The sequence below is a fragment of the uncultured Bacillus sp. genome, assembly GCF_958411575.1.
GTDB classification, from domain to species: Bacteria; Bacillota; Bacilli; order Bacillales; family Bacillaceae; genus Bacillus; species Bacillus spizizenii.
The window spans coordinates 56732-169806 of record NZ_CATYRA010000007.1 but is presented as its reverse complement, the minus strand read 5'-3'; the positions used below and the strand labels follow the sequence as shown (position 1 = coordinate 169806).

Annotated in this window: 134 protein-coding genes, 1 other RNA gene and 1 riboswitch (2 of these 136 running past the window's edge); of the genes, 22 read left to right on the top strand and 113 right to left on the bottom strand. The window is 43.1% G+C overall.

What is annotated here, in order from left to right; all coding sequences use genetic code 11:
* Nucleotides 1-437 carry the end of an SDR family NAD(P)-dependent oxidoreductase gene (locus tag Q5C82_RS13385; RefSeq protein ID WP_003218194.1) on the top strand. 589 nt of this gene lie to the left of the window's left edge, so 437 of the gene's 1026 nt are visible here — the last part of the coding sequence; the start codon falls outside the window, past its left edge; it ends in the stop codon at nt 435-437.
* 43 nt (nt 438-480) lie between these two features.
* Here Q5C82_RS13385 and msrB read toward each other — a convergent pair whose 3' ends face one another.
* On the bottom strand, nt 481-915 hold the full coding sequence (gene msrB, locus Q5C82_RS13380) for a peptide-methionine (R)-S-oxide reductase MsrB (protein ID WP_003218196.1): 435 nt from the start codon (nt 913-915) through the stop codon (nt 481-483).
* Nucleotides 916-1449, bottom strand: a complete 534-nt coding sequence (gene msrA, locus Q5C82_RS13375; protein WP_003218198.1) for a peptide-methionine (S)-S-oxide reductase MsrA — start codon at nt 1447-1449, stop codon at nt 916-918.
* Between the two features lie 131 nt (nt 1450-1580).
* Between msrA and Q5C82_RS13370 the strand changes: the two genes are divergently transcribed.
* Nucleotides 1581-2006: a MarR family transcriptional regulator gene (locus Q5C82_RS13370; RefSeq protein WP_003218200.1), complete on the top strand. Its 426-nt coding sequence runs from the start codon at nt 1581-1583 to the stop codon at nt 2004-2006.
* Between the two features lie 51 nt (nt 2007-2057).
* Here Q5C82_RS13370 and Q5C82_RS13365 read toward each other — a convergent pair whose 3' ends face one another.
* The 7 genes from Q5C82_RS13365 to ilvA all read right to left on the bottom strand — a co-directional run bounded on the left by Q5C82_RS13365 (nt 2058) and on the right by ilvA (nt 7434).
* Complete coding sequence (locus Q5C82_RS13365) at nt 2058-3395, bottom strand: MATE family efflux transporter (protein WP_003218202.1); 1338 nt, start codon at nt 3393-3395, stop codon at nt 2058-2060.
* Nucleotides 3396-3468: 73 nt separating this feature from the next.
* Nucleotides 3469-3663: a protein YpmT gene (gene ypmT, locus Q5C82_RS13360; protein ID WP_003218204.1), complete on the bottom strand. Its 195-nt coding sequence runs from the start codon at nt 3661-3663 to the stop codon at nt 3469-3471.
* Nucleotides 3664-3675: 12 nt separating this feature from the next.
* The gene (locus Q5C82_RS13355; RefSeq protein ID WP_003218206.1) at nt 3676-4239 is read right to left on the bottom strand and encodes a YpmS family protein; all 564 of its coding nucleotides are present in this window, start codon (nt 4237-4239) and stop codon (nt 3676-3678) included.
* Between the two features lie 9 nt (nt 4240-4248).
* The gene (locus Q5C82_RS13350; RefSeq protein ID WP_003218208.1) at nt 4249-5016 is read right to left on the bottom strand and encodes an SGNH/GDSL hydrolase family protein; all 768 of its coding nucleotides are present in this window, start codon (nt 5014-5016) and stop codon (nt 4249-4251) included.
* A 77-nt stretch (nt 5017-5093) separates the two neighbouring features.
* The gene (gene scuA / locus Q5C82_RS13345; protein WP_003218210.1) at nt 5094-5675 is read right to left on the bottom strand and encodes a cytochrome c oxidase assembly accessory protein ScuA; all 582 of its coding nucleotides are present in this window, start codon (nt 5673-5675) and stop codon (nt 5094-5096) included.
* Nucleotides 5676-5827: 152 nt separating this feature from the next.
* Nucleotides 5828-6079 (bottom strand): YpmP family protein, encoded by a 252-nt coding sequence (locus Q5C82_RS13340; protein ID WP_003218212.1) that lies wholly within the window; start codon nt 6077-6079, stop codon nt 5828-5830.
* Nucleotides 6080-6165: 86 nt separating this feature from the next.
* Nucleotides 6166-7434, bottom strand: a complete 1269-nt coding sequence (ilvA, locus tag Q5C82_RS13335; protein ID WP_003218214.1) for a threonine ammonia-lyase IlvA — start codon at nt 7432-7434, stop codon at nt 6166-6168.
* Between the two features lie 248 nt (nt 7435-7682).
* Between ilvA and Q5C82_RS13330 the strand changes: the two genes are divergently transcribed.
* Both Q5C82_RS13330 and Q5C82_RS13325 read left to right on the top strand, forming a co-directional pair.
* Complete coding sequence (locus Q5C82_RS13330) at nt 7683-8678, top strand: sigma-54-dependent transcriptional regulator (protein ID WP_003218216.1); 996 nt, start codon at nt 7683-7685, stop codon at nt 8676-8678.
* A 20-nt stretch (nt 8679-8698) separates the two neighbouring features.
* Nucleotides 8699-9340: a hemolysin III family protein gene (locus Q5C82_RS13325; protein WP_003218218.1), complete on the top strand. Its 642-nt coding sequence runs from the start codon at nt 8699-8701 to the stop codon at nt 9338-9340.
* Between the two features lie 32 nt (nt 9341-9372).
* On the opposite strand, the gene Q5C82_RS13320 is transcribed toward Q5C82_RS13325, so the two are convergent.
* From Q5C82_RS13320 to Q5C82_RS13270, 11 genes are all read right to left on the bottom strand, one after another.
* On the bottom strand, nt 9373-9993 hold the full coding sequence (locus Q5C82_RS13320; protein WP_003218220.1) for a 1-acyl-sn-glycerol-3-phosphate acyltransferase: 621 nt from the start codon (nt 9991-9993) through the stop codon (nt 9373-9375).
* On the bottom strand, nt 9994-10500 hold the full coding sequence (gene dfrA, locus Q5C82_RS13315; protein ID WP_003218222.1) for a dihydrofolate reductase DfrA: 507 nt from the start codon (nt 10498-10500) through the stop codon (nt 9994-9996).
* Nucleotides 10497-11291: a thymidylate synthase gene (locus Q5C82_RS13310; protein ID WP_003218224.1), complete on the bottom strand. Its 795-nt coding sequence runs from the start codon at nt 11289-11291 to the stop codon at nt 10497-10499. Before Q5C82_RS13310 ends, dfrA begins: the two co-directional genes overlap by 4 nt.
* 83 nt (nt 11292-11374) lie before the next feature.
* Entirely contained in the window at nt 11375-11908 is a 534-nt protein-coding gene (locus tag Q5C82_RS13305) for a phosphatidylglycerophosphatase A (RefSeq protein ID WP_003218226.1), read from the bottom strand.
* A 17-nt stretch (nt 11909-11925) separates the two neighbouring features.
* Nucleotides 11926-12540 (bottom strand): YpjP family protein, encoded by a 615-nt coding sequence (locus Q5C82_RS13300; protein ID WP_003218228.1) that lies wholly within the window; start codon nt 12538-12540, stop codon nt 11926-11928.
* A gap of 259 nt (nt 12541-12799) precedes the next feature.
* Complete coding sequence (locus Q5C82_RS13295) at nt 12800-13585, bottom strand: class I SAM-dependent methyltransferase (RefSeq protein ID WP_003218230.1); 786 nt, start codon at nt 13583-13585, stop codon at nt 12800-12802.
* A gap of 41 nt (nt 13586-13626) precedes the next feature.
* A complete protein-coding gene (brxA, locus tag Q5C82_RS13290; RefSeq protein WP_003218231.1) occupies nt 13627-14061 on the bottom strand; it encodes a bacilliredoxin BrxA in 435 nt (144 codons plus the stop codon).
* 104 nt (nt 14062-14165) lie between these two features.
* Nucleotides 14166-15842: a dihydroxy-acid dehydratase gene (ilvD, locus tag Q5C82_RS13285; protein WP_003218233.1), complete on the bottom strand. Its 1677-nt coding sequence runs from the start codon at nt 15840-15842 to the stop codon at nt 14166-14168.
* A gap of 290 nt (nt 15843-16132) precedes the next feature.
* On the bottom strand, nt 16133-17266 hold the full coding sequence (locus Q5C82_RS13280) for a conserved virulence factor C family protein (RefSeq protein ID WP_003218235.1): 1134 nt from the start codon (nt 17264-17266) through the stop codon (nt 16133-16135).
* A 59-nt stretch (nt 17267-17325) separates the two neighbouring features.
* Nucleotides 17326-17943 (bottom strand): HD domain-containing protein, encoded by a 618-nt coding sequence (locus tag Q5C82_RS13275; RefSeq protein ID WP_003218236.1) that lies wholly within the window; start codon nt 17941-17943, stop codon nt 17326-17328.
* Between the two features lie 12 nt (nt 17944-17955).
* Nucleotides 17956-18438: a glutathione peroxidase gene (locus Q5C82_RS13270; RefSeq protein ID WP_003218239.1), complete on the bottom strand. Its 483-nt coding sequence runs from the start codon at nt 18436-18438 to the stop codon at nt 17956-17958.
* Between the two features lie 355 nt (nt 18439-18793).
* Here Q5C82_RS13270 and metA point away from each other — a divergent pair, with 355 nt between their 5' ends.
* The 4 genes from metA to cspD all read left to right on the top strand — a co-directional run bounded on the left by metA (nt 18794) and on the right by cspD (nt 21522).
* Entirely contained in the window at nt 18794-19699 is a 906-nt protein-coding gene (gene metA, locus Q5C82_RS13265) for a homoserine O-succinyltransferase (protein WP_003218242.1), read from the top strand.
* 230 nt (nt 19700-19929) lie between these two features.
* Nucleotides 19930-21078: a diglucosyl diacylglycerol synthase gene (locus Q5C82_RS13260; protein ID WP_003218245.1), complete on the top strand. Its 1149-nt coding sequence runs from the start codon at nt 19930-19932 to the stop codon at nt 21076-21078.
* 81 nt (nt 21079-21159) lie between these two features.
* Nucleotides 21160-21306, top strand: a complete 147-nt coding sequence (locus Q5C82_RS13255) for a hypothetical protein (protein ID WP_136975855.1) — start codon at nt 21160-21162, stop codon at nt 21304-21306.
* Nucleotides 21307-21321: 15 nt separating this feature from the next.
* Nucleotides 21322-21522, top strand: a complete 201-nt coding sequence (gene cspD, locus Q5C82_RS13250) for a cold-shock protein CspD (RefSeq protein ID WP_003153604.1) — start codon at nt 21322-21324, stop codon at nt 21520-21522.
* A 51-nt stretch (nt 21523-21573) separates the two neighbouring features.
* Here cspD and degR read toward each other — a convergent pair whose 3' ends face one another.
* Nucleotides 21574-21756 (bottom strand): transcriptional regulator DegR, encoded by a 183-nt coding sequence (gene degR, locus Q5C82_RS13245; protein WP_003218247.1) that lies wholly within the window; start codon nt 21754-21756, stop codon nt 21574-21576.
* Between the two features lie 154 nt (nt 21757-21910).
* Here degR and Q5C82_RS13240 point away from each other — a divergent pair, with 154 nt between their 5' ends.
* Complete coding sequence (locus Q5C82_RS13240; RefSeq protein ID WP_003218249.1) at nt 21911-22180, top strand: DUF2564 family protein; 270 nt, start codon at nt 21911-21913, stop codon at nt 22178-22180.
* A 28-nt stretch (nt 22181-22208) separates the two neighbouring features.
* Here Q5C82_RS13240 and Q5C82_RS13235 read toward each other — a convergent pair whose 3' ends face one another.
* Both Q5C82_RS13235 and Q5C82_RS13230 read right to left on the bottom strand, forming a co-directional pair.
* Entirely contained in the window at nt 22209-22391 is a 183-nt protein-coding gene (locus tag Q5C82_RS13235; protein ID WP_003218251.1) for a zinc-finger domain-containing protein, read from the bottom strand.
* On the bottom strand, nt 22384-23064 hold the full coding sequence (locus Q5C82_RS13230) for a ribonuclease H family protein (RefSeq protein ID WP_003218252.1): 681 nt from the start codon (nt 23062-23064) through the stop codon (nt 22384-22386). Before Q5C82_RS13230 ends, Q5C82_RS13235 begins: the two co-directional genes overlap by 8 nt.
* 82 nt (nt 23065-23146) lie before the next feature.
* On the opposite strand from Q5C82_RS13230, the gene Q5C82_RS13225 reads away from it, so the two are divergent.
* From Q5C82_RS13225 to sspL, 3 genes are read left to right on the top strand one after another with little or no spacing between them, the layout of a single operon-like run.
* Entirely contained in the window at nt 23147-23836 is a 690-nt protein-coding gene (locus tag Q5C82_RS13225) for a queuosine precursor transporter (RefSeq protein ID WP_003218253.1), read from the top strand.
* Entirely contained in the window at nt 23836-24291 is a 456-nt protein-coding gene (locus Q5C82_RS13220; RefSeq protein WP_003218254.1) for a reverse transcriptase-like protein, read from the top strand. The genes Q5C82_RS13225 and Q5C82_RS13220 overlap by 1 nt, the downstream gene beginning before the upstream one ends.
* Nucleotides 24275-24403 carry a small, acid-soluble spore protein L gene (sspL, locus tag Q5C82_RS13215; protein WP_003218255.1) on the top strand — a complete coding sequence of 43 codons (129 nt, stop codon included), beginning with the start codon at nt 24275-24277 and terminating at the stop codon, nt 24401-24403. The genes Q5C82_RS13220 and sspL overlap by 17 nt, the downstream gene beginning before the upstream one ends.
* Before the next feature lie 7 nt (nt 24404-24410).
* Here sspL and exnP read toward each other — a convergent pair whose 3' ends face one another.
* The 14 genes from exnP to kdgR all read right to left on the bottom strand — a co-directional run bounded on the left by exnP (nt 24411) and on the right by kdgR (nt 39050).
* Nucleotides 24411-25301 (bottom strand): 5'-3' exonuclease ExnP, encoded by an 891-nt coding sequence (exnP, locus tag Q5C82_RS13210; RefSeq protein ID WP_032727421.1) that lies wholly within the window; start codon nt 25299-25301, stop codon nt 24411-24413.
* A gap of 100 nt (nt 25302-25401) precedes the next feature.
* Nucleotides 25402-25548, bottom strand: a complete 147-nt coding sequence (locus tag Q5C82_RS13205) for a hypothetical protein (RefSeq protein WP_003230761.1) — start codon at nt 25546-25548, stop codon at nt 25402-25404.
* Nucleotides 25549-25622: 74 nt separating this feature from the next.
* Nucleotides 25623-25880: a YpbS family protein gene (locus Q5C82_RS13200; RefSeq protein ID WP_003218262.1), complete on the bottom strand. Its 258-nt coding sequence runs from the start codon at nt 25878-25880 to the stop codon at nt 25623-25625.
* Between the two features lie 64 nt (nt 25881-25944).
* Complete coding sequence (locus Q5C82_RS13195) at nt 25945-29526, bottom strand: dynamin family protein (RefSeq protein ID WP_003218264.1); 3582 nt, start codon at nt 29524-29526, stop codon at nt 25945-25947.
* Between the two features lie 174 nt (nt 29527-29700).
* Complete coding sequence (fbpC, locus tag Q5C82_RS13190; protein ID WP_100069434.1) at nt 29701-29790, bottom strand: Fur-regulated basic protein FbpC; 90 nt, start codon at nt 29788-29790, stop codon at nt 29701-29703.
* A 70-nt stretch (nt 29791-29860) separates the two neighbouring features.
* Complete coding sequence (locus Q5C82_RS13185) at nt 29861-30367, bottom strand: isoprenylcysteine carboxyl methyltransferase family protein (RefSeq protein ID WP_003218265.1); 507 nt, start codon at nt 30365-30367, stop codon at nt 29861-29863.
* A gap of 3 nt (nt 30368-30370) precedes the next feature.
* A complete protein-coding gene (locus tag Q5C82_RS13180; RefSeq protein WP_003218267.1) occupies nt 30371-31468 on the bottom strand; it encodes a type III polyketide synthase in 1098 nt (365 codons plus the stop codon).
* 72 nt (nt 31469-31540) lie between these two features.
* On the bottom strand, nt 31541-32857 hold the full coding sequence (gene pbuX / locus Q5C82_RS13175; RefSeq protein ID WP_003218270.1) for a xanthine permease PbuX: 1317 nt from the start codon (nt 32855-32857) through the stop codon (nt 31541-31543).
* The gene (gene xpt, locus Q5C82_RS13170) at nt 32854-33438 is read right to left on the bottom strand and encodes a xanthine phosphoribosyltransferase (protein ID WP_003218272.1); all 585 of its coding nucleotides are present in this window, start codon (nt 33436-33438) and stop codon (nt 32854-32856) included. Before xpt ends, pbuX begins: the two co-directional genes overlap by 4 nt.
* Nucleotides 33439-33529: 91 nt before the next feature.
* A riboswitch (purine riboswitch) is annotated at nt 33530-33629 on the bottom strand.
* Nucleotides 33630-33772: 143 nt separating this feature from the next.
* Complete coding sequence (ypwA, locus tag Q5C82_RS13165; protein ID WP_003218274.1) at nt 33773-35278, bottom strand: carboxypeptidase; 1506 nt, start codon at nt 35276-35278, stop codon at nt 33773-33775.
* Between the two features lie 112 nt (nt 35279-35390).
* Nucleotides 35391-36383, bottom strand: a complete 993-nt coding sequence (kdgT, locus tag Q5C82_RS13160; protein ID WP_003218276.1) for a 2-keto-3-deoxygluconate transporter — start codon at nt 36381-36383, stop codon at nt 35391-35393.
* Between the two features lie 43 nt (nt 36384-36426).
* Entirely contained in the window at nt 36427-37017 is a 591-nt protein-coding gene (gene eda / locus Q5C82_RS13155; protein WP_003218278.1) for a bifunctional 4-hydroxy-2-oxoglutarate aldolase/2-dehydro-3-deoxy-phosphogluconate aldolase, read from the bottom strand.
* Between the two features lies 1 nt (nt 37018).
* A complete protein-coding gene (kdgK, locus tag Q5C82_RS13150) occupies nt 37019-37993 on the bottom strand; it encodes a 2-dehydro-3-deoxygluconokinase (RefSeq protein ID WP_003218280.1) in 975 nt (324 codons plus the stop codon).
* Between the two features lie 37 nt (nt 37994-38030).
* Complete coding sequence (gene kdgR / locus Q5C82_RS13145) at nt 38031-39050, bottom strand: pectin utilization transcriptional regulator KdgR (RefSeq protein ID WP_003218282.1); 1020 nt, start codon at nt 39048-39050, stop codon at nt 38031-38033.
* A gap of 222 nt (nt 39051-39272) precedes the next feature.
* Here kdgR and kduI point away from each other — a divergent pair, with 222 nt between their 5' ends.
* A complete protein-coding gene (gene kduI, locus Q5C82_RS13140) occupies nt 39273-40100 on the top strand; it encodes a 5-dehydro-4-deoxy-D-glucuronate isomerase (RefSeq protein WP_003218284.1) in 828 nt (275 codons plus the stop codon).
* Between the two features lies 1 nt (nt 40101).
* Nucleotides 40102-40866, top strand: coding sequence for a 2-dehydro-3-deoxy-D-gluconate 5-dehydrogenase KduD (gene kduD, locus Q5C82_RS13135; RefSeq protein WP_003218285.1), 765 nt, complete (start codon nt 40102-40104; stop codon nt 40864-40866).
* 42 nt (nt 40867-40908) lie between these two features.
* Here the strand turns inward: kduD and Q5C82_RS13130 are convergent, their stop codons facing one another.
* Together Q5C82_RS13130 and Q5C82_RS13125 are read right to left on the bottom strand one after the other, a co-directional pair.
* Nucleotides 40909-42834: an ATP-dependent DNA helicase gene (locus tag Q5C82_RS13130; RefSeq protein WP_003218286.1), complete on the bottom strand. Its 1926-nt coding sequence runs from the start codon at nt 42832-42834 to the stop codon at nt 40909-40911.
* Between the two features lie 103 nt (nt 42835-42937).
* The gene (locus tag Q5C82_RS13125; RefSeq protein WP_032727420.1) at nt 42938-43129 is read right to left on the bottom strand and encodes a hypothetical protein; all 192 of its coding nucleotides are present in this window, start codon (nt 43127-43129) and stop codon (nt 42938-42940) included.
* A 162-nt stretch (nt 43130-43291) separates the two neighbouring features.
* Between Q5C82_RS13125 and Q5C82_RS13120 the strand changes: the two genes are divergently transcribed.
* Nucleotides 43292-43444, top strand: coding sequence for a YpzG family protein (locus Q5C82_RS13120; protein WP_010327933.1), 153 nt, complete (start codon nt 43292-43294; stop codon nt 43442-43444).
* A gap of 52 nt (nt 43445-43496) precedes the next feature.
* Here the strand turns inward: Q5C82_RS13120 and Q5C82_RS13115 are convergent, their stop codons facing one another.
* The 9 genes from Q5C82_RS13115 to Q5C82_RS13075 form a co-directional block, all read right to left on the bottom strand.
* Complete coding sequence (locus tag Q5C82_RS13115; protein WP_003225631.1) at nt 43497-44654, bottom strand: class I SAM-dependent RNA methyltransferase; 1158 nt, start codon at nt 44652-44654, stop codon at nt 43497-43499.
* A 98-nt stretch (nt 44655-44752) separates the two neighbouring features.
* An RNA gene (gene rnpB, locus Q5C82_RS13110) (RNase P RNA component class B) lies at nt 44753-45134 on the bottom strand.
* 65 nt (nt 45135-45199) lie between these two features.
* The gene (gene gpsB, locus Q5C82_RS13105) at nt 45200-45496 is read right to left on the bottom strand and encodes a cell division regulator GpsB (protein WP_003225629.1); all 297 of its coding nucleotides are present in this window, start codon (nt 45494-45496) and stop codon (nt 45200-45202) included.
* Nucleotides 45497-45571: 75 nt separating this feature from the next.
* Nucleotides 45572-46117 (bottom strand): DUF1273 domain-containing protein, encoded by a 546-nt coding sequence (locus tag Q5C82_RS13100; protein ID WP_003225627.1) that lies wholly within the window; start codon nt 46115-46117, stop codon nt 45572-45574.
* Nucleotides 46118-46205: 88 nt separating this feature from the next.
* Nucleotides 46206-46430 (bottom strand): spore coat protein CotD, encoded by a 225-nt coding sequence (gene cotD, locus Q5C82_RS13095; RefSeq protein ID WP_003225625.1) that lies wholly within the window; start codon nt 46428-46430, stop codon nt 46206-46208.
* 83 nt (nt 46431-46513) lie between these two features.
* Nucleotides 46514-46642 carry a hypothetical protein gene (locus Q5C82_RS13090; protein WP_014114173.1) on the bottom strand — a complete coding sequence of 43 codons (129 nt, stop codon included), beginning with the start codon at nt 46640-46642 and terminating at the stop codon, nt 46514-46516.
* Nucleotides 46643-46742: 100 nt separating this feature from the next.
* On the bottom strand, nt 46743-47993 hold the full coding sequence (locus tag Q5C82_RS13085) for a ribonuclease H-like domain-containing protein (RefSeq protein ID WP_003225621.1): 1251 nt from the start codon (nt 47991-47993) through the stop codon (nt 46743-46745).
* A gap of 13 nt (nt 47994-48006) precedes the next feature.
* On the bottom strand, nt 48007-50256 hold the full coding sequence (mrfA, locus tag Q5C82_RS13080) for an ATP-dependent helicase MrfA (RefSeq protein ID WP_003225619.1): 2250 nt from the start codon (nt 50254-50256) through the stop codon (nt 48007-48009).
* Between the two features lie 102 nt (nt 50257-50358).
* A complete protein-coding gene (locus Q5C82_RS13075) occupies nt 50359-50865 on the bottom strand; it encodes a PTS glucose transporter subunit IIA (protein WP_003225616.1) in 507 nt (168 codons plus the stop codon).
* A gap of 137 nt (nt 50866-51002) precedes the next feature.
* Between Q5C82_RS13075 and Q5C82_RS13070 the strand changes: the two genes are divergently transcribed.
* Nucleotides 51003-51422 carry an Hsp20/alpha crystallin family protein gene (locus Q5C82_RS13070; protein ID WP_013308008.1) on the top strand — a complete coding sequence of 140 codons (420 nt, stop codon included), beginning with the start codon at nt 51003-51005 and terminating at the stop codon, nt 51420-51422.
* 20 nt (nt 51423-51442) lie between these two features.
* Here the strand turns inward: Q5C82_RS13070 and Q5C82_RS13065 are convergent, their stop codons facing one another.
* On the bottom strand, nt 51443-51811 hold the full coding sequence (locus Q5C82_RS13065) for a YppG family protein (protein WP_003225613.1): 369 nt from the start codon (nt 51809-51811) through the stop codon (nt 51443-51445).
* 188 nt (nt 51812-51999) lie between these two features.
* On the opposite strand from Q5C82_RS13065, the gene Q5C82_RS13060 reads away from it, so the two are divergent.
* Nucleotides 52000-52188: a YppF family protein gene (locus Q5C82_RS13060; RefSeq protein ID WP_003225611.1), complete on the top strand. Its 189-nt coding sequence runs from the start codon at nt 52000-52002 to the stop codon at nt 52186-52188.
* Between the two features lie 39 nt (nt 52189-52227).
* Here Q5C82_RS13060 and Q5C82_RS13055 read toward each other — a convergent pair whose 3' ends face one another.
* Both Q5C82_RS13055 and Q5C82_RS13050 read right to left on the bottom strand, forming a co-directional pair.
* Nucleotides 52228-52599: a YppE family protein gene (locus tag Q5C82_RS13055; protein ID WP_003225610.1), complete on the bottom strand. Its 372-nt coding sequence runs from the start codon at nt 52597-52599 to the stop codon at nt 52228-52230.
* A gap of 45 nt (nt 52600-52644) precedes the next feature.
* Nucleotides 52645-52890, bottom strand: a complete 246-nt coding sequence (locus Q5C82_RS13050) for a DUF5446 family protein (RefSeq protein ID WP_003225608.1) — start codon at nt 52888-52890, stop codon at nt 52645-52647.
* Between the two features lie 198 nt (nt 52891-53088).
* On the opposite strand from Q5C82_RS13050, the gene sspM reads away from it, so the two are divergent.
* Complete coding sequence (gene sspM / locus Q5C82_RS13045; RefSeq protein WP_003225606.1) at nt 53089-53193, top strand: acid-soluble spore protein SspM; 105 nt, start codon at nt 53089-53091, stop codon at nt 53191-53193.
* 24 nt (nt 53194-53217) lie between these two features.
* On the opposite strand, the gene Q5C82_RS13040 is transcribed toward sspM, so the two are convergent.
* Entirely contained in the window at nt 53218-54180 is a 963-nt protein-coding gene (locus tag Q5C82_RS13040; RefSeq protein WP_032727318.1) for a DUF2515 domain-containing protein, read from the bottom strand.
* Between the two features lie 40 nt (nt 54181-54220).
* On the opposite strand from Q5C82_RS13040, the gene recU reads away from it, so the two are divergent.
* Together recU and Q5C82_RS13030 are read left to right on the top strand one after the other, a co-directional pair.
* Nucleotides 54221-54841, top strand: a complete 621-nt coding sequence (gene recU / locus Q5C82_RS13035) for a Holliday junction resolvase RecU (protein WP_003225602.1) — start codon at nt 54221-54223, stop codon at nt 54839-54841.
* Nucleotides 54842-54862: 21 nt separating this feature from the next.
* The gene (locus Q5C82_RS13030; RefSeq protein ID WP_003225599.1) at nt 54863-57616 is read left to right on the top strand and encodes a transglycosylase domain-containing protein; all 2754 of its coding nucleotides are present in this window, start codon (nt 54863-54865) and stop codon (nt 57614-57616) included.
* A 73-nt stretch (nt 57617-57689) separates the two neighbouring features.
* Here the strand turns inward: Q5C82_RS13030 and Q5C82_RS13025 are convergent, their stop codons facing one another.
* The 18 genes from Q5C82_RS13025 to Q5C82_RS12940 all read right to left on the bottom strand — a co-directional run bounded on the left by Q5C82_RS13025 (nt 57690) and on the right by Q5C82_RS12940 (nt 73914).
* A complete protein-coding gene (locus tag Q5C82_RS13025; protein WP_003225596.1) occupies nt 57690-58184 on the bottom strand; it encodes a YpoC family protein in 495 nt (164 codons plus the stop codon).
* Nucleotides 58181-58840 carry an endonuclease III gene (gene nth, locus Q5C82_RS13020; RefSeq protein ID WP_003225594.1) on the bottom strand — a complete coding sequence of 220 codons (660 nt, stop codon included), beginning with the start codon at nt 58838-58840 and terminating at the stop codon, nt 58181-58183. Before nth ends, Q5C82_RS13025 begins: the two co-directional genes overlap by 4 nt.
* An 18-nt stretch (nt 58841-58858) precedes the next feature.
* Nucleotides 58859-59557, bottom strand: coding sequence for a DNA replication protein DnaD (gene dnaD / locus Q5C82_RS13015; RefSeq protein WP_003225592.1), 699 nt, complete (start codon nt 59555-59557; stop codon nt 58859-58861).
* Between the two features lie 94 nt (nt 59558-59651).
* Nucleotides 59652-60944 carry an asparagine--tRNA ligase gene (gene asnS / locus Q5C82_RS13010; protein ID WP_003225591.1) on the bottom strand — a complete coding sequence of 431 codons (1293 nt, stop codon included), beginning with the start codon at nt 60942-60944 and terminating at the stop codon, nt 59652-59654.
* Nucleotides 60945-61085: 141 nt separating this feature from the next.
* Nucleotides 61086-62267 carry an aspartate transaminase AspB gene (aspB, locus tag Q5C82_RS13005; RefSeq protein ID WP_003225590.1) on the bottom strand — a complete coding sequence of 394 codons (1182 nt, stop codon included), beginning with the start codon at nt 62265-62267 and terminating at the stop codon, nt 61086-61088.
* A gap of 22 nt (nt 62268-62289) precedes the next feature.
* Complete coding sequence (tseB, locus tag Q5C82_RS13000) at nt 62290-62775, bottom strand: cell wall elongation/penicillin-binding protein regulator TseB (protein WP_003225589.1); 486 nt, start codon at nt 62773-62775, stop codon at nt 62290-62292.
* An 8-nt stretch (nt 62776-62783) separates the two neighbouring features.
* A complete protein-coding gene (locus Q5C82_RS12995; protein WP_003225588.1) occupies nt 62784-62954 on the bottom strand; it encodes a YpmA family protein in 171 nt (56 codons plus the stop codon).
* Between the two features lie 141 nt (nt 62955-63095).
* Entirely contained in the window at nt 63096-65891 is a 2796-nt protein-coding gene (dinG, locus tag Q5C82_RS12990) for an ATP-dependent DNA helicase DinG (RefSeq protein ID WP_032727419.1), read from the bottom strand.
* A 125-nt stretch (nt 65892-66016) separates the two neighbouring features.
* Nucleotides 66017-66400, bottom strand: coding sequence for an aspartate 1-decarboxylase (gene panD, locus Q5C82_RS12985; RefSeq protein ID WP_003225586.1), 384 nt, complete (start codon nt 66398-66400; stop codon nt 66017-66019).
* A gap of 1 nt (nt 66401) precedes the next feature.
* Nucleotides 66402-67262 (bottom strand): pantoate--beta-alanine ligase, encoded by an 861-nt coding sequence (gene panC, locus Q5C82_RS12980; RefSeq protein WP_003225585.1) that lies wholly within the window; start codon nt 67260-67262, stop codon nt 66402-66404.
* A gap of 1 nt (nt 67263) precedes the next feature.
* Nucleotides 67264-68097 (bottom strand): 3-methyl-2-oxobutanoate hydroxymethyltransferase, encoded by an 834-nt coding sequence (gene panB / locus Q5C82_RS12975; protein WP_003225584.1) that lies wholly within the window; start codon nt 68095-68097, stop codon nt 67264-67266.
* 244 nt (nt 68098-68341) lie between these two features.
* On the bottom strand, nt 68342-69319 hold the full coding sequence (locus Q5C82_RS12970; RefSeq protein ID WP_003225583.1) for a bifunctional biotin--[acetyl-CoA-carboxylase] synthetase/biotin operon repressor: 978 nt from the start codon (nt 69317-69319) through the stop codon (nt 68342-68344).
* Nucleotides 69304-70497 carry a CCA tRNA nucleotidyltransferase gene (locus tag Q5C82_RS12965; RefSeq protein ID WP_003225581.1) on the bottom strand — a complete coding sequence of 398 codons (1194 nt, stop codon included), beginning with the start codon at nt 70495-70497 and terminating at the stop codon, nt 69304-69306. The genes Q5C82_RS12970 and Q5C82_RS12965 overlap by 16 nt, the downstream gene beginning before the upstream one ends.
* 4 nt (nt 70498-70501) lie before the next feature.
* Nucleotides 70502-71635 (bottom strand): N-acetyl-alpha-D-glucosaminyl L-malate synthase BshA, encoded by a 1134-nt coding sequence (gene bshA / locus Q5C82_RS12960; protein WP_003225579.1) that lies wholly within the window; start codon nt 71633-71635, stop codon nt 70502-70504.
* Nucleotides 71632-72342 (bottom strand): bacillithiol biosynthesis deacetylase BshB1, encoded by a 711-nt coding sequence (gene bshB1 / locus Q5C82_RS12955; protein ID WP_003225575.1) that lies wholly within the window; start codon nt 72340-72342, stop codon nt 71632-71634. Before bshB1 ends, bshA begins: the two co-directional genes overlap by 4 nt.
* The gene (gene mgsA / locus Q5C82_RS12950; protein WP_003225572.1) at nt 72335-72748 is read right to left on the bottom strand and encodes a methylglyoxal synthase; all 414 of its coding nucleotides are present in this window, start codon (nt 72746-72748) and stop codon (nt 72335-72337) included. The genes bshB1 and mgsA overlap by 8 nt, the downstream gene beginning before the upstream one ends.
* A 15-nt stretch (nt 72749-72763) precedes the next feature.
* The gene (gene dapB / locus Q5C82_RS12945; RefSeq protein WP_003225571.1) at nt 72764-73567 is read right to left on the bottom strand and encodes a 4-hydroxy-tetrahydrodipicolinate reductase; all 804 of its coding nucleotides are present in this window, start codon (nt 73565-73567) and stop codon (nt 72764-72766) included.
* A gap of 11 nt (nt 73568-73578) precedes the next feature.
* On the bottom strand, nt 73579-73914 hold the full coding sequence (locus Q5C82_RS12940; RefSeq protein ID WP_003225569.1) for a nucleotide pyrophosphohydrolase: 336 nt from the start codon (nt 73912-73914) through the stop codon (nt 73579-73581).
* Between the two features lie 139 nt (nt 73915-74053).
* Here Q5C82_RS12940 and Q5C82_RS12935 point away from each other — a divergent pair, with 139 nt between their 5' ends.
* Complete coding sequence (locus tag Q5C82_RS12935) at nt 74054-74926, top strand: YitT family protein (protein ID WP_003225567.1); 873 nt, start codon at nt 74054-74056, stop codon at nt 74924-74926.
* Between the two features lie 36 nt (nt 74927-74962).
* On the opposite strand, the gene ypjB is transcribed toward Q5C82_RS12935, so the two are convergent.
* From ypjB to Q5C82_RS12755, 36 genes are all read right to left on the bottom strand, one after another.
* Nucleotides 74963-75757 (bottom strand): sporulation protein YpjB, encoded by a 795-nt coding sequence (ypjB, locus tag Q5C82_RS12930; RefSeq protein WP_003225565.1) that lies wholly within the window; start codon nt 75755-75757, stop codon nt 74963-74965.
* Nucleotides 75758-75825: 68 nt separating this feature from the next.
* Complete coding sequence (locus Q5C82_RS12925; RefSeq protein ID WP_003225563.1) at nt 75826-76419, bottom strand: DUF1405 domain-containing protein; 594 nt, start codon at nt 76417-76419, stop codon at nt 75826-75828.
* 110 nt (nt 76420-76529) lie between these two features.
* Complete coding sequence (locus tag Q5C82_RS12920) at nt 76530-77297, bottom strand: menaquinol-cytochrome c reductase cytochrome b/c subunit (protein WP_003225562.1); 768 nt, start codon at nt 77295-77297, stop codon at nt 76530-76532.
* A 34-nt stretch (nt 77298-77331) separates the two neighbouring features.
* Nucleotides 77332-78006, bottom strand: coding sequence for a menaquinol-cytochrome c reductase cytochrome b subunit (qcrB, locus tag Q5C82_RS12915; protein ID WP_003225560.1), 675 nt, complete (start codon nt 78004-78006; stop codon nt 77332-77334).
* A gap of 1 nt (nt 78007) precedes the next feature.
* Nucleotides 78008-78511, bottom strand: coding sequence for a ubiquinol-cytochrome c reductase iron-sulfur subunit (locus tag Q5C82_RS12910; RefSeq protein WP_003225556.1), 504 nt, complete (start codon nt 78509-78511; stop codon nt 78008-78010).
* A 145-nt stretch (nt 78512-78656) separates the two neighbouring features.
* A complete protein-coding gene (locus Q5C82_RS12905; RefSeq protein WP_003225553.1) occupies nt 78657-79100 on the bottom strand; it encodes a YpiF family protein in 444 nt (147 codons plus the stop codon).
* A gap of 54 nt (nt 79101-79154) precedes the next feature.
* Nucleotides 79155-79694: a ReoY family proteolytic degradation factor gene (locus tag Q5C82_RS12900; RefSeq protein ID WP_003225551.1), complete on the bottom strand. Its 540-nt coding sequence runs from the start codon at nt 79692-79694 to the stop codon at nt 79155-79157.
* A gap of 71 nt (nt 79695-79765) precedes the next feature.
* On the bottom strand, nt 79766-81037 hold the full coding sequence (locus Q5C82_RS12895) for a tetratricopeptide repeat protein (protein ID WP_003225549.1): 1272 nt from the start codon (nt 81035-81037) through the stop codon (nt 79766-79768).
* A 348-nt stretch (nt 81038-81385) separates the two neighbouring features.
* A complete protein-coding gene (aroA, locus tag Q5C82_RS12890; protein WP_003225545.1) occupies nt 81386-82672 on the bottom strand; it encodes a 3-phosphoshikimate 1-carboxyvinyltransferase in 1287 nt (428 codons plus the stop codon).
* 11 nt (nt 82673-82683) lie between these two features.
* The gene (locus Q5C82_RS12885) at nt 82684-83799 is read right to left on the bottom strand and encodes a prephenate dehydrogenase (protein WP_003225544.1); all 1116 of its coding nucleotides are present in this window, start codon (nt 83797-83799) and stop codon (nt 82684-82686) included.
* A 48-nt stretch (nt 83800-83847) separates the two neighbouring features.
* Nucleotides 83848-84930 (bottom strand): histidinol-phosphate transaminase, encoded by a 1083-nt coding sequence (gene hisC, locus Q5C82_RS12880; protein ID WP_003225543.1) that lies wholly within the window; start codon nt 84928-84930, stop codon nt 83848-83850.
* Between the two features lie 11 nt (nt 84931-84941).
* Nucleotides 84942-85745, bottom strand: a complete 804-nt coding sequence (gene trpA / locus Q5C82_RS12875; protein WP_003225540.1) for a tryptophan synthase subunit alpha — start codon at nt 85743-85745, stop codon at nt 84942-84944.
* On the bottom strand, nt 85738-86940 hold the full coding sequence (gene trpB / locus Q5C82_RS12870; RefSeq protein WP_003225538.1) for a tryptophan synthase subunit beta: 1203 nt from the start codon (nt 86938-86940) through the stop codon (nt 85738-85740). The genes trpA and trpB overlap by 8 nt, the downstream gene beginning before the upstream one ends.
* Nucleotides 86921-87568 carry a phosphoribosylanthranilate isomerase gene (locus Q5C82_RS12865; protein WP_003225536.1) on the bottom strand — a complete coding sequence of 216 codons (648 nt, stop codon included), beginning with the start codon at nt 87566-87568 and terminating at the stop codon, nt 86921-86923. The genes trpB and Q5C82_RS12865 overlap by 20 nt, the downstream gene beginning before the upstream one ends.
* Before the next feature lie 4 nt (nt 87569-87572).
* On the bottom strand, nt 87573-88325 hold the full coding sequence (trpC, locus tag Q5C82_RS12860; RefSeq protein WP_003225532.1) for an indole-3-glycerol phosphate synthase TrpC: 753 nt from the start codon (nt 88323-88325) through the stop codon (nt 87573-87575).
* The gene (gene trpD, locus Q5C82_RS12855; protein ID WP_003225531.1) at nt 88318-89334 is read right to left on the bottom strand and encodes an anthranilate phosphoribosyltransferase; all 1017 of its coding nucleotides are present in this window, start codon (nt 89332-89334) and stop codon (nt 88318-88320) included. Before trpD ends, trpC begins: the two co-directional genes overlap by 8 nt.
* On the bottom strand, nt 89306-90853 hold the full coding sequence (gene trpE, locus Q5C82_RS12850) for an anthranilate synthase component I (protein ID WP_003225529.1): 1548 nt from the start codon (nt 90851-90853) through the stop codon (nt 89306-89308). The genes trpD and trpE overlap by 29 nt, the downstream gene beginning before the upstream one ends.
* Nucleotides 90854-91068: 215 nt before the next feature.
* The gene (gene aroH, locus Q5C82_RS12845; RefSeq protein WP_003225527.1) at nt 91069-91452 is read right to left on the bottom strand and encodes a chorismate mutase; all 384 of its coding nucleotides are present in this window, start codon (nt 91450-91452) and stop codon (nt 91069-91071) included.
* A complete protein-coding gene (gene aroB / locus Q5C82_RS12840) occupies nt 91449-92537 on the bottom strand; it encodes a 3-dehydroquinate synthase (protein ID WP_003225525.1) in 1089 nt (362 codons plus the stop codon). The genes aroH and aroB overlap by 4 nt, the downstream gene beginning before the upstream one ends.
* Complete coding sequence (gene aroC / locus Q5C82_RS12835) at nt 92537-93709, bottom strand: chorismate synthase (protein ID WP_003225524.1); 1173 nt, start codon at nt 93707-93709, stop codon at nt 92537-92539. The genes aroB and aroC overlap by 1 nt, the downstream gene beginning before the upstream one ends.
* 74 nt (nt 93710-93783) lie before the next feature.
* Nucleotides 93784-94554, bottom strand: a complete 771-nt coding sequence (cheR, locus tag Q5C82_RS12830) for a protein-glutamate O-methyltransferase CheR (protein WP_003225523.1) — start codon at nt 94552-94554, stop codon at nt 93784-93786.
* 239 nt (nt 94555-94793) lie between these two features.
* On the bottom strand, nt 94794-95243 hold the full coding sequence (gene ndk / locus Q5C82_RS12825; protein WP_010886554.1) for a nucleoside-diphosphate kinase: 450 nt from the start codon (nt 95241-95243) through the stop codon (nt 94794-94796).
* Nucleotides 95244-95358: 115 nt separating this feature from the next.
* A complete protein-coding gene (gene hepT / locus Q5C82_RS12820) occupies nt 95359-96321 on the bottom strand; it encodes a heptaprenyl diphosphate synthase component II (RefSeq protein ID WP_003225521.1) in 963 nt (320 codons plus the stop codon).
* Nucleotides 96322-96346: 25 nt separating this feature from the next.
* A complete protein-coding gene (gene menG, locus Q5C82_RS12815) occupies nt 96347-97048 on the bottom strand; it encodes a demethylmenaquinone methyltransferase (RefSeq protein WP_003225520.1) in 702 nt (233 codons plus the stop codon).
* Nucleotides 97049-97054: 6 nt separating this feature from the next.
* Complete coding sequence (hepS, locus tag Q5C82_RS12810; protein ID WP_003225519.1) at nt 97055-97810, bottom strand: heptaprenyl diphosphate synthase component 1; 756 nt, start codon at nt 97808-97810, stop codon at nt 97055-97057.
* Between the two features lie 163 nt (nt 97811-97973).
* Entirely contained in the window at nt 97974-98201 is a 228-nt protein-coding gene (gene mtrB / locus Q5C82_RS12805) for a trp RNA-binding attenuation protein MtrB (protein ID WP_003225517.1), read from the bottom strand.
* Nucleotides 98202-98222: 21 nt separating this feature from the next.
* Nucleotides 98223-98795, bottom strand: coding sequence for a GTP cyclohydrolase I FolE (gene folE, locus Q5C82_RS12800; protein WP_003225516.1), 573 nt, complete (start codon nt 98793-98795; stop codon nt 98223-98225).
* A gap of 187 nt (nt 98796-98982) precedes the next feature.
* On the bottom strand, nt 98983-99261 hold the full coding sequence (gene hbs / locus Q5C82_RS12795; protein WP_003153447.1) for a non-specific DNA-binding protein Hbs: 279 nt from the start codon (nt 99259-99261) through the stop codon (nt 98983-98985).
* A 374-nt stretch (nt 99262-99635) separates the two neighbouring features.
* Complete coding sequence (spoIVA, locus tag Q5C82_RS12790; protein ID WP_003225510.1) at nt 99636-101114, bottom strand: stage IV sporulation protein A; 1479 nt, start codon at nt 101112-101114, stop codon at nt 99636-99638.
* Nucleotides 101115-101302: 188 nt separating this feature from the next.
* On the bottom strand, nt 101303-102031 hold the full coding sequence (locus Q5C82_RS12785; RefSeq protein WP_003225509.1) for a hypothetical protein: 729 nt from the start codon (nt 102029-102031) through the stop codon (nt 101303-101305).
* 21 nt (nt 102032-102052) lie between these two features.
* Nucleotides 102053-102256: a DUF2768 domain-containing protein gene (locus Q5C82_RS12780; protein ID WP_003225508.1), complete on the bottom strand. Its 204-nt coding sequence runs from the start codon at nt 102254-102256 to the stop codon at nt 102053-102055.
* Nucleotides 102257-102594: 338 nt separating this feature from the next.
* Nucleotides 102595-103632 carry an NAD(P)H-dependent glycerol-3-phosphate dehydrogenase gene (locus Q5C82_RS12775; RefSeq protein WP_003225507.1) on the bottom strand — a complete coding sequence of 346 codons (1038 nt, stop codon included), beginning with the start codon at nt 103630-103632 and terminating at the stop codon, nt 102595-102597.
* 17 nt (nt 103633-103649) lie between these two features.
* A complete protein-coding gene (gene engA / locus Q5C82_RS12770) occupies nt 103650-104960 on the bottom strand; it encodes a ribosome-associated GTPase EngA (RefSeq protein ID WP_003225506.1) in 1311 nt (436 codons plus the stop codon).
* A gap of 154 nt (nt 104961-105114) precedes the next feature.
* The gene (locus Q5C82_RS12765; protein WP_003225505.1) at nt 105115-105309 is read right to left on the bottom strand and encodes a hypothetical protein; all 195 of its coding nucleotides are present in this window, start codon (nt 105307-105309) and stop codon (nt 105115-105117) included.
* Nucleotides 105306-106199, bottom strand: a complete 894-nt coding sequence (locus tag Q5C82_RS12760; protein WP_003225503.1) for a YIEGIA family protein — start codon at nt 106197-106199, stop codon at nt 105306-105308. The genes Q5C82_RS12765 and Q5C82_RS12760 overlap by 4 nt, the downstream gene beginning before the upstream one ends.
* Nucleotides 106196-106795 (bottom strand): hypothetical protein, encoded by a 600-nt coding sequence (locus Q5C82_RS12755; RefSeq protein WP_003225501.1) that lies wholly within the window; start codon nt 106793-106795, stop codon nt 106196-106198. The genes Q5C82_RS12760 and Q5C82_RS12755 overlap by 4 nt, the downstream gene beginning before the upstream one ends.
* Nucleotides 106796-106872: 77 nt before the next feature.
* Here Q5C82_RS12755 and Q5C82_RS12750 point away from each other — a divergent pair, with 77 nt between their 5' ends.
* Complete coding sequence (locus Q5C82_RS12750) at nt 106873-107004, top strand: YpzI family protein (protein WP_003225499.1); 132 nt, start codon at nt 106873-106875, stop codon at nt 107002-107004.
* A gap of 42 nt (nt 107005-107046) precedes the next feature.
* Here the strand turns inward: Q5C82_RS12750 and fni are convergent, their stop codons facing one another.
* From fni to sleB, 7 genes are all read right to left on the bottom strand, one after another.
* On the bottom strand, nt 107047-108096 hold the full coding sequence (fni, locus tag Q5C82_RS12745; RefSeq protein WP_003225497.1) for a type 2 isopentenyl-diphosphate Delta-isomerase: 1050 nt from the start codon (nt 108094-108096) through the stop codon (nt 107047-107049).
* Between the two features lie 12 nt (nt 108097-108108).
* Entirely contained in the window at nt 108109-109257 is a 1149-nt protein-coding gene (gene rpsA / locus Q5C82_RS12740; RefSeq protein ID WP_003225495.1) for a 30S ribosomal protein S1, read from the bottom strand.
* 234 nt (nt 109258-109491) lie between these two features.
* On the bottom strand, nt 109492-110166 hold the full coding sequence (gene cmk, locus Q5C82_RS12735) for a (d)CMP kinase (RefSeq protein ID WP_003225493.1): 675 nt from the start codon (nt 110164-110166) through the stop codon (nt 109492-109494).
* A 78-nt stretch (nt 110167-110244) separates the two neighbouring features.
* On the bottom strand, nt 110245-110421 hold the full coding sequence (locus Q5C82_RS12730; protein ID WP_003225491.1) for a YpfB family protein: 177 nt from the start codon (nt 110419-110421) through the stop codon (nt 110245-110247).
* A 45-nt stretch (nt 110422-110466) separates the two neighbouring features.
* Nucleotides 110467-111120 carry a flagellar brake protein gene (locus tag Q5C82_RS12725; protein WP_003225488.1) on the bottom strand — a complete coding sequence of 218 codons (654 nt, stop codon included), beginning with the start codon at nt 111118-111120 and terminating at the stop codon, nt 110467-110469.
* Between the two features lie 93 nt (nt 111121-111213).
* A complete protein-coding gene (ypeB, locus tag Q5C82_RS12720; RefSeq protein ID WP_003225487.1) occupies nt 111214-112566 on the bottom strand; it encodes a germination protein YpeB in 1353 nt (450 codons plus the stop codon).
* A 35-nt stretch (nt 112567-112601) separates the two neighbouring features.
* A protein-coding gene (gene sleB, locus Q5C82_RS12715; protein ID WP_003225485.1) for a spore cortex-lytic enzyme crosses the window boundary here: on the bottom strand, nt 112602-113075 show its 3' portion. It continues 438 nt past the right edge of the window; the window shows 474 of its 912 coding nt (coding positions 439-912); its start codon lies beyond the right edge, outside the window — the gene reads right to left on this strand; the stop codon is at nt 112602-112604.

The window sequence follows — 113075 nt, the reverse complement described above, 5'->3', positions numbered from 1 at the left end:
GTGAACCGCTTACCATCACAGACAAGAACATGACCAGATTTTTCATGTCAATAGACGATGCGGCTACACTGACATTGCAATCAGCTGCTATTACAAAAGGCGGAGAAACCTTTATTTTTAAAATGGAATCACTGAAACTTGAAGAACTGATTCATGGGTTTGAAGAATATGCATCGCAGCACGGGCTCCCGCGGCCGGCTGCAGTAGAAGTCGGCAAACGTCCAGGTGAAAAGCTTCACGAAGAACTAACATCCCCTCATGAAGTTGAATCACTGTATGAATGGGGCAATCTTTATGCGATCCTTCCGGAGCCGGAAAAACATCCTGATTTTCGCAAAGTCAATCTGCCTGGGTATCAATCAGATCAAGCTCCTCTCATTACAAAAGACAGAATTGCCCAGATTATTGAAGAATTGCATCAAGAAAAAAAGGCATAAAAACAAGCCTGTCTATCCATTAGGCAGGCCTGTTTTTTGTATTTTATTTATTAAAGAGATCCAGATAGCTTTCGTATCCTTCTTCTTTCAGCTTATCTTTCGGCACAAACCGCAGCGCCGCCGAATTTATGCAGTAACGAAGCCCGCTTGGCCCCGGTCCATCATTAAATACATGGCCAAGATGAGAATCCGCAGTACGGCTTCTCACTTCTGTGCGAATCATGCCGTGGCTCGTGTCTAGTTTTTCTTCCACCTCTTCTTCTTCAATCGGCTTTGTAAAGCTTGGCCAGCCGCAGTGGGAATCAAATTTATCCTTGGATGTAAACAACGGCTTGCCTGACACAATGTCTACATACAGCCCTTCTTCCTTATGATTCCAATATTCATTTTGAAACGGCGGCTCCGTGCCGTTATTTTGCGTCACCTCATATTGCATGCGGTTTAGTGACTGAATTTTTTCTTCTTTATTGTACGCCATTTATTTCGCCCCCCAATGCTCGCTGATAAATCCGGCACGTCCAGAACCTGTCCGGTAGCGCTGATAATGTCCTGGATTCTTTTTATAAAAATGCTGATGATAGCCTTCCGCTTCATAGAAAGGTTCAGCTTTTAAAATATCCGTTACAATCGGATCTTTAAATATTCCGCTTTCCGCCAGGCGCTGCTTGGAAGCTTCCGCAAGCTCCTTTTGTTTATCATTATGATAAAAAATGGCTGCACGGTAGGAACTGCCGCGATCGGCAAACTGGCCGCCGGCATCTGTCGGGTCAATTTGCTGCCAAAATAATTCAAGCAGTTTTTCATAAGGGAACACATCAGGATTAAACGTGATTTGAACGGCTTCACGATGTCCTGTCGTTTCACTGCACACCTCTTCATACGTAGGGTTTTCAGTATGGCCGCCTGTATACCCGGACACCACTTTTTCAATTCCCGGCTGTTCGTCAAAAGGTTTAACCATACACCAAAAACAGCCTCCTGCAAATGTGGCGATTTCTTTTTTTTCAGACATACTGGTGCCTCCTTTGTTAATACGTGGTATTATTATATTATAGCATGTAAAAATAGAATGAAAATGATTCTGCTTTTCAATAAAATCTATAGGTTTTAAGCAATATGCTTATGTAATGGAGGTTCACAAATTTGAAAGTAAGAACACAAATGATGTACGATATGGAAACTTTACTCCGTAAAGTCTTTAAACAAATACGCAATGAAATCAATGAGATTCTAGATAAAGAGCTTTCACGGAATGAATTCACCATTCTGCGGATCCTCAATGAACAAGGGCCTAAAAAAGTCACCGAATTTGCGCCTATTTTAGAGGTATCGGCAAGCCACATTACGGCTGTGACTGATGCGCTGGTAGAAAAGGAATGGATTACGCGAATCAGATCGAAGGAAGACAGACGTATCATCCGCATTCATATCACTGAAGCGGGCGAAAAAGTCCTTCAGCATTTCAACGAGAAAAAAACGGAATATTTCTTTAAACGTTTTGACTGCTACAGTGATGCTGAACTTGCCTCATTAATCGAGCTCTTCAGCAAACTAGATAAAAAAAGATGAAAAAAAGCACATACCGCTATATATGGGTATGTGCTTTTCGCAGCGCATCACTTATTTTTCAGTGAACAGTTTCATTGTTTTCCAGCGGCCGTATCTGTAATACAAAAACGCCGCACAGCTGCTTAATAAAAAACTCATTCCGATTCCGAGCCCGATCCCTTTCTGTCCAAACCAAGCTGAAAATAGAGCTGTGAAAGGATATCTCAAAACCCAAAACGAAATCAAATTTAAAACCAGGACCTGCAGCATCGCTCCCGCAGCTCTGACGATTCCGTTCAGTACGAAATTAATCCCGATAAAAGGATAGAAAAACGCGATCCACCGCAAATATTGTTCACCAAACGCAACCGCATCTGGCTCGCTGATAAATAACCTCATGAGGTATTTACCAAATACCCAAATCATAACTGCAATCACCAGCATGCAAGAAATAACAGCCATCACACCTAGCCTTGCAATCGTTCCCACTCTTTTATAGTTTCCGATTCCGATATTTTGCCCTGCCATGCTGTTGACCGCCGTACCGGCAGCCATTGCTGGAAGCGTGATGATGCTGTCGAGCCGCTGCACCGCGCCGAAGCCCGATACCACATGCTCCCCGTATGAGTTGACAACACTCATAATCGCCATCATTCCGCCTGTGATCACCATCATCTGCAGACCAGCTGGAATCCCGAGTTTCAAAATCAGCGCGGACTCTTCCCACTTGGGCACTCGCGGAATAGAGAACGGCACAAGCTTGTGTTTGATGACATAGAATAATCCATACAGAAACGCAATGCTCTGCGACAAAATCGTCGAATAAGCAGCTCCCGCTATTCCCATGCGGAACACAGAAATAAAGAGCGGTGCCAACACTGCATTCAGCACAACGGCAAACGCGATAAACCGGAGAGGTGTCTTGCTGTCGCCGAGCGCCCGAAGCACAGTACTGATAAAGTTATAACCAAACAAAAATAAAATGCCGATAAATTGAATCTGTAAATAGGTCTCAGCAAGCGGTACCATTGACTCCGGCGTTTTTAGAAGACGAAGCAAGTGCTCTGACAGAAAAAAACCGGCCGCGCCGAATCCGATGCTTAGGCCTGTTAATAAAACGACAAAAGCGTTAATATACGACGCCATTCCTTTTTCATCGTCTTTTCCCTTTTGCTGTGACAAAATGGTTAACGTCGCATTGTTAAGACCCAAAATAAAAGACAGTACGGTTAAAACAATCGTGCTTGATACCGCAGCTGCCCCTAGAGCCTTTGCCCCCAATAAATTGCCGATCCACAAACTGTCTATAAATTGAAAGGAAACCTGCAATGCGTTTCCGAGCATAATAGGCGTTGAAAACAGCACAAGCTGTTTCAGCACGTTCCCCTGTGTAAAATCATATGCTTTCATTTTTTCTCCTTGTGTTATCAAATTTTCGACAGACTGCACGAAAAAAAGAGACGTTGTTTCATGTCTCTTTTTTTCATGATTTATCGGTTTTTTTCCGGTCTCTCATACCGAATGTAAACACCATCACACTTAGGAACAAGGCACAATACGAAATGTTCAAGTACATTTGATCCATATCTTCAGCGGCTAAATGATGATAAGCAAGCCAGCCGAAATACAGGGAAAATGTAAAGGATAATAAACTGAAATACTGGTAAATCCGTTTCATTTTCAGTCACCTCTATTGTTTAGGATGGTAATAGGAAAACTCAATTTCATCTTTTTCTAAATTTATTTTATCCGCTTTGACATACATTCCATTCGTTAAAGGCATTTCTGACAGACGCACTTCAATGCTTTTATCGCCGGGATGAACGTGGACAAATGATGGCAATTCGTAAAAGCTGTCCATATAATTTAACACAAAGCTAATCGGTATACTCAATTTCCCTAGCGAAAATTTCGTAACATTCAGCTCCACATCGCCATTTTTTTTCACGGTCGGTTCAAAAGCGACAAACGCAGCAATGGACGTGGAAAAAGCCTTGATTTTCCCTGCGACATGAACATCATCATCTATCTCTACTTTATAATCAAGCTTGTTTGATGCTTTGTCGTTTAAATATGAGTTGACAAACGCAGCTAATGATTCTTTTGTGCTTGTCACTCGAAATCCATACTCGCTCTCAGCTGAATCCTTCACCTGGGCTTGTTCTCCCGGCAGCATAACAAGTGCCATAAATCCAACGGCGAGGATAATATTAATTGCAAGCAATATAAAAAACAGTCGTTTCCACTTATTCATGCTGTCACCCTACTCTTTCGGTAATCCTTCTTTTTTAATGGCTTGATAGACGCGCTTCGCGATAAGGGAATAACCCGTACTATTAGGATGAAAATCATCTTCCTCAGAAATTCGGCTGCTGTCACTTTTTTCATTGAACAAGTCGTCGATATGAATGATTTTTGCATGTTTATCTTTTTCCAGCTCTTTTTCAGCAATATGGTTCCAATCACTGACGACTCCGTTTATTTCATTTAATTCAGATAACGTAAACGTAAACGGATTATACATGCTGACATAAATCAGCTCAGCGTGATCATTCAGCTCCCGAATTTCAGAAATGATTTTTTCAAAACGCTTTTCATACGGCTTTTCCGCTTCCTGAAACGGTTCAACGGTTAATTGAAGAAAGTTTTGGCGAAGGACTTTCATCAAATCATTACCGCCAATGGTAAAAAAGACATAATCTGCGTCCTTTATGCCTTTTTGAACCTTTTTATCTTTTAGTTTCTCTAATAAATCATCCGAACGGTTCCCTTTTACGGCATAATTTTTTACGTCTACCGTTTTGACTTGCTTATCTGAACGGATGGAATCTGCCACCTTGCCGACATATCCCTTTCCGTCGGGATCTCCGACTCCTTCTGTCAGCGAATCTCCGACAGCCGCAATGACAATGTCCTCTTTCGTTTTCGGTTCATGAGCTTTTTGTTTTCCCTCAGATGCTGTACGTATACTCGTACAAGCAGTTAGAAGCAAAATCAAACTGGCCATGAGTGAAAAAATGCGCAGCTTCAATCTTGTTGCTCCTTCCCATTCTACTAGTGGAAAGTGTATCATGTTTTAGGAGATTTGCAAATGCCTAGTCTTCTAGCTTACTTGAGTGTACTGGCTGACTTCACATCGGCGATAATATCATCGTACGGTGTATTTTCCACTCCATTATAATCTTTCAGCACCTTGCCGTTCGGGCCTACCAAATAAAAAGAAGATTGATGAATGACTTGGTCCTCTCCCTCCGGTTTCTTCACAATCGCTTTAAAGCTCTTAAGCGCGAACGCCTCAATATCACTCTGGCTGTATCCCGTGAGGAAATCCCAATTATCAAAAGATAATGGATAATTTGCGGCGAACTTCTTCAGCTGTTTCGGCTTATCGTTTTCTGGATCAACACTAAACGATACGATGCGGACATCTATATTCTCGGCTTTCAGTTTTTTTTGCAGATCGGTCATATGAGCGGTCATTGGCGGACATACCGTTTCACAATTGGTAAAAATAAAATCTGCCAGCCATACTTCTCCTTTTAAACTCTCTAAAGAAACGTTCTTGCCGTCTTGGTTTTGAAATGTAAAAGGCTCCACCTCGTAATTGAGCGGATCTTTAATCTGTTGTCCCCCGCAGGCACACAAAAGCAGAAAAAACAGCCCTGCCGTTAAACCCTTGATAACCTTCATGACATTCATCCTTTCCAGCCAGCATAAAAGCGCTTTCTAAAATCGTCCTTACTTGCTGCGTCCCATGTTTGTATTCGATATTGGGCAAAAAAAATCCTGCATGCCTCCCAATCACTGATTACAAAGGGGGGCATACAGGTATAAACGGCATATTACGCGTTGTGCTTTAACACCTCTTGATGAAAAACAGCCTGATAATCTGCCCATTTCATCCGGCGCTTCATATAATGTCGGAAAGAATACACTTTTGCCCTGCTGTTTGATGAAAACACTTCTTTTAAGTAGAATTGCAAATGGTGATGTAACATAAAGAAATAGTGCTCATCTTCCTTTAATACAGGTATTTCTGTCACTTTCACCTGAATCCCGTCACTGCGTTTGAACTCTAGGCTTTTGAGTAACAAGCTATCAATCCTCTTTTTTTGTTTTTCTTCTATTATATACAATGCCAGCCGGACTGTCTGTCATTTTGCGCGGTTGTGTAAAAAAATTAGATCAGCAAATGGAACAAGTCCTCATCCTTATTCACCTCTACATAATGAAACGGTTTTCTGTTCATCCGTTCAATCAGCGGCCCATAGTCGGCCTTGTTCTGCAGCTCGATGCCGACAAGAGCAGGTCCGTTGCTTTTATTATTTTTCTTCGTATATTCAAATCTTGTAATGTCATCATTAGGCCCGAGAACTTCGTCAAGAAATTCGCGGAGCGCCCCCGCTCTTTGCGGAAAATTGACGATAAAATAATGCTGAAGTCCTTCAAAAATCAAGGAACGCTCCTTCATTTCCTGCATTCTTCCGATATCGTTATTGCCCCCGCTGACCACACATACCACATTTTTGCCTTTAATTTCATCCTTGTACAAATCAAGCGCTGCGACAGAAAGAGCTCCAGCCGGTTCAGCAACTATTGCACATTCGTTATATAATTCAAGAATGGATGTACATACTTTTCCTTCAGGCACAAGGAGAATGTCATCAACGACAGATTCCAGCGTTTGGAACGTTTCCTCACCAATTTTTTTAACAGCTGCTCCATCTACAAACTTATCAATTTTATCAAGTGTGACGACATGCCCAGCTTTGTTTGATTCAAAATAGGATGCCGCTCCCGCCGGCTCAACAGCAATTACCTTTGTATCAGGAGACACATTTTTCAAATATGTACCTACTCCTGAGAGAAGGCCGCCTCCTCCGACACTTGCAAATAGAAAATGAGGTTCTGTATCAATGTCGTTTAAAATTTCGACTGCCAATGTTCCCTGTCCAGCCATCACATCCGGATCATCGAACGGATGGATAAACGTCCGGGATTCCGCCTCACAGCATTCAACAGCGCTTTTATACGCATCGTCAAACGTATCACCTGTCAAAATAATATCGATAAACCCTTTCCCGAATAGTTCAACTTGAGATACTTTTTGTCTCGGTGTTGTGGACGGCATAAAAATTTTCCCGTGAATGCCAAGATGTTTACACGAGAACGCCACACCTTGAGCGTGGTTTCCGGCACTTGCACACACAACTCCGTTCTCAGTCTGCTCGCTGGAGAGCTGTTTGATTTTATGATAAGCCCCTCTGAGCTTAAAAGATCTGACAACTTGCAAGTCTTCACGTTTCAAATAGATATTGCATTCATATCTCTCAGAAAGTCTGTCATTCCTTTGCAAAGGTGTGTGAATGACAACATCCTTCACGTTTTGATGAGCCTTCAAAATGTCTTTCACTTGGATGAGAGAGTTTTCTTTAAGCAACGGTTTCATGTACAGATTCCTTTCTTGTTTTAAATCCCTATTTAATATGCCATTATAACACGAATATTCAAAAAATAAGACAATTATTTTTATTTCATAATTTAAAAAATACTGACTACCTTCACCACATCTTGTGGTTACACCTGCTTCACCAATATCCTGGGAGGCCTTAGAAAAAAGATGATTGTAAATAAAACGTGTTTTCAGCCAAAAGGCATGATATAATAAAACCAATTAGAACCAAAAGGAGCCAATTGATGAATACCGCACCAATATCTAACACATTTCAACATCTCATCGGAGAACATCAAACATTCCTGGAAGCGAAGCGAATCGCCAAGCAGTTCTCACTATCAGAGCTTCCTGTCTTGATAACAGGAAAAATCGGAACAGGAAAAGATCATTTCGCACAAGCAATACACCAGGGATCTTCGAGATACAGTGAACCCTTTATTAGCGTCAATTGCAGCACCCATTCGGAAGAAAGCCTTATGCGTGAGCTTTTTGGCCCTAACGGAGACTCAGGTGTGTTTCAAAAAACGGCTCGAGGAACCCTTTTTCTTGATGAAGTATGGCGCATGCCTGCCTCTGTACAAGCTCAGCTGCTGAAAGTGCTTGATTCAGACACGGAGAAACCGCGAATCATCTGTGCTTCGGCAGATGGATACGCAGAACATACATTCAGGCAAGACTTATTTTACAGACTGAATATCTTAACGCTCACACTGCCTGAATTGTCTGAACGAAAAAGCGATATACCGCTTTTGACACAATATTTTCTCTCAAATTCCGGTCAGCAATTGTTCATTGATCCCTCAGTCTTTTCGATGCTTGAGCAACACACATTTGAAGGCAATGTCAGGGAGTTAAAAAACGCCGCAGATTATATGGCGGCAGTCGCAAACGGAGGAACGATTCATCCATATGACCTGCCTCCATATATTAGGGGTGCTATAGACGGAAAAACGTCGAAGAAAAAAGCGAAGCTGCTGACTTTAATGGAAAAAGCCGAGTTTTTGTTTATTTTGGAAACAATAAAAGCGTTAAACGAAAAAGGAGAACCAGCCAGCAGACGGATCATTTCGGAACACAGCAAAAACACCCAAACCTCGTTATCTCCGCAACAGGTCAGAAGCCGTCTCGATTATTTGGAGAAAAAAGATTATGTCACAAAAAGCCGTGGACGCGCCGGCACTAAAATTACTTTAGAGGGTTTGAGCTTTTTAGAAACACTGAAGAATCAAATGATCTAACGATCGAAAGGAGAATGCACTTGTTTACAATCAAAGAAGAGATTGCCAATGCGATAACACACGGCATCGGTGTGCTCTTATCCATACCAGCATTAGTGTTTTTGATCATATTTGCGGCTCATTACGGGTCTGCATGGGACATTGTCAGCTTTACAATATTCGGTGTCTCTATGCTGCTGTTATATTTGAGCTCCACACTGCTTCACAGTATCACCCATAAAAAGACGAAGGATATTTTGGAGATTATTGATCATAGCGCCATTTACGTACTCATCGCCGGAACCTATACGCCTTTTTTGCTGGGGCCGCTGAAAGGCACACTCGGCTTCACCCTGCTGGTTATCGTTTGGTCTCTTGCCCTAGGCGGAATCGTTTTTAAAATTTTCTTCGTGAAACGCTTTATCCTATTGTCAACCTTTGTGTATTTGATTATGGGATGGCTGATGATTATCGCGGTTAAACCTTTATACGCTTCGCTGAGCGGAGCGGGATTCAGCCTTCTTTTTCTCGGCGGCATTTTATACTCTGTCGGAACCATCTTTTATATTTGGAAAAAGATCCCCTTCCATCACGCCATTTGGCACAGCTTTGTATTAGGCGGAAGCGCTGCGATGTTTTTCTGTGTGCTGTTTTATTGTGTAAAGGTGCCGTTTATTTCGTAACAGAAAAGCGCAGTCTTTAAGACTGCGCTTTTTCATGCACGTAATTGTTTTTCATTTGCAGGTATATAAGCTTTTGAAAAGGACAATTCAATGTCTGCTGGTTTTAAACGTTTAAAAAACGATCCCTTTTGCATGTCATCTGTTCCTTTCGTTTCCACCATCACCAACGGAAGATGATAACGGACCGCAAGCTCTACAGGATCTATAGAACCGTCTAATGAAAGAATCAGGCTTTGTCCTTTTTCCAGCTGTTTCGTCACATCTTCATATACCTTTTCTGAATCGCCGTCTGAAATCACATCCATCCGATCTAGCCATTGCCCGATAAAAGGCAAGCGAAATACTTTGGGATTGGCAATAAAACCGGCCGGTTCCTCAATATATCCAGCAACTAAGGCCAGTTCAGCCAAACGCAAACGAGAATGCACATATAAAACAGGACCGCGCGGTATTGGTTCAGGCTGATGGATCGTCACAACTGAACCGGTGATGCCGATACAGCCTTCCAAAAACGCCTTTGGCTGCTCGTAGACAAGGGTCATCTGTTTTTTGTATGACAGACGGGGATCAAGCATCCTTTGATTAAATAATTGTTTCATATTTTTTAACAGCATATACACAATATAAACCACTAGCAAGCTGTAGCGAACCAATTAAAATCCTCCCGTTTCAGAAGAATTCTTTTTTTCATACACCAGAAATTCATAATCGTACGGGTTTTTTTCGTCCTTGATCCCCCGCTCAGAAGAAACCAGTTTCCAATTGGTTTCGTCAAATTCGGGGAAGTGGCGGTCACCCTCAAACTCGTGATGAATTTTCGTCATATACAATCTGTCCGCATACGGGAACAGCGCAGTATAGAGCTGAGCCCCTCCGATCACAAAGCATTCCTCAGAGCCTGAACAAATGTCCAAAACATCCTTTAACGAACTGACAACCGTGCATCCCGGAAATTCTGAAGCCGGTGCTGATGTGACGACAATATTTTTCCGGTTCGGAAGCGGACGTCCAATCGATTCATATGTTTTCCGGCCCATAATGATTGAATGGCCCGATGTTACTTTTTTAAAGTACGCAAGATCATTGGGCAAATGCCACGGCAAATCATTGTCTTTGCCGATCAGCCTGTTGGCATCCATCGCAAAAATGAACGAAATCATACGCTGACCGCTCCTTTAATATGAGGATGCGGATCATAGTCCTCGATGATAAAATCCTCAAATGCAAAGTTGAAAATAGAATCAATTTCTCTGGCGAAACGAAGCTTCGGCAGCGGGCGCACGTCTCTTGTCAGCTGCAAATTGACCTGTTCAATATGATTTTGATAAATATGAACATCGCCAAATGTATGAATAAACTCGCCCGGTTCAAGCCCAGTCACATGAGCAATCATCATGGTTAACAGGGCATAAGAAGCAATATTAAACGGCACACCGAGGAAAACATCAGCAGAACGTTGATACAGCTGACAGGACAGCTTGCCGTCAGACACGTAGAATTGGAACAGGCAATGGCACGGCGGCAACGCCATTTTATCAATTTCACCAACATTCCATGCGCTCACGATTAAGCGTCTGGAGTTCGGATTTGTCTTAATATCTTCAATAAGGCGGGAAATTTGATCAATGGTTTCCCCGTCAGCTCCCCGCCAAGAACGCCATTGTGAACCGTATACAGGTCCGAGTTCACCGTTTTCATCAGCCCACTCATTCCAGATCCGCACTCCGTTTTCCTGCAGATAGCGTACATTGGTATCCCCTTTTAAAAACCACAGCAGCTCATGCGCAATTGATTTAAAGTGGAGTTTTTTTGTGGTCAGCATCGGAAAGCCTTCCTGTAAATGAAATCTCATTTGATACCCGAAGGTGCTGATTGTTCCGGTCCCTGTCCGGTCTCCCTTTTTTTCGCCATGCTCTAAGACATGTCTGCATAAATCCTTATACTGTTTCATTTTTTTCATCCTTTAAAAGTAGTCTTCTAGTAGTGTAACACAATAAAAAATCATTTCTGAACCCAGAAATGATTTTTTTATAGTCAGCTGATGACAGGTTTTTCATCCTGTTCTTTTTCTTCATCTTGCAGATCCTGATGCGTATGAGCAATTCTGCTCGCCGCTGCTGCCGCAAGGGCTGCCACAATATCATCCATAAAGGTATGAATACCGTCTGGACTCTCATCAAGTTCCTTAATGATTCCAATTTTCTCTTTATCCAAATAACCGAAGTTAGTCAAGCCTATCGATCCGTACACATTAACGATTGAAAGAGGGATAATTTCATCTATGCCGTAAAGTGGTTCATCTGTTTCAACAAGGTGCTGAAGCGGTTCCGGAAGAAGTTTCTGCTCAGCGAGCTGATCAAGCGCAAGGCCTGTTAAAACAGCATGAATAATTTCACGTTTGTTCAGCACTTTATCTACGTTCTCCATACATACACTGAGCGGCAGATTTGGATTGTATTTTTCCTGAAGTTTTTGAACAATCTGCGCAATATCTTCTATCATAACGCCCCGTTTATTCAGCATATCTTTTGTTATATCGACCATTTCATTCATTGTGTACTTTTTCATGTCTAATGGCATCTCCTTTACGCACTCATCCAGTTGGGAGGCGTGTTGCGGTCCCAGTAAATGCTCCCAAGTTCATGATGTGATTGAAATCCATCTTCTGCTGTATGATAGTGAAAATTAAACCAGTAGCCATCGTGGGGCGGGTGGTCTCTTCGCACATGAAATCTGAGGAGATCTTCTCCAGTCGTCCGATTGTAAACGTTGAAAATTTTTTCCGTTTTGCCCGCTGAAGGCATGCTGGAAATTACAACATCTTGATACGCCTCATCATCTTGCAATGTTGCTAAATAATCACTAATCACGTTTTCAATTTGCGGCAGTATCTCTTTCCGATAGTCATCCTCAATGACCGGAGCGATTTTGCTGCCGAATTTCAAAAAGGACTGATCCTCAGCACTGTCAAGGAGCTGTTCCTTGTACGATTGAAAAAGCAGTTCAGGGTCTTGCCTGTCTTCCGACTCATCATCATCGTACAGGTCATGCTCATCATAAAAAGCGGTGTAATCATTCTGCTCAAGACTGCTCGGCTGTCCGGAGGGCTTGTCCGCCATAAGAGCAGCCGGAGGAGATACGAGCCCGAATGTTACAATGGTAAATAAAACTACAAGAGTCTTTCTCATCCACAATTTCATGACTGCTTATTCCTCTCTATTTTATTGTCATGTTTCTCTTATTTTAGCACACCCGAAACATGCAAGTCATGTATGATATGAAACTGATATGCAAATTAGGAGATTCGTTGCTTTGCGGTTTGTGTAAAAACGCTTACAATATTCTATGAAAGGAGGCTTTCCGCATGATTGACGCTCTGTTTGCCACAGTTTCACTCTTAACATTGTTATACTTTGTCGTCATGGAAGTCACCGATTAACAGAAAGCCCGTGATATCAATCACGGGCTTGTTTTGCTTGCGGCTTGAATAACGCCATAATGGAACAATGCTGTTTTTCTTTTCATGACGTTAAAACCAAACTGTTCAAATCGCGGGCTTTTCCAGTGGTCTTTTAGCACAACGCTTTTTCTGGCAGCGCGCACCGCTTCTTTGATACACCCTCTATCTAAAACTGAATCCTCTGCCAAATCCCGTAACGGCGCGATGCCGTCAGACGTCTCTACAGGCTCATGAAACATTGGATCAAAATAAACCACATCAACAGAGTTGTCAGGAAGCTGCTTGATGTACTCAAAGCAATCACCATTCTTCACTTGGATTCTTCTCATTGCAGCCTGAAGCTCTTCTATGCCCGTTTCCCATGAATGCAGTCCCGTCCTCACTAGAACAGACACAAGGCTGTTTTTTTCAATCCCAATCACAGAACCCGTTTCACCTACTGCCATACTTGCGATAATGGCATCCGAACCGAGCCCGAGTGTACAATCTAAAAACGTGTCCCCTTCCGATAAACCAGCTGCCCGAAGCATCGGCTCCTGCTCCCCCCGTATGAAGCGTTTAGCTCTGAACATCGCTGTATTCGGATGAAAAAAGAATTTGGCACCTTGTTTCGTATAAAGTTCAAACCGCTCTTTGCCGACCACTAGCAAATCACGTTCAGCTGACTTCAGCAGGTTTTCAACCGTTTGTTTATTTCGGCCGCAAAATGGCATATTCAGCTCTTTTGAAAGCTGCTTTGCGGTTTTTATGGTATGTTCAGACGGTCTATAGCTTGTTGTTATCATCTTCAGTACTCCCAAAAAGAAAATGCCCGGAAAACGGGCATTTAGCAGTGTGCATCAAAGGCAGCGGTTAAATTTTTCATAATCTCTTCCATATCGTGTCCTTCAATTTCATGACGTGGAATAAAATGTACGACTTCTTTGCCTTTCAAAAGAGCCATCGACGGTGAAGAAGGCTCCTGGCCAGTAAAATACTCACGCATTTTTGCAGTAGCTTCTTTATCTTGACCCGCAAATACAGTCACCGTATTGTCAGGTGTTTTGTCATGCTGGAGGACTGCCTGCGTTGCCGCAGGACGCGCAAGGCCTGCTGCACAGCCGCACACAGAGTTAACGACTACAAGTGTTGTGCCCTCTGCCTTTTCCATAAAGTTTTCTACTTCTTCCGCTGTTGTTAATTCATCAAAACCTGCCCCAGTCAGTTCGCGGCGCATCGGTACGACAAGCTGGCGCATGTATTCTTCATAAGCCATTGACATAAAAAAGCCCCCTCTATTATCCTTCATCTGAAGTAAGGATACTATAGAGAGGGCCGGATTTCAAATGTTCACGCCTTAAAATAGAAGAAAGAGTTCCACGCTGTCTATATTTTCATGATACCGCCGGTGTTGGCGCTTGTCACAAGTTTAGAATAACGTGCCAAGTAGCCGGTTTTCACTTTCGGTTCAAACCCTTTCCAGTTGGCTTTCCGTTTTTCCCATTCTTCTTCTGGCACTAGTACATCCAATATGCGTTTTTCAATATCAACGATGATATGGTCTCCGTTTTCAACAAAGGCAAGCGGTCCTCCCTCTGCAGCCTCTGGTGATACGTGACCGATTGAGAGTCCTCGGGAGGCTCCGGAAAAACGTCCGTCTGTAATCAATGCCACTTTTGGGCCAAGTCCCATTCCAACGATTTGGGATGTAGGCGCAAGCATTTCCGGCATGCCAGGTCCGCCTTTTGGTCCTTCGTATCGGATAATGACGACGTCGCCTTCTTTTACTTTCCGGTTGATAATGCCGTCAAGTGCCTCATCCTGAGAATCAAATACGACAGCCGGCCCTTCGTGTCTCGTGATACCGTTTTGTACGCCGCCTGTTTTAATGATAGCACCGTCTGGAGCCAGATTACCGAATAAAACAGCAAGGCCTCCCTTTTCAGTGAATGGTTCATCCAGCGGATGGATGACGTCATAATCCTTTACTTCATGTCCAGCAATGGTTTCTCCAAGTGTTTTTCCTGTAACAGTCAGCGCGTCCAAATGAAGCGCTCCTTCTTTCTTGGAAAGCTCATTCAGCGCCGCTGACACACCGCCCGCTTCATGAAGATCTTCAATAAACACATCAGACGCAGGCGCCAGCTTGGCCAAGTGCGGCACGCGCTCAGCGACTTCGTTAATGCGTTCTAAAGAGTATTCAACGCCGGCCTCGTTTGCAAGAGCAAGCGTATGAAGAACGGTATTTGTTGAACCGCCGAGCGCCATATCGAGTGCAAACGCGTTATCAATCGCTTTTACAGTGACAATATCACGCGGTTTGATATCTTTGCGAATGGTTTCCATTAATTGCGCAGCCGACTTTCTGACAAACTCTTTGCGTTCCGGTGATGTCGCAAGAATGGTTCCGTTACCCGGCAAAGCAAGTCCAAGTGCTTCGGACAGGCAGTTCATTGAATTCGCCGTAAACATGCCAGAGCAAGACCCACATGTTGGACATCCAAACTGCTCTAATTCTTGAAGTTCGTTTTCGTTGATTTTTCCTGCTTGGTAAGCGCCTACCCCTTCGAATACTGAAGAAAGGGAGATTTTCCGTCCGTCACTTGTTCTTCCTGCCGCCATCGGCCCGCCGCTGACAAAAATCGTCGGAATGTTGATGCGCATTGCCGCCATAAGCATTCCCGGCGTGATTTTGTCGCAGTTCGGAATACAGACCATTCCGTCAAACCAGTGTGCGGAAACAACCGTTTCCACAGAGTCAGCGATGATTTCACGGCTCGGCAGCGAATATCTCATACCGATATGCCCCATCGCGATACCGTCATCTACTCCGATGGTATTAAATTCAAACGGTACGCCCCCAGCTTCTCTAATTGCTTCTTTTACGATTTTCCCAAACTCCTGCAAGTGAACATGACCGGGAACGATATCAATGTATGAATTACAAACCGCAATAAACGGCTTGCCGAAATCCTCTTCTTTTACACCTGCTGCACGAAGCAAACTGCGGTGCGGAGCTCTATCGATTCCTTGTGTGATCATGTTACTGCGTAATTCTGCCATGGTGATCCCCCTAAATTCTTTCAATTGTTAGACTGGATTTTATTTTAACAATTTTCAGTTTATTTTTGGGCTATTTTTGCATAAAGATGAAATACAGGCCGCCCTCGCCTTGATTGTTTCCTTCATGTTTTTATATTTATATAGCTTTCTATCGATGTGAACCCTCCAACTATTTATATTGTTACTTACTATAAATAGTTTTCAGATATTTTTCAACAATATTCGAAATAATTTTTATAAAAAATGAATTCACATAAAAAAGGTGCATGATCTGCACCCTTTTCTTTCTTTTATTCACCTTTCCTTCTACTCTCTGTCATTTGTTTCCAAACAGAGCCTTTTGCTTCTTCTCCATGCTCAATACGTTCAAGCGCCATTTTCACTTGAAGGCTGACCTCAAATTCGGGATCGTCTTCGGCAGCGCGTAAAGCTTCAATTGCACTTTCATCGCCGACTTCATACAGGAACATAGCCGCACGCCAGCGGACAAGCTTGCTAGAGTCGCTTAACGACTTGATCATAGCAGGAATGGCTTGAGGGTCGCCGATATCAGACAGGCAGTCTCCGGCCGTTCTTCTGACTGAGACAGCTTTGTCCTCAAGTGCTTTATACAATAGAGGAAGAACATCAGGTGTTTCAATCATCCCTAAGTACACAACAGCCTGTCTTCTGATGGACACCTTGGGATCATCCAATGCCTTCTGTAAAACTGGGATATCCTCCTCTTTCGGATCCATCTGTTCCAGATGTGCATAACGCTTTTTCCAATCCTCATCATCCAGCATGTCGAGCGTTACTTTATACGCTTTGCGCTGTACAGCTTGTTTTGCTTCGCCCTTTCCTTGAGCGGCTGCTTCTGTCAGCCGTTTCAGCCGTTCATCACTGTATGCGGCCTGAAGCTCTTCTGTCACGTCATGACCGATTTCATTAAAGTCGCCGAATCTAACGCCTTGTTCTTTCCAGGCCCGCTCAAACACAACATTTGAGGCTTCAGATCTGAGTTTTAAGATCGCCTGCTGAAAGCGTTCAGGCAAACCGAAGCGCTCTTCCCGCTCCCCATCCGTCAATTTGACCTGCATAGGAATGCCGCTGAACATCTGTACAAAAACTTTCACCTCTCCAAAAGACTCTTGATCAGAGCGGTTTTCTTCCGCTCTTTCAGCACTTTCCATCCCAAATGAAGTGCGGACTTGCGGTAAAATGTCTTTCCAGTCGTATCTTGCATTCCGTTCAACAGCAAGAAAGTCAGCAACGTGGTATACCCCTTTAACCCCTTCTATTTTAAGGATTTCCGCTATAACAGGCGGTGCGCCTTCTGCTTGGTCCGGTTTATAGTTATTGCTTTTGCCCGCCGGAAGCTCTTCCGTTAAGATAACCTTCATTGTATTCGGGCTTGGCGTAGGTTCAATTGATTTTATCTTCATGATCGTCCTCCTATAGCATATCTGTGACTTATTCTATCATAGTCGCTTCAAGCCTTCTATTACGACGTTTTGGCATCAATCCCGGGTATGTCTTTTTCTAATTGGCGGATATACTGAAGCATAAATTCGTGTCTTTCTTCTGCCAGTTCCCGTGCGGTGTCTGTATTCATCATATCTATCAGCCGCAGCAGCTTATGAAAAAAATGAGCGTAGGCGCTTTGATCATCTCCATAAAGGCCGTGCCCTTTTGCGCCCGCAAACATAAAAGCTCTGGCAATACCGACTGCACCTATCGCATCAAGCCTGTCAGCGTCCTGTACAACCTTTCCCTCAATGGAGAGCGGCTCCCCCTCAAGCTTTTCCCTGTCCCGAAAGGACATCTTTGTGATGATGTGAATTACTCTGTCAGCATCCTCTTTTCCAATTCCGAAAGTAACGAGCTGATTATATACTTCGCTCACAGAAAGCCTGATCGTATCAGGAAGTTTGACATCAATTAAATCATGAACCAACGCCGCTGTTTCAACGATGAACAAATCCGCGTTTTCCTTTTCTCCAATATACACAGCAAGATCTGCAACTCTTGATATATGTAGCCAATCATGTCCAGAACTTTCGCCTGTTAGGACAGATTGCACCCATGTCCTGATTTGGTCTGCCTGCTTCAATTCCGTCATAAAAACACCTCTTTATTGCCCTAATAGCTTCAGGATAACGTCTTCCAGCTCTTTCGGATTTGTATTTGGTGGATAGCGGCCAATGATTTCGCCGTTTCTGTCCACTATAAACTTCGTGAAATTCCACTTGATTGCCTTAGTTCCCAGCATCCCTTTCGCGTGCTCAGTCAAATACACATACAGCGGGTGCGCGTTTTTTCCATTTACTTCTACTTTTGAAAACATAGGAAACGTAACACCGTAATTTGTTTCGCAAAAATCCTGTATGTCTGCCTCGTCACCAGGCTCTTGGTTCATAAATTGATTGCAGGGGAACCCTAAGATCTCCAGGCCCTCCTGCTGATATGTATCATATAACTCCTGAAGCTGCTTCAATTGGGGAGTAAAGCCACATTTACTCGCTGTATTCACGATCATCAATACCTTTCCGGCAAAAGGCTGAAGTGTCATGTCTTTCCCTGTTATTGTACGTACTCTCATATCATATATAGACATGTAAGTCCCTCCTATGTCCCTGCTGCTGATTATTTTACCTTTTTTATATCTCAATTCAAAATGCAAACATCATTTATCGGAACTCTTAAGAAATGAATCACATAAGTGGTGAGCATCTGCTCATTATGAATTTATGTGGCTCATTTTTTATCTTATCATTCTATAAAACAATTCAATTCCCTTCTGAGATACATCATGGAAAATCATTTTACTGTGAAACCAAAAGGCGTATCTATGCGTTTTATTTAAAGAGTTTTCTGTTGTTTCCCCCTCAACACTTATAGATAGATTGAAAATTGGCGTGAAAATTCCTATAATGAAGAAAATCAAACGGGGAAATGATGGAGGTGGCACGTTGCCTATTAATATACCAACACACCTGCCGGCAAAACAGGTGCTTGAGAGTGAGCATATATTTGTAATGGATGAAAGCAGAGCATTTCATCAGGATATCCGGCCGCAAAAAATTATCATATTGAATTTGATGCCGAAAAAAATCCAAACAGAGACTCAACTTCTCAGATTGCTTGGAAATTCACCTTTACAGGTTCATTTTACATTTTTAATTCCAAGCACACACACGCCGAAAAATACTGCAAGAGAACACCTTGACGAATTTTACACGACTTTTTCCAATATCCGTCACAAGAAGTTTGACGGCATGATTATCACCGGTGCGCCGATCGAGCATTTGGCGTTTGAAGATGTTTCATACTGGGAAGAGCTCAAAGAGATCATGGAGTGGAGCAAAACAAATGTCACTTCAACCTTGCATATTTGCTGGGGCGCTCAAGCAGGTTTGTATTACCATTACGGTGTGGAAAAAATTCAAACGCCGAAAAAAATCTTCGGTGTGTTCGAACATACAGTTCTTGCAAAACACGAAAGATTGGTAAGAGGTTTTGACGAGCTATACTACGTGCCGCATTCCCGGCATACAGATATAAATATGGAGCAGCTTCAAGCAGTGCCCGAGTTAAATATTCTTACCGCATCGAAGGAAGCTGGGGTTTGCTTAATTGTATCTAAAGACGAAAAACAAGTCTTTTTAACAGGGCACCCTGAATATGATACAAATACGCTTCTTCAAGAGTATGAAAGAGATCTTGAACGAAACCTTTCTACTGTCGAGGCGCCTAAACATTATTTTGCAGAAGACAGCAAAGAGCCTGTGAATCGCTGGAAAGCGCATGCGACATTATTGTTTATGAACTGGCTGAATTATTACGTTTACCAAGAAACTCCTTATGAATGGGACTAATTTTTCTTTTTTTAGTGATACGCTGAGCAAAAAATATGATAAAATACATCTGATTCAGTATGCGTATAACAAAAATTTAAAATAATGGAATCCAAATCTTTTAAAATTAGCTTAATTTTTTCACTGCATTAATAATTCGATTATGTATTTGTGTTATGTTTATGTATAGACAATAACTCCTTACGATGCATGAAGCTTGCTTGTTGTTGATTACATTGAGGTGAATTTACTTGAATACCAATAAAAGAGTATTAATTTTGACTGCAAATTACGGAAATGGACATGTGCAGGTAGCCAAAACGCTTTATGAGCATTGTGTACGTCTCGGCTTTCAGCATGTAACAGTTTCTAATTTGTACCAAGAGTCAAATCCGATTGTTTCAGAGGTAACTCAGTACCTTTATTTAAAAAGCTTCTCAATCGGGAAACAGTTTTATCGTTTGTTTTATTACGGAGTTGACAAAATCTATAATAAACGTAAATTTAATATTTACTTTAAAATGGGTAATAAACGATTGGGCGAACTTGTCGATGAACATCAGCCCGATATTATTATTAATACATTTCCGATGATCGTTGTGCCGGAATACAGACGCCGAACAGGAAGAGTCATCCCTACCTTCAATGTTATGACTGATTTTTGCCTTCATAAAATTTGGGTTCACGAAAACGTGGATAAATATTATGTGGCAACAGATTATGTGAAGGAAAAACTGGTGGAGATCGGTACACATCCAAGCAATGTGAAAATCACCGGAATTCCAATCAGGCCGCAATTTGAAGAATCCATGCCGGTGGAGCCGATTTATAAAAAGTACAATCTTTCACCAAACAAAAAAGTGCTTCTGATCATGGCAGGCGCCCACGGTGTATTAAAGAATGTAAAAGAGCTGTGCGAAAACCTTGTCAAAGATGACCATGTACAAGTGGTTGTCGTGTGTGGAAAAAACACGGCTTTAAAAGAATCTTTAAGTGCGCTTGAAGCAGAAAACGGTGACAAATTAAAAGTTCTTGGCTATGTGGAGCGCATTGATGAGCTGTTCCGGATCACAGATTGCATGATTACAAAACCTGGAGGCATTACTTTGACAGAAGCAACAGCCATCGGTGTGCCTGTCATTCTGTACAAACCCGTGCCTGGCCAGGAAAAAGAAAATGCAAACTTCTTTGAAGATCGCGGAGCTGCGATCGTCGTGAACCGTCATGAAGAGATTCTCGAGTCAGTCACTTCCCTTCTCGCAGATGAAGATACGTTACAGCGCATGAAGAAAAACATTAAGAACCTTCATTTAGCAAACTCATCTGAAGTGATTTTAGAGGATATCTTGAAGGAATCAGAAATGATGACAGCCAAACAAAAAGCCAGAGCCCTATCTTAATGATGTTTTGGAGAGTACACGAAATTCGTGTGCTCTTTTTATTTATATTCATTTATTTATTAAAGCGGTTACATTTTTTTTGTGAAACTTGCCCTTCTTTTGAAAAATAAGCAGTTTCACAACTTGACGGGTGCTCCCAGATGGTGTATAGTTGAACCATCATTTAACAATGAATCAACGTTAAATGGTGACAAAATTTTTTTTAGCACACGGGTGCTACAGTACTAGGAGGAATTAAGCAATATGCAAAACGGTAAAGTAAAATGGTTCAACAACGAAAAAGGATTCGGCTTCATTGAAGTTGAAGGCGGAGACGATGTATTTGTTCACTTCACAGCTATCGAAGGAGAAGGATACAAATCATTAGAAGAAGGACAAGAAGTTTCTTTTGAAATTGTCGAAGGTAATCGTGGACCTCAAGCTTCTAATGTTGTAAAACTCTAAACTCAATACATGATGATGAGATGACAAATAGAGGAGAGGCATTTGCCTCTCCTATTTGATTTTCATCTGGATCTCAATCGCCAAAATATTTTGTTTGCACCTCTGTTCAATCTCTTCAACATGTTTTTCCATTGACGGCTTCCCTTTTTTCGCGATATCCGCCAGTTCTTCTAAATCACTGTATATTTCTATAAATGTTTTGTGAAGGATCGACTTCAAATCTTTATCATCCATAGCTGCGTTCCCCTTCTCTGCCAAGATACCCAAATAGTAAAACAGTCCTATTTATTCTGGTTCAATAGTTATATCGGCTTATTTTCATTTTATTTTCTATTTTAGTACATAAATTTTAAAAAAACTCTGCAAAATAATTGCGGAGGTGTTTTTTGTGACTTCAGAATTTCATGGTGAGGATCAGACTGGCTTTACAGATAAGCGGCAGCTGGAATTAGCGGTGGAAACAGCGCAGAAAACGACAGGAGCCGCGACGAGAGGCCAAAGCACAACATTGGTCGATTCCGCATACCAAGCCATTGAGGATGCAAGAGAACTGTCACGATCTGAAGAGCTGGCAGCTCTCGATGATCCTGAATTTGTACAGCAGCAACAGCAGCTGCTGGATGACAGCCAGCATCAGCTTGATGAATTTAAAGAATAAAAACCGCAGCTTCTGCGGTTTTTATTTTTTAGTGATTGGTTAAGACATCTCCGTATGCTTTCAGCTTTTCACCAACCGTACATTTATTAATACAAAATGAATGCGCATAGGTTTTGCCAAATTCCTTGCGAAACTGCCTCTTAATAAAACAGTCCTTGCAATATTCATCGTGCAGTTCTGTCAGTTCTTTAAAGATCATTTTCTTATCCAAGATCGTCATCTCCGTTACGGTCTAATTTCGTGTGGCTTTCTACAAATTGATGGGAAAGAATTTTTTTAGCGAGGCCGTCAGCTTCCTGGTTGTCTTTCCGCTGTATGGTTTCGTAGGTTGGAGTAAGCTTCAGCGATTCAAGAAGTCCTTCTATTTTGTCCAGCCATTCATTATGAGACGGATCATAGCAAGGCCAGCTGCCGTCAAGCTGATTCAGCACAACAAGCGAGTCCCCTTTGATCGTAATTGAATTTCTGCTTGCCCCAAGCTCTCTTACTTCTCTTATTGCTTCATAAAGCGCCGCGTATTCAGCTTCATTATTGGTTTTCAGCCGGAAGCTTTTATTTTTTCTCAAACGATGCCGGATTCCTCCCAATGAATAATAAATGACGATTCCGAGTCCGGCCAGTTCGCTCTCCTTATCAAAACTGCCATCAAAATAAACAGTAATGTCATCAGGCTCTTGAGCGAGCTCCTCTGTCAGCTTTTCCAATTCCTTCAGAGACCAGCTGCCGCCTTTCTCGTCTTCAAACTCGAGTTCTTTCAGGTATGGATAACGGCCGAGTTCTCTGGCGAGCATACGTGCTTGCTGTGCTGTCAGCCAGTCTTCGCCCAAAAATGAGACGGATCCCGTCCCTTTTGCTTCTATTTTCATATGCGGTCTGAGCTTCATTACAATCACCTTACCATTCATTAGTTGCCGGGCTTGTGCTATAATCAAACCAATCTTACCCCGGAAAGGAAGCATTTTCATTTTGTTTAATAATTCGTTTTGGATCATTTTTGCGATCATTCATTTTATCATTGTTCTTTTATTTTATAAAGGATTTGGCAAAATGGGACTATTTGTTTGGATCGGTTTTGCGACAGTCTGTGCCAACCTTCAAGTCGTAAAAACAGTCGAACTGTTTGGCTTAACAGCAACGCTCGGGAATGTGATGTACGGCACAATCTTTTTTGCGACAGATGTGCTGAATGAAAAATACGGACCGGCTGAAGCCAAAAAAGCGGTATGGCTCGGATTCTCAACGCTCCTGACGCTGACATTTGTCATGCAAGGCGTGCTGCTTTTCGAACCAGCTTCCAGCGACATATCACAAACAGCGCTGGAAACGATTTTCGGATTCCTTCCACGAGTAGCGTTAGGAAGTCTGCTTGCCTTTATCTTCAGCCAAACGCTGGATGTTTATGTATATTCGGCAATTAGAAGGATATTTCCTTCTGATCGGCTTTTATGGCTCAGAAACGGCGGCAGTACAGCAGTCAGCCAGCTGTTTGATACATTTATATTTACTGGTGTCGCTTTTTTCGGCATTTATCCTGCAGGCGTTTGGCTTCATATTTTTATTTCTACATATTTGATTAAGTTTGCGGTATCTTTGATTTCATTGCCTTATGCCTATGCAGCAAAAAAAATGATACCGAATGATGAAAGGAGTTCATAATGCCTACAGAAATATATGTAGACGGCGCAAGCGCCGGTAATCCCGGACTATCCGGGATCGGCATTTTTATCAAACATGAAGGAAAAGCAGAATCTTTCTCTATTCCAATCGGAATGCATACAAACCAGGAAGCGGAATTTCTTGCATTAATTGAAGGGATGAAACTATGTGCAAAGCGCGGGTATCAATCTGTTTCCTTTCGAACCGATTCAGATATTGTGGAACGGGCCGCTGAGTTTGAAATGGTTAAAAACAAAACGTTTCACCCGTATGTGGAAGAGATCATCCGATTAAAAGCGGCCTTCCCTCTTTTTTTCATTAAATGGATACCGGGCAAACAAAACCAAAAAGCCGATCATCTGGCAAAAGAAGCGATTCGGCTGAATGATAAGAATGAAATCTCGATCAATGGTCATCCTAATGACGAGGTGAACAAACATGAAAAAGAAAGATAAAGGCCGGCTGACCGGCGGTGTTACTCCGCAAGGCGATCTGGAAGGCAATACACATAATGACCCTAAAACAGAGCTTGAAGAAAGAGCCAAAAAAAGCAATACAAAACGCTAGAGAAGATCTACACGATCTCTCTAGCGTTCAGCTTTTCAAGCATGCGCTCAATTCCTTTGATTTGGTGGCGGCGAAGCATGTCAGCCGCCTGCTCCATTTGCAGGGTGAATAAAGCATCTTTCAGTGTGCAAACCAGCGGAACAGAGCAATGAATTTCTGCAAGCTTCCTCGACATCTCCAAATCGCTTAAACCTTGCTGAATTTTCCCCTGCTGTCCCTTCGGAAGAAGAGAAAGGTTTTCTAATAAGCGGTCAATTGTTTCGTATTCACGAATCAGTTTGTAGGCTGTTTTTTCTCCAATCCCTTTGACGCCAGGATAGTTATCACTGGAATCACCCATAAGCGCTTTAATATCAATCAAAGCCTTCGGCAGAACGCCTGTTTCTTCATAAAAAGTCTCTTTTGTATAGACTTTATAATTTCCAATTCCTTTTTGGAGCAGAGCCACGCTTACTTTATCCGTTAACAGCTGAAGTAAATCTCTGTCCCCTGTTACGATCGTAATGTCAGCTTCATTCGCATACAAAGCGGCAAGAGTTCCGATACAATCATCCGCTTCATACCCGGCAAAGCCGATATTCATGATACCAAGCTCAGCGGCCGCTTCCTTTGCCAAATCAAACTGCGGGATCAGCTCCACAGGCGGTGCGTTTCGGTTCGCCTTATAATCTTGGAACAGGTCATTTCGGTACGTTTTGCTTCCCATGTCCCAGCAGCAGACGACGTGTGTCGGCTGGAAAGTTTCAACAGCTGTGATCAAATGCTTTAAAAATCCGTTGACGCCGTTCGTCGGCACTCCGCTCTCATTTATCATAAAGTTGCGATGCACGGCCGTGGCAAAAAACGCCCGGAATAAAAGAGCCATGCCGTCAACTAGCAATAGTTTATTATTATTCATAAGATATACTCCCTTTTCTTTCATTCCTTCTATTTTACCATAAAGCAGCGCAAAAATAAAAAACAGCATCTCTTCAATTAGAGATACTGTTTTCCTATCATCAGTCGTTATGTCTTTTGTTGCTGGCGATCAGCTTTTCAGCTTCGCGTCCTGCGTAAGAGTCAAAATGGGTTTGAAATCCGTTTTTCTTTTTGGCATTGTTATTGGCCTGTGCATTTCTGTTTCCCAGTTTTGTTCTGCCCAACATGAATCCCCCCTTACGTCGGATACATATAGTATATGCTTCCGACAGGAGCTTCACTCGCGACAGGTTCATCCAGCTTACATACGGCTTACGTATTCTCTGACCATTTCTTTTGATACAAGGCGTCTTGTCGGGACGATGCCTTTTTTGGCGAGCTGATTGATCTGCTCGGTAATTTCATTAATTGCATCTGTAGTAAAAGGCTCATCGTTTTTGCATTTTGAAACCGCTTCTTCAATGGCCATTTCACGCATGTTTTCAAGACGCATAAATGCTTTGATATGCTCATGCTGTTTTGATGAATGTGCTGAAATTGCTTTATGTACCTCTGACATGAATCGTTCATCTCACTTTTTTCTATTTAGTCTATCATGACTTGAAATACAAGCCAACTGAATTTTACATTTTTATTGTATGGTCTGATCTTTGCCAGGAGATGCATGCTTGGTATGCCTTTTCAATCTCTTTCGCATGTTCCCCTTCCCCATATCCTCCTAAATACGTATCTTTTTGATCCTTTATTTGTTCCATTGCTTTTTCAGCCATATCCACCTGTAAACGTCTGAGATGATCTGTGTAATGAGAGATAAGGCTTTCTTCTTCATTTTTCACCCAAACCTCTGTGATTTTCGTGAGTTTCATCCGTACAGCTTCGATGAAGGTCGCTTTTCCTTTCTGTTCAAAAAACTGCTTCGGTGATTTGATCTCTTTTTGTTCCTGCTCAAAGGCACGTTCATCTAATTCAGGTTCAACTTCCTTAAGCTGTATGCTGTTCGAATGCTGATCACCCGCATAAATGGAAAAATAACCATCCTCGTTTAATGTTTTTTGAAAGCTTCCCAGCCACTCTTCGGCAATATGCCGCTCAATGAATCCGCTCATGCGAACATCAAGCGTTTTGATTTCCTGAACATATTCAAACTGATAATCTTGTAAGGCGGTTGTCATCGCCTTACCTACATTCTTTTTCCAATCCCCGTTCTGAAGCCCGGGATGAAATGCCGATTTAAATAAATCATTTGCAAAAAAGGATAATCGCTGTGTAATGTGATAAAGTTGCTCTTTTGTGTCTTTTTTTACTTTCTCAATAATGGTTTCTGACTTCCGCCGTTTCTCGATCTCGGCTGCAGTCCGCCCAAATGAAAGCATAAGACGCTTTTTCTGTGCTTCCTTTTCCTCCCTGGACTGATGCTGGGATTGGTGAAGCTGGAAAACCGTTTCGCATAGTTTGTCTGCTTCCGAACTGAGCTGTGCAGCTGACGCTTTTTTTACATCCACTTCGATAAACCGGTCTAAGCGTTTTCTTACTTTCGGGAACTGGTTATAAAATGATTCCGGACTACCCAGCAGTTCCTCTTTACTTGATACAGTAAAGAGCTGCGGTTCATGAATCCCTTCTTTTACAAGCTCTGCGCTGACATAATCGGTCACTGTTTCGAGCTCTGTTTTATCTTTCGCAAGGTCTGCCGCATTAATGACGAAAAACATTTTATCCATGCTGAGCGATTCTTTTACCAGCCCGAGCTTTCGCAAAAATGAACGGTCTCCTTTCGAGAAGGAATGCTGATAATAGGTCATATAAAAAAACGCATCGGCATCTTTAATATATTGGAATGCCAGCTCTGTATGCCGTTTATTCATGCTGCTCGCGCCGGGCGTATCAACGATCGTAATCCCTTTTTCAGTCAGCGGGCATGTATAATAGACCGTTACCTCTTTCACAGCGCAGGCCGTTGTCTCCTCTGCCACATACGGCTTTAATTCAGACAGCGGAATCGTTAATTTCTTTTGTTCCTGTATATATTGCTGATACGTTTCGTATGCAAACAGGAAGTTGCTGATCAATTTGATGTGTTCTTCCGGCAACCGGCTTTTTTTGACTGTTTTTTCCCATTTCTCTGTGAAAGAACGACCTGCTGGTTCTTTTTGTATTCCGGTGAGCTGCAAAATGTCAGCCGTAATATCTTCCTCCGTCTTAAACACCACATCCGCTGTTTTGTTGATGTTGTCATTAGTTGGTTTTGTAATTTTGTTAATTGTGGCTGTGGTTGGCGTTGGTGAGGACGGCAACACCTTTTCGCCGACAAGCGCATTGGCAAATGATGATTTTCCTGAACTGAAGCCTCCAAAAAGAGCAAGTGTAAATTTCCGTTCCTCAAGCCTTTTAATTCTTTCCCGAAAGGCTGCAGTTTGCTTTGATAACATGCTGTATTCACCTAAAAGGGCAGACAATGTATGAAAGCGTTTGATCTGGTCTTGAAGCGGCAATTCTTGCTCCATTTTTATTTCTGGTTTCTGCATCGTCTGCTGCGTCTGCTGGCCTTGGCTTCGTTTCTGTTTTGGAGCCGCTACTATTTTTTTCTTCGTTTTAAACCAGTCGGTGTCTATGTCCATCGGGCATGCGGACTTCTCTTCCCAAATGGCCCACATGCAATCGGCTTTCTTGCGGGCATTATTCTCTAAACGGGCCTGTTCTTGGAGGTGGGAGAGTCTTTCTGATTCCTGGATGAGACGGCCATTGATCGTTTGGAACTCTTTGGTAACACGCTCTTTCACCATCGCGATAAGCGCCTTTATGATGTCTGCCGCTTTTCTTTTCGCCTCTTTGCGGATAAGCTCTGCCAAGTCTTTTGTATATTGCAATACATATTCGGAGGAAAAAGCTGCCCCATGCTTGACCGCGCGCTCAATGATGTCAATTTCAAGCGGAGTGCGATAGGCCTGAATCAGCTTTTCACTTTCAGCTGTATGAACATCAAATGCCTTGGCGAGTTTATGGAACGTGTCTATCATGTGCCAGTCCGCTTCGGCCTCTGTTCGGTTTGTCACATCAGAGAAAAAAGCATTCCTTCTTCTATCTCTTTCCTGTGCGGTTTTTGCTTTAGAAAAGAAAAAACCGGTTTTAAAAGAAGGCTCTCGCGATTCTAGGAATGCAGCTGCCAGCTCACGCATTTCAAAGGGCGTCAGGTTGGCGTTTTTTAAAATGCGATTGACTTCTTCCTGCATCCTGTTTTCTGCCTCAGTCGCTTGTTTTGCCGCCTCATCCAATTGATCACGCAGCGATTGGACCAGGTCCGTTTGTGTATCAAGCTGTTCGGCAAAGGTTGGACCGTCTGTTTCGTCTTTCAAAAGGAATTCGGTATGTTCCTTCAGCAGATTACGGACTTTTTGTTCTGTTAAAGCCTGCAAATTGCTTTTTGTTTGCTGTTCTATTCTTTTTAATTCTTCTCTCAAGACCCCAATCTGATTGAACGGGTGGTTCGGTTCTGTCACTGACGTAAAATAAAGAGATTCCTTTGAAATCCCTTCATTGCAAAGCATCTCCTCTACCTGTGCTTTATAGTCTCCGAAGTGTGTCTCCGTCTCATCGTGGCGGTCAATTTGATTGACGATAAAATACACATTCTGAATGCTTTCTTTTATTGACCTGAGAAACTTTACATTTTCCTCAGAGTGTACATGATTATAGTGAACAACGTAAAACAGCGCATCCGCCTGATGGAGAATAGACGCTGCAGATAGAAAATGGGCATCATCTGTTGAATCAATCCCAGGGGTATCAATATATGCAACCCCAGAATCGATCTCAGTATACCGGTCAAAAATTTCAACGCTTTCAATCTGCTCCCCATCTTTGCAATATTGCTGTACCTTGTCTTTCTGGTAAGCCCCCTCCAGCTCAGCACACGCTCCGTCTGTTGTATGAAGCCGAACACGCTTTTCCCCGTTTCTGATCACAACAAGGTTAGCGCTTGTCGGAATCGGGCTTGTCGGCAAAATATTCTCCATTAACAGGCAGTTCAGCAGTGACGATTTCCCCGCTGAATAATGCCCGGTAAACGCGATATAAACCTCTTCATCTACCGCTTTTTTCATGATTGCAGCCAGTTTAGCAGCTCTTTCTTCATCTTGATTCTCGATGAATTGCTGATAAAGTTCCCCCGTTTTGTGCAAAAGCTCTTTTCTGTTATGTTCTGTCATAAATCTGAACCCCTTTGTGCCGTTTCAATTGTGAATCTTTTTTGAAAGATCTGAATGCATTCCTCTTTCATTTTACACAAGAATGAGCCAAATTTCTTTAAGAGAATAGAAAAAAGCCGCCATTACGGCAGCTTCTATAAAAGAAAATCTGCAACTTTGACAAGTTCCAGATTTTTAAACAGATTTATTAGAGATTCCTTTTAATACAAAACCAATTAATACACTATATGTACAAACCGCCCCAAGCAAAAATAGCATTGTCATTTGCTTCACCATCCTGATTGAGAATCTTTTTCATATTCATATTAACATGGATGAGAATGATTTTCAATCTCTATTTTATACTATATTCCTCTAATGCTTTGTCTTCTGTACGTATCCTGACGGTTAACAACACGGCGTTGACAATGGAAAACAGACACATGGTGACGTACGCTTGATACAACAGCGGAATCAATAAGATTTCTAATATAACAACGGTGTAGTTTGGATGCTTCATCCATTTATAAGGGCCTTTTTTTACAAGTTCCGCACCTGGAACGACTAGGATTTTCGTATTCCAATATGCTCCTAAGGAACATAGTGCCCAATACCGCACTGCCTGCACGATTAAAATAGCCGCAGCGATACCGATCCACCAGCTTGACGGCTGTTTGTTCATTAGCAGCACTTCCGCAATTAAAGACAGGAAAAAAAGGATATGCATGATAATGATATACGGATAGTGGCTCTCGCCGAATTCAATCGCCCCTTGTTTCTTTACCTTTTGTTCGTTTTGTCTGGCTACTGCCATTTCAGCTGCTCTTTGAGCAATGAGAATGGCGATTAACAACCAAAACATGAATCAAGCCCCCTTTTCCCAGCTGAATAACAGCAACTCTGATGAAAATCCCGGCCCTAATGCGCCAATCAGTCCCCGTTCTGCTTCCTTTTTATGCCCGTTCAGCAGATGCTCTCTGATCACATACAATATGGTGGCTGAAGACATATTTCCGTGCTTTTGCAATATGCTTTGTGCAGATAAAAGCTTTTCTGATGATATCTCAAGACTTTTGATGTATGCATCGATCACTTTTTTTCCGCCTGGATGTGCCAAAAAAACACTAATATCACTGAATGACAGCTGATGTTTGTCTAAAAAAACCTGTACATTTGTTTTGAGCCATTTTTCCACCAAAGTCGGAATGTCTCTTGAGAAAATGACTTTAAATCCTTGATCAGTAAAGTCCCAGCCCATAACATCTTCTGATTGTTTCATCAAAACAGATTGGGAATCCATTATCATCGGCGTAAGCTTCAGTTTTGATATTCTGCGGTCTGCCTTCTCTCCGCATAATAAGGCTGCGGCAATGCCGTCGCCAAAAAGCGAGGTGCCGATAAGATTGCTTTTCGTTTTATCTTCCGGCTGGAATGTCAGGCTGCACAGCTCAGCAGCAATGACGAGCACGAAAGCCTCAGGATACGCTTTGCAGTATTCGGCTGCGCGCGCTAGTCCGCTGGCTCCTCCTGCACAGCCGAGTCCCCAAAGCGGAATCCGCTTCGTATATGGAGAAAACGGGAGTTCATTCATGAGCCGCGCATCGATGCTCGGTGTGGAAAGGCCCGTGCTGGAGACGAAAAAAACAGCATCCACTTTCTCATAAGGGATGGCTTCTTGAAAAAAATCAGGATGTGAGAGGCACTGGCGAACAGCCTCTCTACTGTGCTTAAGTGTTTCTTCTATGTATATTTGATTTTTTTCTTCGAAGCTGTGATCCTCTTTATACCATTCAATCGGCTTGACAAATTGTCTCGAGTGAATTTGCCCGTTTTTAAAGGAGGTTAACAGCCGGTCAATATCTTTAAAGGAGTGCTGAAACATATAGCGGGCGAACTCAGTCGCTCTCTCTTGGTTTACATCGTACTCAGGAAGACTTGTTCCGATGGATAAAATAAACGCCATGCGATCACCTCTTTGCATACATTGTGCCGCAACGGTCTTTTTTATATGCAAAAAACTCCGCCGCGGCGGAGTTTAGACTGCTGTTTTTTGCTCAGTGATGTCAGCTCTTTGTTCTGTTTTTTTGGCTTTAGAAAATACGTTATATACAATATTCAAGACTACTGCAGTGAAGCTGCCGGCGACAATGCCGTTTGTTGTAAGGAGCGTTAAGGCGCTCGGAAGCTGCTTAAAAATATCAGGCACAACTGTCACACCGAGACCCAGACCTACTGAGCAGGCAACAATCAGCAGGTTTTCTTGTTTTGCAAAATCAATGCGGCTGAGCATTTTGATTCCGTAAGCGATCACCATTCCAAACATCGCCACCATTGCACCTCCCAAAACAGCAGATGGAATAATGGTCGTGAAAGCAGCGATCTTCGGAAACAGCCCAAATGCCATTAAGATTACACCCGTGACAACAATTACGGCATTTTTCTTGATTCCTGTGAGCTGTACAAGCCCGACATTTTGAGAGAATGCCGTGTAAGGAAAAGCGTTAAAAATACCGCCCAGCAGCACAGCCAGCCCTTCAGCGCGATAGCCTTTCGACAAATCTTTCTCTGTCAGACGGCGGTTCGTCAGGTCACCTAAGGCAAAGTAAACACCTGTTGATTCTACAAGGCTGACAATTGCAACGATGGACATCGTAATAATAGGCGCTGCGTGAAAAGACGGCGCTCCGAAGTAAAATGGCTGAATCATTTGAACAACTGCCGCGTCCGAAACGTTATCAAATTGAACTTTTCCCATAAAATAAGCGATGAAAGTCCCAATCAAAATACCGATCAGAATCGAGATGGATTTGATAAAGCCTTTCGTAAAACGGTATAGAAGCACAATGATACTCAAAACGATAAAGGCGAGAGCAAGATTGGAAAGATCTCCGAAATCTGCACTTCCTTCACCGCCGGCCATGTTATTCATGGCTACCGGCATAAGCGTAATACCGATAATCGTAACAACTGAGCCTGTCACGACCGGCGGAAAAAACGATACGAGCTTTCCAAAGAAAAATGAAATCAGAATGACAAGAATACCTGAAGCGATAATGCTTCCGTAAACCGCTGAAACCCCGTATTCAGATCCAATCGCAATCATCGGCGATACAGCTGTAAATGTACAGCCAAGCACTACCGGAAGCCCGATCCCGAAAAATCGGTTACTCCACACTTGCAGAAGTGTAGCCACCCCGCACATAAAAATATCAATCGATACTAAGTAGGTCAGCTGTTCGACAGTCAGGCCCATTGCTTTTCCGACAATCAGAGGAACGACAATGGCACCGGCATACATGGCGAGCACATGCTGTATTCCTAAAGACAGCGCTTTGCCAAATCCGTTTTTCATGAATGAACCTCCTGAACGAAGGACACTTTGCCTTCTTCTAAAGACTGAATTCTTGCCAAAGATTCCACCCGGTAGCCTAAGTTCAAAAGTTCATCTCTTCCCGGCTGAAATGACTTTTCAATGACAATGCCAAATCCCGCAATAGAAGCTCCTGCCTGCTTCACAATCGATACGAGCCCGTGCGCTGCTTGCCCATTTGCCAAAAAATCATCGATAATCAGCACATGATCCTGATCCGACAGGTGGGTTCTTGAGACTGCGATTTGGCTTTCTGTTTGCTTTGTAAAAGAATAAACAGACGCTGTAAGCAAGTTGTCAGTGAGTGTTAATGATTTATGTTTTCTCGCGAAGACAACCGGCACACCAAGCTTCAAGCCTGTCATTACAGCGGGAGCGATTCCGGATGATTCGATTGTCACAATTTTAGTAATACCGTCATTTGCAAATCTGGCGGCAAATTCGTCACCGATTTTCTGCATAAGCAGCGGATCAATTTGGTGATTCAAAAAAGAATCCACTTTCAATACCTGATCAGATAATACGACGCCTTCTTCCCCTATTTTCCGTTTCAGTGCTTCCATCCTGTCTTACCTCCGTTTATGAGAATAAAAAAAGCATTGCCCGCTCAAAAAAAGAGCAAGCAATGCTGATATAACAAAAAACCGTACACATGCGGTCTCATTGCTCACTCATAGTCGAACATTTACGGTGCCCGGTAGAAACTTGCGTGCCATATCCACGCGATTATATGAGTGTTCCTATGATATTGTAATAAATTATATCAAGGTTCTAATCTCTTGCATAGACGAAAAATGAAAATTCCCGAACTTTATTTCCATTTTCTGAAACATCATTCGTCTTTCAAGAAATTCCGATCATAAAAAGAGCCTGACGGGCGCGCCGCCAGGCTTTTGATTACGACAGATAGAGATTTGAATATTTGTTTGACAAATATTCAATCAAATAGCGTACATTCAGCTCTTCTCCTGTTGCATCTTTAATAATGTCTAACGGCTTTTTCCGTTTTCCATGAATGTGTACTTTTTCCGTCAGCCATTGCTTTATCGGATGAAATTCCCCTCTTTCCAAGAGAGTGTCAAATTCAGGAATATCCCCAAGCATTTTTTGTTTCAGCTGAGCCGCATACATGTAACCGAGCGCATAGGATGGGAAATAGCCGAAATCTCCTCCTGCCCAATGGACGTCCTGTAAAATCCCCTCTGCGTCCGTCTGCGGTGTAATCCCTAAATAATCCTGGTATTTTTGATTCCAAAGTGACGGCAGTTCTTCCACTGACACTTCATTGCTAAAAATCGCCTTTTCAATTTCATATCGGATGATAATATGAAGAGGATACGTTAATTCATCCGCTTCAACCCTGATAAGTGAAGGTTTTGATTCATTGATTGCCCGGACAAAATCATCCAGAGAGATGTCCTTAAACTGTTCAGGTGATGCTTCTTGAATCTTCTTATAGTACGGTGTCCAAAAATGCTTGTTGCGGCCGATAAAATTCTCGTAAAATAATGATTGAGATTCATGGATTCCCATTGATGCACCGTCTGATAAGTTCGTGCCGCTCAGTGCTTCGTCAATATTTTGCTCGTATACCGCGTGGCCGCACTCATGAATGGTGCCAAAGATCGCCGTACGAAAATCTTTTTCGTCGTATCTCGTCGTGACCCGAACGTCTCCGCGGTTCAACGTGGTTGCAAACGGATGAACAGTTTCATCAAGCCGTCCACCATCAAAATCGTAGCCAAGCTCCTGTAAAAAATACAGGCTGAGCTCTTTTTGCTTTTCTTTAGGGAACGCTTTTGTAATAAAGCTTGTATCTGGTTTATTTCCGGAAGCTGTCACCTGCTTAACAAGAGGAATAATTGCTTCCTTAAGCTCGGAAAACAGCTGGTCAAGCACCTTTACCGTGACACCCGGCTCAAACAAATCAAGCAATGCATCATAAGGATGCTCTTGATAACCCCAATACGTAATAAAACGTTTATTGAATTCAATCAGCTGCTCTAAATAAGGAGAAAACAAGCTGAAATCAGATTTTCCTTTCGCTTCTTCCCACGCAGTTTCTGCCTTTGAACACAGAATCACGTATTCCTTGTATTCAGCCTCAGGAATTTTTTTATTCTCTTCATACTCTTTTTTCGCCAGCTCCACTGCCTTTTTCGTATCTTCAGACAAGTCATCAAAACGTTCATACAGGGCATCGATTAGCTCCTTCATCCGATCTGATGTCTGGATATTAAATATATCTGTTGAAAGCTGGCCGATGCTTTCGGCACGGTCCTCTGAGCCGTTTTTGGGCGCGCCTGTTCTGGAGTCCCAGTGCATTAACGCAACTGCTTCGCTGTAATGTGAGATTCTTTTTAAAAGATCAAAAAATTCCTTTTCATATGTATGTATCTGCATATCCATTCCCTCCCTATTCTAGCCGTTCCATTACAGGCTAATGGAAGGGGGTATGAAAGTCAAATTGTTTGTATAAGAGGCTGCCGGCATTTTTGGCGGCAGCCTTCTTTGTTCAGTTGATTGTCATTTGATTTTTTGGCGGCGGTGTTTTCCGTTTTTTCTTATTGATTTTTTTATCCACCCACACTGTTGCCAGCGGGGTTAACAGCGAGGTGACGATAACGCTTGTCGCTATGATTGCAGTCGCTGATTCGGCAACTGGCGCAAACGAAGCATTCGCTTCCGCTAATGCGTATGGCACGGCAACAGCCGCCCCTGCCGTAGAAGAAGCCGCCACTCCCGCGACACCGTCTCCCCGCGCGACAAAACGATCAAGCAAAAACAAGGAGCTTCCCGATAAAATGACGACAGAAACACCGATAAAAATACCGAGCAGCCCCGATTGGATCAGCATACCAAAATTCAAGGTGTTGCCGAGGGAAAAGGCAAAAAACGGGATGATCGCCGGCACAACCTTGCTGAATAAGTCTCTGAGGTCATGATCAAGATTTCCAAGTATACAACCGAGTAAAAACGGAATGACTGTCGCTGCCAGCGTTTCCCACGGAAATGCGGCAAGTCCCGTCACACCAAACGTCACCATGGTCATAAAAGGTCCTGATTCTGTACTGATAAACGCGAAAGCGCCAGCATCCTCTTTTCTTCCCATATGGTTCATGAGCGCCAAATACAGGCCACCGTTCGTTTCATTCATCACCGCGACAATTGCTAAAACAGAAAGACCTGCAAAAAAGCCGGATTGTATGCCTTCATCAGGTATAAATTGCGCTGCGATCACGCCAAGCAGCGCCGCAAATCCGACCTTCCCCAATAATAATGTGATTCCTTTCCTTGCGATATAGCCTGAAGAACGAAAATCAATTGTCGCTCCTACGCAAAAAATAAAAACACCCAGTATCGGCAGCGTTCCGGTAATCAAAGCACCCGTAAACCCTCCAAAGAAATCCGCTGTTCCAGGCGCGAACGTATTGAGCGCTGCTCCCAGAAACAGCGGAATAATCATCATTCCGCCAGGTACCCGTTCAATTGTCGCTTTGATTTTCATATGTGGATTCTCCCATCCTCCGGTTATGAAAAAACAATCCCACTTACACTTGGAAAACAGCCTGCAAATCTTCTTTTGAACAGCTGCCCAGCTGGCTTCCGACACCGACTGCGCCAGCTCCGGCTTTGAGCCAATTCGGCACTTCTGACGGATGTATCCCGCCTGTCGGAATAAAGGTCACCTGGGGGAAAGGGCCAGCTAAATTTTTCATAAACGGGATGCCAAACACACCGCTTGGGAATAGCTTCAATGTAGTAAAACCGCATGTCAGCGCTTGCATGATTTCGCTCGGAGTCAATACGCCAGGGATATAATGTGTCTTTAAAAAAGAAAGGTGTTCAGCAAGGTCAGCTGAAAAACCCGGACTGACAATAAACTGCGCGCCAGCCTCAGCAGCTTCTCCCGCTTGCTGTGCAGTGATGACCGTGCCCGCGCCGATTAAAATATCTTCTCTATTACGGAAGGAATCGATAATATCTGAAGCCCCTGGTGTCGTATAAGTCACTTCAACCGCACGAATCCCTTTATCTAGTAAACTCTCAATCTGCTGACAAGCCTCCTGTTTATCCTTTGAGCGGATGACTGCAATCAGCCTTGCTTCTTTCAGACGGTTTTCAACGATTTCAGACTCCATATTAATAATCCCCTTTCTTTTGGTAAACCGTTCTTTGAGCAGATAAATACTCGGCTAATTTCTCCCTGGTCGGCAGGCCGTCCATATCCCCCGGTGCCTGCACTTGCAAAGCGCCAATCACATTTCCCCTTTGCACCGCATCCTTGTACGACAAACCGTCGAGGATGCCACTGATCACACCGACTGCAAATCCGTCTCCGGCACCGACTGTATCAACCACCCGGTCGACCCGGAAGCCTTCTGCAAATCCTTCACTTGTCTTCGTTTTAAAGTAAGCGCCTTCTTTTCCGAGTTTAATAGCGACAAAGCTTACACCTTTTTTCAGATAATAGTCAGCAATGCCTTCAGGTGTTTTTTCTCCGGTTAATAGCTCTCCCTCTGCGATCCCCGGGAAAAACCAGTCTGCAAGCCCAGCTAAATCATTGATTGTGTATACCATTGTTGCTTGATCAGGCCAAAGTGAAGGTCTCAAATTGGGATCGAGTGAAATCGTCTTCCCGGCGTTTCTCATGTCGTTCATTACATGATACGTGAAGTCCTTCATATCGGCTGATAAGGCAGGCGGAATGCCTGTCACATGCAAATGGCCTGCGGATTGAAAATAATCTCTCGGATATTCAGCAGAAGTTAATGTGCTTGCAGCTGAGTTTTTCCTGTAATAGGTAACTTGCGGATCGCCTTCTTTCACTTTTGACTTCAGCAGGAGACCAGTGGGATTTCCGTCCTGCGAGCGGATCACGCGGGACACATCCACTCCCTCTTTTTTAAGCTCCTGTAAAATAAATGTTCCGAGCTGATCATTGCCTACCTTGCTCATCCATCCCATCTGAAATCCGAGTCTAGCCAGGCCGCAGGCGACATTACTTTCCGCTCCGGCCAGCCCTTTAGAAAAAGTGGATACTTCATGAAGGCCTCCATATTCATTTGCGTAAAACATGGCCATCGATTCCCCGAATGTCACCGCATCAAGCTTCATCTCTTCCCAACCTCCTCTTAGTTGAGGGCACCTAGGATTAAAGTGACTGTCTCATGATGACTTCTGCCTCTAATTCAATGGTTTGAGGCGCTCCCTTGTCACCTTCAATCCTTTTTAATACACGTTCCATCGCCGTCCTGCCCATATCATGTGACGGCTGGGCGATCGTTGTAATGCCCGGACCAATCAGTTTATACCATTCCGTATCATCGAACCCAGCAATCCCTATATCTTGAGGGATACGCAGGCCAAGCTCTTCCATACAGCTGATGATTTTCAGCATAATTAAGCCGTTCAAAGCCAGAATCGCTTTTTTTTGCTCCGGCATCTCTTTGTGAAAAGAACGAAGCGCCACCTTAAGTTGATCCTTGTTTTTTACGTCAATTTCATACATTCTTACAAGCCCGTTCGCATTTTGGGCCGAAGCCATTTCCTGATACACAGTTGCTCTTTCTGCACGAGGGCTGATTGTTGAAATCGGTTCGGTAAACAGCGCGACATCAGTGTACCCTTTGCTGTAAATCTTTTGAAGAATCTCTTTTGTGATCCTTCTGTTGTCAGTCGTTACCGTATCCAGTTTCAGGTCCGGAAGTTTCCGGTCAATTAATATCGTTGGAATTTGCTGTTCGGCAAAGGCTTGCAGTACATCCGTGTTTTCTCCGGTTGCGTTTAAAATCAGCCCTTCAACCGAATGGGCTTCAAGCTTTAAGAGCATTTCCCGCTCTTTTTCAGGACTGTTATCTGTGTTGCACACCATAATGCTGTAGCCATATTGATCACAAACCTCTTCGACTCCCCTGAAAGCCGCGACCGAAAAAGGATTTGTAATGTCAGCTACAACAAATCCGATTAATTTGCTTTTTTTTATTTTCAAACCTTGTGCCATTTTACTCGGTCGATAATTCAATTCTGCAATTGCCTTTTTAATGTTTTTCACTTTTTCAGGAGAAATCGCATCAATTTTTCCGTTGATATAGCGGGAAACTGTCGATTTCGAAACTCCTGCATATTCAGCTACGTCTTTGATGGTCATATGGCCTGTTGTTTTCTTTTTCATTCAAGTGCTCCTGTATCTCAAATATTTGAAACCGATTTCAAAACCGTTACAACAAAAGAATACCATATTTTTAAAAATTAGAAAGAGTTTTTTTAATAATGTGCTTATTCACAATTTTTCCGTTGACTCTTTTCACTATTTATCCTAAAATTTTCTTTGAAACCGTTACCAAAAATATTTTCATTCAAGTGATGCTGAAATCCTAACCAAGGGGGAAATACAATGGAAAATCGTTATTCTGTACACCCTGAACAAGTAAAACGCTTTACAACAGAGGAGCTTCGCAGTCATTTCTTAATGGATACTTTATTTACGGAAAACAAACTTACGATGTATTACTCACATGAAGACCGGGTTGTCATCGGCGGCGCCGCTCCTGGGCAAAGTGAACTGAAGCTTGATGCCGGGAATTTCCTTAAAACAGATTTCTTTTTAGAACGACGTGAAATCGGGATTATTAATGTCGGCCAGCCTGGCGCTGTCAGGGTTGGTGATGATGAATATGTGCTTCAAACAAAGGATTTTCTCTATATCGGAATGGGTAATCAGGATGTAGCATTTACAAGCCTGAACGGAGCACAAGCTAAGTTTTACTTCGTTTCCGCTTGTGCTCATCACAGCTATCCGACGCAAAAAGCCGCTCTTTCTGAACTGACACCGGCACGGCTTGGCGATGATGCAGCGTCTAATGTTAGAAGCCTGTACAAAGTCATTCATCAAGATGGCATTAAAAGCTGTCAGCTAATGATGGGAATTACGATGTTAGATCAAAACAACAATTGGAATACCATGCCGGCACACGTCCATGACCGCCGGATGGAGGCTTATCTTTACCTTGATCTTGAGAAGGATTCAAAGGTGTTTCACTTCATGGGTCAGCCGGACGAAACACGCCACCTAGTTGTCGGAAATGAGCAGGCTGTCCTTTCTCCTGCCTGGTCTATCCACTCTGGCGCAGGAACATCAAACTACAGCTTTGTGTGGGCAATGGCTGGAGAAAACTACACATTCACGGACATGGATGTCGTTCCGATGGATGGGCTGAAATAAGATGAGTTATCTTCATGATGCCTTTTCATTAGAAGGAAAAACAGCGCTGGTAACAGGACCGGGAACGGGAATCGGTCAAGGAATTGCCAAAGCGCTGGCCGGGGCTGGCGCTGATATTATCGGCACATCACATAAAAGCAGTCTGTCTGAAACACAGCAGCTTGTGGAACAGGAAGGCCGAACGTTTACATCTTTTACATTGGACATGAGCAAACCAGAAGCATTAAAGGATTCTGCAGCTGAGCTGTTTGAAAACCGGCAGATTGACATCCTTGTCAATAATGCCGGCATTATTCATCGGGAAAAAGCGGAACACTTTGCAGAAGAGAACTGGCATCACGTACTGAATGTCAATCTAAACAGCTTGTTTATTCTGACACAGCTGGCAGGCAGCGACATGCTGAAAAGAGGTTATGGAAAGATTATTAATATCGCCTCTCTCCTATCTTTTCAAGGCGGTATCCTCGTTCCCGCTTACACAGCGAGCAAACACGCGGTTGCCGGTTTGACAAAATCATTTGCAAATGAGTGGGCGGCGTCCGGTGTTCAGGTCAACGCAATAGCCCCGGGCTATATTTCTACCGCGAATACACAGCCTATCCGGGATGATAAAAAGCGAAATGAGGACATTTTAAAAAGAATCCCTGCCGGCCGCTGGGGCAAAGCGGATGATATCGGAGGAACTGCAGTCTTTTTGGCATCACGCGCTTCAGATTATGTAAATGGGCATATTTTAGCAGTTGACGGCGGCTGGCTATCCCGCTGACAAATTAAAAAAGCTGACGAACTCGATCGTCAGCTTTTTCTATTACATCATATGCGGTTCAACAGGCAAGACTTTTTTGACTTCATCAATGATGCGTTCATTTTCTCCGCCAGCATAAATGTGAATCGAGCCGCTGTCTTGATTCGAACGAATCAGGCGCCCGATGCCCTGCCGTACGCGTAATAACATATATGGCAGATCAACTTCTTCGAACGGATCTTTTTTCGCCCCATTGCGTTTCGCTGTAAATACAGGATCATGAGGCGGGAATGGCAATGACCAAATGGTAACATTCTTCAACGCGTCACCAGGAATATCGAGTCCTTCCCATAAGTGAACCGAACAAAGAACTGTTTCCTCTTCCTCTTGGAATTTCTCCACTAAACTGCTGATTTCCTCATCACCTTCAAAGAAAATCGGATACGGCAGCTCCCAAGCCGCCGACAGCTGCTTAAACTCGTTTAATTCCTCAAAAGAAGGGAAAAGCACCAGTGTTCTGCCTTTATAACGTTTGATTGTTTCAATCGTTTCAGCCGTTTTTTGTTCAGCAGCAAAATCTGTTTTTGCATATAGATTAACGGTCATTTGCTCGTCATAGTCATAAGGAGAATCAACGGTTAATGACAAATAATCGTGAATCCCGAGACTGTCGGCAATATAATCAAAAGAACCGCCTTCTGACAGCGTGGCAGAAGAAAAGATATAAGGAATTTTCTTAGAAAACACTTTTTCGCCAAGCACTTCAGCTACCGTTCTTGGCATCACAACAAAGGTTGATTCTGCTTCCTTTTTCTCAAGCCAGCTGATCGCATCCTTTTGATATAGAGATAATGAATACGCCATTTGTTCAACATATTCTTCCACAACTGACAGCTCGTATTGATCAATCGTGTACATCTCAGACTCGAACACAAGAGCCTCACCAATTTTATCAAGCAAACGGCAAAGCTCGTCCGCCGCCTTTTTGACACGCTGGTCATTTTTTATTTCTAAACGGTGTGAACCGGCTACTTCTTTTGATTCTTCAGAAAGAACATAGAAAAATTCATCGTTTGCAGCAAGCGCATCTTCAATCAGTTCAGCAAACTCTTCTCTGATGTCATTTTGAAGCAAACGTTCTAAAAACAATTCAAGAGTAGACTGCTTCACTCTGTAGGTTAACGCTTTTTGTGCAGCAAACTCTAACAGATGCCCTTCATCAAATACAACTGCACTATGATCAGGCAAGAGCGGCAGCTGGCCCTCTCGTTTGCGCGATTCTTCCGTCCACACATGCTCCATATAAAAATCATGGGAACAAATGATCAAGTCCGTTGACTTGCGGTAATAATCTCTGGAAAGTGTCAAACCGCATCTGTGTCTCATATCACAAGTCAGACAATCCTGAAACGAGTCGTAGCTTACTTCAGACCATTCTTCATTCGAAAGATTTGCGTACTGCTTACGGTCGCCATACGGATAAAAGCGCTGCATCGCCTGTGATTCATGAACAAATGACGGTAATGACTCATAAAGATCCAGCCATTTATCATCATCAGATCGCTGCATCGTTTTTTCAAGCTTCTTCAAGCATAAATATTGTTCATGTGACTTCGACAGCCTTGTATCAATTTTCAGATCCAAATGCTCAGCCAGCTTTGAAATATCGCCCTCTTTTTTCACTAGCTGTTCGATTAATGTTTCATCAGCACAAGCGATAATGGCAGGTTTGCCGACATATCTTGCATAGCTGATCGCGAAAAGAAGATAAACCAGCGTTTTCCCCGTTCCCACTCCAGCTTCGGCAAACATGACTTTTTTCTCTTTAAACGCCCGCTCCAGCTGAAAAGCCATAAATACTTGTTCATCCCGAAGATCAAACCCTTTTTCGGGAAGGATATCGTAAAACACGTCACCAATCCAATTGTTCAATTCTTCATAAAAATTCTTTGTTTTCGTTAAAGAAAAAGGCAAACGTGATGTTGTCACCTAGTTCCAACCCCCAACTATTCGACATTCAGACCACCAATAATATCATTTTCTACTGATGAATACAATAAAAAAACTTGGCAATGCCAAGTTTTTTTACAACTTACTTTCGATTGATCACATGCGCCGATAAAAAAGGATGGTCTGTTGAATAAATATGTTCCACCGCTTTTTCTAAATCATTTAGTGCATGCGACATCACAGACGGAGACGAATCAGTCCCGAGCTCCTTCAGCTCGTTGGCTGTTGCATCAAGCGCCCTTTGAATGAGATTAAAATGTTCGCTGTTCAGCATGAGATCACCTCTGATGGAAATAATCATCATTGTATGCGAACTTTTCATTTTATATACATGCTTTCCGCATGTTATCGCCGCAATATGCACAAACTACATTCGATATTCCGTACCCAGAATATCCGTCTTATCAACAATATTCTATCAGGGAGTGATGTTGACATGAGTTATAGAAATCGATTAGATCAGCATTCTGAACTGTTTCATCATAATTGGACGCGGCCTAAACGTTCTAAGTCTCAAGTAAACGGTCACACTGAAATGTCCCAAACCAACATTATATTGAGAAGCAACGCGAAAGCGCACCGTTGGTAACGATAGAATATGGCTGAAAGATGAAAGAAGACGCATGCAGAGCGTCTTCTTTTTATGCGTTTTCTGTTTTCTTGCGCTGCGGTCTTACTTTTGACCAGTATTGATGATAATCCGTTTTAATAAATCCGTTAAAGAGCTTTCGTTTCTTCGTCGCTTTTCTGCCGTATGCTTCCTCAAAATTCTCATTTGATGTCAGCATATACACAGACCAAGTATCAAGCGGTTCAAACGCCTGTCCCATTTCTTTGTACATCTGCTCAACGGCTTTTTTCTCGCCGAGACGCTCTCCGTATGGCGGGTTGCCGACAATTACGCCAAACTCCAGATTTGTCGTGAAGTCTTTGACCTGCATCTGCTTAAATTCAATTAAATCTCCCAAACCCGCTTCCTCTGCATTTTCTTTTGCGATTTGAACCATGCGGTGGTCTATGTCGCTTGCAACAATCGTAAGCGGCTGGTCATAGTTCGCCTTTTCTTCGACTTCAAGCCGTGCTTTGTCCCATAGATCTTTACCGATCCATTCCCAATCCTCTGAGACAAAATCGCGGTTAAATCCCGGGGCGATGTTTTGGCCGATTAACGCGGCTTCAATCGCGATCGTTCCGGAACCGCAGAAAGGATCAACAAATGGACGGTCCGGGGTCCAATTGGTTAATTGCACTAAAGCGGCAGCAAGTGTTTCTTTAATCGGCGCGCCGCCCTGGTCGACACGGTATCCTCGTTTGTGGAGGCCTGTCCCTGACGAATCCAGCGTAATCACCGCCTGATCTTTCAATAAAGAAATTTCCACCTTATACTCGGCACCTGTTTCTTCAATCCAGTCATTGGCTTTGCTGGACTGCAGCTTAAGCTTTTCAACAATTGCTTTTTTGACGATCCGCTGACAGTCAGGAACGCTTGCAAGTGTTGATTTTACTGACTTCCCGATGACAGGGAATTTTCCGTTTTCAGGTATAAATGAGCGCCAGTTAATCGCTTTCGTTTTTTCAAACAGTTCATCGAATGTTTTCGCTTTAAAAGAAGCTACCTGAACTTTTATGCGGTCGGCTGTTCTAAGCCAAAGGTTCGCACGGCAAATAGCAAGCGCATCACCTTCAAAAATAACCTTTCCGTTATCAACTTTGCATTCGTATCCTAAATCTCGTACTTCCTTTGCGACAACAGCTTCAATGCCCATCGGCGCCGTTGCAATTAGTGTATACTTCTTCATCGTATCACCCTGTCTTTAAAACTTTTCTCTTTTCAAGATAAAAGCTCTCCTTATAGGGAGAGCTTGTTTTCATCATTTAAAATGTAAGTGGTCTAACGTTCTGTAAGCCATGTTTTGTTCCGTCGTACTGCAAACGGCTCATCACCTCGTACTCGGGCGGCAATCATCTATCTACAGAAAGCATTCTGTCCTTCTCTCCGTTGAATTCCGTTAAGAAGGTTCCCCTACCAAAATTTGGGTTTCTCGCTCGAGGGGTTTACCGCGTTCCACTCTCACCATTTCTAGTGAGACTTCGTCACTGTGGCACTTTCAAGGATACTCAGCCATATCCAAAGGACGTAGGCTTTTTTCCTGCCGTCAGCCTATCAAGGCTGCCCTAGCTTATGACTTCGCTAGGCACGAACACTACGGGCATCTCAGCACCGTGCGAGCATGGACTTTCCTCTACAGATTCAAGATCTGCAGCGATTACCCGAACGTTAAGAACATGAATTATTATATAACAACTGATTGCAATTTACAAGCGCCATTTTTTTCAAGCGCGATCAATCATAAAGCTTGCTGCCAAAAACGTGTTTTTCTAAGTTGGACAGCCGTTTTAAAATATCAAAATTCGTTGTGTTAGATTGCACAGGCTGTTTTTTGCTGGCTTCTTCAAGCTGTTTTTTCAGCTGCAGATTTTCCTGCTGCAGTTCTTCAATTTCTTGATGGAAGGTTTCATAATCCTTAATAATCATATCTAAAAATTTGTCAACGTCTTCTTGCTTGTAGCCTCTAACGCCTGTTTTAAATTCTTTTTCCAAAATTTCTTTCGCAGAAAGCTTTACTTTATCAGCAAGCATCTTTTTCACCTCGTATCGTGAATCATTACATATATTTTTTCAGAAATCTGTACGGTTGTCAAATTTCTCTTATTGCTATGAGTAGCTGTCTTCCTCTACTGTCACTCTCAAGTCATCCATTGTGATAAAGTAAATGGGATAGCCATCCTGTTCGCGTCTCTTTTCAGCCGTCTCAAGCATGTACCTTGGAGAACCTTCCCTCTCAGGATCATATAAAAGCATCAGCGCGTCTGATTTTTCTATGAAGAACTGATTTTTTTGTTTAAATTGTAGCGGGCTTTCATACGGCCTGTGAGTCAGGCTTTCTTCATAGTCAGCCTGTGCCAGAACAGCTTCATAAAGCTCTTTATTAGGCTCTTTCCAGTTCTTTTCCTGATCGTAAAAAGGAGTAATCACAGCTACCTTTAAATCAGGGTATTCCTCCTGCAGATCATATGCAGCTTCAGCCGCCCACAGTTCCGCTCCAAGCTGGCCCGATATTAAAATCCATTCTAAGCCCTCATCTAAAAGTCCGATCAACCGGTTTTTGATCGCTTTTTTTATGTAATACAGTGCCTTATCATCCTGTTTAAAAATCCCGAGTTCAAATGGCTTGTATCCTGTTACTGCCAATACTTTCATTACTTCACCTGCTTTAAAAAATGGGGCTCCCATTGGGCCCCATTTTGATGTGCTGTTTATTTACACCATCAAGCTGCACGTTTCCATACTAGTCGCAGCAAGGTTTTCCTGCTTGAAAATGCTGATGCGTTGCCGGATCAACATTTGAGAAAGTATGTGGAAAGTAGTGAACGTGCTGAAAATGCTGGTGATTTACGTTTGTTGTGTGCTGTGGGTGAATATGCGGCACGATAGTATTTGAAAACGTATGGTGTTCACAGCAATGAGTAGGATGGACAATCGGCGCCATCATGTGCGGTCTGCAGTGATGCATGTTTAAATCCCCTTTCCATAAACTTTATTACAATACTAAGTTATGAAAAATAAGGGGTACATGTTCTAATGCAAAGACCTATTTTAAAAGTGTACAATTAAACTGTCTTTAAAGTTTGAAAACACAAAAGCAATCAAAAATACCACAACAAAGAACAAGTAAAAAACACCCTTATACATACCAACTCTCCCTTTAAAAATAACTACCGTCATTTTACAGGATTCGCCGCTATTCTACAACAAAATCAATGTGAATTCAGCAAAAAAAATTCATGGCGAAACAAGTCGTCTTTTGCGCTTTCCCGGGGAATATTTAAGAGGAATATTTCCTCTTCAGCCGGGCAATTCTTACTTGCAGTTTTTCTGATTCTTTTTCTGATAAGAATGCCGCATCACTAAGTAATTGTTCTGCTATATACAATGCTTTGCCAAACTCTTTTTTCTTATGCTCAAAATATTTCGCGAGCTCTATCACAGCAGTGTATCTGCACTTCTGATTTTGGGAGCGGGACAGCTTTTCCCAAAGCGGCAATGCTTCTTCCAATCGGTTTTGTTTTTTGTACAGGAGCGATAAATCCAGCCGGGCTCTGTCCTGATCCTCAAACGACTTTTCTTTAAGCCTTTCCAGCTGTTTGACCGCTTGGTCCGTTTCTTTATGGGCCATAAACCATTTCGCCATGGCATAAGCTTCACTGTGCTCAATGTGTTCTTTTGGCGCATAAGATGCTGACAGAATTTTTTTAGACATATGAATGTACAATGAAATGAGCGATAACACATCCATTTCATTATGATGCAGGACACCTTTTAAAAGATCAGGCTCTTGCGCCTTGATAAAATGAAAGTAAAGCATTGGCGCCAAGTAGCCCGGTGTGTCTTCTTGTCTGCGAATGCCGAGCTCCTCTTTTTCAACCGTGCCAAGTGATACGCGGTCCATTTTGTGTTTCCACAGGCGTCTTGCTCCATGCAGAAGGTCAAAGTGACCGAACTCCGGGAGCTTCGGAAGTCTGTCACGGATCAACGTGTGCCTTGTTTTCACCTGCGGCCAATCAAAGGCTTTTCCGTTGTAGGTTACAAGTGATGTAATGTCAACCTCGCTTAAAAAGCTTTGATACAAGGCGACTTCATTCCCCGGTTTGGGCAAAAGATGCTGTTTGACTGTCACTCGGTCTTCATATACTCTCGCATGGCCGAGCAAAAAAATGGTATTTCCGGCTCCGCCTCCAAGACCAGTTGTTTCTGTGTCAAAGAAAAAGAGACTGTTTTTGTTATACCCTTTTGCTGACAATGTATGCGACAGGCTGCTTTGATTCCACAGTCTGATCACTTCATCAAGCTCAGAAAAACTATATAACCCATGGCGGTGAGTAAGAGGATATTCTACTTCTCTGATGAGGCAGTATTCATCTTCGAAAAAAAAAGGCTTCATGCCAAAAGCCTCCCACTCTTCTAAAAACGGGATTTCAGCGAAATTGTTTTCTTGTTTGCCTGCTTCTATTTTATGTTCTCCTTCGTCAAGCACCATATGCTTTTTCATTCGCTGGAGCTTCCCTTTTAATGACATATCTTCCCCCTCCTTACGCCATTTGATCCAACAGCCGCAAAATTTCTTCCTTTGCTTTTATCCCTTCTATTTCGGTACCTATACAAGATGGACAGCCGTCATGACAAGGACATTGCTTAATGAGCTGTTTTGCCGCTTCATTAATGTCTGAAAAACGTTTGAAGACTTCCTCAGCCAAACCGATGCCGCCCGGATAATGATCGTACAAAAAGATCGTCGGCAATCCGGTATGGGCTGCTTTGATTTGAGAAATGACATGAACATCGTTTCGGTCACACATAATATACACAGGGACAATATGCTGCAGCACATTTGAGATGCCAAGAAGCAGCTGTTCCAGCGTCTTTTCCCCGATGTCTTCATCTGCTGTTTTGATTTCGAGCCAAGCTGCACTTGTATGCAGTTCTTCTTCCGGCAAATGAATAGGACCAGACCCGATATTTTCAAAAGTGGTCATTTTAATTTTTTTAAAAATGGTCGGCAGGGCATTGACAGTGACGTCACCATAGTGCAATGACGTACGGCTTTTTTCCTTCGTTTTATCAATTTCTAATACTTTTAGCTGAACTGCCAGGTTGGCATCCGTGTAATATTCGACATCGACTTTTCTGACATAAGCCTTTTTATGGTCCCAATCGAGCTTCTCTACTTGATATTGAACCCCTTCATGCAAATAAATCGCTTCATCATGCAAAAGCGTCATCGCGCTAAAACGATCCATTTCACCGATAATCCTTACATTTGCAATGTCCGATTGATCAACAATAACGACATTTTCCTGTGATGCGGAACGCAAACTGATATTTGATGCAGGAAATGATTCACTTGCCCAATGATACCGTTCGCCATTCCGGTGAAGAACGGCCTCTTCCTGAAGGTACTCAAGAATATCACTTACATCCATCGGCCCAAACTCTTCATCAGCTCTAAAAGGAAGCTCATAAGCCGCACACTTTAAGTGGTCTACTAAAATAATCAAATTCTCCGGATTGATTCTTGCAGATTCCGGCGAACGGTTAAAGAAATATTCGGGATGCCGCACAATATATTGATCGATCGGCGTTGAATTGGCGACCATAATAATCAAAGACTCACCGTGTCTTCTGCCGGCTCGGCCCGCCTGCTGCCATGCACTTGCCACACTTCCAGGATAACCCGTCATCACACACACTTGCAGCTGGCCGATATCAACACCAAGCTCCAAGGCATTCGTACTGACCACTCCTAAAATTTCACCTTCTCTCAGACCTCTTTCGATTTCTCTTCGCTCTTTCGGAAGATAGCCTCCTCGATAGCCTCTGATTGACTTTGTCCCAATCTCTTTTTTCACAAGCTCTTGAATATGGCTTAAAATAATTTCCACCCGGACTCTGCTTCTGGCAAAAACAATGGTCTGCACTTTGTTTTTCAGGAACTCTTTCGCCAGTTCATTCACTTCTGCTGTTGCGCTCTTTCTAATATTCAACGGTTTGTTCACAATTGGCGGATTATAAAACACGAAGTGCTTTCGTCCGCTCGGGGCGCCGTTGTCTTCGACCAGCCGCATCGGTTTGCCCGTCAGCTGCTCTCCCAATTCCTTCGGATTGGCAATTGTTGCGGAAGTACAAATAAAAACCGGATCACTTCCATAGAACCGGCAGATCCGCTTCAGCCGCCGGATCACATTCGCCACATGGCTCCCGAAAACGCCGCGATACGTATGAAGCTCATCGATGACGATATACTTAAGGTTTTCAAACAAACTGACCCATTTCGTATGATGCGGAAGAATGGCAGAATGCAGCATATCGGGGTTTGTAATGACAATATGACCTGCTTTTCTCACCTTTTGTCTGATTGCCGGAGACGTATCCCCGTCATATGTAAAGCTTTTAATATCAATGCCCATTTCATCAATGATTTCATTTAGCTCGCTCTTTTGGTCTTGTGCCAGCGCTTTAGTCGGAAATAAATATAGCGCTCGGTTTGTTTCGTCTTGGGCGATGGACTGCAGGACTGGGAGATTATAGCATAACGTTTTTCCTGATGCGGTTGGCGTTACGGTAACAATGCTTTCTCCTTTTAGCACATATTGAAAAGCGGAAAATTGATGGGTATATAGTTCATCAATGCCCCTTTTCGAAAGGGCTGCTTTTATTCTTTCATCTATACTTTCAGGCATCGGCCTTGTTCTTGCCTCACGAGGCTCAATTTCATGCCAATTCACAACGTTTTCATTTCCTTTTAACTCAGAAATGAGCTCAGTCAGTGATTTCTTTTTCATTCTTTACACCTCTTTGTCAAGTACAGTTTACCGAATATTTGTTTGCATGGCTAGGTGCAAATTTTATACAATCGAACAAAAAAAGCAAGGCATACGCCCTGCTTATTTCGCTTTTATTGTAAGGAGCTTTGTTTTACCTTTGTTAGCAGCCTTTTCGCCTGCCGGCACAATTGATCCTACAGCCTCACCATTCATAATAACGATCGGGATGACTGTACTGCTCGCTTTTTCTCTTATTAATTCCAAATCACACGTAATCAGCGGGTCACCGACCTTCACTTTGTCCCCTTCTTTGATGTGGGCAGTAAACCCTTCTCCGTTCATATTGACCGTTTCCAGCCCGACATGAATTAACAGTTCAATTCCTGAGCGAGTCCGAATGCCAACGGCGTGTTTGGTGTGGAAAATCTGAATCACTTCACCTTCAACAGGTGAAACGATTTCACCGTTTGACGGTTCCACCGCTATTCCTTCCCCCATCATTTTCTGTGAAAAAACAGGGTCCGGCACATCTGTCAGGTCCATTACCGTACCGTCTGCCGGAGAATAAATAACCTCTTCTGTCACTTTTTCCTGAGTTTTGCCCATTCCGAATAATTTTTTCAGCAATGTGTTTTCTCCCTTCTCATTCGCTTCAACCGTTATCCCTTCATTCACCACTATTTAACCACACTTTCAATTTTGCTTCAATTTATAACAACATCTGGCATAGGCGCATAATCTGGATAAAAAAGGCGGTGGCAGATTTGGAATTCAATGATGACAAAAAGAACGAACTGCAAAAGAAAGAAGAAATCATCACGGAGGCAATGGATCATCTGTTTCAATCCTCAGCATTCGGCAACCTATTAAACGGATTTCAAAACCTGATCAACTCGAGTGTAAAGGATGTACAGACTACCATACATGTCAGAGAAAGAGATACCGGGCTGTATGTCGATATTACAATTCCAGCGACGTTTCGTGATGGCGAGATCGTCGTTGATATTAAATCAAGGTATCTACATGTAACTCTCCAAGAGAAACAGAAACAGCAAAATGAGGCCACTTTTACAAGCATGACGAGAACGGTTCAGCTGCCTTATGAAGTACACCAAGAAGATATGGAAACATCTTGGAACGAGCAGACAATGACACTTTTCTTTCCGAAAAATAAGCATGAATGAACGATTCATTCATGCTTCTATCATTTGAAAAAGCTGGTAAATCCCTTTATTAAAGATCCGACCTGATTCATTGCACTCATCACTTGACCTGTCGTATCCATCATTTTATTAAAATCAAACTGCCCGTTGGCTTTTTTGAACTGCGACATAATATTTTGGAATTGTGAGGGCTGCTGCTGATTAGGCCTTGGGATTGGATAAGGGTTGGAAAATACAGGCGGCTGCATAGGCATAGACTGATTCGGAACATACGGCTGATAATATTCGTGCTGCCCATAATGCTGCTGCGGGAAGTATTGCCCAGGTGAAACCTGCTGATAATATCCCTGCATTTGCTGAGGATAATAATAGCCCATTTGCCGAGGATAGCTCTGAGAACTCCTGTTCATTGCGATTCCCCCTAAACTCTACATGTTTCTCTTCTATATATGTATGAATGAAATCTATTGTTTGTGTCACAGGTCCTGATTCGAGCGTTTGTCAAATTGTGTCGAAAGTTTAAATTTTTTAAAAACAGAAAAAAGTCGAATCATTATGGTACCATATTTTCAATACAGATGAGAGGGGATGCACCATAATGAACGTATCATACTTAAGCAAACGTTTTGCAGAAATGAAGAAATATGAAACAGACTGTATGAATAAACTGATGGACTTTGCCAAGTTCCTCTATATTCAAGGACATCTCAGCACAACTGAGTTTCGTAACAGTATGAAGGTTCTCGAAGCAAATGGAGCAGAAAGCCCGGCATATGAGTTGAATTAACGTCCGGCCCCCTATAACAAACTTAAAAGAAGACAGCCTTTACCGGCTGTCTTCTCTTGCAATTTCATCCTTTACTGCGTGCAATGTATAAAGAACTGACTCAGTAATGTCCTTGAATCGTTTTTTATGAATATGATGAACATATGATTGGAGGACCAATTCCAGAAAATTATCCTTTACGGTCTCGATTTGCTCTTTATGCACATATTTCGGACGGCGGGCTTTTATCAATTCAAGCGCCCCTTGCGCCCAGCGAGCCGCCAGATCATCATTCTCTTCAACTGCAGGCTTTATCGTCTCAAAAAAATCATAAGAAAGATCACTGTCTTTTCCTTCCTGATATCGATCAGCACCTTTTTCAGCAGCTTCAATCATTTGCTCGGTCATTTCCAGCAACGTTTGTGATTGCAATACCCTTCACCTCAATGCATATCGTACCAAATTTCACTCGCAAATTCAGCCGATACGGTATACCTTTTCAAACGCATACCTGTGTTGAGGCGATTGACAAAGCTCGTTTATACAAATATGAAGGTCCATGAGTTCTTCTTCCAGCACACTCAGGCGATCGTTTTCCGTTTCCCGTATCTCAGCCTCAAAGGCCATTAAAGAATGATTCAGGCTTTGCTCAGCTCGTGTTAATTCATCTTCTATATCAGAAAGCATACGGAGAATATCTGTTTTGCTTACATAACCGGACATTCGTGTACCTCCCTTTCCTCGTCTCTCCCGGTTAACATTCTTTGCTCTTCAGGCTCTTTCCTTCCTCATGACAAAACTAGAAGCAAATCGCCAAACAAACAGGCATTCCACGAAAAGCTGAAGTTTTCGACAAAAAGACCCGCAAAAATTGTATGATCCTCTCCCTTAATGCAAACGATACTTGTGAGGAGGTGCCGTATGAAAACAAGACCGAAAAAAGCCGGCCAGCAAAAAAAGACTGAATCCAAAGCAATCGATTCTTTAGATAAAAAACTAGGCGGCCCGAACCGCCCTTCTACGTAAGAAGCAAGGAAATTCCTTGCTTCTTTATTTTTTCAGCCAATGCTCCACCGCAAACAGTGCATGAAGCTGGCGTTTTTTATGTAAATACCAGTCTGTCAATTCAATCTGCTTCGGCAATTCCTCACGCTTAAAGAACGCTTTCTTTATCTTTCCATGAAACCAATCTGTTTTCTCTCCGTCTAATGAGTGGATTACCTCAGGATAGCATGTCCTTAGCATAGGAGATGTTCTTTTTGTGATCCCGATCATTTTTTCCATATCAAAACGGGAGCCTGTGTGCGGCACTGTGTGCAAAAAGTGATAAAAAGAGGAGAACAATTCCGGACTGAACAGCAATTGAGACAGCTGCTTTCCCAGTCTTATCCTTTCCTCTGTCTTTGAAAAGCGTTTCACTGAAATGCCGTAAAGAAACCCGTCTGAAGAAGGAAAAATAACCGTGTTAAAATGAAACCAATCACTTAAATAAAAAGGAATCGTGTCAAAAACATTCTTTTTAAACGAAGGATTTTGTATAATAGGTGTTTGGATAGTGTTTTGTTCATTTATAATGAGGGCATACATCAGCCGCTCCGTGTTTCGCTCATGCCAAAAACGGGCCCATTCTTCCGTCATAAAATGTGAGACGCCAAACACATGCAGGTGATGGAACAGCGGTTTCCCGATTTTTTTTGACCAGTGGTACAAAAGAAGCTGCGGATAGGCATCCGAAAAAATAAGCCAGTTCGCTCTTTCATAGGCTAAAAAGAACCACTTTTGCTGTCTCTCACGGAGTCCAAGCTGAAACAGACTGCCTTTTAAGTCAGTCATTGACCAGCCGGCATTGCGAGAAACAAAGGATGCCAAAAGCGACCATTTAATTTCCGGATGACGGTCATAAAACGCTTTATATGCGTTCGTTCTTGAAATGTTATCTGCGTTTTTTGATTTTGTCTGCCGCTCAATCCGGCTCAGAAGCTTTCTGATGGTCTGTTGTTCTTGCACGTTCATTCACTTCCGTCATGAATAGTTTAATAAGGAGGATGAGAAAGTGATTCGGTATCCTAACGGAAAAACATTCCAACCGAAACATTCGGTTTCATCCCAAAACAGTCAGAAAAGGGCCCCGTCTTACAGCAATCGTGGAATGACCCTCGAAGATGACTTAAACGAAACGAATAAGTATTATCTGACAAACCAAATTGCCGTTATACACAAAAAGCCGACACCTGTTCAAATTGTAAATGTCCATTATCCAAAAAGAAGCGCCGCAGTGATTAAAGAAGCTTACTTTAAACAATCATCGACAACAGATTATAACGGGATTTACAAAGGGCGGTATATTGATTTTGAGGCGAAAGAAACGAAAAACAAGACCTCTTTCCCCCTGCAGAATTTCCATGACCATCAAATCGAGCATATGAAGCAGGTAAAGGCTCAAGACGGTATTTGTTTTGTTATTATATCCGCTTTCGACCAGGTTTATTTTTTGGAAGCCGATAAGCTGTTTTATTTCTGGGACAGAAAAGAAAAAAACGGCAGAAAATCAATTCGAAAAGATGAGTTAGAGGAATCAGCATATCCGATTTCTCTTGGATACGCACCTAGAATTGATTATATTAGTATTATTGAACAGCTTTATTTTTCGCCAACTTCTAGTGCGAAAGGTTGATTAACGAAAGGTTGAGATGTTATGTCAGATCAATTTAACAGCCGTGAAGCTCGACGAAAAGCGAACAGCAAATCGAGTCCTTCACCGAAAAAAGGCAAGAATCGAAAAAAAGGCGGTTTGTTTAAAAAGACCCTTTTTACTTTACTCATTCTGTTTGTTTTAGGCGTAGTCGGCGGTGCGGTAACATTTGCCGTCATGGTTTCAGATGCTCCATCATTGGATGAAAACAAATTAAAGACGCCTTATTCATCGACAATTTATGATAAAAACGGAAAAGAAGTCGCAGAAGTTGGTGCCGAAAAGCGTACCTACGTCTCGATAGATGAAATACCTGATGTCGTAAAAGAAGCCTTTATCGCGACAGAGGACGCACGTTTTTACGAACACCACGGGATTGACCCTGTCCGTATCGGAGGCGCCTTAGTCGCCAACTTTAAAGACGGCTTCGGAGCTGAAGGCGGAAGTACCATCACCCAGCAGGTCGTCAAGAACTCCCTTCTGTCACATCAGAAAACGCTAAAACGGAAGGTGCAGGAAGTCTGGCTTTCTATACAGCTGGAACGTAATTATTCTAAAGATGAAATTTTAGAAATGTATTTAAACCGAATTTATTTTTCTCCTAGAGCCTACGGAATCGGAAAAGCGGCGGAAGAATTTTTCGGCGTTACAGATTTAAGCAAATTAACTGTGGAACAAGCTGCGACACTTGCGGGTATGCCGCAAAGTCCGACAGCGTACAATCCCGTTAAAAACCCGGATAAAGCGGAAAAAAGACGGAACATCGTACTCAGTCTCATGAAAAAGCAAGGATTTATTTCTGATTCTGAATATAATAAATCCAAAAATGTGGCGATGAAAGATGAAGGCGTTGTTTCACAAAAAGAATATGAAAAAAACAATTCAAACAAGTACAGTGCGTTTGTTGAAGAAGTCATGAAAGAAATTGAAGAAAAATCTGATGTCAATCCAGGTACTGACGGATTAAAGATTTATACGACATTAGATACAAAAGCACAAGACAAACTAGATGAATTAATGAACGGAGACACCGTCGGATTTACTGAAGGCATGCAGGGCGGCGTGTCGCTTCTTGACACAAAAACCGGTGAAGTCCGGGCAATCGGTTCCGGAAGAAATTCAACGGTTGGGGGCTTCAACTATGCCACACAAGGAAAAACTCAGCCTGGTTCTACGATAAAACCAATTCTAGACTACGGACCAGTTATTGAAAATAAAAAATGGTCAACTTACGAGCAAATTGATGACTCAGCTTATACGTATTCAGATGGAACACCTATCCGTGACTTTGACCGACGATATAAAGGGCCTATGTCCATGCGGGAAGCACTGGCACAATCCCGTAATATCCCAGCTTTAAAAGCATTCCAAGCAGTCGGAAAAGACACTGCAGTGGATTTTGCTAACGGATTGGGACTCGGTTTAAATAAGGAAAAAGTGTATGAATCCTACTCTATTGGAGGATTCGGAGATGACAACCCGGGTGTCTCTTCACTGACTATGGCAGGAGCATACAGCGCATTTGGAAATAACGGAACGTATAATGAACCGCATTTTGTGAAGTCTATTGAATTTAACGATGGAACAAAGCTTGACTTAACACCGAAATCAAAGTCAGCAATGAGCGATTATACAGCCTTTATGATTACAGATATGCTGAAAACAGCTGTTAAGACAGGTACTGGACAGCTTGCACAAGTACCTGGAGTCGAGGTAGCCGGTAAAACTGGAACAACAAACTTTGATGAAGATACAATACAAAAGTACAATATCGCCTCTGGCGGTGTGCCCGATTCCTGGTTTGTCGGGTATACACCTCAGTACACTGCTGCTGTATGGACAGGTGTAGATTCACAAAACAAGTTAGGGAAAAAATCTTTAAATCATACAGAACAACAAGTTGCAAAACGTCTATTTGCACAGCTCATCGCCCAAGTCGATGACGGAAGCGGATCATTTGAGAAACCTGACAGCGTAGTGGAAGCCACTGTAGAAAAAGGCTCTAACCCGGCAAAACTGGCAGGGCCAAATACGCCAAGCGATAAAAAGCTCACAGAGTATTTTGTAAAAGGTACGACTCCTACTACTGTTTCTAAAACCTATGAGAAAGAAGAAAAAGAAGAAACAGCAAAACTGTCTGGTTTAAGTGTGAAATATGATAAAGATAATCAATCATTGACATTAAGCTGGAATTACGACGGAGATGCGACCTTTGCTGTTAAGCAATCTGTTGATGGTGGCAGCTACTCTGAAATTCAAAACAGCTCTGCAAAAGAGGCAGTCATTTCGGGCGTGCAGCCAGGCTCTGTATACAAATTCGAAGTAACAGCCGTCAGTGATGATGGTAAAAGTTCAGCGTCGACATCCTATGAAGTGCCGAAAGCTGAAGACGATGAAGACAAAGAAGATCAGCAACAAACGGATGATGAAAATCAAGATGATGAGAAGACTCAAGATGACACACAAACTGATGATTCTCAAACAGATGACAGTCAGACAGATCAAGATCAGACAGACGATTCAACAAACGATCAAGACAAAAAACAAGACAACACGAACACCAATCCGTCCGACAACAGTAACCAAGACCAACCTAACAATAACAACAATAACAACAATAACAACAACAGCAACAATCAGGATACGTCGGATGGTGATACGAACTCAGATACGAATGGTTCATCAGGTTCTGATACAAATAAAAACAAAACAGAAACACAAACGAACTCATCATCAACAACCGAAAAAACAAATTAAACAAAAAGCCATCACCTTTTGGGTGATGGCTTTTTTCTTCATAATAAAAAACCTCTCCTATTATGGAGAGGTTTTATCGATTCATCGCATGGTATTTATAAAAATGCTTTTTCATTTCAGCAAACAGCTCATCAAGCTGAATAAAGCAATGGTATTGGGTTGGCTTTAGAAGAATAAATTCTACTCGTTCAGCCCAATTGATCGGCTTTGCGGGGAATGGTTTCTCCGTCAGTTCTGCCCAATCAAGCGATTTCACCCGCTCACCTGCTGTCCAGTGAAGCGAAGCCAGCAAACACACAATGCCCTTCAGCATATCGTTTTGGTCGCATCTCGATTTTCGTGTTTGAAAGACTGGGAGAAGTGATTCTTTAATGTCTTCCCACACATTAAATAAAAGCGGAACATACTTGCCACTGTCCTCCCATGGCAAAACGCCTTGAGATTCCGTGCAGAAATCAAAATACACAGGGTTGATTCGCAAGGCTTCTTTCATATCCGAGGAACTCAACTGGCCAAGACTGCGCAAGTATTGCTCATAGGAAGCCAACACTTCTTTCGCTTGCGTCATCGTTTCACCAGTCCTTTTTTATCTCTCTTCTGCCCTTCTCTGCAAAGAGAAAGCAGCGGGCATTCTGCACAGCGCGGTGATTGGGCCTTACAGTGATATCTGCCGAAGAAAATAAGCCGGTGATGCGTAACGGACCAGTCTTCTTTCGGAACCTTGCGCATCAACGTCTTTTCCACTTCCAGCACCGAATCCTTCCAACGGCAGATTCCCAAACGCTTGCTGACTCTCTCCACATGGGTATCTACGGCGATGGCCGGCACGCCAAAGGCAACGGATACCACGACGTTGGCAGTCTTTCTTCCGACACCTGGCAGTTTGACAAGTTCATCACGGTCTCGCGGCACTTCTCCGCCGTAATCTTCAATAATCATTTTGCTCAGTTTTTGGATGTTTTTCGCTTTATTACGATACAAACCGATTGATTTAATATCCTGCTGAAGCTCTTCCAGCGAAACAGCCAAATAGTCTTCCGGCCGTTTATATTTTTGAAATAATGTTTTGGTCACTCTGTTTACAAGTGCATCTGTACATTGCGCAGATAAAGCGACTGCTACCACTAATTCAAAAGGATTGGAATGAACCAGTTCACACTCTGCGTGTGGAAACATGTCGCCTATCTTGTCTAGACAGAATTCAATTTGTTTTAGATTTAACACGATTGTCACCTTTTCACTTTATTGTTCAAGCCAATTGTAAAAAGGAACCTGCCTTTTATACTCTTTTTGCGGTTCATTCTGCTTTGCTTGTACCTTCCGGAATTTTTGGCTGTGGATTTTAGCCTGCTCTACAGTTTTCAGCCCGTTTTTCTTCCACTCAAACAAAATCCGGTCAATGTAGCGGAAGCTGAGTTTCCCTGAGAGTACAGCTTCTTTTAACGCGTGTTTGATCAGCTGTGCGTCGTGCTGATCTTGGTCCTGCCAAATGGCCAGTGTTTCACACTCTAAAGGTGATAGGGGTCTGGCGAACTCTTCCTCAAAAATGGTATAAAGGCTTTTTTGTTCCCCTTCTGCTTTTCTTTCTTGTGTTTGAGTCTGTGCAAGCTGTATATACTCGTACAGCTTGCCCCATAAAGGCTGAAGAGAGTATTTTTCAAATTTGATGCCATTTTGGTCTTCGCATTCTTCAATAAACAGAAAACCTTTTTGAATGAACATCCGCAATCTGTTTGTGCATTCCTCAACAGAAATTGACATACCTTCCTGCAGCTGATTCGGTGTAGGAAAATAAGAGCCTTTTTCTAAATGCATTTTGATTTTTAACAGCAGGATAAGTTCTGTTTCATTAAGCCCGAGCTGTTTATAATGCGTGAGCAGAAGATTAGGGATTGTTGACGTTCCCTGCTCCTGCATGTCAATAAATTGATGTTTTTTCATCGTCACACCTCTTACTGTAAAGGATTACGATTTCCCCTTTACTGTAAAAAGTCTCCCTTGCAGGAGACTCTTTTTCTTGTTTCATTTGAATGTATTACGGATACAGACGGTTTAATAGTCTTGGGAACGGAATGGTTTCACGAACGTGAGGCGCTCCGCTGATCCAAGCTACTGTCCGCTCTAATCCAAGGCCGAAGCCGGAATGAGGAACTGATCCATATTTTCTAAGTTCAGCATACCATTTATATGCGTCAGAATCCAGTCCATGTTCTTTAAGACGAGCTTCCAAAAGTTCCATATCGTGAATCCGTTCAGATCCGCCGATGATTTCTCCATAGCCTTCCGGCGCAATTAGATCTGCGCAAAGCACGACATCATCACGGTCAGAAGCAGGCTGCATATAGAATGGTTTTAAGGACGTCGGGTAGCGGGTGATGAAAACCGGTTTGTCATAGTGTTCGGCAATCGCTGTTTCATGAGGCGCTCCGAAGTCATCTCCCCACTCGATATCATCAAAGCCTTTTTCTTTCAGAAAATCAATCGCTTCGTCATACGTGATTCTTGGGAACGGAGCTTTGATTTGCTCAAGTTTTGACGTGTCTCTTCCTAATGTGTTTAATTCAATTTTGCAATTCTTAAGAACTGATTGCACGATGAATGAAACGTAATTTTCCTGTACTTGAAGGTTTTCTTCAAATTCTACAAACGCCATTTCAGGTTCGATCATCCAGAATTCGATCAAGTGGCGCTTTGTTTTAGACTTTTCCGCTCTGAATGTCGGTCCGAAGGAGAATACTTTTCCTAAAGCCATTGCCGCAGCTTCCATGTAAAGCTGACCGCTTTGAGACAGGTAAGCATCTTCATCAAAGTACTTTGTCGCAAAAAGCTCTGTTGTTCCTTCAGGCGCGCTTCCAGTCAGAATCGGCGGATCCACTTTTACGAAGCCTTCGTTATTAAAGAATTCGTAAGTTGCGCGAATGATTTCATTACGAATTTTCATGATCGCATGCTGGCGTTTTGAACGCAGCCATAAATGTCTGTGATCCATCAAGAATTCCGTGCCGTGTTCTTTTGGCGTAATCGGGTAATCAGTTGCTTCGTGAATGACTTCAATACCTGTCACAGCTAGTTCATAACCAAGTGGAGAACGCTCATCCTCTTTGACAATCCCTTTTATATAGAGTGACGTTTCCTGCGTCACTGATTTAGCTGTTTGGAAAATGCTTTCTTCCACTTCCGCTTTTACTACGACACCTTGAATAAATCCGGTACCGTCCCGCAGCTGTAAAAACGCGATTTTCCCGCTTGAACGCTTATTAGCGACCCAAGCTCCGATCATTACTTCCTCACCTACGTGCTTGTACACTTGGTTGATTGTTGTTTTCAACATATTTCCCTCCAAAACAAGAAAGACATTCGGAAGCCCAGTGCCCCGAACTCTATTATCATCACTTTATTATACCCGCTCTTAACTAACCGGGTCAATGCAGATAAAAAGCGGCTTTTCTGTCAGCCGCTTTTTAATCTGTTAGCTATGTTTTTCGACAAAACGCTTAATTCTTTCAACAGCTTTTTCAAGCAGCTCTAACGATGTTGCGTAAGACAGACGGACATTATCAGGAGAGCCAAAGCCAGATCCAGGAACAATCGCAACTTTTTCCTCCTCAAGAAGCGCTTTAACAAATTCATCTACATCTTTGAAACCGCAAGATTGAGCTGCTTCTTTTGCATTCGGGAACAAGTAAAAAGCACCTTCTGGCTTCACACAGCTGAACCCAGGGATTTCTACGAGCTGTGCATAGATTGTATTTAATCTATGTTCAAATGCTTCTCTCATTTCCTCCAATGGCTCAGAAGGCCCGTTATAGGCAGCAATTGCTCCGTACTGTGCGATTGATGTCGGATTTGACGTACTGTGGCTTGCAAGGTTCGTCATCGCTTTAATAATGTCTTCAGAACCAGCTGCATAACCGATTCTCCAGCCCGTCATGCTGTGTGACTTCGACACGCCGTTAATAATAATCGTCTGCTCTTTCAGACTGTCAGACAGCTGTGCAATGGAAACGTGTTTCTTTCCGCCGTATGTAAGTTTTTCATAAATTTCATCAGACACAATCAGGATGTCATGTTCAAGGCACACTTCACCAAGCGCTGCCAATTCTTCTGCCGTATACATGACACCAGTCGGGTTGCTTGGAGAGTTAATGACGATCGCTTTTGTTTTATCCGTGATCGCATTTTTCAGCTGTGCAGGAGAAATCTTGAAATGATTTTCCTCAAGACCTTCTACATAAACAGGCTTTCCGCCAGCGAGTTTCACCTGCTCCGGATAGCTTACCCAGTAAGGCGTAGGAATAATGACTTCATCTCCTTCATCCAAAATCACTTGGAAAAGGGTGTACAGAGCATGTTTGGCACCAGTGCAGACAATAATTTGAGACGGTTTGTATTCAATATTCTGGTCACGTTTAAATTTCTCTGCAATGCTGTTTTTCAGTTCAGCCAGACCACCTGAAGGCGTGTATTTCGTATGGCCTTCGTTCATTGAACGTACAGCGGCATCAATAATATGCTGCGGTGTATTGAAGTCAGGTTCGCCTGCTCCTAAGCCGATGACATCATGGCCTGCCGCTTTCAATTCTTTCGCTTTCGCTGTGATTGCCAGTGTGGTAGATGGTGTTAATGCGGATACTCTTTTTGCCAGTTTCAACTTGAACTCCCCCTAATTCGTCTTAAGGCGTAATATTTTTGAGAATCTTTCCAGTTGTAAAGTCCACATAACTTAAACTGTATTGACCTTCTTTGTCTAAGTACGTCACTTCCCAAAGCAGGACGTTTCCTTCTCTTGCCAGGTGAACCTCTTTTTGCTTTGAAACCAGCCCTTCATCCTGTATGATTTTTGCCGCTTTGTCTTCCGAGATACCCTCTTTTGCTTCTTTTGAGAGAATTTTTGCTTTTTTATTAGCAGGAACCCAGACATATAGTGTAGTGCCTTTTTTGTCCGTTCCCTTTACGACATAATATTTTTCTTTTCCGACAAATGTTTCGACTTGATCAACGTTGGCGAGATCGGTTTCTTTTTTAGCTTCAGCAGCTGCTGCTTCGTGCCCCTCTTCCTTTTGTGCCATGGCTGATTTATAAATACTTGCCGAGACAAGAAGTACTGCTAAAAAAATAATACCAAAAATGGCGGTAAATATTAATGCTTTTTTTCTCATCTTCTCACCTACGTACGATAAATGGTAAAAACGGCTTGGTTTTTGTTTTCTTCATCCAGAGCAAGGCCGAACATCAGGTTGTCTCTTTTCAGTGTCCGATTCAGTGTGTCTACAATTTTATACAGGTCATCAGAATGCTCTACATTAATTGTTGAAAGAATTTCGATTTTGCTTTCCATTTTTTCATCCTCCAGTTTGAACAAATATTGTTAGTCATACTCCATTTCAGGACACGCCATACTAGTATCACAGAGCGGCAAAACCGCTTTTAAATAAAACACCATCCTACTCCCACACCGGAAAGCCGCTTTATGCGGCTTTTATGCATTTTTCCCTGTAACGTAAGCCTCAAGCTCGCTGTCAGTCATTTCAGATACAGAGGTTGTCGGCAAGGCATCAAGAAACAGCCGGCCGTAACCAGCCGTTTTAATCCGTCTGTCCAATATGACAATCGTCCCTTTGTCTCCGGATGTCCGCAGCAAGCGCCCGATTCCTTGTCTGAAGGTCAGCACAGCTTCCGGTAGTGATACTGTTTGAAACGGATTACGCCCTTTTTTGCGGGCAAGCTCACATTTCGCAGCATGAAGCGGATGATCAGGGGACCGGAATGGAAGCCTCACAATCATTACCGTTGTCAGCTCATCACCAGGGAAATCAACGCCTTCCCAAAAGTGATTCGTACCTAGCAGGATCGCCTGATTGGATGTTTTAAAAGTCTTCATCAGTTTCCCGGGACTTCCGCCTGTAATTCCTTGCGCCAAGAGCTGAATGCCGGAAGCACTCATCAGGTGTTTGAGTTCCTGATGAACCTTTTTCAGCATATCATGGGATGTTAACAGCACAAGGATTTTAGGCTGTTTTTCCTTTGCCATCAGTTCGATATAACGGGCAGTATCCTGTATAAATTCAGCTTGCCCCGTATCTTGGATTGATTTCATTTCTTTTGGAATCATCACCCGCATGCGCTTATCGTAAGAAAAAGGCGACTCGATTCTCATTGTCCGCGGGAAAAAGTCACCCAGTCCCAGTCGTTCAATCATAAATTGAAAAGAATCTTCGACTGTAAGGGTTGCAGATGTAAGCACCACACTGTTTTTACGCGCGAAAAACTGATCGGCCAGAAGTTCACCGGGTTCAAGTGGCTGTGCGTAAATGGCCACCGCATTTTTCGCTCCCTTTGCGTCTATTTCAATCCAAACCGCTTCATCATCTTCAGACTCAAAGAACAGCTTCTGCAACGTCTGACAGTACTGCTGCAAGCCTTTCATGCTTCTTTGATATTCATCCGCTAAAAAGACAGTTCTGCTCTTCATACTCGTCAGATGTTTTTCCATCAAGGCCGACTGTGCCTCGAAAAGCTGCTGCAAATGTGTCAGCATGGAACAAAGCCTCTCCGCTCCATCCGTTAAAATCGGCCAGCTTTTATCTTGGCTTTCTTTGTTCACCTTAAAAACTAGACGGTTTAAGTCTTCTTTAGGTTTTCTTCGTTTGACAAAAGAATGCACTGAGCTGAAGAAAGCATCACTTTCTGCTTGAATGTGCTGAATCCACTCTTCCAATTCGAAGAAGGAATCAACCGGCAGGCTGTTTCGCTGGAATAGCTGTCTCATCTTTTTGAGAAGTCCCTGCTCTTTCAGAGTGCCGATCCTGCTCAATTTAGTATGCAATTCTATGTACGTGGCTCTTTTTCCTAAATGTTCGCTTGCCGCACGTTCAAAATGATGTGCTTCATCGATAATAAATGTGCCGCTTTCAGGGAGCCTTTTTTTCTGGCTGCCTTCATCGGTCAGCAAAAGAGAATGGTTGGTGATCACCAAATCGGAACGCATAGCAATCTGTTTGGCACGCTCGTAAAAGCCGGTCACATTCTCATTGCGACTTCTTTTATAGGATTCATCGTCATAAGCCAATCTGTCCCACAGCAATTTTCCGCCTGAAGGCAAATTCAGTTCAGCTACATCTCCTGTGTCAGTCTCTGTCAGCCAAACGAGGAGCTGTGCCTTTGTCAGTACGGCATCATAATTATCATCGTCTTCATGAAGCACCTGCTCGAATTTATACAGGCATAAATAATGCGATTGCCCTTTTAAAATCGCCGCTGTTACCGGAAATGGAAACAGATCTTGGACAATCGGCAAATCCTTTGTCAGAATCTGCTGCTGCAAAAGCGTTGAATACGTACTGATAATGACCGGTTTTTTTGATTTCTTGGCAAATAGCGCAGCCGGAATTAGATAGCCAATCGTTTTTCCGATTCCCGGAGGAGCTTCAATCAGCGCATGCTCACGATTGGCAAACGCTTCAGCTACTTCTTTCATCATCATCATTTGGCCTTCTCTTTTTTCATACCCAGGCATTAACTCTGACAGCGCTTTTTCATTTCCCGCTTCCCAATTTTCGATCTCAAATGAGAAGTTCCCGTCTTCATTGGCATGTTCATCGAATGATTGGGGTTCTCTGACAGAAAAAGAGGAAAAGCGCGCATAGCCCGGTATTTCGGTATGTCTGTTTTCATAAATGAACATATCCAACAAGTGCGTCAGATCACTGATAAAATGCTGCGAAAGCCTTCTTAACTGCTTTAATGTCGGATAAGGAAGCTGCCTCAGCTTTTCAAGGATTTCCAAAAAAATAAGCCCTGTCACTTCAGCGTCGCTGTCAGCCCGATGCGGCTGATCATGCCGCAGCTGAAGCTCCTCGCTTAATTCGGTCAGCTTATATCCCTCAAATCCCGGAAAAACAATACGAGAGAGCTCGACAGTATCCAGCACTTCGCAATCCGGGAGATGAAAGCCCGCCTTATGTAACTCATACTTGACAAACCCAAGGTCAAAATGGATATTGTGGGCGACAAAATAAGCGCCGTCAAGCAAATGGAACACTTCTTCAGCGACAGCCTCAAACGGCTGTTCATGCTCTACCATTTGATTAGAGATTCCAGTAAGCTGCTCAATAAAAGCAGGAATGGATTTATTTGGATTAATGTATTTTGAAAACCGCTCAGTAATTTGTCCATTTTCGATTACAACCGCTGCGATTTGTATGATTTTATCGCCTTTCTTCGGCGAATTCCCTGTTGTTTCTACATCTATAACAACGAACCGTTGCTTATTCATTAAAATGGACACCTCAATTCTTGCATACGACAAAAGTGTAACACGTTTTGTACGGAAATGGAGCGGCAAAACCGTTTTACTCCCAAAATCTTAAAAGAAAACCCCCGATAAAGGGGGCTTTTCTTCTACAAAATTGTACGAGCTGGTTCGTTCCCCAGCATTTGTTCAATTTTGTTTTGATCATTCAAAACAGCCACTTTCGGCTCGTGGCTTGCCGCTTCTTGATCAGACATCATTTTGTAGGAAATAATAATGACCTTATCTCCTTCCTGTACAAGGCGTGCGGCTGCACCGTTTAAGCAGATGACGCCGCTTCCGCGTTTACCAGGAATAATATACGTTTCCAGACGTGCTCCATTATTATTATTCACAATTTGCACTTTTTCATTAGGAAGCATTCCCACCGCATCAATGAGATCTTCATCAATTGTAATGCTTCCCACATAATTCAGATTTGCTTCCGTAACAGTTGCCCTGTGAAGCTTGCCGCTCATCATTGTGCGATACATATTATATTCTCTCCATTTCTCGAATATCAATAATGATATTATCTATTAAACGCGCTTTTGAAAAAGCAACTGCAACAGCCAGAATGATCTTTCTTTCAATTTTGTTCACAGGCTCGAGTTCCGGATAGGAATAAAGCTCCACATAGTCAATGGTGCCGCTTGTCGTATCAATGATTTCTTTCGCAGCTTTTATCACCGCTTCAGGGTCTCTTTCGCCGGCTCTGATCAGCTCCGCACTTGTTTGAAGGGCCCGATACAGCTTAGGCGCTTCTTTTCTCTCCTCAGCTGTTAAATATACATTACGGGAGCTCTTGGCTAAGCCGTCTTTCTCTCTGACCGTATCGACAGCAACCAATTCAATATCCATGAAGAAATCGCTGATCAAGCCATCAACAACTGCTACCTGCTGTGCATCCTTTAAACCGAAATAGGCGCGGGTCGGCTGTACAAGATTGAACAGCTTCGTCAGTACGATCGCAACACCGTCAAAATGTCCTTCTCTTGAGCGTCCGCATAAAACGCCTGTGCGTCTTTCGACATGAATCGTGACATTCTTTTCACCGGGGTACATATCATGAGCATCAGGCGTAAAAAGAATATCAACTCCGGCATTTTCTGCAAGGGCCGCATCCCGCTCAATATCGCGGGGATATGTCTCAAAATCTTCATTAGGACCAAATTGCGCAGGATTCACAAAAACACTCATAACGACGGCGTCATTTTCTTGTCTTGCTTTGTCTGCTAAGGTTAAATGCCCCTCATGCAGAAATCCCATCGTCGGAACAAATCCAATTGACTTCCCCTCTGACTGATATTGTCTTATGGCTTCTTTCAGCTGTGAAATATCTGTAATCTGTCTCATCTTATTTTCCTCCGTACAAGCCGTCCAGCACTGTCTGATTCATCTGAAAGGAATGCTTTTGCTCAGGGAAAGCACGATGTCTTACATCCTGGACATATCCGCTGATTGCTGTTTCGATTGTTTCGTCAATTTGCGTATATTGTTTTACAAATTTAGGTGTTCTCTCAACACCATGGCCGATAATATCATGATAAACGAGAACTTGCCCGTCTGCTTTCACACCAGCCCCGATTCCGATGACCGGTATGCTTAGCATCTCGGCAATTTTGGCTGTGAGTTCTGCAGGCACACATTCCAGCACAAGCATCATAGCTCCTGCTTCTTCGCATTTTATACTATCTTCTATTAATTTTTTGGCGCTTTGTTCGTCTTTGCCCTGTACTTTATACCCGCCTAATACACCGACTGACTGCGGTGTCAGGCCTAAGTGACTGACTACCGGAATGCCTCCTAGCGTCAATGCGCGAATGGATTCAAACACGCCTTCTCCGCCCTCAAGCTTCAGTGCGTCAGCTCCGCTTTCCTGAACGATAACTGCTGCATTTTTCAGCGTATCCTCCTTGGACAGGTGATAAGACATAAACGGCATGTCTGTCACAATAAAAGTATTCTGCGCGCCCCTTTTAACAGCTTTTGTATGATGGATCATGTCCGCAACTGTCACACCGACAGTTGAATCAAGGCCGAGGACGACCATTCCGAGTGAATCACCGACTAAAATCATGTCAACTCCCGCTTGTTCAGCAAGCTTAGCTGCCGGATAATCATAAGCGGTCAGCATCACAATCGGTTCTTCATTCTCCTTCATTTTTAGAAAATCGAGTTTTGTTTTCATGTTTTCTCCTCCTCATGTTTAGAGGAGATGAGCTGCCGTTTTCTTATACAAGCCAAAAAACCTTCCGTTTAACGAGAAGGATTCTTCACTTTCTAAAGTTCGGCGAGTTTCATCCCTCTGTCCCAGTCCTTTTTTGGATCAAGGCAGACTGCTGCAATGTCTATCTATTTTTATAATAGGTGCAGTTCGCAGGCGATACTGCCCAATGGAAGTATACCAAAATCAACGGGCTTATACCAACACATTAACCCAATTCAATATCGGCAGAATAGATTTTTTTAATGCCTTCCTGCGTTTCTAAAAGAAGAACGCCTTCATCATCTATACCTAACGCCTTCCCGTAAAAGGTTCCGTTTAACGTTCTGGCTCTCATATTAGTGCCGATTCCCAACGCATAACTTTCCCATAAAAGCTTAATCGGCGTAAAACCGTGTGTCATATAATCCCGGTACCGTTTTTCAAAGCAAAGTAAAATATGCTGGATGACGCCGGCCCGGTCAATTTTTTCTCCGGAAGCTTGGCTGAGGCTTGTCGCGATGTCCTTCAGTTCATCTGGAAAATCATCAGACTGCTGGTTAACGTTAATGCCGATCCCGATGATAACTGACCGTACGCGGTCTTCCTCGGCCTGCATTTCGGTTAAGATGCCGACTGTTTTTTTTCCGTTAATTAAAATATCATTAGGCCATTTAATATCCGTTTGGATGCCTGCTGCCGCTTCTATTCCCTGCACAACAGCTACTGCAGCAAGTAATGTGAGCTGCGGTGTTTTTTGAAGCGGAATGTCAGGCCGCAAAATCAGGCTCATCCAAATGCCATTTCCCTCTTGAGAATGCCATACCCTAGACATTCGACCTCTGCCGGCTGTTTGTTTGTCAGCCACCACAAGAGTGCCTTCCGGTGCGTTATTATTCGCAAGCTCATGCGCCGTTTTTTGCGTGCTTGAAATAACGTCTTGATAAATAAGATGCTGGCCCATTACTTCCGTTTTCAATCCGAAGCGAATTTCACTTTCACTGAGTTTCCCGGGCTTTTTGATAAGCCGATATCCTTTTCTTCTAACGGCTTCTACTTCATAGCCCTCTTTCCGAAGCTCTTCAATATGCTTCCACACAGCAGTTCTGGAACAGCCGAGGGCATCACTGATTTTTTGGCCGGAAATAAATTCACTTCCGGCCTGAGAAAATAATTCAATAAGGTCTTTTCTTAATGTTGACCGCATGTCTTCAGCCACTCCTCTATGTGTTTCTTTTGATTGGAGAGCTTTCCTGTCACAACAGCCTGCTCGATCCGCTGTAATTCTTCCGACACCCATTTTCCGGCAGGCCGGTTACGAAGCGCTAGTAAATCTTTACCCGTGATATCAAGATCCCTAAGGCTTTTGATCGGCAGGTTTTGATAAGTATTTTGAATGTCCTTTAGTTTTTCATCATCCAGTTTTTCGTTTTGCCGAAGCTGCGATATTTTGGCCGCTGAAAGAAGTGATTTTTCCCCGGCTTTGTACATTGACATAGTGTCAAGGCTCTGGCCAAACGTATGGGAAATGTGAATCGCTTCCTTCATCACTTTTCCCGGAAGCTTCCATGCTTTCAGGAAAAGCGGCGCATCTTTCAAATCTATTTCAAGATCAATTAAAAGCGCAGCCCAAAGCTCTTCACGGGATGTTAAAGAGTAAAACGGAAACTCACTCGCCGCAAGCAAGTTCTCTCGTTTATGATAAAAACCAGGGAGTTCCTCGTACAGCCCCGTTTGAATGAGCGTTTGAAGCGCTTGGCGGGAGGCTCTTCCCTGCAGCATTTTCTCAAACTCTATTGTTTTTCGTTCAACTGAAACATGGGATAGGAGTGATTTTTCTTTCGTGATGGCTTCTTTTGTTTCTAGTGAAAGCGTAAAGCCAAGCTGGCTCATAAAGCGTACAGCTCTCAACATACGAAGTGCATCCTCTTGAAATCTGTCCTCAGGCTTTCCGACGGTTCGAATCAGTTTCTGATCAATATCTTTCTTGCCGCCGAAATAATCAAGCACCTTCCCATCCGCTGTCATGGCCATCGCATTAATCGTCAAATCTCTGCGTTTTAAATCCTCTTCTAATGATGTGATAAATTGCACGTCTGACGGTCTTCTATAATCTTCATACTCTGATTCAGCCCGGAATGTAGTGACTTCATATGTTTCATCTTCCCAGAGCACAATAATCGTCCCGTGCTCTTTGCCTACATCAACCGTCCGCTGAAACAGCCTTTCTACCTGATCCGGTGCCGCATCAGTCGCGATATCGACATCTCCGATCGTTCGTTTCATATAGCTATCACGAACTGCGCCTCCGACAAAATAAGCCTGATGGCCCGCTTCGATTAAGGTGCGGAGCACGGGAAGTGCTTTGATAAAAACTTGTTCCATATTATCACTCCGGTTCTGCTAAATCGGCATAGATCTGTTCATACTGGCTGACAATTTTTTGTGAAGAAAACTCATTTTTGAGTATCTCCATTGCAGCCTCTGTAAAACGCTTGCTTAGCTGTTCATCTTCTAAAATACTCATCGCGCGGTCTGTTGCGGCTGCAACGTCGCTGACATCCACCAAAAATCCGCTCACATTGTTCTTAATAACCTCCGGAATACCGCCAATGTTTGTTCCGATACAAGGCACTCCACAAGCCATCGCCTCAAGAAGGACAAGGCCGAAGCTTTCTTTTTCAGACAGCAGCAGCTTTAAATCGCTAATGGAATAAAGCTCCTCAACACGGTCTTGATTTCCAAGCATTAAAACTTGGTCTTCTAATCCATATTTTCTGACAAGCTCACAGGCTGTCGATTTCTCTGGACCGTCTCCAACTAAAAGCAGCTTTGCTTTCGTTTTGCCGGCGATATTGCGGAACACACGGATGACGTCCTGCACACGTTTGACCTTTCTAAAGTTGGACACATGGATGACAACTTTATCGTCTGGTAAAATACCATGTTTCTCTTTAATTGCCGCAGTGTTTTTCTTCAGATACACGCGCTCGTCTATAAAGTTATAAATCGTTTCGATTTTTTTCTCCGGTTTAATTAAATCGTACGTTTCAGCTGCAAGCGCTGAGGAGACAGCTGTCACCCTGTCTGACGCTTCAATGGCAAAACGGATAAGATCTTTTAGAGACGGGTCATAGCCTAACACCGTGATATCCGTGCCATGCAAAGTTGTCACAATGCCGATATTGCGTTTCAGCATCTGCTTTGCAAGATAGGCACAAACCGCATGCGGAAGAGCGTAGTGAGCATGGATAATGTCTAAATTCTCCCGTTCTGCCACCTCAGCGATTTTGCTTGCCAATGTCAAATCATACGGAGGATACTTAAAAACAGCGTATTGATTAACCTCAACTTCATGAAAATGAATATTGGGGTGATATGTATTTAGTCTAAACGGAATGCTTGACGTAATAAAATGGATTTCATGTCCCTTTTCAGCAAGCTGCTTCCCGAGTTCTGTCGCAATGATACCTGAGCCTCCGACGCTCGGATAGCATGTGATCCCTATTTTTAGTTTTTTCATTGTTCGCCCCCAAGCACATCATGATCGAGCATCAGCATCCGTTTGGAAAAGAAACCTTCGGCATACTCCACACCCGCTTCTTTACCGTAAAGCTTTTCTCTCGCTTCAATGATCTCGATATAGCCATTCGTCAGAGGAGTTGAAACTGAATCCTTTGACGGGATAAACTGGCTTTTGTAGGCATTGAGGCTTTGTTTTTTGGCCTCTATTGTATCCGAGATATCAATGACAAAATCAGGCTGATGAAAACCATTTATCATATAGTAGTAGACCTTGTTTACTTTATGCGCGGGAAGGCTTTTTTCGTCTTTATATTTGTGGATTCCTGCGGAAAAGATTGCTTCTTCCACTAGTGCAGCCGCATTGCCGTGATCCGGATGGCGATCCTTTTTATACGGCATAAAGATTGCTTTGGGCCGGCAGGTTCTGATGACACTGACAATCGCCCGAATTGCCTGATCACTCATCATCAGACCACGGTCTGGAAGTGTCAGCTGAATTCTTTTTTCTGCACCTAATACACGGGCTGCTTCAGCTGCTTCTTCTTTACGTAAACTGACCGTTCCGTTTGAAGAGAGTTCCGCTTCAGTCAAATCGCATATCATTACTTTTTTTCCCTGTTTGACAAACTTCGCGATTGTGCCGCCCATTCCGATCTCGACATCATCACTATGGGCGCCAAAAGCAAGAACGTCAGTATTATACATTCGGCTCTTCTCCCCGAAGAAGGTCGCGGAATTCGAAAACACCTTCATCAAGTGTGCGGACAAGAATCTCCGCAGTACCCATATTTGTAGCGAGCGGAATGGAATACACGTCACATAACCGGATTAATGCCGAGACATCCGGTTCATGCGGCTGCGCGGTCAGCGGGTCGCGCAAAAAGATGACAAGATCGAGTGCATTGGCCGCGATCAGTGCACCGATTTGCTGGTCTCCCCCTAAAGGGCCGGATTGAAAACGTTCAATTTGAAGACCTGTCGCCTCTTGAATTTTCAACCCTGTTGTGCCGGTTGCGTATAGATCATGATGCCTCAAAATATCCCGATAGGCAGTCGTAAATTGAACCATATCCTGTTTTTTCTTGTCATGCGCGATCAAAGCAATTTTCATCATTTATCCCCCTGTCTAATCAATGATATTTTCTAATCCGTACACAAGCTGATCAATCTTCATGACTTGTTCGACTGACAGTTTAACACCTGACATGAAAGAAGCGCGGTTATAGGAATCGTGGCGGATCTGAAGCGTTTGGCCATCCATGCCGAACATGACTTCCTGATGTGCGATCAATCCCGGAAGACGGACACTGTGCAAGCGGATACCGTTTTGTTCCGCTCCTCTTGCTCCTGGGAGAATTTCTTTTTCATCCGGGTGTCCTTGCTGCTTTTCTTGACGGACTTCTGAAATCATTTCCGCTGTTTTCAGCGCCGTTCCGCTTGGTGCGTCAAGCTTCCGATCATGGTGTAGCTCAATAATCTCAACATCCTCAAAGTAGTTGGCAGCCATTTTCGAAAATTTCATCATCAGCACCGCACCAAGTGCAAAGTTTGGAGCGATGATGGCTCCGATTCCCTTCTCTTCTGTTAATGACGTAAGCTCTTTTAAATCAGCTTCTGAGAAACCGGTTGTTCCAACAACCGGACGAACGCCGTGCTCTAATGCAATTTTTGTATGTACTTTTCCGATTTCAGGCGTTGTTAAATCAATTAAGACATCCGGCTGTGTTTCCGAAAAGCATGCACGGATATCTGTGTAAATGAGAGCATCTGACTCAACAGACATCACATCAGATAATTTTTGCTGGTCGTATGTATGGTCTATGGCCCCGACAAGGTCAAAATGAGGTGTTCGTTCTGTCAATTTAACAGCTTCTTGCCCCATTCTTCCACGCGGTCCTGCAATGACTACTTTAATTGTTTCGTTTGACATCTTGATCTCCTCTACTTTCCTTCTTCTTTTCTGGTCCAGCGATCTTTATCTCTAGTATTAAATTTATGCATGACCCGGTCGTGGGCTTCCTCTAAAGAGATATCAAGAGAGTTGGCTAAACAAACCAATACAAACAGCACATCGCCCATTTCCTCTTCCATGCTTTTATCATCTTCAGACGCTTTTTTTGGTTTTTCTCCATAGCGATGATTCACTTCTCTGGCAAGCTCGCCAAGTTCTTCTGTCAGTCTCGCCATCATGGCAAGCGGGCTGAAATATCCTTCTTTAAATTGGCCGATGTAACGGTCTACTTCAGCCTGTATGTCTTTCATTGTTTTATCACTCACTAAACGAAACCTCCTATCATCCTCTTACATGTTAGCTAATTCAGATACGTTTGACAAATGTTTAAGCACGTTTGCTGTTTTCTTTTTCATCCACTATAATATAAACGCTATCTAATGGAAGGAAAAGGGGTTTTGTGTGATGCTTGGAGAAATTAGATTAAAAAACATATTTTTTATTTTAATCGGAGCAGCAATTTTTTCATTTGGCTTGGTTCACTTCAATATGCAAAACAATCTGGCTGAGGGCGGTTTTACAGGCATTACACTTTTGCTTTATGCCCTTTTCCACATCAGCCCCTCTATCTCGAACCTGGTTTTGAACATTCCGATCTTTTTTATCGGCTGGCGTTTGCTTGGCAGAACAATGTTTGTTTATACCCTTGTCGGCACTGTAGCCCTGTCTTTGTTCCTCAGCATTTTTCAGCGATATGAAATACATATGCCTCTTCAGCACGACTTAGCGCTCGCTTCTTTATTTGCTGGCGTGTTTATCGGGGCCGGATTAGGAATTATTTTTAAGTTCGGCGGTACGACAGGTGGAGTTGATATCATCGCCCGTTTGGTCAATAAGTATTTTGGGATTCCGATGGGCAGAACGATGTTTGCTTTCGATGCCTGCGTCATCATTTTATCTTTGCTTACTTATCTCTCCTACAAAGAAGCGATGTATACCCTGGTGGCTGTATTTGTAGCTGCAAGATTAATTGATTTTATTCAGGAAGGCGGATACGCTGCTAAAGGCGCTACGATTATCTCTTCGAAAAACGATCTGATTCAGAAAAAGATTCTTGAAGAAATGGAACGAGGCGTCACCATTTTGAAAGGACAGGGTTCCTATACAAAAGAAGATATAGATGTCCTTTATTGTGTTGTGCCAAAAAACGAATTGGTGATGCTGAAAAGTGTGATTAACTCCGTTGATCCTCATGCCTTTGTGGCGGTAAGCGATGTCCACGACGTGCTTGGAGAAGGATTTACGCTTGACGAAAATAAAAATCCGCTTCCGCGCTGACATTTGATAGAAAAAAGGCGGCAGCAGCCGCCCCTCTTATTTAGGGTAGTCCCGTTTTTTCAGCTTGTTTTTCTCCGCTTTGTACTTTCTGTAGCCGACATAGGTCAGAGCTGTAATGATGATACTGCCGGTTGTGATGATCACCCAGAGTAAAGACGGATCGGCATCATCCTCCTCCACCCTGTCAAAAACATTTTTCAGATCATGCTGAAGAAGAGAAAGCCGTTCAAGCTTTGTGCTCTCAGTCATTTGCTGAAATTCCTCTTGCTCAATGACGTCTATATGTTTTCCGACTGTTTCAAGCTGATCCTCTGATACATCGATTGTAAGACTAGGGTAAATCAAATCATATAAGCTGATAAATTCATTCCATTTTTCATGAAAGCTCGTACTTTCATTCTTTTGGACATCCTGCTTCAGTTCAGCAAAGGCTTCCATAATCGGTCTTTCCAGTGAGCCCCAAAGCGGATCAGATCGATTGTCAACTGCGTCCATCAGCATTCTGAACTGCGCGGCTGCTCTGAGCTTTTGTGTATCTGATGTATCAGCCTGCTTTAAACTCCGTACCATATCATTATAGCCCAGTGTGATTTGACGGATTTGGGCTCCAGTTAGCATGGTGTCTTGCTTTTTTTTCTCGGCGGATTTTAATGTTTTTTCAAAATAAGCAAGGACTTGCAGCGCCTCTTCATATTTTGACTGGCGGGTCATTTGAAAGACCGTATCGGATAAATCGTTCAACTCTTCGAGACTTCCCCGCTCTGCAGCCTTGGCATTTCCATTATAAAAAATAAGAGCAATCAACAAACAGATCGTCAGCTTTCGTTTCATGCAGGTCCCTCCCACTCTCTCTCCTTACAGAATATGAAGAAAGGGACAAGGATAGACCAACATTGTCTTTACATCAGCTCAAGCTTTGTTTGCTTTTTCGAGACCACGAGAAAGTAAGCAAGCCCAATTGAAAAAATACTCAGCCAAAATGTTCCATACCCTATATCAGTCATATAATCAGAAAGCATAGAGTATTGCGGCATCATGTCAAACAAGTAATCAATGACATCGTTGTGCAGCGTCCACACTGCAGCAATTGCAAGATGCCAAAAAGAAAAACGAAAATACGGACTGTACAACACGCCTTGGACTGCCATGGCAAAATGCGAGGCAATCAGCATATAGCCCTCCCACGGCAAGTTACCTTCTACAGCCAGCACAAGAAAATTCATAGCGACCGCCCATAGGCCATACTTTACGAGGGTGACTAGCGCAAGCGCCTCAAAGAGCGGAGCGTTCCGTTTCATGATAAAGGCGAGCAGCACAAACAGAAAGAAAAACGTTGCTGTCGGACTATCCGGAACAAAAATCAGGAAACGGGCCGGTGTCTCCAGTAGCTGCGGCAAGTACCAATAGTATCCGTATACCGTTCCCAGAAAATTGATGGCTAAGACAAGAATAAGCATCGGCTGCCGTCCTAATACATATTGAAACCATTTCACATCAAATCAACTCTCAGTCTGTAAAAATAATATGTCCATATAAAAAAGCTGACGCCGGGTCAGCTTTTGATAATAAAAGTATATCCTTCCATTTTACAATTCACAACACGTTATTTTGCGGTTGTTTCAGAAATAAATTTCGCAAGTTCTTCGAGTTGCTTATCATTCCCTTTGAATACGCCCGCCGGCATTTTGCCTTTCCCTTCAACAGCAATTTTTTTGATTTCATCCGGCTTCAGCCCGCTGTCAACCAACGAAGGCCCGGCTGCCCCTCCTTGAAGGTTATCTCCATGGCAAGAAATACAGCCCTGCTCCTTAAAAACCTTATATCCTTCTGCATTTGTGTCAATGTCGGCTTCTTTTGTGATTTTTCCCTGTTCTTCTGCCTTGGCCCAGTCGTGAGTAGCAACTGACTGCCACGTCAAAAATACAGCAGCGGAAATCGCCAAAAGCATCATACCAACAGCAACAGGACGCTTCCACGGCCTTCTCTCTGTTCCTCTGTCAAGGAATGGCGCCAAAAGCAGGGCGCCAAAAGCGAGTCCCGGCATAATCATGGCGCCGACCACTGTAAAGCTTCCGGCGGCGTATTCATACTTCAACAGCTGGTATAAGAAAAGAAAATACCAATCCGGCAGCGGAATATAACCTGTATCAGTCGGATCCGCCATCCGCTCCAAAGGCGGCTGATGCACAATCGTCAAAACAAGAAAACCGATCAGAAAGACAGCTCCAACCATCCATTCCTTCAACAAGAAATTCGGCCAGAAAGCCTCTGTTTTACCGGGATACTCCGAATAATCCTTCGGTATATTCGGCTTTTTTTCAGCCGGTATCCTTGAGTCGCCTACAAATTTCATCCCTTTGCCCCGGTGCATGTCATCCCCTCCCTTTTATTCGCAGATCAAGAGTTTAAAGCGGTCCTGAAATCCCCTGCTTCCGGATCATAATAAAATGTGCAGCCATCAGCCCGAACAATGCGGCAGGAAGAAAGAATACATGGATCGCAAAAAACCTAGTCAGCGTTTGGGCGCCTACAATATCAGGGTGCCCCGCAAGGAGTGTTTTGACTTGCGTCCCGATCAAAGGCGTGGCTTCAGCGATCTGCAGCCCGACTTTTGTTGCAAACAGAGCCTTCATGTCCCAAGGAAGCAAGTAGCCTGTAAAGCCAAGCCCGAGCATGACAAAAAAGATCAGTACACCGACAATCCAGTTCAGCTCGCGCGGCTTTTTATACGCCCCTTGGAAAAAGACCCTCAGCGTATGTAAAAACATCATCACAATGACCAGGCTCGCACCCCAGTGGTGCATTCCCCTGACAATTTGGCCGAATGCCACTTCATTTTGCAAATAATATACCGATTCCCAGGCATTTTTGATATCAGGCACATAGTACATCGTTAAAAACATTCCAGATAACACTTGGATAACGGTTACAAAAAACGTCAGTCCCCCAAAGCAATACACGAACGCAGAGAAATGATGGGCGGGATTTACATGTTCCGGTACTTCGTGATCGGCAATATCCCTCCACATCGGTGTAATATCAAGCCGCTCATCAACCCAGTCATAAATTTTGTTCAGCATGTCACCCTTCCCCCTTAGGCTTTGCTTTTCCAAGATACAGGAAGCCGTCTTTTACTTCTTGCTCATAATGATCAAGAGGCGAAAGCGGCGGCGTGCCCGGGACATTGGTGCCGTCCTTTTCATAGAGTCCATAATGGCATGGACAAAAGAATTTATTCGGATTTTTAGGATCGCTATTCCAGTTCACCGTACACCCTAAATGCTTACAAATTGGCGAAAGCGCTACAATTTCATCCCCGCTTTTGAAGACCCAGGCTGATCTTGACTCTTCTGACTCATACCAGGCATCGACTTGGTTAATTTTGAAATCAAAGCGCTGCGGCTCTTTTGTCAGCTCATCTACGCTGACAACCTGAACCATGTCCTGCTTCCCTGTCGATTTTAATACCGGGTCGAGTGCAAAGCGAACCATAGGCATGAGCATACTAGCCGCCATAAAACCCCCTACGCCTGTGAGCGTATAATTCAAAAATTGACGTCTGGATATATCATGTTTTCCGCCCATAACTTCTCCCCCCTCTAGGTCACCCCTGCAAACTGACTAAAATAGAAAATATTGCAATAACTCTAGACACCCTCATAATATATGAATCTCTCAGTAAGGTCAATATAGCCAAAATATTGTTTATAAGGAAATGTAAGTGTTTTTATTAGGTGCTCCACAACTGTAACAAAACGTTCAAAATTTCAGCAGTGCGTTCATCTAATATTTTTCTTTTTAAGGAGTCATTTAAATGCTCTAACGGAACAGACGGTGTAACAATGATTTTGCCTAACGCATCCTCGCTTTTCCAATTTTCATCAGACGTGAGCAGCACAACATGCGGAAATTCTGATATAAGCTCTTCCCGCAAATCCCTAAGTCCTTGAACGGTTATTTCATTTCTATCAACATATGTATATGGGGGCAGTAAATATACCCGTCCCTTTAACTGCCTTTCCAGTTCTTCTGACAGAAGCTGCGTGAATTCGCCTTTCTCCGCCGCCATTTTGAAATGGTCTCCTACCTTTATGTTAATTAATGGAATGACAGCGGTGTCAATGTAATCCTTAGCTTGTAAATAGTCCTTGGCATCAGTCATTCTCCACCTCATTGTTCTCCCCCTTTACGACAACAAGCCTTGCAATACACTGCAAGGCTGGTCAAATTATGTGAGCTGATTCAATTGGCGCGATAATTGTTCAAATGCTTCTTTATCATGACGATCTAGCGCATCGTCAATGTCTTTTAATAATTTTTCTCTTTGGAATGTGGAAATAGCGTGCTCCAAAATTTGTTCAGCCAACCCCTGATCTTTTTTGTTCTCAAATAGATCCTTCGGAATATGAGGGTTGGATTCCAGTACTGCAGCATACTCGGGTGAGCTGTAAGCTGAACGGAAATTAAGCTGGATAAACAAATCCTGCTGTTTATTTAATCTAATATCATGAAAAGATTTTTCCGCGTCGGTTGTCATGACATTCTCTTTATAGAACCGAAACGGAACTTCTTCAACACAATGTGTTGACATTATAATGCCTCTCGGGCAAAACTCTGCCTGCTCTACAAAATGAACCTTTTCCATGAGAGAATCATGGCTCATTAAGTAGTTCAAGATCCAAACGCACTCTCGGCGCTTTAACTGATAATGGTTTAAAAACCAACGGATAAAATCTTTTTTCTCATTGACAGAAACAGGGGTCTGCATGTAATTCCCTCCTCTATCGTTCGTATAATCTATATACTTATATGTTCCACATGAATGGTGAACATTCCTGCTTATCTAGAAAATTCATCCTCGATTCGCAAAATCGTCTCTTCCAGCTCTTCATTGGCCCCGTCAATTTCAAGAACCTTTTTCAAAAGCGGAAGCGCTTCTTTCTGCAGGCCTTCTTCTAATAAGAAGCTTGCGTATTCGTATAAGAAATCTCTGTCCTCCCGGTAGTGAAGAAAGGCAGCCTCAAAGGATTGTTTTGCTTTCTCGTATTGCTCTAATTCGGTATATGCACTTGCAAGATACCAATTGTATTTCGGATCTTCTTCCCCATAGCCGCGCACCTCTTGAATAAGATCAATGATCTGTTCATAATCCTCTTCTTTATGATACACGGCAAGAAGTGTATGAAGTGCCTCGACGAAGCCCGGATCAAGTGCAAGCGCCTCCTGAAGCAGCTGTTTCCCATCTTCTGACTTCCCGATTTTTAAAGCCATTTTTGCGGCATAGAGGAAAAGCTCTTTGTTATATTCATCATATCTGATACCCTCTTTTGCCGTTTTTAATGCCTCTTCATACATCCCTTCAGCTTCATAGCTTTTCGAAAGCGGCATATAAAGTGAAGAATAAGACGGATCAAGCTCTTTTAAATCAGACAGCTGCTTAATAGCTGTTTTAACAAGCCCCGCCTGTAAGGCTGTAAACCCATAGCCGAAAATCGTATTAGGATCAGGATTCTCATCGACAGCTTTCTCGTACCACGGAATGGCATCCTCAAATTCACCTGAGGCACTTAACGATTCGGCCAGTCTTTGATGGACATTAACGCCTCCGATCTCACTCTGCTCCTCAGCCGTTGTTTTAAAATATTGAACCGCTTTTGCATAAGCTCCCTGAGTAAAGTAAAGTTCCCCCAGTGCAAAATCAATAATGGGTTCATTGTCCAGAATGGACTTTGCTTGTAAAAGCTTTTGTTCACTGACTTCGAATAACCCCTGCATCTGGTAAAGATCCGCCATAAGCAGCAAACTTTCCGGATATGATGGATCTGTATCCGGAATGGTTTCCAGCACAGCGAGGGCTTTTTCTTCTTCGTCAATATCTATTAAAAGTTCAGCGTAAAAATTCGTCAGTTCTGTTTCATTTGGATATAAATCATGTAAATCACTGATTAGTGAAATCGCTTTTTCTACATTGCCCCACTCGTAATAAAGCTGGGCTGCAATGGCTTTGTCTTCATCATAGAGCTGATTTTCAGCTTTCGAGAGAGTGTTGAGGCCTTTTTCTGTTTCACCTGCTTCAACTAATTTTATGGCTTCTTGAATCAATGTATTCAAATCGGACCGGTCCTTTCTTTTCCTATAGAACATCAACCATACAAAAAAGCTTTATTTGTTCGGGTTAATCTTATCATAATTCAGACGAAAGCCCCCGGCAAATAAGATGCTTGCTGTACGGCAGGGAATTATTGAGTCTTATTAGTTTACCAAAAGTTCTTGAGATAGAAAATGAAAAAAGGAAGATCGCCCTCTGTACAGTAAAACAGCCCTCTGACCTGCCGTTTTGTATAAAGCGCATCCCCCCTTTTCGTTTTTTCTTTTCTCTCTATAAGACAAGCTATGTTTTTTTGCCTCGGATTATGATTCTCACAGGCATTCTGCACAAAAAATCCTGAAGGAAAATCTTCAGGATTTGTTTGAAAGCTTATTTAAATGCTCGAAAAAGGTTGGATAAGAAACGTGAATGGCATCTGTCTGCTCAATTTCAATTGGCTCTTCAGTTATACACGAAGCGATACCAAGCATCATTCCGATTCGATGATCTCCATGGCTGGACACTGTTGCGCCGCCTCTCAGTGTTTGCTTGCCATAAACCTTCATTCCATCTGCTGTCGGTTCAATCTCAGCACCTAGCTTACGAAGCTCAGAAACCACGGTGTCAATGCGGTTTGTTTCTTTTACTTTAAGCTCTGCCGCGTCCTTAATAACGGTGGTTCCTTCCGCCTGGGTCGCAAGAAGCGCAATGATAGGTATTTCATCAATTAAACGCGGAATGATATCTCCACCAATTTCAACCGCTTTTAGAGATGACGTTTCTATGACCAAATCACCGTAAGGCTCTGCACTGCTGTCAGCAGATGGTTTGATTTCAAGTTTTGCCCCCATGTTTTGAAGGACATCAATGATACCTGTCCGAGTCGGATTTAAACCTACGTTTTTTAATACAATCTTACTGTTTGGAACCATTGCACCCGCAATAAGGAAAAACGCCGCTGAAGAAATGTCTCCAGGAACAAAAATATCGGCAGCTGTCAATTTCTGGCCGCCTGTAATAGAAACACTCGTTTGATCTTCAGAAAGCTTAACACCAAAAGCAGAAAGCATCCGCTCAGTATGGTCCCGAGATTTATGAGGCTCTGTGACGGTAGTTGTGCCCTCAGCCTGTAATCCAGCCAGCAAAACAGCAGATTTAATTTGTGCGCTTGCAACAGGTGATACATAATCAATGCCTTTTAATGAAGCGCCGCTCACTGACAGCGGTGTAAATTCTCCGCCGGCTCTGCCGTCGATTTTAGCCCCCATTTCCTTCAAAGGCTCAGTTACACGTTTCATTGGGCGCTTCGCAATGCTCTCATCTCCGGCTACCGCGCTGTAAAAAGGACGGCCCGCCAAAATGCCGAGCATGAGGCGAATCGTTGTACCTGAATTTCCGACATCTAAAAGGCTTTCTGGCTCACTCAGGGAATCGATTCCATTTCCGTGAATCACTACATTGCTGCCGTTTTGCTCAATTTGAACACCCATTTTTCTAAAGCAATCGATCGTGCTCAGACAATCCGCTCCCGGCAGAAAGTTTTTCACAGTTGTTGTGCCCTTCGCTAGCGCGCCAAACATGACGGAACGGTGAGAAATGGATTTATCACCAGGAATATGTATTTCTCCGTTTAAGGCCTGCACCTTTTCTCTTTTCATTATTTTCCACCTCAATCAGCATAAAAAGTTTCATATTCCGCCCGGGCTTCAATGCATTGTTCTGCCCGTTTGCGGTCGTCATCAGACTGAAAACTGATCCTTAAAATCCCGTTAATATCTTCTCGTGTTTCAATAATGCGGATATTCGTGATACTGATGCGCTCCGCAGCTAAGATAGCCGTTATCTCGGAAATCACACCGGGATGATCGGGAACATCCACATATAAATCGTAAAATGCAGGTATCGCGCCCTTCTGCCGAAGCGGCAGTCCGTCGCGATAATCCTTGGCCGTTTTAAAATAACGAAATAGATTTTCGGCATCTTCTTGTTCTACGTATGTCCGGATCGTCTCAATTTCACGAATCCACTCTTCAAAACGGTCCAAGATTTTATCTTTATTATGTAATAGAATATCCCGCCACATTGCCGGGCTGCTTGATGCAATCCTTGTAATATCCCTGAACCCTCCGGCAGCAAAACGTTTAACAAGCGGATAAAGTTCTTCCGAATGATGGGTTTGATGAACTAGGCTTGCTGCGACAATATGCGGAAAATGGCTGATCACGCTTGTAACACCATCATGCTCTTCCGGCGACATTTCCACAAAATGGGCATTTGTCCCCTTCAGCAGGTTTTTCAATTGTTCTACCGCTTGTCTGTCCGTTTTCTGGCCTGGCGTTAAAATATAAAATGCATTTTCAAACAGGAATTCCTTCGCAGCGGCCACTCCTGATTTATGTGAACCTGCCATCGGATGCCCCCCGACAAATTGGTATCGGCCAGGCAGCACTTGCTCAGCGTATCGAACCACTTTTTGCTTTGTGCTTCCTACATCGGTAATCAAAAGTTGATGTTCAATTCCTGAATGAGCCAGCTCATCAAGCATAAGCATGGTTTGCGCAACAGGTGTGGCAATGATTACTGTGGCTGCTTTTTTTGCACCGCTAATAAACGAATCAGCACGCTCGTCTATCACACCTAATTTTAATGCGGCTACTACCTGTTCATCAGAGATGTCGATTCCGATAATCCGTTTGCCCGGATGCTCTTTTTTGATCGCTAGCGCAATCGAACCGCCTATCAATCCGAGACCGGCGAGCAATATTGTATCTTTCATTCGATTCATACGTCATCACCTGGTTTATAGACTAAAGAGGTGATATTTGATCACCTCTTATAAAATTTCAGCTAAAATTGCAAGAATTTCTTCATTTTGCTCTTTTGTTCCGATCGTAATCCGGAGTGATGTCGGGAAACCTAATGCATTTCCTGACCGGACAATATAGCCTTTTTCCAGCAGAGCCTGAAACAGTTCATCGGAAGGGCGGTTAAAATCAATTAACACAAAGTTTGTCTGTGAAGGGTAGCACTTTAAACCATGAGTCTTCGCAAAATCATAATATTGCTGAAGGCCTGTTTTATTTTGCTCGACACAGGAAGCAATAAACGCTTGATCATCAAGTGCTGCGATCGCCGCAGCCTGACCTAGACGGCTCGTGTTAAATGGCTCTCTCGCCGGCTCAATCTGGCGAATCAGGTTCTCGTCAGCAATTCCGTATCCAACTCTGAGCGCAGCCAGACCGTAAGCCTTTGAAAATGTCCGCAATATGATCAGATTGGAATACTTGTTTAATAACGGCACAGTTTCCGGGTAATCCTCAGCTGTTACATATTCATAATATGCTTCGTCAAGAACAACGAGGACATGAGAAGGAACGCGCTCCAGAAATGCGAGTAATTCCCCTTCTGATGTATAAGTGCCAGTCGGGTTATTCGGACTGCATATCCAAACGACTTGTGTCTGTTCGTCAATCGCTTCAAGCATGGCATCTAAATCATGTGAGCCGTCAGGACGAAGTGCGATTTCACGAACTTCAGCGCCTTCAATGACCGCATTATGTTTATATTGCGGAAAAGTCGGGGCAGCAGTTATCGTGTTAGTTTTATCATTTAAAAATGCCCGGCAGATGATCTGAATGATTTCATCTGAACCGTTTCCGAAAATAAGTGATGTTTCACTGACATTGAGGTGCTCACTGAGCCTTGTCCGCAAAGCGGCGCTATACCCGTCCGGATAAAGCGCAAGCTGTTGAATCTCATGTTGAAGCGCCTCTTTTGCAGCTTCTGAACAGCCGTACGGATTTTCGTTTGAAGCAAGCTTCACAACTTTATCCAAGCCATATTCTGATTTCACTGCTTCAATCGGCTTTCCAGGCTGATAAGGCTTCAGTTGTTTTAAATGTTCTTTGATACGCAAATCCAGTCACCTCATTTTAAACTATACAAGCCGCCAAACGCCCTTGCGTAATCTTCAAACTCCTGCAGCGCTTGATCTCTCGTTTCAGTGCTGATGAGCCGGTCCTTTAGCTCTTCTATTTTTCTGACGAGCGCACTTCCCACTACGACACCGTCACAAATTTCATTCATCTTCATGACCTGTTCGCGGTTTGATATACCGAACCCGACAGCAACCGGAACAGTGCTGAGATCCTTCACTGTCCGGATGAACGGGTACACGGATGAATTGAACTCATTGCGGACACCGGTCACACCTAGAGAAGATACACAGTAGACGAAGCCCTCGGCTTGTTCAATAATGGTTTTCAAACGGCTTTCGCTTGTCGGCGCAACTAAAGAAATATACGTTACCTCATGGTTTTTGCAATCCGCTTGAAGGCTGGCGCTTTCTTCTAATGGCAGATCCGGAACAAGCAGACCGTCAATGTGATTTTTCCGCAGTAAAGCGAAAAAGTATTCTTTGTTCAATTGTAACACAGGATTATAATACGTAAAGAGGATAATCGGAATATTCACTCCGTTTTTTTTCATTTCCCCGCCTAATTCGATTGCCTTTACGATATTCATTCCATGATCAAGCGCCCGCTTTGAAGCACGCTGGATCACCGGACCGTCTGCAAGCGGGTCTGAGTATGCAACACCAAGCTCCAGTGCCGTGGCACCTGCTTTTTGGAGTGACTTCGCCAGTTTAACCGAAACCTCAGGCGATGGATCTCCCGCTGTAATAAACGGGATAAACAATTTTTCTGATGCTTGAAGATCTAATTTAAACATGCGCTTTCACCTCTTCTTCCAATACATTCATTAATGTGTTGACATCCTTATCTCCCCGTCCTGATAAACAGACGAGAATGGATTGATTGCGATCCATCTCTTTGGCGAGTTTGAATGCTTTTGCTAACGCATGGGCAGATTCGATTGCCGGCAAAATCCCCTCTTTTTCTGACAAGAGTTTTAATGCATCCACCGCTTCTTCATCTGTGATACTGTCATAAGTGACACGGCCGCTCTTATGCAAATATGCGTGCTCCGGACCGATTCCAGGATAGTCAAGTCCTGCTGAAATGGAGTAAGGCTCAATAATTTGCCCGAACTCATCTTGAATCAGATAAGTCAATGAACCGTGAATAACGCCTACGGTTCCTTTCGACATAGTAGCGGCATGAAGAGGAGTATCAATTCCTTTTCCGGCTGCTTCAGCGCCGATCAGTTCAACATCTTCGTCTAAAAACGCCTGAAACATGCCTATCGCATTGCTTCCTCCACCTACACACGCCACTACTTTATCAGGCAGAGTGCCTTCAATGTGTTTCAGCTGATCCTTCGCTTCCTCTCCAATCATTTTCTGAAATTCTCGGACCACCTGCGGATAAGGGTGCGGTCCGACAACTGATCCAATCATGTAAAAATGATCCTCGCAATGTTGAACCCAATACCGAATCGCCTCATTTGTGGCATCCTTCAATGTGCCATTTCCGCTTGTTACAGGAACAACTTCCGCCCCAAGAAGCTTCATGCGGAAAACGTTCAGAGACTGGCGGGCAACATCCTCCTCGCCCATAAACACAGTGCAAGAAAAGCCGAATTTGGCTGCGACTGTGGCAGCGGCAACACCGTGCTGACCGGCACCGGTTTCAGCAATGATTTTCGATTTTCCCATTTTCTTAGCGAGCAGCGCTTGACCTAACGCATTATTGATTTTATGAGACCCTGTATGGTTTAAATCTTCTCGTTTCAAATAAATTTTCGCGCCGCCTAAGTACTCAGTAACTCGATCAGCAAACGTGAGTGCAGTCGGCCTACCGGAATAGTCATGTAACAGCTTGTAATATTCATTACGAAAAACAGGATCATCCTTGATCTCTTTAAATGCGGTTTCAATTTCTTCTAACGGCTGCATCAGTGTTTCCGGAACAAACTTTCCGCCAAAATCGCCGTATCTGCCTATTTCATTCGGATATGGATACATATCGATTCATCCTTTCTTCTAAAAGCCTCATCAGATTCTGATCTTTTTGTCCGTTTTTTTCGATTCCGCTGGCAAGGTCAATTCCTGCCGGCTGATATTTCATTAAGTCTGTGATAGTGTCCGGATTCACGCCGCCTGCGATAAAACAACGTTTTCCTATAGCAGCCTGCTGGTATTCCGGCACACAGTCCCAAGAAAAAGCAACACCAGTGCCCCCTCTTGCCCCTTTGACAGATGAATCAATCACAAAGCCGTCCACATCATCTTTAAAGCGGGCTATCTCTTGAGTTGTGTTCTCATGATGGTGAAGCGCCTTCCATATTTCACAATCTGTCAGCATGCGAAGCGCATCGGCATCCGCAGGTTCCTCATCACCGTGAAGCTGAATGACGTCTAGATTTAAGTCTTCGGCAATCCGTGACATCGTCTCTATCGATTCATTAACAAAAACCCCTGCAACCTGTTTTTCGACACAAACTTGACTCAGCCACTTTTTCACATCTTGCGGAGATACTTTTCGGTAGCTTTCAGCAAAAATAAAGCCCAGATAATCCGCCTGTGAGTCTGCTGCAAGCTGCAAATCCTGCAGTGACCGTATGCCGCAATATTTTAATGCCGGCTTCTTCACATCCTCACTCCCCAAACAAAGCATGGATTGCTTTTTGCTGTGATGTTTGTCTCATCAATGATTCACCAATAAGCACAGCTCGTGCTCCATGTTCTTTGACAAATGTTAAATGTTCTAAAGAACCGATTCCGCTTTCGCTGACAAGCAGTGATTCTTTCGGAGCAAGAGATGCGATTTGTTCTGTCTGCATGATAGAGGTTTCAAAAGTTTTTAGGTTTCGGTTGTTTATGCCGAGAATATCAGGCGTGAATACTTTCAATATTTGTTCTAGCGTTGTTGCATCATGAACCTCCACTAACACGTCCATCTCCTTTTCACCTGCTTCAAGATATAATTCATGAAGGTGTAAGGGATCAAGCACTTCGCCGATTAACAATATGGCATCCGCTCCGATTCTTCTTGATTCCTCCACTTGAAGAGAATCAATAATAAAATCTTTTCTGAGTACAGGTATCGAAACAGCGCGCTTTACGTCTGATAAATAGCTGTTTTCCCCTTGAAAAAACGGGGTGTCTGTTAAAACGGAAAGCGCATCTGCTTTCGCAGTTTCATAGTCTTTTGCAATCCGCACAGGTACAAAATTCTCTTTAATAAGCCCTTTTGACGGCGACGCTTTCTTCACTTCAGCAATCAACCCGATAAACCGATTCAGGCTTGCCAGCGCCTCTTTAAATGAACGTTTTTCGAAAGGCTGCTCTTCCGGCAAGACCAGTGTTTTTACTTCTTCTTTCTTTTGTTTAATGATGTTTTCAAGCATAGATCTCTTCCTCTTTCTGCTTTAGTCGTTCAAGCTGCGCGGCAGCGCCTCCGCTTGTAATCGTCTCTAATGCTAGCTCCGTTCCTTCCTTCAGTGAGGCGGTGATCCCCGCCGTGTATATCGCAGCCCCTGCATTAAAAGCTGTAATAGATAAAGCGGAACTGCTGCTTTTATTTTCAAAAATATTCTGAATGAGACAGGCACTCTCTTTTGGTGACTCCACCTGTAAATCTTCAAGTCTGCCATTTGTGAAACCGAAAGCTTCCGGTGAAACGGTATATTCCCGGCGCTCCCCGTCCTTTAATTCAATCACGTCGGTCGGTGCTGTAATTGAAAGCTCATCTAAACCGTCACGGCTTGATACGAACATGACGTGCTTCGGCTGAAACGTCTCCAGTGCGCTTGCCATCAATCCAGCTTTTTCAGCGGAATAGACCCCAATCACCTGGCGCTTCGCCTGCAAGGGATTGCTAAGCGGTCCGAGCAAATTAAATACTGTTCTGAAACCCAGTTCTTTTCTTGTACCCGCTACATGTTTCATAGACGAATGATAGAGCGGTGCAAAAAGAAATCCCATGTTGTTTGCTTCAATGCTGCTTTTGACCTTTTCGGGAGTGGTTTGAATTGGAACCTCTAACACCTCTAAAACATCAGCGCTTCCGCTTTTAGAAGAGACAGAGCGATTGCCGTGCTTAGCGATTTTTGCCCCTGCTGCTGAGGCAACAATTGCTGATGCCGTTGAGATATTAAAAGTAGAAATACCGTCTCCTCCGGTTCCGCATGTATCAACGACATCAGGAAGTCCATCGACTGTAAGAGCGCGTGCCCGCATCGCCTTTACAAAGCCCGTTAGCTCTTCTGGCGTCTCTCCCCGATGAGCAAGAATAGACAATATACCGCCCATTTCAGAAGGTGCCATTTCCGCTGTTATCATCATATTCATCAGCGCTTCTGCCTCATCGGCAGTAAGTGTTTTTCCGTCAACGCACAATTGTAGAAATTTGTTCATCAGCTTTATCCTCCTTGCTATGGAACATGTCTTCTGCAATATGAATCGTTTTCAGCAGCGCACCGGCTTTATTACAGCTTTCTTCGTATTCGGCTTCCGGAACAGAATCCGCAACAATTCCAGCACCTGCCTGTATCGATGCAACACCGTTCTTTACGCTCATGGTGCGAATCGTAATACAAGAGTCGATATTACCGTCAAATCCGATGTAGGCGATACAGCCGCCGTATGTCTCTCTCGGTGTTGGCTCGAGCTCTTGCAAAAGCTGCATAGCACGGATTTTTGGAGCGCCTGTTAAAGTTCCCGCCGGGAAAGCGGACATCAGTGCATCGACAGGGTGAACCCCTTCTTTCAATCGGCCTGTAACCACCGAAATAATGTGCATGACATGCGAAAAGGAGACAATTTTTGTGAACTCCGGCACAGAAACAGATCCATACTCTGCTACTCTGCCAATATCGTTCCGGGCAAGGTCAACGAGCATGTAGTGCTCCGCTTTTTCTTTTTCATCCTTCATCAGCTCAACTTTGAGTTTTTCATCTTCCTCTTTATCTGCGCCTCGTTTTCTCGTACCGGCAATCGGATGGATTTCCAAGTGCCCGTCCTTAACGTGGATTAATCGTTCCGGAGAGCTGCCGACTATTTCTCTGTCTTGGAGTTTCATATAATACATATACGGAGAAGGATTGACGATCCTAAGCACCCGGTATAACTCAAAGGCATCTGATTTTATCGGAATCTCAAATTTTTGTGACAGAACGCCTTGGAAGATATCGCCCGCTTTTATATATTCTTTTATTTTTTCTACATCAGCCATAAAGGCTGGTTTTTCATAATTAGAAGATACTGTCTCAAAGCTGGGTGTCTTATATGAATCAGCAGAAAGAAACAGTTCTTTTATGTTTTTTTGATCCATCATTTTTTCTATGAGATCTTGAAGCTCTTGATGATTTTGATGAAATACATCGATTTTTTCGTTTTCTGTTTCCTGTCCATTGAGCCTTGCATATTGGATAAAGTGGACGTTTTTAGTTTCATGATCATATGCAATTAATGTCCGGCAAACAAACAGCATACACTTTTCCATTCCTGTTTCTTTTGAATGCGGAGGAACAGAAGGCTCAATCAGCGGGATCATATCGTAGCTTAAGTACCCGACAGCTCCGCCGACAAAAGGAATGCCTAGCTCTGGCGTTTTGATTTTGTACGTGGTATTCATCCAATTCAGAACTTCTTTAAGTTCATTTCCTGTGTAATGAGATCTGCCGTCATGATCTGTAGCTGTAAAACGGCTCTGCTTTTCTTTAATCGTGAGGAATGGATTCAGGCCGATAAACGAATATCTTGACCAATTGGATGTATCATCCTTGCTTTCAAGAAGATACGTAATCTCCCTGTCGAGCTTCTCTATCATTTGAATGGGTGTCATCGTATCGACTGTGAAGGTCTCCACAATCGGTATGGTGTGGTAGGACAAGCTGTCCTGTAAAAATGAAGAAATGTTGGATTGGTAATACATTGCTCTCACTCCTTATGGCAAGGAGAATGAGAAGATGGCATGAGAGGATAAAACATTATATAACAAATAAACCCAAAAGAAAGGCTTCTTTTGGGTAGAATAAACATACATGTCTCAGCTCAACTACACTCATTCTCTGCTACCCTATTCTCTAACTCAACTCATTCAATCGCTTTATACACACTCTTGTGTATTTCTAAGCTGTTCCTATCGTATTACAATTCAGTATTTTTTGTCAATGATAAATCGGGTCTTAATACAACGGCTTTTTCTAAATATACATGCCTGATCCGTTCCTGAGGAACATCTGTCTGGACGGTCATCATGACTCTGATGCACTTTTTCAGACCGCCGGTTACGTCCATTTCCTGCATACAGGTTACCGGCACATACTGCCATCCTGAAAGCTCACGGACAGCTTTTGCCGGGAAAACGGAGTGCAAATCAGGTGTCGCCGAAAGAAGCATTTGAACAACATCTTCCGGTTTTGTTTTGTTTTCTTCTATGATTTTCTCTAACAGCTGTTTTGTTTTTTGTAAAATTTCTTCTTCAGTATCTCGTTCAACTGTAGTTGCTCCGCGAATTCCGCGAATCATCATGATGTCTCCTCCAATCGCCATTTGTTCAGCCAGCTCTCAAGTTCATTTCTGGAAAATGCGTGATCAGCAACTTTTCCTAATTCGTTGAGCACGATAAACTGAATCTTCCCGCCGCGGGTTTTCTTATCATTCATCATACGGTCCAATAGAACCGAAGTTTCCGTCTCATTTTTAATTTGACTTGGATAGCCCAGGCTTATTAGCCAACTGACCAAACGTTTCCTGTCCATTTCACAGCCCGCTGTCTTTTCGCTTATATATAAAGCAAACTGCATCCCGAGGGCTACGGCATCACCGTGAGTGATCTGTCCGTATCCATATTCAGCCTCAACGGCATGGCCGAGCGTATGTCCGAAGTTTAAGTAAGCTCTGATCCCCTCTTCTTTTTCATCCTGCTGAACGACAGATGCTTTTATTGAAATCCCTTTAAAAATCATGTCATTCAGCTGATCACTGGTGATATCACGCAGTGAGCGGATATTCAGCAGCTCTTCCAGAAACGCTCTGTCATAGATAAAAGCGTGTTTAATCACTTCTGCCATTCCGGATCGAAGCTCTTTTTCAGGCAAAGAACGCAGGAAGTCTGTATCGTAGAGCACGGCCTTCGGCTGATAAAATGCACCGATTAGATTTTTTCCGAGCGGATGGTTCACGGCTACCTTTCCTCCGACTGCACTGTCATGCGCCAAAAGCGTCGTAGGCATTTGGATAAAATCAATGCCGCGCATAAAAGTGGCAGCCACAAAACCGGCAAGATCTCCTACAACACCGCCACCGAACGCGATGATGCATGAGGAGCGATCCATATGAAAACGAATCGCTTCACTCTGCAGTTTTGTGTACATGTCCATGGATTTCGCCTGCTCTCCGCTCGGCACCGTCACTTTTTTCACGGGCCATTTTTCTTGCAGCAAATGAAGCATTTCATCACCATACAGGCGGTCAACCTCTTCATCCGTGACAAGCATAATCCGTGTTAAAGGCCTGTTTAGAGAGTTTAATAGTTCGCAAACCTCTTTTCTGATGCCTTGTCCGATAAAAACAGGATACGACGAGGAAGCGGTTTGAACATGCAGTGTTTTCATTAAAATTCCCTCGACAGTTTTCTCATATTCTCCACATTTTCTCTAATGCGGTCGATTTGATCTAAGCCGAATTGTTCAACGACTGCGTTCGCAATCTCCCATGCGACAGCCGCTTCAGCTACTACACTTGCCGCAGGCACTGCACAGCTGTCTGAACGTTCAATGCTGGCAGAAAACGGTTCTTTCGTTTCAATATCTACGCTTTTCAGCGGTTTATACAAAGTCGGAATCGGCTTCATGACTCCGCGGACAACAATCGGCATTCCTGTCGTCATGCCGCCTTCCAGTCCTCCGAGTCTGTTTGTAGCGCGGGTATATCCCTTTTCCTCGTCCCAAATGATCTCGTCATGGACTTCGCTTCCATTTCTTCCGGCTGCTTCAAAGCCGATGCCGAATTCCACACCTTTAAATGCGTTAATTGACAGAACAGCAGCAGCAAGCTTGCTGTCCAGTTTGCGGTCATAATGGACGTAGCTGCCAACGCCTACTGGCATTCCCTCGACAATGACTTCTACAATTCCGCCGATGGAATCTCCGTTGGCCTTCGCTTCATCAATGGCAGCCATCATTTTTTTGCCCGCTTCTTCATCGTAGCATCTGACCGGAGACTCCTCCGTTACACGCTGCAGGTCATCAATTGACGTATATTCTGTTTTTTCAGCTTTAACTGCGCCAATTTGCAATACGTGACCTGCCACCTTAATGCCGAGCTCAGAAAGAATCTTTTTAGCGACAGCTCCTGCCGCCACTCTGACAGTTGTTTCCCTTGCTGAAGAGCGCTCAAGCACATTTCTCATATCACGGTGATTATATTTAATCGCTCCGTTTAAGTCAGCGTGCCCAGGTCTCGGTCTGGAAATTTGGCGCTTCATTTCCTTTTCTTCATCCTCTGTAATCGGAGCCGCACCCATGATTTTTGTCCAATGCTTCCAATCGTTATTTTCAACGACGAGAGCAATTGGTGAACCGAGTGTTCGTGCATGACGCACCCCGCTCATAATTTTGGCCTGGTCTTTTTCGATCTGCATGCGGCGGCCGCGGCCGTGGCCTTTTTGGCGTCTGGCAAGCTCAAAATTGATATCTTCCTCCGTTATGTAAAGCCCGGCAGGCACACCTTCAATAATGGTTGTCAGTTGGGGGCCGTGTGATTCTCCGGCTGTTAAATATCTCATGACTTCTTCTCCCTTCATCGCATTAACGCTTTTAAGTAAAACTACTATAACATATTTTTCAGCAAAAAGTCAGTCTATCTTTTTTGATAAAAGAATGTATCGGCTGGAGCCAGGCCAAATTTCTCCGGATTGAAGATTTGCTCGGTGCTGCCGACAAATAGGACTCCATTCTTTTTCAAGCTATGTGCCATTTTTAAATAAAGCTCTTCCTTGGCGCTTTCTGTAAAATAAATAAATACATTGCGGCACACAATTAAGTCAAAGTCTTGTTCATAACGATCAGCCAGTAGATTGTGCTTTTTGAATGTAATATTCTTTTTGATTTCCGCTTTTACTTCATAACTTCTATTTGCATTTTGAGTAAAATAACGATCCTTCACAGATGAAGGTACTTCCTGTAAAGACCTCTCCTGATAGACGCCTTTTTTCGCTTTCTCCAATGCTTTTTCATCAATATCAGTCGCCAGGATCTGAAAGCCGGGAAGACTTTTTTGCTGATCCAAAAGCATGGCAAGCGTGTAAGGCTCCTCACCCGTTGAGCAGGCGGCACTCCATATCTTTAAAGGCTTACCGTTCTTGATTAACGGCAGAATAGCAGTCTCAAGAACTTCCCATCTTTTATAATTACGATAAAATTCTGAAACATTGATCGTCATTCTGTCCAATGTTTCATTTAAGAGGGCTTGATCCTTTTCTAATGCCGCCGCAAAGTCCTTAAAGCTTTGAAACCCCTTTTTCTCATAAAGCGACGTCAGCCTTCTCTTCATTTGTGCTTCTTTATATAATGTCAAATCGACTCCGGTTAATTGTTTCCACTTCGTTGTAAATACGCTGTATGTATCCATCTCTCTACTCTCCCAGTCTCGCTGTCTTTTTGTCCTAGTATAGCTTGTTTTATCAGGAAATTGTATTGTTTCAATAAAAAAATCAGCTTTGCAGCTGATTTTAGATCGTTAGAAAAGGCAGGAGTCTGGTACACCCTGCCAATAAACGCTTTATTCACTTTAATGTAAACCTTTACAAAAGAAAACGAAAACCGACGGCATTACTTGGTGCCGGCTCTGTTACTTATTTTCATTAACGATTAATAGATCCAGCCTGCCATGAGCTGTTGATATGATACTAATTCTTCATTCTTAAAGAAAATGTTAATCTCGCGTTCTGCACTTTCGAGAGAATCAGAGCCGTGGATGATGTTTTTCCCGACAAACATGCCATAATCTCCCCGAATCGTACCAGGCAAAGCTTCTTTAGGATTTGTCTTTCCGATCAGCTGTCTCGTTACTTCAATGACATTTTCGCCTTCCCAAACCATTGCGAATACAGGCCCTGAAGTAATAAACTCAACGAGCTCTCCGAAGAAAGGCTTCCCTTGATGTTCGGCGTAGTGTTTCTCAGCCATTTGTTCAGTCACTCTCATTAACTTGGCACCAGCTAATTGTAAGCCCTTACGTTCAAATCTGGATAAAATATCCCCAATGAGCTGACGTTGGACACCGTCTGGTTTCACCATGATAAAAGTCTTTTCCATCACATTCTCCACCCCATCATTATGTATGTATAGGCTTTCACACTGCACACCGAAATCGTAACATCTTTCTGATAATTAATCAATCCGGGGCGGAGAAATTTCTTAATATCTGCAAAAATTAAAATTTTCTTTTACCGATATATTTTGCGATGGCCGCAAGAGACGAACGTGCACGCCCTCTCGGAAGCGTGTTTAATTTCTCGAAAGCTTTCTGCAAATACATTTCGCTTACTGCCATAGATGCTTCAATTGCATCCGTTTTTTTGATTTCCTCAATGATTGGTTCAAGCTGTTCCTGCGTTGTCTCGCTGTTAATCAATTTAAGCTGATTCTTTAATGCTGGATTTTCCAGAGCATACAGCACTGGCAATGTGACATTCCCTTGAAGCAAATCTCCTCCAACGGGTTTGCCCAGCTCTTCTTCAGTTGAAGTAAAATCAAGGATATCATCAATGATTTGATAAGACATGCCGACGTAATACCCAAACCAGTACAGCGCCTTATGAATCTTTTCATCTGCTCCGGACGCAATGGCACCGAGCTGACAGCTGACCGCGATCAGGAGCGCCGTTTTTCTTTTGATGCGGCGGAGATACGTTCTGAGATTTTGTTCCATGTTGTATTTGTCTTTGATCTGCTCGATTTCCCCAAGACAAACTTCAACAATCGTTTGTGACAAAATCCTATGGGCTTTCGGTTCGTTAATTCTCGTCATCATTTCAAGAGATCCCGCAAGCATATAATCGCCTGTGTACATCGCAATGCGATTATCCCACTTTGCTTTGATTGTCGGCTTTCCTCTGCGAAGCTCCGCATCATCAATGACATCATCATGAACCAAAGATGCCATGTGAATCATTTCCAGAGTGACGGCGACATATTTAATCTTATTAATGTCGTAATCGCCAAACATGCCGGAAAGCAGCACGAAAACAGGCCGAATACGTTTCCCTCCAGCCTGTAGCAGGTGAAGACCTGCCTCGCTTAAAAGCGGATAATCGGAACGTACGGTTTGTTCAAGTTCTCTTTCGATTACATCAATATCGTCATTTAAAAAAGAGTAGGCCATTTTAAATTTCATATCATTCACCCAAACATCTGTGTTTTCATTTCCATCCGATATGCGTGGCAGCGACTCCGCCAGTAAACGAATGATATTTGACATTTTTTAGGCCCGCCTCTTCAAACAGGCCTGCCAGTTCCTTCATTCCAGGGAATTCTCTGGCTGATTCTTGAAGCCAAGAATACTCTTTATAGCTCTTCGCAAACATTTTCCCGAAAAACGGCATAATGTACTTAAAGTACATAAAGTAAGCCTGTCTGAATCCGAACATTTCCGGCTGGGACGTTTCCAGACATACCACCAGGCCGCCCGGCTTCACCACACGTCTCATCTCTTTCAGTACAGTCAAGTAGTCAGGGACATTGCGGAGTCCGAAGCCAATGGTGACATAATCAAATGTATCATCATCAAAAGGAAGCTCCATCGCATTTCCGTGCAGAAGTTCAATTTGGCTGAATCCGCCGTCTTTTACTTTCTGCTGGCCGACACTCAGCATATTTTCACTGAAATCCAAGCCCTTGATCTCACCGCTTTTGCCGGCTGCTTTTGCAAGAGCGATCGTCCAGTCAGCCGTTCCGCAGCAGACATCAAGTGCTTTGGCGCCTTCTTTTACATCCATGATGCGCATCGTTTTGTCGCGCCATTTTTTATGCTGCTGAAAACTGATGACAGAGTTCATTTGATCGTAGTTTTTATATATTTTTTCAAATACTCCGTGTACGCGCTGTTCTTTTGAGTCCTGCATAATGGTTTACCCTTCTTCCACTTTCTGATGATAGGTTTGATCTTGGCTGATTGTCTTCAGACGGTTTAATAAAATGTGCTGAACAGGTGAATTTAGAGGCAAAAGTGACTCAATGCTGTTTTTCGCTTTTTTAAAACAATCTTCTAATATCTCTTCTTTTGTTTTTCCCAGCTGTATAAAACTGCCGATCACATCCAGAAATGTATCATTTCCGTTCATAAGCCGCTTAAATACAAAAAAATCACTCGACAGCTTTTTCCATCGCGGGAGGTTGAAGTGTTCCGCAACCCGATGGAATAAAGCTGATTCAACGATGCCGACACTTTCGAAAAAATCGTGTTCGTCCTTGAAAGAACGGTCATATAGACGAATTTTATGTTCATTGATTTCTTTGATGGCTGTAGCAAGCGTCCGAATCATGTAGATATCCTTCATTTCAGATAGTAGAGAGTAGTACAGCCCGCTGAAATAATCGCCTGCGAGAACAGTCAATTGGCGGTTTTTGTTTTCGTCTCGTTTTATGACTCTGGCTGTCGTCACTTCATCATGGGTATCAAGGGCGCTTTGTACAAGCATCGCTGTTACAATATAATTTTCTCTGTCGTTGTTTTTTATGTCGGCTTCTTCAAATAAAGCATGAAAAAGAAGAAGCTTATCCTCATCAATTTTTGGCGCAGAAATATGCTTCGCTAAATAAGGATGAGACAGCTTTTGTTTTAATTTCGTGTTCAGATTGGCTAAAGTTCCGTAGATGTCTTGCAAAAATATCACCCTTGTCCCCAAATTCACATTTATTTCTTAATCTATGTATGAGTCTTATCTTTTCATTCACTTACGCAGGTATCATTATAGCATAAAAAAAAGAAATTGGCTGTATCCTCCCGCTGTTTGCGAACATTTGCTTTTAACAGCGGGGACAGCCAGCTTATTTTTTTTCGCTTTTCATTTCTCCGTATGCGGTTTGAATGAGTGCCTCTCCTCTGACTTTAATGGCAGAAGTGTGCTCTGTGAACTGAGCGATGATCACTTCTCCCTTGTCGAGTTTTTCGGAATGGTGAAACTTTGTGTCTGTTCCTCTTGTCAGGCCGATCACATTCACTCCGTCCTCAACCGCTTTAATGACGACAAAATCACTTGAATGCTTTTCGTTCATTTATAGCACCCTCTATCTTTATTAGTCCTGGCGTTTAATATGTTCCAATACTTCAGCGCGGGCAGCGGCATCATCTTTGAAAACGCCTCTGACTGCTGAAGTGACAGTTTTTGCACCCGGTTTTCTGACACCGCGCATCGTCATGCACATGTGTTCTGCTTCAACCACTACCATTACGCCATGCGGGTCAAGCGTTTCTACGATGCTTTCCGCAATTGTAGACGTGATGCGTTCCTGAAGCTGCGGACGCTTTGCAACGGCTTCAACGGCACGTGCCAGTTTGCTGAGTCCTGTGACCTTTCCGCCTCGCGGTATATATGCAACGTGTGCTTTTCCATAAAAGGGAACAAGGTGATGCTCACACATAGAATGAAACGCGATATCTTTTACAAGAACAAGCTCCTCATGGTTTTCACCGAAGATAGTCTGGAAATGTTCTTTAGGATCTTCATTCAAGCCGGAGAATACTTCGGCGTACATCTTTGCGACTCTTTTCGGAGTATCAAGAAGCCCTTCTCTATTCGGGTCTTCTCCGATCGCTTCTAAAATTTGACGAACAGCTTGTTCGATTTGCTCTTTATTAACTTCTTTCATGTTCTATGTCCTCCACCAATGAATACATTTAATTTCGATTCTAGCACACATGCCCCGCTAAAAGCAAAGTGAATGCCCTGTCAGGAAGCCCATGCTCTTGAAATATGAAAAGCCCCTTAGAAAGGGGCTTTTCTGTGAAGAAATAAAGTGTATGTAAGCTAGATGCATACACGATCTATATTCACAATTATTTTCCGGCAACTGCGTCTTTAAGCGCTTTACCTGGTTTGAAAGCAGGTACTTTGCTTGCTGGAATTTCGATTTCTTCACCTGTTTGAGGGTTGCGTCCTTTACGTGCAGAACGTTCACGCACCTCGAAGTTACCAAAACCGATCAGTTGGATTTTATCACCGTTTTTAAGTGCATCTAAGATCGTATCAAAAACAGAGTCAACTGCTTTTGTAGCGTCTTTTTTAGACAATTCGCTTGCTTCTGCAACCGCATTGATAAGTTCTGTTTTGTTCATGCCTTTCACCTCCTCCCAAAAGGAATACATTCAGTTCGTTTATTATCATTTCTTCACAGTTCAGTCTGATTCTAAACCTGTCTCAGAAAAAAATCAGAGCAGGCAAGAGAAAGACAATTAAACGGCTTTTTAAGAAAAACTGCACTCTGAGGAATGTTTGTCCAACAAAGTGAAGAATTTCTGTATGTAGAGTAACACATATAAAAAGCCATATCAAGCATTTTAAAGCGTCAATCCCTTGCTCGTCAAGGATTTAACGTGATTTACCGAACAAATATTCCTTTTTTTCCTTTTTTCATCCTATTCCTTGATCCTTTTCCATTATTAAGAGCAAAGAAAAAAGACCTCCCATTCTATAAAGAGGTCTTTCGGTATTACAGGATGATGGCGATTAAGCCGCCTGAACCTTCGTTTATAATTCTTTCTAACGTTTCTTTTAATTTGTACCGTGCGTTTTCAGGCATTAATGACAGCTTTGCCTGAATCCCTTCTCTCACAATTGAGCTCAGTGATCTTCCGAAGATGTCGGAGTTCCAGATGGAGAGCGGATCATCCTCAAAGTCCTGCATTAAATAGCGTACAAGCTCTTCGCTTTGTTTTTCCGTTCCGATAATCGGCGCGAATTCGCTTTCGACGTCTACTTTAATCATATGGATCGACGGAGCGACAGCCTTCAGCCTCACACCAAATCGTGAGCCCTGCCGTATAATTTCCGGTTCATCGAGACTCATATCAGTTAAAGCAGGCGCCGCAATGCCGTATCCCGTCTGTTTGACCATTTTTAAGGCATCGGATACTTGATCATATTCTGTTTTCGCATGAGCAAAGTCCTGCATGAGCTCAAGCAGATGATCTCTTCCTCTAATTTCAACGCCAACGACTTCTTTCAGGATTTGATCATATAATTGGTCCGGCGCATACAAGTCAATTTCAGCGACCCCTTGGCCAAGCTCGATTCCGGCTAATCCGGCACTTTCAATGAACTCAAACTCGCTGAATTGGCCGACAACCCTGTCTACGTCCCGGAGACGCTTAATATCCTTAACCGTTTCCTTTACGGATTCCTGATAGCTTTCACGCAGCCAATGGTTTTCTTTCAGCACCATTACCCAACTTGGGAGATTGACATTCACTTCAAGCACAGGAAACTCGTAGAGGGCCTCTCTAAGCACATTCAGCACATCTGATTCCCGCATGCTTTCCACGCTCATTGCCAATACCGGGATATCATATTTTTCGCTTAAATCCTGGCGCATGGCTTCTGTTTCCGGATGATATGGCCTGACTGAATTGATGACCATAATAAAGGGTTTACCAACCTCTTTCAGCTCTTCAATGACTCTTTCTTCAGCCTCTATATAGTCACCTCTGGCGATATCTCCAATGGTGCCGTCTGTCGTAATGACAACTCCGATGGTCGAGTGTTCTTGAATGACTTTTCGAGTGCCGATTTCAGCAGCCTCATGAAATGGGATCGGTTCTTCGTACCAAGGCGTGTTGATCATCCGCGGACCGTTTTCATCTTCATATCCTTTTGCGCCGGGAACTGTGTAACCTACACAATCTACTAATCTTATATTGACATCGAGTCCGTCTGACACATGAACAGACATCGCCTGATTCGGAACAAATTTAGGCTCTGTAGTCATAATCGTCTTGCCGGCTGCGCTCTGCGGCAGTTCATCCTGCGCACGGGCCCGGTCTGCTTCGTTACTGATATTCGGGAGCACCACAAGCTCCATAAATTTTTTAATGAACGTGGATTTTCCTGTACGGACAGCACCTACGACTCCTAAGTATATATCGCCTCCTGTTCGTTCAGCGATATCCTTGAAAATATCGACCTTTTCCAAGTGATCCCCTCCCGGACTTCCTATCCTTATCAATTTTATTAAACTCTTTCAATCAAACACAGGACACTATATGTGTATGACGTTGTCCTATTTCAATATGACATCTTTAGAAAATTTCCCATCCTCAATCTATCAAAGTATAAAAAAACCTTTCTCCCTATTTGTATGCACGGGAGAAAGGTTCATTCCTATTTCATATCATTTTCTAAAAAAACAGGTTCCTGTTTGTCATTTACCGTATATTTCACCGAAAACGCGGGTACAAAGGGGGTTTCTTGCCAAATCATATCCTGAATTTCAGATCCGGGTTTAAACGTTTTTTTGCTTTTTTTGAGGCAAGAAGCCAGCTCATTCCGGTAATCGGCATATATTTCTCCGTCTCCGTCAATCATAAGCGGCAAGGAATTCCCTGAGATTGGGCTTGTCACTATAAGAGAGCTTCCATCTCCCAGCTTCTTCTCATCGAGTGTAAATAAATCACGTGACAGCACATCCTTGTAAGGAGGATATTGATGCTCCTGGCGGTACATTTGAACACGTAATTTTACGTCGCGGATTTTTTCAGCCATCTTTAGATCAATCAATTTAACAGTCGGATCGTTCTCTACGTCAACAAGCACGTATTGATAGTCTCCCCCGCTTTCATAAGCCGTGCTTGGGGGCTCAGCCATATATCTCGGCGCTAAACGGTTAAAGTCTATCGGATACTTTTGATATAGCGGTGTCGACATATCTTTTGTTTGAATGGGAAGCAGCCCTCCATTTGCCTTTTGAAATTCATCAACAGCAGACTGGACCTGCTTTAGCTGGTCCTGATAAGGAATGGCATGTACACTGCTTTTCCGCTCATTTGGATATAAACAGCCTGATAAAAACACGACTGCCGCAAAAATCATAGCGCACTTCAGTTTACCCATACAGCACTTCCTTTTACAGCTTTATTCATTGACAGGGCCGCTGAATACCACGACAAACACAATAATTCCAGATATGAGCATACACATGAAAGCGAATGACGAAACCGCAATCTTCAAAAAACGGTTTTGACACTTAAAGCGGCTTAAATAGATGGAAGCTACAGCCAGAAACATCAGACCCATGGACCCTAGTGCAAACCACATTTTCATCAATGCCAGACTCAATGACCTGCGCCTCCCCGATATGTATGATGTAAGCGTTATATTTTAATTTTAATATACAGCCCCGGAAAAGATCAACCAGATTTTCCATCCTTTGATAGAACAAAAAAACTGAAGCAAAGAGGGGGACCTTCGCTTCAGTCAATTTGACTATATTCACCTGCACGTTTAAGAAACACTCTCTTGGACTTCGATGCTATAGTATGCGACTTGGCATACAGATGCATCCTCTATTGCCTAAATCGGCAAAATGTTTCAGGAGATCCCAAGACTTGGGTGTCCTTCTGTTTTTCGGGCTTTCGTTCAATTAAGATATGCGATCTCCCATACGATTGACACTTTTACTTCACTTGATTTTCAAACGTATTGACAAGATCCTCCATCTCGTGGGTTTTCCCTCTCGCCATTAAAGATTCAACAGCAGTTTCCACTTTTTGTCCGTTAAATAGAACTTGATGGAGTGCTTCTGTAATCGGCATTTTCACATCATATTTCTTCGAAAGCTGGTAAGCTGCTTTTGTTGTGCGAACACCTTCGACTACCATTCCCATCTCTTCAAGAACGTCTTCAAGCTTGTAGCCTTTTCCGAGTAAATTGCCGGCACGCCAGTTTCTGGAATGAACACTTGTGCACGTCACAATCAGATCGCCTACTCCTGTCAATCCAGAAAACGTCAGGGGATTCCCGCCCATTTTCGTTCCGAGTCTCGCGATTTCGGCAAGTCCTCGTGTAATCAAAGCAGCTTTGGCATTGTCACCATACCCTAAACCGTCTGTAATTCCTGCAGCAAGGGCAATGATATTTTTTAAAGCCCCGCCGATTTCAACGCCGATAATGTCAGGGTTTGTGTACACCCGGAAATTGTGATTAATAAATAAATCCTGCACCTCTTCTGCTGCCCTCATGCTCTTTGAAGATGAAGTAACAGTCGTTGGATGTCGCAGCCCCACTTCTTCCGCATGGCTCGGACCGGAAAGAACAACAATATCTTTTCTGACATCACTCGGGAGCTCAATTTCCATAATCTCAGAAATGCGCAAAAGTGAATCCGGCTCTATGCCCTTGCTGACATGAACAAAGACTGCCTTTTTTGTTATAAAAGGCACAGCCTGCCTCAGCACTTCCCGAATTGCTTTTGTCGGAACCGCAACGATAATGAAATCTGCGTCCGAAACAGCTTTCCCGATATCCGTTGTTGCCTCTATTGATTCTGGAAGCTTGACGTTCGGCAAATAATCCTTATTTTCATGCTGATCATTGATTTGATGAATCAGATCTGCACGGTGCCCCCACATGGTTACATCGTGATGATTATCGGCTAACACTAAAGCCAATGCCGTCCCCCAGCTTCCCGCTCCGAGCATAGTGACTCTTTTCATATTTGCTTCACACCTTTTTATTTTCTAGCTCTTGCAAATATTTTGATTGGTGTCCCCTCAAAACCGAACGCATCTCTGATTCGGTTTTCTAAAAAGCGTTCGTACGAAAAATGCATCAATTCCGGATCGTTTACAAACACAACGAAACTAGGCGGCTTCACCGACACTTGAGTCGCGTAATAAATCTTTAAGCGAGAACCGTTATGAGTCGGCGTCGGGTTCATTGCCACAGCATCCATGATGACATCATTTAAGACATTCGTTTGAACTCGAAGTGAATGGTTTTCGCTTGCTTTGATAATCGCAGGCATCAGTGTATGGATCCGCTTTGTCGTTAAGGCTGACATGAATAGGATTGGCGCATAATCAAGAAATTGAAAATGATCACGGATATTTTCTTCAAATTCTTTCATCGTGCTTTCATCTTTGTCAACAGCATCCCATTTGTTTACGACGATCACGACGGCCTTACCCGCTTCGTGTGCATAACCGGCGATACGCTTGTCCTGCTCAATAATGCCTTCTTCGCCATCCAGCACAACCGCAACGACTTCTGAGCGGTCGATTGCTTTCAGCGCGCGCAGCACACTGTACTTTTCAGTCGTTTCATAGACTTTCCCTTTTTTTCGCATACCGGCAGTATCGACAATGACAAACTCCTGCTGGTTGTACGTAAATGCTGTATCAACAGCATCTCTTGTTGTTCCTGCCACGTTGCTGACAATGACGCGCTCTTCACCAAGCATCGCATTCACAAGTGAGGACTTTCCGACATTTGGGCGTCCGATCAAGCAAAATTGAACAACTTCTTCATCATATTTCGTTTCAGGAATGTTTTTAAAATGCTCTGCAACGGCATCAAGTAAATCTCCTAATCCGAGTCCGTGTGTTCCCGAAATTGGATACGGCTCGCCAAAGCCAAGCGAATAAAAATCATAGATATTCGCTCTCATTTCTGTGTTATCCAGTTTATTAACTGCCAAAACAACAGGCTTTTTCGTGCGGTACAAAATTTTTGCTACTTCTTCATCAGCAGCTGTTACGCCTTCACGGCCGTTCACCATAAAAATAATGACGTCCGCTTCATCCATGGCGATTTCAGCCTGCTGGCGAATCTGCGCTAAAAACGGCTCATCACCGATATCAATACCGCCAGTATCAATCAAATTAAAATCATAATTCAGCCATTCAGCCGAGCTGTATATCCGATCCCTTGTCACACCAGGGGTATCTTCTACTATTGAAATTCTTTCTCCCGCAATCCGGTTAAAGATTGTGGATTTTCCTACATTTGGTCTCCCGACAATGGCTACGACAGGTTTACCCATAGTACCCTTCCTTTCGATCCAGCCGCTTTCATTTTTACATAAATTTTCAACCGGTTATTAAAATCATTTCATTCACTTTTATGAAAAGAAAACCCTTCAGAGGAAGGGCTTAACTCATTTATTATATCAGTTTTTACTGGGATCACAACTATTCTTAGAAATGTTTCACGATCAAATACACGTCATCTCCAATTTTATGCGCTATTCCATCGAGGATCGCCTCAAGATTTTTAGCGAAAAGCTCCATCTCCTTTTGGTCATTGCAAAAAAAGACAGGCGCTCCCCCTGCAGCCCGGTTTCGGTTCGTCGTGATCACAGACAAAATCACTTTCGTGAGAGATTCACTCATCCTATCACCTTATCCTGGTTCTTGATAAATTCTGTCGGCATTCTGATCGCGTTTTCCAAGGTTGGAACATTGCTGATGATCTGAACAGCCGTTTTAGGGTGGTTAATTTGCGGCAGAACAAAGACTGCCACTCTCCCGTCATTTAAATCACGTTTTGCAATGGGGGTCAGAGACGGCTCGCCTGAATCCCGATAAACCCCGAGCACATTGGAAACATCAAATAAAATCGCCTGGCGCTGTCCTAAGTTGGCAATCGTCGCTGCTGAATTAAAGTTTTTCGGCGTTAAAATAAAGCCCATACCATGCTTTAAAATCAGCTCTTGTTTCTCCGGAAGCCCGATATTCATCATATAAATATTATCAACAAACAGTCCCGGACCGTCAAAGTGAGGCTTTATGTACTCGATGTCGACAATATCCTTCAACACACTGCCCGACATAAATTTCATTGCCAGCAAAAAACAAATAACAGCCGCTATGACTGCAGCCCAAATGGATAAAAACACATACGCAGAGGTTGTTAAAAGCGCTGTAAAGATTACGATATAATTTCTGCTTTCAAACGCAATGGCAATTCCCTCAATATATGTGCTTCCCCTTGAAACAAGTTCATATGAATCCATTTGCGTCAGCGTGTTCCGCTCCATGTTTCGGACATCTCTAAATTGCGTCGCTGCCAACGTTAAAAATGTGATGGCCGTAAATTCCTCCTGCAAAAGCGCCGGCATAATGATTGCCCCTAAACCAGCCGCTATCAGCCCTAGTGCAATGTGAATCACTTTCCCATGAACATAGGTCGGATACTGGCGGTAATCCGTTTTGAGCATATAAAGCCTTGTCGCGACTCCGGCAATGACCCCGGCAATAATCGGATAGATGTAATCACTCATGACATTTTGGTAGCTCCTTTGTTAGATCTTTTGCTTTTTTGACCAATCTGGCTTGCGAGCTGTTCGTATTTAGATATGCCAAACAGCAATATCATTCCTGCAGAACAAGCATTCAGCCATTGAAAGCCGCCGACAGCCAAAGTCCCGGCCAACTTTTGAATCACAAATGAATACACTAGTTCGCCTTGGCACATCCCTAAGACAAATAAGGCAAGCTGCTTCTTGAAATCCCTTTCAACCGAAGCTGTCAAAAGCACTATTAATAAAACGGCAGCCCACTCAGGTTTTATGATGAACCAAACCGGATCATATAATGCAAAAAGATAAACAAACGCATACCCGGCAACAAGCGTCAAATAGACCATGAGATATCGAAAACGATACATTCCCAAATACCCGGCATAGACACACCCGCAGACGAAAAACATCATATAAGCAGCATTCAGGGAAAAATATAACGTGATGTCATGTATGCTAAAAATAATATTAGTCAAAATAAAGACAGAGACGGCAAATCGTCTTTTCGTCTTTTCAAAAATAAAGGTTGTCAGGACCCATAGAAACCACATTGACCAATAGTAATAAAATTGTTCCATTTTGCTTCCTCCATATTTCCAGTATGGAGCCCAAGCGCATTTTTTAAACAATCCATCTCACATTAAGGAGCATGATCATGGGAAAAGACAGACAGGAGAAAAAACTCAAAGCTTCGGGCAGAGTCGAATCAGACCGCGATCAGTCCATTCACTATGACGGAGCGACGAGCCTTGAACAAAACGGAAGATTCAAAAAGCGAAAATCATAATATAAAAAGCCCAAAACTCATTAGGTTTTGGGCTTTTATCATTTATCTCATGCTATAGCTGGACGTATCGATCCCTCTCTCTGTGAGCCAGTGATGGGTATCACCTTTGATTACAAGAGGCGCCTTTTGCAAATCAGCAATCGTTCTGGCGCCCAGCACGGTCATAATCATTTTTAATTCCTCAAGGATCAGCTGAATCTCCTCAAGCAGGCCTTCCTCACCGCTGTCAGTCAGCGCTTTTAAAAAGTGTCCTGCCATTCCGGTGCAAGAGGCCCCAAGCGCAATTGCCCTTGCCACATCAAGCGCATCCTGCAGGCCGCCGGAGGCAATCATTGTACTTGCGGGAAACGCAGAACGGATTTCCGCCAAACTTGCGGCTGTTGAAATGCCCCATGAGTTAAAAAAGCTGATTTGCCGCTGTCTTCGGAGATTTTCGATTTTCGAAAAGTTTGTACCCCCGTAGCCGCTAATATCAATAGCTGCAGCACCAGCTTCATACAGTTTCCCTGCTGACTCTTTGCTCATACCAAAGCCAACTTCTTTCACAATGACTGGTACACTGACCTGACTGCAAATTTGCTCTATGCGGCCCAGAGCGCCGCTAAAGCTTCTGTCCCCTTCAGGCATTACAATTTCCTGAATCACATTCAAGTGAATCTGCAGGGCATCTGCTTCAATCATATCAACTGCTTCCTTCGCCTGATCAGCTGTCGCCTCGCTTCCCAAGTTGGCAAAAATCAATCCGTTTGGGTTTACCTTTCGAACGATTTCATACGAAACACGCTCTGAGGGATCTTTTAATGCTGACATTTGCGATCCGACAGCAAGAGGTATTCCAGCTTGACGAGCCGCTCGTGCAAGAGATTTATTAATTTCATATGTAAGTTGTCCGCCGCCGCCAGTCATTGCATTGATAAAAATCGGCGAACTGCTTGAAAGTTCGCCGATTTTTGTGGAAATATCTACTTGTTCTAATGCAAGATCGGGCAGACTGACATGAACAAACGTAATATCATCAAGACCTGTTTCCCGCTTTTGGCCGGTGGACAGGGCATGATTGATGTGTTGTCTTTTCCGTTCTGCTCGAGTCACGTTTATCACCAATTATTTTAGTTTATTCAGCTTATCTCCGATCAAGTCTCCAAGCTGGAAGCCAGTGCTTGTTTCTTCCTTCGCCTGATATTGACGGTAATCCTCTTGATCGGCTTTAGGCGCTTCTTCAAGTTCACGCATGCTTAATGAAATGCGCTCCTCATTTTCATTCACATCAAGAACCTTCACTTTTACAGTCTGTCCTTCTTCAAGGACTTCATGCGGCGTGCCGATGTGTTTATTGGAAATTTGAGAAATATGAACAAGCCCTTCAACACCTGGAAGGATTTCAACAAAGGCACCGAAGCTGACAAGACGCTGCACCGTTCCTTCAAGCACATCGCCAGGCTTCACTTTCTCGCCGATTTGGCTCCACGGTCCAGGCAGTGTATCTTTGATGGATAAAGAAATACGTTCATTATCACGGTCTACGGATAATACTTTCACTTTTACTTCTTGTCCCTCTTCAACAACATCAGACGGCTTCTCTACATGGGAGTGGGAAAGCTGTGAAATGTGTACAAGTCCATCGATACCGCCGATATCAACAAATGCGCCAAAATCAGTCAGGCGCTGCACTTTGCCATCAAGTACACTTCCAACTTCAAGTGACTGAAGAAGTTCTTGTTTTTTATTCGCTTGTTCACTTTCAACAACAGCACGGTGTGAAAGGATGACGCGGTTTTTGTCACGGTCAAGCTCTACAACGAGCAGAGACAGTGTTTTCCCTTTATAGTCAGTGAAATCTTCAACGAAATGCGCTTCAACAAGTGATGCCGGAATAAAACCGCGAACGCCGATATCAACGACAAGGCCGCCTTTCACGACATCTTTTACTTCAGCTTCAAACACTTCTTTTGTTTCAAATTTTTTCTCAAGGTCTTCCCAAGCGCGGTCTGCATCAACAGCACGTTTAGATAAAATCAAAGCATCGTCTTCCACTTTTGTTACTTTCAGGTCAAGCTCGTCGTCTACTTTAACAACATCCGATGCTTTCTCTACATGAAGACTTGATAATTCACTGATTGGAATAATGCCGGACTGTTTGACATTGATAATTTCAACATCCACATGTTTGTCCTCTACCTTTGTCACAATCCCTTTAACTACATCTCCAACCTCTGGCACTTGAACATCAATTTGATTCATTTCCTCTGTCATTTGAATAACCTCCTTGGTCCAAACCTACACTGCTTAATTAAAACGGTTTGAAAGCTGAACATATAAACATGTCCGCTTTTTAGCCGAATATGTATTAAAGAATCATCCAAAAAAGTTTTTTGAATGATCAATAAAAAGTTTTATTAGTATTAACTTCTAATAAAAGGACAGGTTTGTCAAGCAATAACATTCTTTCTTCGTTGAAAAATTCAAAAAAAGTGGCATTTGCCGTAATCAGCGGGACTTTTGTTCGACCGCCTCGAGGATTTTATCAGCTACCTCTTGAATAGAAAGGGATGTCGTGTCGATTTCAAGAGCGTCTTCTGCTTTGCGCAATGGAGATACTTCGCGCTCTGAATCAAGCTTATCTCTTCTTGCAATTTCCTCTATCAATGTTTCATAGTTGACATCGTAGCCTTTTTTCACATTTTCTTCATAACGGCGTTTCGCTCTCTCTTCAACAGATGCCAAAAGAAAAATTTTCACTTCTGCATTTGGCAGCACGTGAGTCCCGATATCACGTCCATCCATCACGACGCCGCCTTTTTCCCCAAGCTGCTGCTGGCGTTTCACCATTTCTTCTCTGACGCTTCTGTGCTTGGCCGCAATTGAAACTTGGTTGCTGACTTCGTCTGTTCTGATCGCCTCAGTTACATCGGTGCCATTAACGAGCACTTTTTGTCCTTCTTTTGCTGTAATCAGTTCAATGTCTGTCCGCTTTAGCAGCTCAGCCAATTTTTCTTCATTTGTCAGATCAACGTTTTCTTGTAAAGCCGCGTACGTTATCGCCCGATACATTGCTCCTGTATCAATATATATGTACGATTTTTTCTCAGCCACAATTTTGGCAACGGTGCTTTTCCCCGCAGCTGCCGGGCCATCAATTGCAATCGATAATTTCTTTTCCATAATTCCTCTCCTTGCTCTTTTCTCCTCTATGGATTGTATCACGAACTTTATGAAAAAGGGTGAAAAATTGACGAATAATTAATGTTTGAAGGTTTCAATCCTATTGTTCTCCTCCATTTTATCCACCCCTTCATATTGAATCACTTTTGATACATAAGGTTCAATATGCTGATAGTGAAAAAGAATCTGGACACCAAGTAAAATGATGGCCTGTATGAACAATAATTTAATCAGCAGTCGTTCAAATGTTTTCAATCGGAGCACCTCCATCACAAATAGTATGGAAGTGTTTGCCGATGTTTATTCCATCCTTGTCTTCCTTCTCTTATTTAACTGGCGCCGGATGCAATATTGAAGCAGGAACTGCTGGTCACTTGCTGCGATTTCAGTAAACTCAAGGGTCATTTTACATTTCCCTGATTTCAGGTCGTCAAAGATTCGTCTGACAACGGCTTCTGTTTCTATTTGACGTGTGTTCTCCTCTTCAGGAAGACTGATGATAAGTCGCAATGATTCCCCGGATTGAAAAGAACGGCCATCAGCTAAAATTACGGCGATGCCGCCTGCGCTGATGTTATAGGAAAGTGTGCGAAACTCTTCTTTATTTGTCGGCTGAATTTGCACATCCAATACCGCATCAGTTCTTACATACTGGCGGCGCTGGATTCGTTTCATTTTTTCACTGGGAGGCACTTCAAGACAGATCATTTGAAGTTTTTCCTTCACTTTACCTTTTATACGGCTTGTAAAACGGTAAGGAACTTCATCTTTGCCCACAAACTCTACCGTTACTTCCATATCGTTATGTAAAATCACAGTTCGCCCTGTAACTACATCAACCGGATATGCAATCAAAAGTTCATTGTTTTCGATGCTGACTGCCTTGCTCTTTGCTTTTTTTAATTCATTTTCTTCTATATATTCTAAAAGTACATTTTCTCCAATCTCTATCATTAACTTCACTCTTTCGTATTCAATATACTCGCTTTTTTATTAAAGCACGTAATGAAAAAAAGGAAAAGACATTTAGTCCTTTCCTACTAGTTTTTATAGGTCTTTATATATAGGCTCTGCATTTTTTAGTTTTTCAACCTTTTCTTCTGATCCGTCCTTGGCGTTAATATACATTCTAAATGTGTCATTTTCAATTGTTCCGAGCATTTCATAGCATAATACTTCTTGGCCAAGTTCATTTGTAATCAAAGCGAGCCTTGTTTCTCTCACTTGTACATTTTTATTTAATTTAGATTTTGCCTCTGCTTCAGTAATAGCCGGCTTGGGTATATCTCTTTTTCTATGGGCTGTTAGGAAGTCTCTTGCTGAAAACCCAACAACCTCACCGTCATCCAAGGCCACTTTCATACGAATCGCTTCCGGATACATCCGGACTTTATTTTCAACAGGGACATATGAAAATACACCTATTTTATCATATTGGGCACTTTCATCAATTTCCAAATCATCTGTCTCATATCCATTTTTCTTTAAAAAGGCAAGTGCACGGTTCGATCCGTCATTCAAGCTGATTTTCTGATCTTTCACTTCTCTGTTTTGAATCAAATATACCGGATGCCCGCCCTTTTTCGTAACATCCATATAAATCGCTGCTTTATGGTCTGGGTCTTTCATGCTGATGCTATAAACGTCACGATTTGTTTTTTTCCCGCTCTTTACTACTTTAATGGAATAATTGTCATCCGGGGCAAAGCGCTCAGCAATTTGTTTTGCTTCTTGTTCGGAAATTTGTTTTCCCTTCAGATGGTCGAAGCCTTTCTCTTCTTTTTTTGTGCTGGTGAAACTCGGGCCGAGATCTGTTCCCGTGGAGAATGCACCAACATTCTTTTCGACAGTTTTAAAGCTGTTGATAATCGTATTATCACTTTGTTTTTCGTCAGAAGCCAGTGCCATCTCCACGTCCATCCAGCGAAGGTTTTTGCTCATGACAAGGTGCTGTACATGACGCAGTTCATTTTGTATATCTTCGGACTGCTGATATAGCTTATTTAGTGATGTATATTCGTTTTTATCAAGCGGCTTTTGTTCTAAATCTCTGACTGACGTTTTATAACTGAAATCCCCGATCTTTGATAATAGCTCTTCTGTTTTGTTAAACGGCATTAATGTAAGCGGCAGCTGGCTGACGCTGTTATGAGCTTCAGATGTAATCCTCCACACATCTATCAATGCAGGTGACAGTGATTTTTGGCTGTTCATGGCAAGTGTTGTTCCGATTTTATCATGAAGCTGATCCATCTGATAGGTAAGTTCATGAAACGCCCGCTGATAGTTATTTTCAGCATGAAGAAGAACTGCGTCTTTTTCCTGGTGCTCCTTGTATCCCCAGTAGCCTGTACCGACTATTGCAATACCGAGCACGGCGATTAAAATTCCTCTGATCATTTATCACACCTCTTTTTATGCTTTCTCATGTCCTGCTACTCACAGAAAATGTGTTTACCGATTCTTTTAATCTGCGGACGTCCCCAAATCCAAGCACTTGTAGCCGTATCCGGGTTAAAATAGTACAGCGCTTCCTCTGATGGGTCCCATCCATTGATAGCATCCAGCACTGCTTCTCTGGCCGTTTCATTCGGTTGCATGTAAATTTGCCCGTCAGCTACTGCTGTGAAGGCTAGCGGCTCAAAAATAACCCCCGCTACAGAATTCGGAAATAACGGGCTGTTCAACCGGTTCAAAATGACTGCTGCAATGGCAACCTGTCCCTCGTACGGCTCTCCCCGGGCTTCGCCATAAACTGCCTGAGAAAGGAGCCTGATATCATTGTTGGAAAATCCGCCAGGCATGTTTGCTGCGACCGCATCCTGTTCTCTTGCTTTTGCAGGTGTATTGTTTTGCTGTTTATTCGCTTTAGGCTGCTGTGTTGTTTTTTCAGCAGGCTGTTTTTGCCG

Excerpts from the sequence above, each read along its gene's own strand:
- ilvA (WP_003218214.1), bottom strand. The coding sequence starts at position 7,434 with ATGAAACCGTTGCTTAAAGAAAACTCTCTCATCCAAGTGAAAGACATT.
- sspL (WP_003218255.1), top strand. The coding sequence starts at position 24,275 with ATGAAAAAGAAAGATAAAGGCCGGCTGACCGGCGGTGTTACTCCGCAA.
- Q5C82_RS12785 (WP_003225509.1), bottom strand. The coding sequence starts at position 102,031 with ATGGGTAAACTGAAGTGCGCTATGATTTTTGCGGCAGTCGTGTTTTTA.
- brxA (WP_003218231.1), bottom strand. The coding sequence starts at position 14,061 with ATGTCAATGGCTTATGAAGAATACATGCGCCAGCTTGTCGTACCGATG.
- rpsA (WP_003225495.1), bottom strand. The coding sequence starts at position 109,257 with ATGACAGAGGAAATGAATCAAATTGATGTTCAAGTGCCAGAGGTTGGA.
- engA (WP_003225506.1), bottom strand. The coding sequence starts at position 104,960 with ATGGGTAAACCTGTCGTAGCCATTGTCGGGAGACCAAATGTAGGAAAA.
- Q5C82_RS13090 (WP_014114173.1), bottom strand. The coding sequence starts at position 46,642 with ATGACGGTAGTTATTTTTAAAGGGAGAGTTGGTATGTATAAGGGTGTT.
- Q5C82_RS13200 (WP_003218262.1), bottom strand. The coding sequence starts at position 25,880 with ATGTCAGAGGTACATAAAGCAATTTCAGCACATTCATCAAAACAGCAT.
- Q5C82_RS12775 (WP_003225507.1), bottom strand. The coding sequence starts at position 103,632 with ATGAAAAGAGTCACTATGCTCGGAGCGGGAAGCTGGGGGACGGCATTG.
- Q5C82_RS13040 (WP_032727318.1), bottom strand. The coding sequence starts at position 54,180 with ATGAACGTGCAAGAACAACAGACCATCAGAAAGCTTCTGAGCCGGATT.
- trpA (WP_003225540.1), bottom strand. The coding sequence starts at position 85,745 with ATGTTTAAATTAGATCTTCAAGCATCAGAAAAATTGTTTATCCCGTTT.
- Q5C82_RS13025 (WP_003225596.1), bottom strand. The coding sequence starts at position 58,184 with ATGACGCAAGCGAAAGAAGTGTTGGCTTCCTATGAGCAATACTTGCGC.
- Q5C82_RS13120 (WP_010327933.1), top strand. The coding sequence starts at position 43,292 with ATGAGTTATAGAAATCGATTAGATCAGCATTCTGAACTGTTTCATCAT.
- Q5C82_RS12965 (WP_003225581.1), bottom strand. The coding sequence starts at position 70,497 with ATGGAACAAGTTTTTATCAAAGCACTTCCCGTGCTCCGCACCTTAATC.
- cmk (WP_003225493.1), bottom strand. The coding sequence starts at position 110,166 with ATGGAAAAGAAATTATCGATTGCAATTGATGGCCCGGCAGCTGCGGGG.
- xpt (WP_003218272.1), bottom strand. The coding sequence starts at position 33,438 with ATGGAAGCACTGAAACGGAAAATAGGGGAAGAAGGCGTCGTATTATCT.
- bshB1 (WP_003225575.1), bottom strand. The coding sequence starts at position 72,342 with ATGTATAATACTGACGTTCTTGCTTTTGGCGCCCATAGTGATGATGTC.
- msrA (WP_003218198.1), bottom strand. The coding sequence starts at position 1,449 with ATGTCTGAAAAAAAAGAAATCGCCACATTTGCAGGAGGCTGTTTTTGG.
- hbs (WP_003153447.1), bottom strand. The coding sequence starts at position 99,261 with ATGAACAAAACAGAACTTATCAATGCGGTTGCAGAAGCAAGCGAATTG.
- dfrA (WP_003218222.1), bottom strand. The coding sequence starts at position 10,500 with ATGATTTCGTTCATTTTTGCGATGGATGCCAACAGGCTGATCGGCAAA.
- Q5C82_RS13125 (WP_032727420.1), bottom strand. The coding sequence starts at position 43,129 with ATGCTGAACAGCGAACATTTTAATCTCATTCAAAGGGCGCTTGATGCA.
- Q5C82_RS13275 (WP_003218236.1), bottom strand. The coding sequence starts at position 17,943 with ATGACGGAATTGAAGCAGGCAGACCAAATCAGGACATGGGTGCAATCT.
- Q5C82_RS13295 (WP_003218230.1), bottom strand. The coding sequence starts at position 13,585 with ATGATAACAACAAGCTATAGACCGTCTGAACATACCATAAAAACCGCA.
- Q5C82_RS12725 (WP_003225488.1), bottom strand. The coding sequence starts at position 111,120 with ATGATAGAGATTGGAGAAAATGTACTTTTAGAATATATAGAAGAAAAT.
- trpB (WP_003225538.1), bottom strand. The coding sequence starts at position 86,940 with ATGTATCCATATCCGAATGAAATAGGCAGATACGGCGATTTTGGCGGA.
- gpsB (WP_003225629.1), bottom strand. The coding sequence starts at position 45,496 with ATGCTTGCTGATAAAGTAAAGCTTTCTGCGAAAGAAATTTTGGAAAAA.
- panD (WP_003225586.1), bottom strand. The coding sequence starts at position 66,400 with ATGTATCGCACAATGATGAGCGGCAAGCTTCACAGGGCAACTGTTACG.
- Q5C82_RS13195 (WP_003218264.1), bottom strand. The coding sequence starts at position 29,526 with ATGACAGAACATAACAGAAAAGAGCTTTTGCACAAAACGGGGGAACTT.
- aroA (WP_003225545.1), bottom strand. The coding sequence starts at position 82,672 with ATGAAAAGAGAAAAGGTGCAGGCCTTAAACGGAGAAATACATATTCCT.
- eda (WP_003218278.1), bottom strand. The coding sequence starts at position 37,017 with ATGGAGTCTGAAATCGTTGAAAACCGTCTGAAAGAAGCAAGGCTGATT.
- fbpC (WP_100069434.1), bottom strand. The coding sequence starts at position 29,790 with ATGACAATGCTATTTTTGCTTGGGGCGGTTTGTACATATAGTGTATTA.
- panC (WP_003225585.1), bottom strand. The coding sequence starts at position 67,262 with ATGAGACAGATTACAGATATTTCACAGCTGAAAGAAGCCATAAGACAA.
- Q5C82_RS13100 (WP_003225627.1), bottom strand. The coding sequence starts at position 46,117 with ATGAAAGTATTGGCAGTAACAGGATACAAGCCATTTGAACTCGGGATT.
- exnP (WP_032727421.1), bottom strand. The coding sequence starts at position 25,301 with ATGAATAATAATAAACTATTGCTAGTTGACGGCATGGCTCTTTTATTC.
- Q5C82_RS13060 (WP_003225611.1), top strand. The coding sequence starts at position 52,000 with ATGAACGTATCATACTTAAGCAAACGTTTTGCAGAAATGAAGAAATAT.
- Q5C82_RS12755 (WP_003225501.1), bottom strand. The coding sequence starts at position 106,795 with ATGGAACAATTTTATTACTATTGGTCAATGTGGTTTCTATGGGTCCTG.
- ypjB (WP_003225565.1), bottom strand. The coding sequence starts at position 75,757 with ATGAAACGAAAGCTGACGATCTGTTTGTTGATTGCTCTTATTTTTTAT.
- kduD (WP_003218285.1), top strand. The coding sequence starts at position 40,102 with ATGAGTTATCTTCATGATGCCTTTTCATTAGAAGGAAAAACAGCGCTG.
- Q5C82_RS12750 (WP_003225499.1), top strand. The coding sequence starts at position 106,873 with ATGGGAAAAGACAGACAGGAGAAAAAACTCAAAGCTTCGGGCAGAGTC.
- Q5C82_RS12995 (WP_003225588.1), bottom strand. The coding sequence starts at position 62,954 with ATGGAAAGCAAAATCGAAATTCTTTCAACAATTAATGTAGAGCATTCT.
- Q5C82_RS13185 (WP_003218265.1), bottom strand. The coding sequence starts at position 30,367 with ATGTTTTGGTTGTTAATCGCCATTCTCATTGCTCAAAGAGCAGCTGAA.
- kdgT (WP_003218276.1), bottom strand. The coding sequence starts at position 36,383 with ATGAAAATCAAAGCGACAATTGAACGGGTACCTGGCGGAATGATGATT.
- Q5C82_RS13050 (WP_003225608.1), bottom strand. The coding sequence starts at position 52,890 with ATGTCCGGTTATGTAAGCAAAACAGATATTCTCCGTATGCTTTCTGAT.
- cspD (WP_003153604.1), top strand. The coding sequence starts at position 21,322 with ATGCAAAACGGTAAAGTAAAATGGTTCAACAACGAAAAAGGATTCGGC.
- folE (WP_003225516.1), bottom strand. The coding sequence starts at position 98,795 with ATGAAAGAAGTTAATAAAGAGCAAATCGAACAAGCTGTTCGTCAAATT.
- aroC (WP_003225524.1), bottom strand. The coding sequence starts at position 93,709 with ATGAGATATTTAACAGCCGGAGAATCACACGGCCCCCAACTGACAACC.
- Q5C82_RS13365 (WP_003218202.1), bottom strand. The coding sequence starts at position 3,395 with ATGAAAGCATATGATTTTACACAGGGGAACGTGCTGAAACAGCTTGTG.
- aroB (WP_003225525.1), bottom strand. The coding sequence starts at position 92,537 with ATGAAAACACTGCATGTTCAAACCGCTTCCTCGTCGTATCCTGTTTTT.
- Q5C82_RS13270 (WP_003218239.1), bottom strand. The coding sequence starts at position 18,438 with ATGTCTATATATGATATGAGAGTACGTACAATAACAGGGAAAGACATG.
- Q5C82_RS13310 (WP_003218224.1), bottom strand. The coding sequence starts at position 11,291 with ATGAAACAGTATAAGGATTTATGCAGACATGTCTTAGAGCATGGCGAA.
- Q5C82_RS12885 (WP_003225544.1), bottom strand. The coding sequence starts at position 83,799 with ATGAATCGAATGAAAGATACAATATTGCTCGCCGGTCTCGGATTGATA.
- Q5C82_RS13300 (WP_003218228.1), bottom strand. The coding sequence starts at position 12,540 with ATGAAATTGTGGATGAGAAAGACTCTTGTAGTTTTATTTACCATTGTA.
- scuA (WP_003218210.1), bottom strand. The coding sequence starts at position 5,675 with ATGAAGGTTATCAAGGGTTTAACGGCAGGGCTGTTTTTTCTGCTTTTG.
- Q5C82_RS12900 (WP_003225551.1), bottom strand. The coding sequence starts at position 79,694 with ATGCAGACCCCTGTTTCTGTCAATGAGAAAAAAGATTTTATCCGTTGG.
- ypeB (WP_003225487.1), bottom strand. The coding sequence starts at position 112,566 with ATGATCAGAGGAATTTTAATCGCCGTGCTCGGTATTGCAATAGTCGGT.
- kdgK (WP_003218280.1), bottom strand. The coding sequence starts at position 37,993 with ATGAAGCTTGATGCGGTGACATTCGGGGAATCGATGGCCATGTTTTAC.
- aroH (WP_003225527.1), bottom strand. The coding sequence starts at position 91,452 with ATGATGATTCGCGGAATTCGCGGAGCAACTACAGTTGAACGAGATACT.
- dnaD (WP_003225592.1), bottom strand. The coding sequence starts at position 59,557 with ATGAAAAAACATCAATTTATTGACATGCAGGAGCAGGGAACGTCAACA.
- Q5C82_RS12970 (WP_003225583.1), bottom strand. The coding sequence starts at position 69,319 with ATGCGGTCAACATTAAGAAAAGACCTTATTGAATTATTTTCTCAGGCC.
- Q5C82_RS12920 (WP_003225562.1), bottom strand. The coding sequence starts at position 77,297 with ATGCACCGGGGCAAAGGGATGAAATTTGTAGGCGACTCAAGGATACCG.
- ypmT (WP_003218204.1), bottom strand. The coding sequence starts at position 3,663 with ATGAAACGGATTTACCAGTATTTCAGTTTATTATCCTTTACATTTTCC.
- ilvD (WP_003218233.1), bottom strand. The coding sequence starts at position 15,842 with ATGGCAGAATTACGCAGTAACATGATCACACAAGGAATCGATAGAGCT.
- qcrB (WP_003225560.1), bottom strand. The coding sequence starts at position 78,006 with ATGCTGAACAAAATTTATGACTGGGTTGATGAGCGGCTTGATATTACA.
- panB (WP_003225584.1), bottom strand. The coding sequence starts at position 68,097 with ATGAAAACAAAACTCGATTTTCTAAAAATGAAGGAGAATGAAGAACCG.
- cotD (WP_003225625.1), bottom strand. The coding sequence starts at position 46,430 with ATGCATCACTGCAGACCGCACATGATGGCGCCGATTGTCCATCCTACT.
- trpE (WP_003225529.1), bottom strand. The coding sequence starts at position 90,853 with ATGTATTACCAATCCAACATTTCTTCATTTTTACAGGACAGCTTGTCC.
- Q5C82_RS12760 (WP_003225503.1), bottom strand. The coding sequence starts at position 106,199 with ATGAGTGATTACATCTATCCGATTATTGCCGGGGTCATTGCCGGAGTC.
- pbuX (WP_003218270.1), bottom strand. The coding sequence starts at position 32,857 with ATGAAAAACGGATTTGGCAAAGCGCTGTCTTTAGGAATACAGCATGTG.
- Q5C82_RS13115 (WP_003225631.1), bottom strand. The coding sequence starts at position 44,654 with ATGAAGAAGTATACACTAATTGCAACGGCGCCGATGGGCATTGAAGCT.
- ypwA (WP_003218274.1), bottom strand. The coding sequence starts at position 35,278 with ATGCAGATACATACATATGAAAAGGAATTTTTTGATCTTTTAAAAAGA.
- kduI (WP_003218284.1), top strand. The coding sequence starts at position 39,273 with ATGGAAAATCGTTATTCTGTACACCCTGAACAAGTAAAACGCTTTACA.
- Q5C82_RS13205 (WP_003230761.1), bottom strand. The coding sequence starts at position 25,548 with ATGTTGGGCAGAACAAAACTGGGAAACAGAAATGCACAGGCCAATAAC.
- msrB (WP_003218196.1), bottom strand. The coding sequence starts at position 915 with ATGGCGTACAATAAAGAAGAAAAAATTCAGTCACTAAACCGCATGCAA.
- cheR (WP_003225523.1), bottom strand. The coding sequence starts at position 94,554 with ATGGATACATACAGCGTATTTACAACGAAGTGGAAACAATTAACCGGA.
- Q5C82_RS13355 (WP_003218206.1), bottom strand. The coding sequence starts at position 4,239 with ATGAATAAGTGGAAACGACTGTTTTTTATATTGCTTGCAATTAATATT.
- Q5C82_RS12905 (WP_003225553.1), bottom strand. The coding sequence starts at position 79,100 with ATGAGGTGGAGAATGACTGATGCCAAGGACTATTTACAAGCTAAGGAT.
- dapB (WP_003225571.1), bottom strand. The coding sequence starts at position 73,567 with ATGTCAAACGAAACAATTAAAGTAGTCATTGCAGGACCGCGTGGAAGA.
- mtrB (WP_003225517.1), bottom strand. The coding sequence starts at position 98,201 with ATGAACGAAAAGCATTCAAGTGATTTTGTCGTCATTAAAGCGGTTGAG.
- degR (WP_003218247.1), bottom strand. The coding sequence starts at position 21,756 with ATGGATGATAAAGATTTGAAGTCGATCCTTCACAAAACATTTATAGAA.
- Q5C82_RS13180 (WP_003218267.1), bottom strand. The coding sequence starts at position 31,468 with ATGGCGTTTATTTTATCCATCGGAACAAGTCTTCCTGAGTACGATGTA.
- mrfA (WP_003225619.1), bottom strand. The coding sequence starts at position 50,256 with ATGAAAAAGAAATCACTGACTGAGCTCATTTCTGAGTTAAAAGGAAAT.
- Q5C82_RS13330 (WP_003218216.1), top strand. The coding sequence starts at position 7,683 with ATGAATACCGCACCAATATCTAACACATTTCAACATCTCATCGGAGAA.
- mgsA (WP_003225572.1), bottom strand. The coding sequence starts at position 72,748 with ATGAAAATTGCTTTGATCGCGCATGACAAGAAAAAACAGGATATGGTT.
- hepT (WP_003225521.1), bottom strand. The coding sequence starts at position 96,321 with ATGAAATTTAAAATGGCCTACTCTTTTTTAAATGACGATATTGATGTA.
- tseB (WP_003225589.1), bottom strand. The coding sequence starts at position 62,775 with ATGAGAAAAAAAGCATTAATATTTACCGCCATTTTTGGTATTATTTTT.
- Q5C82_RS13280 (WP_003218235.1), bottom strand. The coding sequence starts at position 17,266 with ATGAAGATAAAATCAATTGAACCTACGCCAAGCCCGAATACAATGAAG.
- trpC (WP_003225532.1), bottom strand. The coding sequence starts at position 88,325 with ATGCTTGAAAACATCATTAAACAAAAGAAAGAAGAAGTAAAAACACTG.
- sspM (WP_003225606.1), top strand. The coding sequence starts at position 53,089 with ATGAAAACAAGACCGAAAAAAGCCGGCCAGCAAAAAAAGACTGAATCC.
- Q5C82_RS13230 (WP_003218252.1), bottom strand. The coding sequence starts at position 23,064 with ATGAAGCTCAGACCGCATATGAAAATAGAAGCAAAAGGGACGGGATCC.
- trpD (WP_003225531.1), bottom strand. The coding sequence starts at position 89,334 with ATGAACAAATTTCTACAATTGTGCGTTGACGGAAAAACACTTACTGCC.
- Q5C82_RS12935 (WP_003225567.1), top strand. The coding sequence starts at position 74,054 with ATGCTTGGAGAAATTAGATTAAAAAACATATTTTTTATTTTAATCGGA.
- dinG (WP_032727419.1), bottom strand. The coding sequence starts at position 65,891 with ATGAATAAGCAACGGTTCGTTGTTATAGATGTAGAAACAACAGGGAAT.
- Q5C82_RS12910 (WP_003225556.1), bottom strand. The coding sequence starts at position 78,511 with ATGGGCGGAAAACATGATATATCCAGACGTCAATTTTTGAATTATACG.
- Q5C82_RS12765 (WP_003225505.1), bottom strand. The coding sequence starts at position 105,309 with ATGAGTGAATCTCTCACGAAAGTGATTTTGTCTGTGATCACGACGAAC.
- kdgR (WP_003218282.1), bottom strand. The coding sequence starts at position 39,050 with ATGAAAAAGAAAACAACAGGCCATATGACCATCAAAGACGTAGCTGAA.
- Q5C82_RS13085 (WP_003225621.1), bottom strand. The coding sequence starts at position 47,993 with ATGTCATTAAAAGGGAAGCTCCAGCGAATGAAAAAGCATATGGTGCTT.
- Q5C82_RS13065 (WP_003225613.1), bottom strand. The coding sequence starts at position 51,811 with ATGAACAGGAGTTCTCAGAGCTATCCTCGGCAAATGGGCTATTATTAT.
- Q5C82_RS13305 (WP_003218226.1), bottom strand. The coding sequence starts at position 11,908 with ATGAAAAAGTACACAATGAATGAAATGGTCGATATAACAAAAGATATG.
- bshA (WP_003225579.1), bottom strand. The coding sequence starts at position 71,635 with ATGAAAAAACTAAAAATAGGGATCACATGCTATCCGAGCGTCGGAGGC.
- Q5C82_RS13030 (WP_003225599.1), top strand. The coding sequence starts at position 54,863 with ATGTCAGATCAATTTAACAGCCGTGAAGCTCGACGAAAAGCGAACAGC.
- menG (WP_003225520.1), bottom strand. The coding sequence starts at position 97,048 with ATGCAGGACTCAAAAGAACAGCGCGTACACGGAGTATTTGAAAAAATA.
- Q5C82_RS13220 (WP_003218254.1), top strand. The coding sequence starts at position 23,836 with ATGCCTACAGAAATATATGTAGACGGCGCAAGCGCCGGTAATCCCGGA.